The organism is Azospirillum humicireducens (assembly GCF_001639105.2).
Lineage (GTDB): Bacteria > Pseudomonadota > Alphaproteobacteria > Azospirillales > Azospirillaceae > Azospirillum > Azospirillum humicireducens.
On record NZ_CP028903.1, the window covers coordinates 445083 to 560425 of the forward strand.

The window sequence follows — 115343 nt, forward strand, 5'->3', positions numbered from 1 at the left end:
GGCGAAATCCTGCCCCCGCAACCACCGACACTTGACGCCCCGGTTCGAAAGAGCCGGGGCGTTCGTGCGTCTGGGTTTTGCTCATCTGAGCGGCCCCCTCGCAGACAGCCAGGACACCGGCCAACTCGCCGTGCAGGTCGGCGTCCAACCCCGCTCCGGCAGGGGAGGGCGTCAGCACGACGCGCTCGATCATGATCCGCACCATCTCCATCGCCTCGGCGCTGTCCTCGCCGCCAGCAAGAGCGGCCTCCAGCGCTTCCACCTTGCGGCGGTAGAGGTCCGACAGCTGGGGGTGCAGCAGGACCGACGGCAGGTCCGCATCGGGCTCCTCGGCCGCGGCGAGCAGCCGGGCCTTGTCCGCCTCCAGGATGGTCAGGCGCTCCTTCATCGACTCGTGGTACAGCCCATCCTCGATCGCCTTCAGGATGCCGGCGATCTTGCGCTCGACGGCCGTCAGCTCGCGCTCGCGCGTGCGGCGGTTGGCTTCGCGGTCGGCCGTTGCCGCTTCGACGCCGGCACGGAAGCTGTCGACGAACTCCCGGACCAGCTCGGGCGCCAGCAGGCGCTCTTTCAGCCCGGTGAGGACCCGCCGCTCGATGTCAAAGCGGCTGATGGTGCGGTCGTTGGCGCAATTGCCCTTGCGGCGGCGACCACCGCAGCCATAGAGCTCCTTGCCCATGATGGTGTAGCCGGCGCCGCAGCACCCGCAGGTCAGCAGCCCCGACAGCAGAAACTTGCGCCGGTGCGCCCGGTTCAGCGCGTTTCCCTGATCGTCGCGACTGATGTCGAAGCTGATCGATGCCTGCCGCTCCTTGACCCGCTCCCACAGTGCCGCGTCGACGATGCGCAGCTCCGGCACCTCCACCACCTCCCATGCCTCTGGCGGGTTGGGCCGCGCAACCCGCTTACCGGTTTCCGGATCCTTGACGTAGGAGCAGCGGTTCCATTCCAGCCGGCCGGCATAGATCGCGTTGTTCAGGATCCCGGTGCCGCGCTCGACCTGACCGCGGATGGTGGTGTCCTGCCAGAGCCGGCCCTCCGGACCGGGCACGCCGTCGGCGTTGAGGCGCTTGGCGATGGCGCGCGGGCTGGCACCGTCGGCGAACAGCCGAAAGATGCGCTGGACGACTTCGGCTTCGGCCGGGTTGATCCGCCGCTTGCCACGACCCTCAGCGTCGCCCTCCAGCACGTCATAGCCGAAGGCCTTGCCGTCCGGCATGCGGCCAGCCATGGCGCGGCCGAGCTGGCCGCGGCGGGTCTTGTCCGCCAAGTCCCTCAACGCGACCTGCGCCATCATGCCCATGACGGCGACGTGGATGGTGGTGATTTCGCCGAGCTGGGGGGTGAACAGCCGCACGCCGTAGAAAGCGAGGCGGTCCTGAAGGTCGGCGGTGTCGGCAAGGCGACGGCCGAGGCGGTCGATTGCCTCGCACAGCACGATGTCGAAGCGGCGCTGTCCGGCCTCGCGCAGCAGCTTCTGGAAGGCGGGACGGTGACGGCTGGCGCCGCTGAGGGCGGCATCGCTGTAATGGTCGACGACGGTCCAGCCCTGGCGCTCGGCATAACGCCGGCACACCTCGATCTGGTCGGCGATGGAGGCTTCGCGTTGCTGGTCGCTGGAGTAGCGGGCGTAAATGACGGCGCGCATGATGGGGATCCTACGGGCGCTCGCCGCGGACGGCGCGGCGCAGGTGGGTGATGTGGTCGGTGAGGGTGGCCTGATAGCGGCGGCTGGCCTCCAGCCCCTTGGCCATCGTGTAGTGGCGCTCACTGGTCCGCAGCGTGCTGTGGCCGAGCAGCGCCGCCGTCAACCGAGCACCCTGCGGGTCGTCGAGGGCGATGCTGGTCGCGGCGCAGTGGCGCAGCAGGTGCGGGTTGATCCGTTCGCCGAGGATGGCTGGGGTGGCGCGATCGAAGCGGCTGGAGACGCCGTTGAGGGTCATCGGCAGCCCCTCGCGGGTGATCCACAGGGCATCATAGGCATGGCCTTGCAGCAGCTGCGGCCGGTGGTGGTTGAGGTAGCGCGCCATGTGGGGCGCCAAGCTGGCCGGCAGCGGGAAGTTCATCGGACCGCCGCATTTGAGGTCCTCGCGTTCCAGCTGGATCAGGAAGCCGTCGGAGGTCGGCCGGAGATGCTGGCCCACCCGCAAACCTGCCAACGTGCGGCGGCGGATCGGCCGTGAAATGGTGAGGGCAAACATCAGGGCGTCGCGGAAGCCGGTGGCATGGGCGAACGGCCGGGCTTCGGGCTTGTCTTCGATTCCGGCAAGGGCGGCGAGGGCGCGCTGGTAAAGGTCGGCAGCGTGGCGGATGCGCGGCGCGATCGGACGCCGGTTGGCAGCGCCGCGCTTAAGGCGACCGGCGGTGCGGCGCAGCCACCCCCAATCGGCGTCGGGCGCCAGGGCCGGCATGATGGCGGCGAGCTGGTCGATGGTGGTCCACAAGGACAGCGGAGCGAGGGTCGGACGCAACAGGTCGATGTAGCTGCGCACCATGTCCGGCGTCACGCGATCACCAGGGGCGGCATCCGGCGTCAGCAGACCCTGCTGGTCGAGGCAGGTGAGCCAGCGGCCATAGTTGGCGCCGCGGCTGCGACGGGTGGCCGGTGCCCAGTCGGCGGCGGCACCGGCGTCATCCAGCGGCCCGCCAGCTTCGCAGGCGGTTTGCCACAAGGCGCGGTCCTGCTCAGGCCACGCGCTGACCGGCATGCTGCGGCGGTCGATGGTCGCGGAGGTCTTGCTCATCGCCTCAGCGCCCCACGACCTTGCCGCGGAGTGAGCTGGTGCGCTCGAGGATGTTGGCGTCATAGCGGGCGACCGCGGCGGCGGTGTCCTGGCCGGTGTAGTAGGTCACCGTCGTATCGGTGGAGCGATGGCCGAGGAGCTGGCGCGACAGCTCGTAATTGCCGGGATCGAACTGCTGGCTGAGCTTGCCAGCGAGGTGGCGGAACAGGTGCGGATTGACGGCGAGGCCGGTGTGGTCGCGCACCGCCCGCTCGATTTGCGCCGTCAAAGCGGTGATGTGCTTGCAGCCGCCATCGCGTCCGGGGAACAGCAGGCCGCTGGCGTCCGACGTCAGCAACGGATGATAGCGCGTCATGAAGTGGTCGATCATCCGCACCAGCGGCTCCGGCAGCACCGCCTCGATCGGCTGGCTGGTCTTGGTCTCCTCCGCCGGGATGACGAGATGGACGAGGGCGTGACGGCCGGAACGGCTGCGACAGAGATGGCGATGGACGTCCAGCCGCAGCAGGTTGAGGCGGCGCAACGGCACCAGCAGCAGAATCTGCACCGCCACCGCGGTCTGCGCCATCAGGGCTTCCCGGCGGCTGGGCGCCGCCACGCGGTCGGCCTTGTCCATCAACCGCTCCGGCAGGGTGAGCAGGGCCAGCAGGTGCTTGGGATCGTCGAAGGCGCGCAGGCGGGCGCGGTTCTTGTCGGTCATGCCCTTGTGGCGGCTGCCGAGCTTGGCGACCAGCTTGTTCAGCCGCTCCAGGTCGGCCTTCGGCGCCTGAACCCAGTGGCGGGCGACGGAGAGCAGGCACTTCGCCTGTTCGATCAGGCCGGGGCTGGCGCCGCCCCGGCGGGTCATCAGCCACAGCAGGGCGATCTTGAAGCGCTCCGGCACCACCAGCGCCGCCAGCGTGGTCAACGCCTGGGGGTCTTCGCCGGCATGGACGAGGGCAGCGGCGAAACGCAGCACATGGCCGCGAGCGGTCTTCAGCGAACTGGGGCGCAACGGCCGGGCCGGGCCGAACTCGTCCAGCGGGTCGGCGCCGGACAGCCGCCGCATCCATGCCGCCAGATCGGTGGCAAAGGACGGCGGGAGGCGGTCCAACGGCAGCTGGTAGTCGTCCCGATTGCTGGTGACCGGCACCGGCGTGATCGGCCAGCCGGGCAAGGCGGCGGCGACGGCCCGGTTCCACTGCTGGCGGGCCATCCGCTCGACCCGCTGCGGCTTGGCGACGAGGGTGCCGGTCGTCAGCGAAGTGGCGAAGGCGGTGAAGGTGGCGTCCGACACGGTGTTCGGTGCGATGTCATGGTCGGCACAGTAGCGCAGGAAACGGGCGAGGCCGCGCTGCATCGCCGGGTCGGTGACCACCGCGCGGAGGCTGTACCAGGGCTCCGGCAGGTGGCAGGCGAGGCGCCGATGGGTTGCCGTGGCGCCGTAATGGCGCTGCAGGGTGCTGAGGGCGGAACGGATATTCTGCCAGCGCTTGAGCGACAGGCCGTGGGCCGCCGGATGGACGGAGGCGATCAGCGGGCGCAGCGCATCAAAGCTGGCGGGGATGGCGGCGAGGTCGCGTCCGACGATGCAGCCGAAGCGGCGCAGGGAGGAGGCATGGTCCCGAGCGCGCTGCGGCGGCAGGGCGGGGTCGGCAAGGACGCGTGTCAGCAGGTCGGCCAGGGAGCGCATTGGCGGCATATCAAGCACCGCAGGCAAGCTGGGCTGAGACTGGGAAGTGGTGGAGGTGGTCATCCGTGGCCTCGGGAAGACAGGAGTGGACAGGAAGTCCTGATCGGGAAGACGTAGCACGCTTTTGGTTCGAGAATACGAGGGCCACCTTTTCCCGATGGTCGTCCAAGTCCTTGCCACTACTGGACAAGGATGGACAGCAGTGGTCAGCTGATCCAGCGCTGCCTGAGGAAGATGTCGAGGTCCTTCGGCTGGATGCGGATCTGACGGCCGAGCCGGACGGTGGGCAGGTCGCCCGACACGATCCAGCGGCGGACGGACTTGATGCTAACTTGCAGGCGGTCGGCGACGTCAGGGATGGTCAGCAGGGCGGCGGGACGGGAAGGGGGCTTGCTCATTCCGGCTTCGGGGGCTGCGTCGCCTCGCCCGAACGCGCCAGGTACTCCCGCGCCGCCATACGGCCCAGCAGGCGCGCCAGCGCACGCAGGCGCTCGACCGCAGCCTCGGAATTGGGCGGGGGGCAGGGGGCGGTGGTGTTGGGGGAGAGGACATGGTGGGTCATGCCCTCTTCGTGCCAAAGCTGAACTCTTGTGCCGAAAGGGCCAGATCAGCTTTGCGGCGCAGCTGATTTGTTCGGGTCGGTTCGCCGGGCTTTGATGGCGCGCTTCACTGCGGTGCGCAGGGCGTTCTTGGTCGGCGTGTAGCCCAGCGCCTGCAGGCAGAGCTGGAGGAAGTCGACCAGCGGCCCGCCGGCTGCTCCGCCCATGTCGTCCCAGGAGGTACCGAGCGGCCGGTCGCTGATCGCCTCGTAGACGTCCAGCAGGAAGTCGAAGGTCATGTGGTAGCCGGCCGCGGCCTTGTGGCGCGTTCCGCCGACGCCGGAGGCAACGCGGTCCGCTTCGGCATCCCGCACCAGTTCAGCCGCGGTCCGCAGCATCAGCACGCCGCTGAAGGCGTCCTCAAGCGCGTGGTCTGCCTGTCCATCGATGATGGCCGCGTTGGGGTCCTCCGGCGCCAGCTGCGCGGCCAAGCCCCACAGGAGCTGAGGGACGGGGCGGAGGTGTCCATCCTGCGGTGTGTCGTCCTGGATGGCATCCAACAGGGCGTCGCACGCTGCCAGGATGCGCTTCATCCGGTCGCGGGTCGCGCTGGGGGCGGGCGTTTGGTCGATGGCTGCCTGGGACGCTGCCAAGGCCGGAAGTTGCTCGACGTAGTGGCGCCATGCCGCAATCCTACTGGGATCGGACAACTGCAGCCGATCGACGACAGCATCGAACAATGGCCGCCATGGCTCATCCTGCATTTCCGTCGGCGGAGGTGCCTGTTCCGTCATGATGGCTCGGTGTGATGTCGAAGGGGGATAGTGCCGCGGTACCGCGTCAGATCATACCGGGACCATTCGGCGGCATGAAGGGCGGCTGATGCCGCCCTTCCCCCGCCATGCCCAGCCTTGCCATGCCCAGCCTTGCCATGCCACGCCGATCCATGCCACGCCAAGGCTGCATTGAGGCGCCAGTCGGCCCCTCAATGCACCGTGAAGCGCCCGAATTTCGGGCGCCAATCTCCAAGACCGACCACCTCGCCGGTGGTGCGGATGATGTCCCGGACGTCATCCTCGCTCAGCAGCGACGGCATGAACTGGATGGTGACCGCAGCGCTCCAGTCGTCGAAGCGCGGCCGGACCCGCATCACCCGCAGGCGCTCGACGCGGACACCAGTGCGAAAGCGGAAGCGGCCATCATCCCACAACGCCTCCGGCTCGCGGGGGCCGTCATACTGAAGCGGGATGTTGCCGTCACACAGGATGCCCGCTTTGGCCAGCGGCCCGCGGCGTTTGCGCTTGGCTCCGTCGATCAGCGCCGCCTCGATCAACTCGCCGGGGAGGCAGGGTTCGCCGCCATGCAGATACAGAGAGCCGAGGAACTCAAGCTTGGCCATCTGCTCCAAATCGGTTTCCGTCTTCGGCCGCTTGCTGCTCAGCTTCTTGATGTCCTTGACCAGCGGGTCGAGCGGATCGGCCAGCCGGCCGTTTTGCATGAGAAGGGGTGAGACGCCGGTGATCTGGAAGCTCAGGGGCTGATACATCGGGGGCCTCCAGCCGCGGACGGGGGCGGCTTGGCTGGGTGTCAGGGAGATTGACCGTGGCCGTGGCGTAGCGGCGGCCGCGCAGTATGCCGGTCACCATCGCGTGGCAGGGCGCGCACAGCGTCGTCACGGCTTCCAGGCGGTCCTTGGCCCAGTCGCCGCCGGGCGGGTAAACGCGGTGGTGCCCTTCCAGCTGGTCTGTCGCGTTGCACAGGACGCACCGCCCGCCATCGCGGGCGAACGCATCACGCCGCAGAGCGCGCCATTGAGGACTGGCGAGGTAAGCGGCGTAACCGGCGGGGCCGCGGGCAAATCGCGTCGCCGCTGATGGGGGCTCTGCTGACGGGGATATGTCCGCCGCTGATGTGTTTGTCGGCTCGCATGGGCTCATGCCGGTCCACTGGTTCGTTCTGACCGACGAATACCGATCTGGTGGATCGTGGTCAAGGCGCTATAACGGCGTAATGATCCGGCTCATGTCATTGAGCTTGAAGCAGCGTGTCGGGTTGAGGGTCAAGGAGGCGCGGGTGGCCCGCAGCCTTACCCAAGAGGCATTGGCGGACCTGGTCGGCCGGACGGTCGAGGCAGTGTCCAACATCGAACGAGGCCGCACCTTTCCGACGATCGAGACGCTGGAGCAACTTGGTCGGCATCTTGACGTGCCGATTCAGTATTTCTTTGAAGATGTTGAGCGGAAGGTAAGCGACAGGCGGTTTGTCCTGGAAGGCAACCTCAAGATCCTCGGTCGACAGTTGTCGAATGAGGATCTAGAAATTGCCGTAAGGCATCTTGAGATTGTTTTAGAAATCAGAAAGAATTGTTCCTAGGCCGCGAGGCCGTTGGAAGCTCTCATTTTTTTGTGCTATCTTGCCCAGCTCGGCCTGATAACCTTTCCAAGGTAACCCTGGAAGACCATTCGGGTTATATTCGTTTTCAGCTCCTTGATTTCCACATACCCGTCTTCGGTCCAACCATCGAGAACCTCGACGGGGCCGAAGTGATAATATTCCATGATATTTCCAGGTGCATGCATGCGTTTGTGAGCTTTCGGCTTCAAGGGCGCGGAGTCCTTCACGATTTGATTGGAGTTTTGGCTATTTGCGGGTGGCCGACTCCTTGTTGCTTCGGGATTTTTGGGCTTCTTCTTCTTAATGAGGTGCTTTTTATCTTCTGAAATAACCACCTTACGGACGCACTCGGTCAGCTTCTCAGTTGACGGTCGGGGTGATTTCGCTGGCTTTGCCTTCGGCGGCTGAGGATCCTCAAGCCAGCATTCCCCGCGCAGCCAGTTGTGCGGGAACTTGAGATATTTCGGGTCGGTCAGGTGGGCCTTGGCGAATGCATACCGCTGCATGGCTGCGATCAACGCAGACGGCGTCACGGAACCGGAGGTCAAGACATCGCGGTAAGCTTCCACGGCTTGCTTCCGATGTTCGCGCTTGGGACAAGCTGACCAGAACTTGTCAAAGCCTTCCAGATGGACGTGGGCTCCAGCCGTTACCCCGCCGTCGACGGCGCCGCCAACGGCGGTGACGGCGTCAGGCGGCGGTGGGGTAACCCCCTCTTCCTCTCCCCCGGGGTTAAACCCGGGGAGAGAAGAGGGAAGGGGGAGCGTGGACGCTACCAGTCTGGTGCGCCCACGCTCCTGGTCGACGGCGTCTGCGCTACTGGTAGCGTCCGCGCTGCTGGTGCTGCCAGAAACCTCATTCGCATCGCCTGCGGTCTGAAGATGGGCAGGACGATAGGAGAAATTCGGGCGATAGACATTCGCCATGCGATCGCCCTCCTTGTTCGATCCACCGCGCCTGTGGACCGGCAAGACTCCAGTGCGTTCCAAATTTTTAAGTCCTCGTTGAACGCCGCTCCTGCTGGCGCCCGTCCGTTCGGAAAGGCGCTCAAATCCAACGCGAGCGAGGCCGCTGTTGTTGTCGAGGCAATGGAGGACGCAGGCGACGATGCCGATTTCGATGCGGCTACGATCAGGGTCGCAGGCAACTGCATCCAGAAGGCGAAATTTGTCGAGCAGGCTGATAGCGGGCAAGATTGGCTCCCAAGGGTGTTGAGGTGCCTACTCTTGGCGCTGGGTTCCGGTTATGCCCGATCGGTTACCAGCGATAGGGAAGGGACTGAACAGTGGCTGACTCTTGCTGCGGCCATTAAGGAGACTGGGCATGTACACAAATAACTTCTTTTGCGAGATAAAACGTAAAATCTTGATCAAATCCGGATCGTGACGCATGCTGACAACTCTCAAAAGAGTTGATGGATCGCGGGTCATCTCATGAGTGCAGTGGTATACGCGCATTCTGTTCCCGGGCGGGATGAAGTGCTATGGGAGCCGCTGGCTGCTCACCTGACCAAGGTCGCCGATCGGGCGGAGAGGCTTGCCGCCACGTTCGGCGGCCAAGAGCTTGCACGGGCCATGGGCGCGCTCCATGACATCGGCAAGGCTCGGGACGCATTCCAATCCTATATCCGGGGCCAAGGGACGAGCGTTGACCATTCGACCGCGGGCGCCGTCATCGCTGAGCGTAACTACCCTGCGCCGTATGGCCGGATGATGGCTTATGGGATCGCCGGCCATCATGCTGGACTGGCGAATGGGGGCATTGCTGGGGGTGGGTTATCGTCGCTGAAAGACCGGCTGGCAGCCGGGGCCGCCACGCCCCTGCCGGTACGCTGTCTGACGCCCGACCTCGACATCGCGCCGACGTCGGTCGCTCTGGCTGCGCCGGTGCTGTCGGAGGGGTTCACGCACGAGTTCTCAGCCGCTTTCCTCATTCGCATGCTCTTTTCCTGTCTCGTCGATGCCGATCGGCTGGAGACGGAGCGGTTTTATTCCGATCTGCTTGATGAGCCGGTCGAGCGGGGATGCACGCTCACGGTCGCCGATCTTCGTGACCGGCTAAACGCGCATCTGGCCCGATTTGAGGGACGGACCAGCGCGGTCGATAGTTTACGGGCGGAGGTGCTGACTGCAGTTCGGGCGAGAGCAGACGACGAGCCGGGGTTGTTCTCGCTGACGGTGCCGACCGGCGGCGGCAAGACCCTGTCGTCGCTGGCCTTCGCCCTGGACCATGCGGTTCGGCATGGGTTGCGGCGGGTCATCTATGTGATCCCCTTCACCTCCGTTGTCGAGCAGACGGCAGCGGTCTTCCGCGACGCGCTGGGCAGCGACGACGCCGTGCTCGAACATCACAGCGGTTTCGATTTCGGACCGGCGGACGACAGCGACCCCGACGATGAAGGCAAGGACGGTGCCCGCAAGCTGAGACACGCCGCTGAAAACTGGGACCGGCCGGTGGTCGTCACCACCGCGGTGCAGTTCTTCGAAAGCCTGTTCTCCAACCGCCCGTCGGCTTGCCGAAAGCTGCATGCCATCGCCGGATCGGTGGTGATCCTGGACGAGGCGCAGACCTTGCCGTTGAAGGTGCTGCGGCCATGCCTGGAGGCACTGCGCGAGCTGGCGCGCGGCTATCGCAGTTCCGTGGTTCTGTGTACGGCGACCCAGCCGGCGGTGACGACGGATGCCGGCTTCCGGGGAGGCCTGGACAAGGTGCGGGAACTGGCGCCCGACCCGCCGGACTTGTACCGCCGGCTGAAACGGGTGACGGTCAGCACCATCGCCGAACCGCTGCCCGACGAGGCGCTTGCCGAACGGCTGCTGAGCGAACCCCAAGCACTCTGCATCGTCAACAGTCGCCGGCATGCGCGCGACCTGCACCGGCGGATTGCCGGGGTCGAGGGCGCGCGACACCTGTCCACCTGCCTGTGCGCCAAGCACCGCCGGGCGGAATTGGCGGCCATCCGCCAGGACATCAAGGATGGTAAGACCGTCCGGCTGGTTTCGACCTCCCTGGTCGAGGCTGGGGTGGATTTCAGCTTTCCCGTCGTCTACCGGGCGATGGCCGGGCTCGATTCCATCGCGCAGGCAGCGGGCCGCTGCAACCGGAACGGCGAGTTGCCCGAGTTGGGGCGCGTCTTCGTCTTCGACAGCCCAGAGGATGAAGGCCACCGGCCGCCAGCGGAACTGGCGCTGTTCGCTCAGACAGCCGCCAGTGTTCTGCGCGCCCATGACGACCCACTGGCTCTCGACACATTGCGCGCCTACTTCCAGCAGGTCTACTGGTTGCGCGGTGACGAGGACCTGGATGCTGCCCTGGTGGGGGAGGGGGCGGGGGCGATCCGCGGTATCCTGAACGCCCTGCGTCTTTATCGGCGCAAGCACGACTTCCCCTTCGCCGACATTGCGAAGGCGTTCCGGATCATCGAGTCGCCGCTGGTGCCGGTGATCGTACCCTATCGTCCTGCCGGTGAGCCGGACGCCGTCCCGCGTCTGCTCGATGCCTTGCGCCACGCACCGGCGGACAAGACCGGGGGGATCGCCCGCGCCCTGCAGCCCTATCTGGTCCAGGTTCCCCGTTCGGCCCGTGCCGGCTTGCTGAAGGCCGGGGCGGCGGAGTGCATCCGGAGCGGCGAGTTCGGCGACCAGTTCGTCGCGCTGGTCAACGGCGACCTCTACCACCCCGACGTCGGGCTGAATTGGGAGGATCCTACCTTCCGGCGGTTCGAAACCAGCATTTTTTGAGGGAGAGCCATGGCCTACGGCGTGAAACTTCACGTGTGGGGCGACCGCGCTTGCTTCACCCGGCCGGAAATGAAGGTCGAACGGGTGTCCTACGATGTCATGACGCCTTCGGCGGCGCGCGGCATCCTGGAGGCGATCCATTGGAAGCCGGCGATCCGCTGGGCGATCGACGCCATCGAGGTTCTGAAGCCGATCCGCTTCCAGTCGATCCGCCGCAACGAGGTGGGATCGCGCGTGCCGACCGCGGCGGTGCGCAAGGCGATGAAGGCCGATGCGGTAGAGGACCTGCGCATGGTGGTGGAGGAGAACCGGCAGCAGCGCGCCGCGACCCTGCTGGTCGACGTTGCCTATGTCATCCACGCCCATTTCGAACTGACGGAGCGCGCCGGACCGGGCGACAGCGAGGCCAAGCATCTGTCGATGTTCAACCGCCGTGCGGCCAGCGGACAGTGCTTTCAACAGCCCTGCCTGGGCGTGCGGGAGTTCCCGGCGAATTTCGCCCTGCTGGAGGATGGTGTCGCACCGGTGTCGGAACTGCCGCCGGACCAGCGTGACCGCGACCTCGGCTGGATGCTGCTCGACATCGACCATGCCAACGACATGACCTCGCTGTTCTTCCGCGCGGCGCTGCGCGACGGAGTGATGGCAGTGCCGCCGCTGAACTCGGTGGAGGTGCGGTCATGACCGTCCTTGCCGCGCTCAACGGCTATTATGGCCGGCTGGCCGACCGTGGCGAGGTGCCGCCCTTCGGCTATTCGACGGAGCGCATCGCCCACATCATCGTCCTGTCGCCCGATGGCGAGCCGGTGGAGATCCTGCCCTGGCAGAGCCTATCGGGGAAGAAGTCGGAGCCGCGGCCGACGGCGGTGCCGCAATCCTTCAAGCGTCCGGGGACAACGCCGCGCTCCTTCTTCCTGTGGGACAACGGAAAGTTCGTGCTCGGCCTTGGGGTGGACAAGGTGACGCGGCAGCGGGTGGCCCATCCGGCCAACCATGCAGCCTTCCAGGAGTTGCACCGTCGGCTGTTGGCCGGAACCGAGGATGCCGGGCTGGCCGCCCTGTTGCGCTTCCTAGATGGCTGGTCGGCCGACCGTTTCGACGCCTGCGGTTTCACCGACGCCATGCTCGACCAGAACTTCATGTTCATGCTCGACGGCGACCGGAATGATCGGGGGGAGCCGCGCTTCCTGCACGACCGTACCGCCGCCCGGCGCATCTGGGAGCGGGCGGTGGCCGAGGGCGCTGGGGAGGAGGGTATCTGCCTGGTGACGGGAGCGCGCCAGCCGATCGCTCGTCTGCATCCCGCGATCAAGGGGGTGATGGACGCGCAGAGTTCCGGTGCCTCCATCGTCTCCTTCAACAATGACGCCTTCACCTCCTATGGCAAGGAGCAAGGGCTGAACGCGCCGGTGTCGGAGGCGGCGGCTTTCGGCTACGGCGCCGCCCTGAACGCGCTGCTGGCGCGGGGCAGCGGCAACCGGCTGGTGATCGGCGACGCGACCACGGTGTTCTGGGCCGACACCTCCGGTGGCGAGGAGTCCGCCCAGAGGGCGGAGGTGCTGTTCCACGATCTGCTCAGTCCGCCCGCCGCCGAGGATGCCGACGAGGCGCAGGCGATCCGCAACGCCCTGCTTCCGGTCAGCCAGGGGCGGCCGGTGCGGGAGATTGCGCCGGAGCTGGATGAGCGGACACGCTTCTACGTTCTCGGCCTGTCGCCGAACATCGCCCGGCTGTCGGTGCGTTTCTGGCTGGAGGACAGCTTCGCGGCCATCGCCGAACGTGTCGGCCGCCATTGGGAAGATCTGCGGATCGATCCCGCGCCCTGGCGCACCGCGCCGGCGGTCTGGATGCTGCTGCGCGAAACCGCTCCGCTCGGCAAGACCGAGAACATCGCGCCGCAACTGGCCGGGGAGGTGATGCGCGCCATCCTGACCGGCGGCCGCTATCCCCGCAGCCTGCTGGCGGCGGTCATCATCCGCATGCGGGCCGGCGACCCGGTGAATGGTGTCAAGGCCGCGATCTGCCGGGCCTGCCTGAACCGCGACTCCCGCCTGGGAACGAAGAAGACGGAGGAGATACCCGTGAGCCTGAACCGAGATGAGGCGAACCCGGCCTACCGGCTGGGCCGCCTGTTTGCCGTGCTGGAGGGTGCCCAGCGGGCGGCCCTGGGGGATGTGAACGCCAGCATCCGCGACCGCTATTTCGGCGCCGCGTCGGCCACCCCGGCCAGCGTCTTCCCCATGCTGCTGCGCAACAGCAACCACCATCTGGCGGTGTTGCGCAAGGGCGACAAGCCCCGGCTCGGCGGCTGGTTCGAAGGGGAAATCGGCCAGATCCTCGGCGGGCTGGACAGCGGCTTTCCGCGCTCGCTGCGCATCGAGGATCAGGGGCGATTCGCCATCGGCTACTACCACCAGCGCTATTCCGGCAAGGCCGCGGCATCCACCGAACAGGCCGTCGCCACCGAACAGACCGTCTCCGAGGATTGAACCATGTCCGCGATCCAGAACCGCTACGAGTTCGTCTATCTGTTCGACGTCACCAACGGCAATCCGAACGGCGATCCCGACGCCGGCAACCTGCCGCGGCTCGATCCGGAAACCAACAAGGGGCTGGTAACCGACGTCTGCCTGAAGCGGAAGATCCGCAACTTCGCCGCACTCAGCCGTGACGGCGAGCCGCGCTACGGCATCTATGTCCAGGAAGGGGCGATCCTGAACGAAAAGCACCGCGCCGCCTACCGCGCCGTCCGCCCGGACGACAAGGATGTCGAGAGCGCGAAGAAGCTGTCGCCCAAGGAAGCGGAGGAAAAGGCCGTCCGGCAGTTCATGTGCGACAACTTCTTCGACGTCCGCAGCTTCGGCGCAGTGATGAGCACCAGCATCAATTGCGGGCAGGTGCGCGGGCCGGTCCAGCTGTCCTTCGCCCATTCGGTGGAGCCGATCCTGCCGCTGGAGATTTCGATCACCCGCATGGCCGCCACCTCGGAGAAGGAGGCCAAGGAGCGCAAGGACGGCGACCCGGCGGATGATGGGCGCCGCGACAACCGCACCATGGGGCGCAAGCATGTCGTCCCCTATGGCCTGTATCGCTGCCATGGCTACATCTCCGCCAAGCTGGCGGAGGGCACCGGTTTCGACGAGGACGACCTGGACCTGCTGTGGACCGCGCTGGAGGGGATGTTCGACCATGACCGCTCGGCTGCCCGCGGCGAGATGGCCGGCCGCAAGCTGGTCCTGTTCCGTCACGACAGCGCGCTCGGTAACGCTCCCGCCCATCGCCTGTTCGACCTCGTCACCGTAAAACGGCACTTCCAGGGCGAGGATTACGAGCTGGACGGCCCCGGCACCGGCAACCTGCCGCCGGCCCGGCGCTTCGCCGATTACCGGATCACCCTGGATGCGGCGCACGTGCCGACCGGGGTGACGATGATCGAGAAGTTCTGAACCAAGCGGGCAGCCAGCCGGGGAAGGGGGCGGTATGGACGACGATGATCTTCTTCCCCTGTCGGCGTTGCAGCACCAGCTGTTCTGTCCCCGCCAATGCGCCCTGATCCATGTGGAGCGGCAGTGGCAGGAGAACACCTTCACCGTCGAAGGCCGGCTGCTGCATGACGCGGTGGATGCGGGCGGCCGGGACAGGCGGGGGGCCGTCCGCACGGTGCGGTCGATGCCGTTGCGTTCGCGGAGGCTTGGCCTTGCCGGCGTCGCCGATCTGGTCGAACTGCATGGCCCCGAGCAGCGGCCTTATCCGGTCGAATACAAGCGCGGCCGGCCCAAGGCCCATCGGGCGGACGAGGTCCAGCTCTGCGCCCAGGCCATCTGTCTGGAGGAGATGTTCCACACGGACATCGCCGAGGGGGCACTCTTCTATGGGGAGAACCGGCGGCGTGTCGTTGTCCGGCTCGACGACGAGTTGCGGGGGCTGACCGAACGGACGGCGGCCGCCGTTCGCGCCATGATCGAGTCCGGCCGCACCCCGCCGCCGGTGTACGAGGCGGCCAAATGCCGGAACTGCTCGATGATCGAGCTTTGCCGGCCGCGCCGGCTGGGCCGTCCGCCGCCGGTGGCCGACTGGCTTGCCCGGCACTTGGAAGACGGCGAGGACGCGATCCCGCCTGATGACCGCGGAGAAACCGACCGGGGAGACTCCTGATCCCATGCGCCAGCATTTGAATACGATGTTCGTCACCACCGAAGGCGCATGGCTGTCCAAGGACGGCGCCAACATCGTGGTGGAGGTGGAGCGGAGGGAAATCGGCCGCGTGCCCATGCACATGATGGGCGGCATCATCTGCTTCGGCCGGGTCGGCATGTCGCCACCGCTGATGGGGGCCTGTGCCGAAGCCGGAGTAACGGTCTCCTTCCTGACCGAACACGGCAAGTTCCTGGCGCGGGTGGAGGGGCCATGCAGTGGAAATGTGCTGCTGCGCCGGCGCCAGTATCGGGTGGCCGACGATCCGGACGCCGGGCTCGTCATCGTCCGCGCCATTGTGGTGGCGAAGGCGGCAAACCAGCGTGCGGTGCTGCGCCGCGCGCTGCGGGACCATGGGTCTTCGATGGGGGAGATCGGCCGGTCTGGATTGGACGATGCCCAGCGCCGCCTGGGAGACGTGGCACGCCGGGTGATGGAGGCGGGGAGCATCGACGTCGCGCGCGGCCATGAGGGGGATGCCGCCAATGCCTATTTCGGTGCGTTCGACCATCTGATCCGCCGCGACGATGATGCCTTCCGCTTCCGCGGTCGCAGCCGCCGTCCGCCGCTGGATGCCTGCAACGCCCTGCTGTCCTTTCTGTACGCCATGGTCGGGCACGATTGCCGCTCGGCGCTGGAATCCGTCGGCCTGGATCCGCAGGTCGGTTTCCTGCACCGCGACCGTCCCGGCCGGGCCGGCCTCGCGCTCGACCTGATGGAGGAGTTCCGTCCTGTGCTGGCCGACCGGGTCGTTCTGACGCTGATCAATCGCCAGCAGATCGGGCCGAAGGATTTCACCTACAGGGAGGGCGGTGCCGTCCTGCTGCGCGACGACTCCCGAAAGGCAGTCCTTGCCGCCTATCAGGAGCGCAAGAAGGATGAAATCACCCACCCGTTCCTGAACGAGAAGGTCAGCCTGGGATTGGTCCCGCACATTCAGGCGCAGCTGCTTGCCCGCCATCTGCGCGGCGACCTCGACGGCTACCCGCCCTTTCTTTGGAAATGACCGGCCATGCTGATGCTGATCACCTATGACGTGAACACCCAGGACGCGGCCGGTCGCCGCCGATTGCGCCGGGTTGCGAAGGCATGCCGGGATTTCGGACAGCGGGTTCAGTTTTCCGTGTTCGAATGTGAGGTCGATCCGGCACAATGGACTGCGCTGCGTGCCCGTCTGCTCGGTGAAATCGACCAGAGCATAGACAGCCTGCGCTTCTACCATCTTGGCGCCAGTGCGAGCCGCCGCATTGAACATGTCGGGGCCAAGCCCACGCTGGACCTCGACGGGACGCTGGTGTTCTGAGCGAGCGCGAACCCGAAGCGGACAGGAAACTCCTGGGAGGTTCGCCGTGGAATGCTTTCAATGGGTTAGCTTCAATGGCATAGTGATCGACGCCCGACAGAACGGCGCGCGCGAACTGATTCGCGCTCGACCAGAGATTTTGGGTGCTTGGACAAGTAGATACTGATTGGTCGTCGCCCCCCGCGCGGGGGCGTGGATCGAAACGTCACCACGCCAGCGGCACCGGCAACGGCCAGCCGTCGCCCCCCGCGCGGGGGCGTGGATCGAAACCTGGCCGATGCGAAGAAGCCGGAGCGTGGCGAGAGTCGCCCCCCGCGCGGGGGCGTGGATCGAAACATGTGCGTGTCCTTCAGGAGAGAGGGGCGGTCAGTCGCCCCCCGCGCGGGGGCGTGGATCGAAACTGGTACAAAGGAGGTGCCCCGGCGGACGCCACATCGTCGCCCCCCGCGCGGGGGCGTGGATCGAAACGACCTATGGTATTCGCACGTCAAAGGAGATGGCGGTCGCCCCCCGCGCGGGGGCGTGGATCGAAACTCCACTCCTTGCGGGGGTGGGTTGCCGCGGGGCTGTCGCCCCCCGCGCGGGGGCGTGGATCGAAACCGCTATTCAGCCAGCCAATAACATGGGCGATGGAGTCGCCCCCCGCGCGGGGGCGTGGATCGAAACATCGCTGGCGCGGTAGCGGTAGGTATTGCCCGCCGTCGCCCCCCGCGCGGGGGCGTGGATCGAAACGTCTGCGGTCCGGCGGTGCGGCGGGTGAACTCACCGTCGCCCCCCGCGCGGGGGCGTGGATCGAAACTACCACCTACGGGTTCAGGCGTCCAAGCCCATAGGTCGCCCCCCGCGCGGGGGCGTGGATCGAAACATCGCCTGCACAAGAGCGCGGGCAGCGGCGCGCACGTCGCCCCCCGCGCGGGGGCGTGGATCGAAACTACCACCTACGGGTTCAGGCGTCCAAGCCCATAGGTCGCCCCCCGCGCGGGGGCGTGGATCGAAACGCCGTGCGGGGGCCAACCACGCCGTCGGCCTTAAGTCGCCCCCCGCGCGGGGGCGTGGATCGAAACCCTGCCCGATGGACAATCGACGGCAGGAAGAAGGGTCGCCCCCCGCGCGGGGGCGTGGATCGAAACGTTTACGAACTGCACGAACAACCAGAAGCACGGGTCGCCCCCCGCGCGGGGGCGTGGATCGAAACACCGTTGCAGTCATGTCAAATACATCGCCTGTCGGTCGCCCCCCGCGCGGGGGCGTGGATCGAAACCAAAAACTGCACGCTGACATTAAGCCCGGCGGCGTCGCCCCCCGCGCGGGGGCGTGGATCGAAACTTCATCGCCGTCGAGAGATCCTTGATCACCCCGGGTCGCCCCCCGCGCGGGGGCGTGGATCGAAACTGCGCCCGGCTGGTCGCGCAGCGCCTGGAAGATGGTCGCCCCCCGCGCGGGGGCGTGGATCGAAACGTACAGCCACAGCGGCGGGGCGGTATGCGTCTCGAGTCGCCCCCCGCGCGGGGGCGTGGATCGAAACTTGTCCAGCTTGTCGCTAAGCTGGACGATCTGCGGTCGCCCCCCGCGCGGGGGCGTGGATCGAAACTCGCAGCCGCGCACTATCCGGCGCCCACGCCGAAGTCGCCCCCCGCGCGGGGGCGTGGATCGAAACTTCTTACTCACGCCAAGCCCCTATTTCTACTGTGTCATAAAGTTCGCAATTGCAGGNGCGGCAGGGAATCGGGCTGGAGGGCTTGTCGGAAGAAGTTATGCAGGGATCGATCAGTCCTATGCCTCCGGCAGTGTGACAGGAGCCACCAACGTCGGCGGCTTCATCGGCGAGCATACTCAAGGCACCATCACCAACTCCTATTGGGACACGCAGACCAGCGGACAGCAGAACGGCGTCGGCAACAAGGTGGTGACCGGCCTGACCGGGTTGACCACCGCCGAGGCGCGTCAGGCATCCTCCTATGTCGGCTGGGATTTCACCAAGGACTGGTACCAGTCCGGGGACATGCGGCCCATCGGCCGGTGGGAGGCGGCGAAGGCCGGAAGCGACGGCATCGCAGCCATCACCAACCTCCACCAGCTCCAGCTGATCGATGCGAACCCGACAGGCTCCTACCGGCTCGACGCCGACATCGACGCCCAGGCTACGTCGGGCGCCGATGCCGCCGGCATCTGGGGGACGGGCGGCTTCGCCCCGCTGGCGGGCGCCGGCTTCACCGGCAGCTTCGACGGGCGCGGCCATCTGATCCGCGGGCTGACGATCAACCGGCCGGCGAGCGACGATGTCGGCCTGTTCGGCAAGATCGGCACCGGCGGCATGGTGAGCAATGTCGGCCTCGATGCGACCGGCGCCGTCACCGGCGGGAACCGGGTCGGCGCCATCGCCGGGACCAACGGCGGCACCATCCTCCAGTCCTTCTCTATGACACAGTAGAACTATTCGGTTTGGTTGTCGCCCCCCGCGCGGGGGCGTGGATCGAAACAGCGGCACCTTGACGTACCTGTCAACATCCTCTGGTCGCCCCCCGCGCGGGGGCGTGGATCGAAACACTGGCAGGTATTTCGTTGCCGCCGATGCCGGCCGTCGCCCCCCGCGCGGGGGCGTGGATCGAAACACCTTGCCGATCACCAGGGTTGTCCACTCGATGAGTCGCCCCCCGCGCGGGGGCGTGGATCGAAACACGCTGTCGGCCACCGGCAAGAGCTTCGCCGCCGTCGCCCCCCGCGCGGGGGCGTGGATCGAAACTCCCCGCGGTGCCGGGCCTGACCTTCGACGTTGGTCGCCCCCCGCGCGGGGGCGTGGATCGAAACAGATGGTCATCGACACCACGGCCGGCGCCAAGCGTCGCCCCCCGCGCGGGGGCGTGGATCGAAACACGCCTGCCATCTTCCAAACACCCTCGATCTTCGTCGCCCCCCGCGCGGGGGCGTGGATCGAAACATGGCAGACGCGGGCTAACTCAGCGGCGGCTTCGTCGCCCCCCGCGCGGGGGCGTGGATCGAAACAGCGTCAGCGCGCCGCCAGAAGCGGACGGAGCGAGTCGCCCCCCGCGCGGGGGCGTGGATCGAAACAGTCAACCCGTCGAGATGCCGCGGGACGGCTATGTCGCCCCCCGCGCGGGGGCGTGGATCGAAACCCGCCCCACCGGTCATTCGCCGCGCCCCACGTCCGTCGCCCCCCGCGCGGGGGCGTGGATCGAAACAAATCCGAACTCGTCGATATACTGGCGGCCGACAAGTCGCCCCCCGCGCGGGGGCGTGGATCGAAACTCGCTGGCGCGGTAGCGGTAGGTATTGCCCGCCCGTCGCCCCCCGCGCGGGGGCGTGGATCGAAACTTCCACTCGGGGCGCTCCATGCGGGCGATCCGGCGTCGCCCCCCGCGCGGGGGCGTGGATCGAAACATTGCAGTGTTGAAGGGCCAGTACCCACCCCCACGTCGCCCCCCGCGCGGGGGCGTGGATCGAAACTGCATGATGTTCGTCAGGTTGGTCATCGTCGCCTGTCGCCCCCCGCGCGGGGGCGTGGATCGAAACATTGAAGACGTTCGCCTCGTCGCCAAGCATTTGCGTCGCCCCCCGCGCGGGGGCGTGGATCGAAACAGCATGGCCTTGTCAACCTCGGACTTGACCTTGGGTCGCCCCCCACGCGGGGGCGTGGATCGAAACCTGTTCGAGCGCCATGCCGGCGCGTCGGGCGAGGGGTCGCCCCCTACGCGGGGGCGTGGATCGAAACACAGGAGCCAAGCGCGGCACCGCAGGCGCAGACGGTCGCCCCCTACGCGGGGGCGTGGATCGAAACGCGAACGGCATTCGCGCCCGGGCCCGCAACCCCGGTCAACCAAGCTGACAGGACGGTCAACTCCGCCGGATCGCTCCGCATTGTGACGCCTGCGGCGTCAGCGAACGCATCCAGCGATGAAGGACGCGCTCGATCGCCGCGGCGTCCTTCCGGGAGGTCCATCGCACATACCCGGCCGTTTCCCGTGCTTCGCCGGGCGACATGCCGTAATTGGTCCGGAAGGCCCGGATGAACGAGGCTTCGGAGCCGAAACCCCAGTGGTAGGCGATGTCGACGATCCGCGGGCGGTCCCGCCGGGGGGTCACCAGATCATCCAGTGCCCGCGCCAGCCGCCGGTCCCGCACATGTTTCGCCACCCCGCCCAGCGGTTCGAACAGCCGATAGAGAGCCGAGCGCGACAGGCCGAAGCTGTCGCAGATGAGGGCGGTCCCGAGTTCGGGAGCTTCGAGCTTCATCTCGATGAACTCCTTGATTCGGTCGAGCAGCGCCCCCCGCGGTTCATCGACCGGATTGCGGGTGTCGATCGCCGATCCGACGCATGCGGCGATCAGCCCGGCGATTCCGTCGGCGACCGCCATCGCCGCGGGGGCGTCCAGAGCGGGAAGCTGCGCGTCCAGCGTGCGCAAATGGTCGTTCAGGAGCATCCCGACCGCCGAATCCGCAGGCAGCACCAGCCCATGCAGGGCTTCCGGCACCTTGACCAGGGGGGCCAGCCCGTCCCGGGGGATCACCAGGGCCAGCAGTTGGAACGCGGAGGTCTCGACGGTGACGGGGCACCCCAAATTCAGGAATCCGATGTCGCCGGTGCGCATTGCGACCGTACTCCCCCCCTTCGAGACGGTGCAGCCGCCCTCAAGATAGAGCGTAACCATGCAATGGTCCAAGGCGCCTCGTGCGACGGTGGCGTTGGTGCGGCGCAGGGTCATTGCCGGCCCGCCGATCCGCAGCATGAGAAGGCTCCCGAGATGGAAGGCCGTCGCCGATCCGGCGAGGCCGGTCTCGTCCGCCGCGCCAGCCGGTTCCGCTTCGAAGAGGATCGACAGCAGGTCGCGCCACCGGGTGAAGCCGGCCCGGCCCGTGCTCTCCTGCGGATCGAAAGACAGAGTCGGAATCGGCCGGCGTTCCGCCGCCTCACGGGGTCCCATCGTGATGACTTGCCTCATGGTTCCGAAGCCTCGCCGCGCGACCGACACCGGTGTCGATAGCAGGCGTCCGTCATCGCCTGCAAGGTCGCGGTTTAGCCCGCTCCCCCGCCGCCGGCCCGAACTCCCGTATTGAGACGCAATGTCAAATCTTTGGGACGGATCGACGAGTGTAACCCTGGACGATCCGGTAAATTGCGCCCTCGATTAAAAAAATTACCGTGGGCCGATGGGTCGCCGGGACGTGGCTGCCTCTACGCCGCGTGCACCGGACGCGCCCCCTTCGCCGCCCACCCGACAGAGGTTGGCGTCAGAGGCATGGGACATTCGACCGGCAGGCGGCTGCGTTCCACCGGACAGTTCATCGGCCGGAGCGGCCTGCTGTTCGCCTTGATGAGCTGTACGGCGCTCACTCCGCTGCACTCCGCGGCGGCAGAGGAGGCGCTGCCGACCGGCGGGCGGTTCACCGCTGGGGCCGGGCGCATCGTCGAACAGCCCGGCGGCCTGCGGGTCGAACAGGGATCGCGCACCGGCACCGTCGAATGGCAGGGCTTCTCCATCGGCAGCGGCAAATCCGTGCATGTCGAGAACGGCGCCGGCGCCACCCTCAACCGCGTTACCGGCAATCTGCCCTCCCGCATCGACGGTTCGCTGACCGCCACCGGCTCGGTCTATCTGGTCAACCGCGCCGGCATCGTCGTCGGCAAGGAGGGGCGGGTCGATACCGGCGGCGGCTTCTACGCCTCCACCCACGATGTTTCCGATGCGGCCTTCGCCGCCCAGCGCGACCTGACCTTCGCCGGGGACTCCAAGGCCGCCGTGGTCAATCTGGGGACCATCGCCTCGCGCGGCGGCGACGTGGCGCTGATCGCCCGCTCCGTGCGCAACGAGGGCAAGCTCTCGGCGCCGAAGGGAACGGCGGCGCTGCTGGCCGGCTACGAGGTGCTGGCGAAGGAGACGGCCGACGCCGATGGGCGCTTCGCGGTCAAGGTCGGCGGGTCCGACACGGAAGCGGTCAATGCCGGCACGCTGGCGGGGGCAAATGCCGAGATGCGAGCCAATGGCGGCAGCGTCTATGCGCTGGCTGGCAACACCGGCGGTGTGGTCAAGGCGACGGGCGTCGCCAAGCGGGACGGGCGCGTCTTCCTGACGGCCGGCGACGGCGGCAGCGTCATCGTCGAGAGCCCGGTGGTGGCGCAGCGCCGGACCGGTGAGGAGAGCCGGCGCCCCGACGCGGCGAAGCCGGACAGCACGAAGGCGGAGAGCGCAGGGAAGGGCGCCAAGCGGGAAGCGCGCCCCTCACGCCGGCCGGAGCGGGCGGGCGGCGACATCCGCGTCTCCGGCGGATCGGTGACGGTTTCCGGCAAGCTGGACGCCTCGGGAACGACCGGGGCCGGCGGGACGCTGGTGGCGACCGGCAAGGCGGTGGTGCTGACCGGCAAGGCGGCGCTGGACGTGTCGGGCGCCTCGGGTGGCACGCTGCTGGTCGGCGGCGACTACCAGGGCGGGCGGACCGCGGCGACGCGCTATCTGGCCGAGCCGGTGGCGACGGCGCGGACGGTCACGGTGGAGGCGGGGGCGCAACTCCGCGCCGATGGCACGCGGGGGGATGGCGGCCAGGTGGTCGTGTGGTCCGACCGCGACACCGCCTTCGCCGGAGCGGTTTCGGCGCGGGGCGCCGGCAAGGGCGGCGACGCGGAGGTGTCGGGCAAGGCGCGTCTGGCCTTCACCGGCACGGCGGACCTGCGCGGGACGGCGGGCTTCGGCACGCTGCTGCTCGACCCCTACAACCTGACCATCTCCGATGCCGCCGACAGCGGGATGTCCGGCTTCAGCGCCAGCGGCAACGACAGCGTTCTGAACGTGAATACGCTGAAGTCGGCGCTGGATTGGGCCAATGTCCTGGTAACGACGGGGGAGGGCGGCACCCAGGCCGGCGACATCACGGTGGCGGCACCGCTCACCTGGAACCAGCCGACGATGCTCACCCTGTCGGCGGACCGGGACATCACGGTGAATGCCGCCCTCACCGCCCAGGGCGACGAGGGCATGATCGTGCTGAAGGCCGGCCGCGACATCGCGGTGAATGCGGCCGTCACCGGCGAAACCAGATCCAACCTTTCGCTGCTGGCCAAGCGCGACGTCACGGTGAGCGCCGCCATGCGCGGTGCGCAGGTGGTGCTGTGGTCGGATTACGGCGGCATCGGGACGGGAACGGTGCGGTTTGACGCGGGGGCCACCGTCACAGCCTCCGGCGGAGCGTCCATCCTCTACAATCCCACCGCCTACACCGCGCCGACCGACTATTCCGGCATCGCCGGGGCGGGCACGGCGGTGACCGGCTTCATGCTGGTGAACTCGGCGGAGAATTTGCAGGCCATCGCCAGCAATCTGGCGGGCACCTACGCGCTGGGCCGCGACATCGACGCGCAGGCCACCGCCGGCTGGAACAGCGGCGCCGGCTTCGCCCCGCTGGGCAGCGCCGCCACCCCCTTCACAGGGCGGTTCGACGGCCGGGATCATGCCATCGACGGGCTGACGATCAACCGGCCGGGCAGCAATGATGTCGGCCTGTTCGGCGTCGTCGGCGCCGGCGGCGTGGTGCGGGACGTCCGCATGGTCGGCGGCAGCGTGCTGGGGGCGAACCGGGTGGGAGCCCTGGCCGGCAGCAACGCCGGGACGGTGAACTGGGCGTCGGCCACCGGCACGGTGACCGGGCGGGGCGGCGAGGTCGGCGGGCTGGTCGGCAGCAACGCCGGGACGGTCGGCCAGTCCTTCGCCACCGGCGCGGTGACGGCACAGGGTGGTGCTGTCGGCGGACTGGTGGGCAGCAACAGCGGGACGATCCTCCAGGCCTATGCCAGCGGCGCCGTGACGGCGGGGGGCGATCAGGCGGGCGGCCTGGTCGGACGGATGACCGCCGGGTCGGTGACCGAAGCCTACGCCCTGGGCAGCGTGACGGGAACGAGGACGGTCGGCGGCCTGATCGGCGACAATGGCGGCACGGTGACCGAGAGCTACGCCACCGGCGCCGTGACGGGGCAGGATGCCGGCGGCCTGATTGGTGCCAACAGCGGCACGGTCGAATGGTCCTTTTGGGACACGCAGACCACCGGTCTCGGGAGTGGAGTCGGCGTCGGCACCGGTACGACCACCGGACTGAGAGGCCTGACATCAGACGAGATCCGGGATTCAAGCACCGTAGCGGACGGCAATTATTTCAGCTACGGAGCTTACAAATGGTACTCGAATCTCTTCGATATAGGCCCGGACTTCAGGCCCATCGGGGTATGGGAGGCGGCCAGGACAGGAGCGGACGGCTACAGGGTCGTCAGCAATCTGCATCAGCTTGTCCTGATAAACGCGAGCGATGGCTGGACCGAATATCCCAAGGGCAGCTATCGGTTGGCCATGGACATCGACGCGTCCGAAACCGCGGGCACCAACCCCGCGGGCATTTGGGGTGAGCGCGGATTTTATCCGATTGGGAACTTAATCGTCAGATTTCAAGGAAACTTCGATGGAGACGGCCATGTAATCAAAGGACTATTCATCAATCGTCCAAATGAGCGGTACGTCGGATTATTTGGCCAAGCAGTTGGGTTTATTAATAATAATACCATTATCAAAAATATAGGAGTTACCAATGGTCATTTTTCCGGACAGCTTTTTGTTGGAGGTCTTGTAGGATCTATTGAAGGTGGAGTGTCTATCGAAAACTCCTACTTCAATGGAAGTGTTTCTGGTCAAAGTATTGTTGGCGGTCTTGTTGGAAATTCACAGTCCCCCTTGGACCGGATCAAACGATCTTACGCGGTCGCATCGGTCACTGCGGCAGGGAATCGGGCTGGAGGGCTTGTCGGAAGAAGTTATGCAGGGATCGATCAGTCCTATGCCTCCGGCAGTGTGACAGGAGCCACCAACGTCGGCGGCTTCATCGGCGAGCATACTCAAGGCACCATCACCAACTCCTATTGGGACACGCAGACCAGCGGACAGCAGAACGGCGTCGGCAACAAGGTGGTGACCGGCCTGACCGGGTTGACCACCGCCGAGGCGCGTCAGGCATCCTCCTATGTCGGCTGGGATTTCACCAAGGACTGGTACCAGTCCGGGGACATGCGGCCCATCGGCCGGTGGGAGGCGGCGAAGGCCGGAAGCGACGGCATCGCAGCCATCACCAACCTCCACCAGCTCCAGCTGATCGATGCGAACCCGACAGGCTCCTACCGGCTCGACGCCGACATCGACGCCCAGGCTACGTCGGGCGCCGATGCCGCCGGCATCTGGGGGACGGGCGGCTTCGCCCCGCTGGCGGGCGCCGGCTTCACCGGCAGCTTCGACGGGCGCGGCCATCTGATCCGCGGGCTGACGATCAACCGGCCGGCGAGCGACGATGTCGGCCTGTTCGGCAAGATCGGCACCGGCGGCATGGTGAGCAATGTCGGCCTCGATGCGACCGGCGCCGTCACCGGCGGGAACCGGGTCGGCGCCATCGCCGGGACCAACGGCGGCACCATCCTCCAGTCCTTCTCCCGCGCCGGCGTGACCGGACAAGGGGCCGGCACCGGCGGGTTGGCGGGCAGCAACAGCGGCACCATCCGCCAATCCTATGCCGCCGGCACGGTGGCCGGACAGGGCGACGGCGTCGGCGGGCTGGCCGGCGTCAATGACGGCAGCATCCTGCAGACCTACGCCACCGGCGCGGTCACCGGGCAGGGCGACCGGGTCGGCGGGCTGGCCGGGACCAACGGGACGGGCGGCAGCATCGCCCAGTCCTACGCCACCGGCGCCGTGGCCGGGCAAGGCACCGCGCTCGGCGGGCTGGCCGGACGCAACGACGGCACCGTCACGCTGTCCTATTGGAACACCGAGTCCAGCGGCCGGGCGGCCGGCGCGGGGGCCGGGGCCGTCACCGGCATGACCGGGCTGACCGGCGCGCAGATGCGCGACGCGAGCAGCTTCAGCGGCCTCGACGCCCTGGCTTGGGCGCCGGCTGACGGCACCGGAGCGCCGCTGCTGTTCGGCGTGTCCGGCGCGGTCGGCATCGTCCACAACACCGTCTATGGCGACGATCCGGCGACTGTACCCATCGCCGTGCTCGGCGGGTCGGTGTGGAACCGGATCAGCGGCGGGGCGACCAGCACCCTGGCGGCCGGCGCCAATGTCGGGACCTACCTGAACCTCGTGGACGCGTCGGGGGTGACCGGCAGCTTCGGCCTCGGCGGGGCGGCCCGCGTGGTGAATGTCGGCGCCGTGGTGACGCCGGCCACCCTGACGCTGACGGCCGACGGCGGCACGATGGTCTATGGCGACGCCGTACCGACGCTGACGGGGTTTACGGTCACGGGCTGGAAGAATGGCCAGACCGGCGCGCTGCTGTCGGGCGTGACCGTCTCGACCGACGCCACCTCAACCTCGAATGTCGGCACCTCCTACCGCACCATGACGGCGGGCGGGACGCTGTCGGGTGCCGCCACCGGCAACTACACGATTGCCCGTACGGATGGGGCCTTCTCGGTGACGCCGGCCACCCTGACGGTGACGGCATCCGACGGCACGATGGTCTATGGCGACACCGTGCCGGCGCTGACCGGCTATACGGTGGCGGGCTGGAAGAACGGCCAGACCGACGCGCTGCTGTCGGGCATCACGGTTTCGACCGACGCCACCTCCGCCTCGAATGTCGGGACCACCTATCGCACGATGACGGCGGGCGGGACGCTGTCGGGGGCGGCCACCGGCAACTACACGATTGCCCGTACGGACGGGGCCTTCTCGGTGACGCCCGCCACCCTGACGGTGACGGCATCGGACAGCACGATGGTCTACGGCGACGCCGTGCCGACATTGGGCTACAGCCTGTCCGGCTGGAAGAACGGCCAGACCGACGCCCTGTTGTCGGGCGTGACCGTCTCGACCGATGCGACCTCCGCTTCGAATGTCGGCAGCTCCTACCGCACCACGGCGACGGGTGGCACGCTGTCGGGGGCCGCCGCCGGCAACTACACGCTCAGCCATGTGGGCGGCGCCTTTTCGGTGACGCCGGCCACCCTGACGCTGACGGCGTCAGACGGCACGATGATCTATGGCGACACCGTGCCGGCGTTGACCGGCTATTCGGTGTCGGGCTGGAAGAACGGACAGGGCGACGGGCTGCTGTCTGGCGTCACGGTTTCCACGGACGCGACATCTCAGTCGAATGTCGGGACGGCCTACCGCACGATGACGGCGGGCGGGACGCTCTCCGGTGCCGCCACCGGCAACTATACGATAGCCCGTGCGGACGGGGCCTTCTCGGTGACGCCGGCCACCCTGACGGTGACGGCGGCCGGCGGCACGATGGTCTATGGCGACGCCGTGCCGACGCTGACCGGCTATTCGGTGGCGGGCTGGAAGAACGGCCAGACCGACGCCCTGCTTTCGGGCGTCACGGTTTCCACGGACGCGACATCTCAATCGAACGTCGGCACCACCTATCGGACGATGACGGCGGGCGGGACGCTCTCCGGTGCTGCCACCGGCAATTACACGGTTGCCCGTGTGGACGGCGGCTTCTCGGTTACGCCCGCCACGCTGACGGTGACGGCGGCCGGCGGCACGATGGTCTACGGCGACGCCGTGCCGACGCTGACCGGCTATTCGGTGGCGGGCTGGAAGAACGGCCAGACCGACGCCCTGCTTTCGGGCGTCACGGTTTCCACGGACGCTACCTCCGCCTCGAATGTCGGCACCGCCTATCGGACCATGACGGCGGGTGGCGCGCTCTCCGGTGCTGCCACCGGCAACTACACGATTGCCCGTGCGGACGGCGCCTTCTCGGTGACGCCGGCCACCCTGACGGTGACGGCGTCGGACGGCACGATGGTCTACGGCGACGCCGTGCCGACGCTGGGCTACAGCCTGTCCGGCTGGAAGAACGGGCAGACCGATGAGCTGCTGACGGGCGTGACCGTCTCGACCGACGCCACCTCCACCTCGAATGTCGGCACCTCCTACCGCACCACGGCGACGGGTGGGACGCTCTCCGGTGCCGCTTCCGGCAACTATACGATTGCCTGTGCGGACGGGGCCTTTGCGGTGACGCCGGCCACCCTGACGGTGACGGCGGCCGGTGGCACGATGGTCTATGGCGACGCCGTGCCGACGCTGACCGGCTACAGCGTGACGGGCTGGAAGAACGGCCAAACCGACGCGCTTCTGTCGGGTGTGACCGCCTCGACCGACGCCACCTCCACCTCGAATGTCGGCACTTCCTACCGGACCGTGACGGCGGGTGGCACGCTGTCGGGTGCCGCATCCGGCAACTACAGCTTCAACCGTGTGGACGGTGCCTTTTCGGTGACGCCTGCCACCCTGACGCTGACTGCGGCTGGTGGCACCATGGTCTATGGCGACGCCGTGCCGACACTGACCGGCTATTCGGTGGCGGGCTGGAAGAACGGCCAGACCGACGCGCTGCTGTCGGGCGTGACCGTCTCGACCGATGCCACATCGCAGTCGAACGTCGGGACCTCCTACCGCACGATGACGACGGGCGGAATGCTGTCGGGTGCCGCCGCCGGCAACTACAGCTTCAGCCGTGTGGACGGTGGCTTCTCTGTGACGCCTGCCACGCTGACGGTGACGGCGGCCAACAGCACGATGGTGTATGGCGACGCCGTTCCGGTGCTGGGCTATACGGCATCGGGCTGGAGGAACGGCCAGGGCGACGGGCTGCTGTCCGACGTGACCGCCTCCACCGACGCCACCTCCCTGTCGAATGTCGGCACCTCCTACCGCACGACCACGACGGGCGGGACGCTGTCGGGGGCCGCCGCCGGCAATTACACGCTGGACCATGTCGGCGGCAGCTTCTCGGTGACGCCGGCCATCCTGACGGTGACGGCCGGCAGCCGCGCGATGGTCTATGGCGACGCCGTGCCGGGTCTGGACTACAGCGTGGCGGGCTGGAAGAACGGTCAGACCGACAGCCTGCTGGCGGGGGTTGGCGTCTCGACCGACGCCACCGCGCAATCGAATGTCGGAGACTACCGCATCGCCGCGACGGGCGGGACGCTGTCGGGCGGCGCCGTCGGCAACTACACGCTTCGCCATGTGGACGGCAGCCTTTCGGTGACGCCGGCCACGCTGACGCTGACGGCGGCCGACGGAACCATGATCTATGGCGACGCCGTGCCGGTGCTGTCCGGCTATTCGGTGGCGGGCTGGAAGAACGGGCAGACCGATGGACTTCTGTCCGGCGTCACGGTTTCCACGGACGCAACGTCTCAGTCGAACGTCGGGACGGCCTACCGCACGACGACGGCGGGCGGGGCGCTCTCCGGTGCTGCCGCCGGCAACTATACGTTTGCCCGTGTGGACGGCGCCTTCTCGGTGACACCGGCCACCCTGATGGTGACCGCGGCGGACGGCAGCATGGTCTATGGCGATGCCGTACCGGCGCTCGGCTACAGCGTGTCCGGCTGGAAGAACGGCCAGAGCGACGGGCTGCTCTCTGGCGTCGCGGTCTCCACCGACGCGACCTCCCTCTCGAACGTCGGTACCGGCTACCGCACCATGGCGGCGGGCGGGACGCTGTCGGGTGCAGCGACCGGCAACTACCGGCTCAGCCATGCCGGCGGAGCCTTTTCGGTCACGCCGGCCCTACTGACGGTCACGGCCACCGACGGCTCGATGGTCTATGGCGACGCCGTGCCTGCGTTGGGATATTCGGTGACGGGTTGGAAGAACGGCCAGGGCGACGGGCTGCTGTCGGGCGTCACCCTGTCCACCGACGCCCGCTCGCGGTCGGCGGTCGGGGCCGGCTACCGCATCACGGCGGCGGGCGGGACGCTGTCGGGGGTGGCCAGCGGTAACTATTTGATCCGCCATGCCGATGGCAGGCTGACGATCGGCCGGAGGCCGCTGACGGTCGCGGCGGACGATGCCGCCCGGCTGGCCGGCACCGCCAACCCGGCCCTGACTTACCGGATTGTCGGCCCCGGGCCGCTGGACGGCGACCGGATCGACGGCCTGCCGGAAACCCTTGCGACGCTGGCGTCGCCGGCCGGAGCCTATGCCATCACGCAGGGCGGCCTGACCGCCGGGGACAATTACGACCTGCGCTTCACGCCGGGGTTGCTGACGGTATCGCCCCAGCCATCCGGGCTGGCCGCCATCCTGCCGGCGCGCCTGATGGAACCGGGCACTCTCTCGGGACCTGCCATCGCACCCCCCGGCCGCCCGACCGAAGCAGGAGAATCGTCGGATTCCGCGTCGCCGGCCTCCATGTCGGCAGCGCCCGCGTCGGAGGTCACCGGCCAAGAGGTCGCCGACACCCGAAAGGACGGCGCGCAAGACGTCTGCGGGGCCGCGGGCGGCGAGGGCTGCGCCTCGCTTCCGCATCCTGCCAACCGCTTCCTCGGAACCTTCCTGAGTGTGAAGTCCCCCTGATGCCCGCAACCGTCATCCGTTTGTCCTTCGGTGCCCTGGCGCTGGGCGCCCTTGCCCTGACAGGTGGGGGAGTGCTGGCGCAATCCCTGCCGGTCGAACGCAACCCGCCGCCCCGGCCGGCCGAACCGTCCAATACGCTCTCGATCGACCCCGGCAATGGGGCCGCGGCGGACCGGACACCATTGGGCGTCGAGTTGAGCGCCATCAGGCTGATCGGCCGCGATGCCGCCGTCCCATCGGCGGGCGGGGCAGACGTCGGGTCGGAAGTCGGCACCGGTGGGATCCTTACCGGCCGGATCGGCATCGGCGGTGCCGAATCCGACCAGGCGCTGCGGGACGATCTGCGCAGCGCCCTGTCCGGCTTCATCGGGCAGCCGCTGTCCATGGCGCTGATCGCCGATGTGCAGGCCGCCATCGCCGGGGTCTACCGCGAGGCCGGCCATCCCTTCGTGTCGGTCAGCATTCCGCCGCAGGAGGTCACCGCCGGCACCCTGACCCTGCGGGTGATCGAATTCGCCCTGGGGAAAATCTCGATCCAGGGGGAGGCGGACGGCCAGGGTGACGGGCGCGGCGCCGCCATTGCCGCCGGCATCCGCGGCGTGGAGGGAGACCGGATCGAGGTGGCTCGGATCGACGAGGATCTGCGCTGGTTGAACCGCTACCCCTACCGCCGCGTCCAAGGCATCTTCTCTCCCGGCGACGGCCTTGGCCGCTCCGACCTGACGCTGGAGCTGGTACCGCAGAAGCCGTGGCAGGTCTTCGCCGGCTATGCGAACACCGGCACGCAGGAAACCGACCGCAACCGCTTCTTCCTCGGTGCCGGCTTCGGCCTTCCCCAGCTTGGCGACGCCTACGGGTCGTGGCAGACCACCGGATCGCGCGATCTGTTCGCGGGTGCCGGGCGCCTCTTCCCCGGCGACGGCGAGCGTGCCCATTACCTCAGCCATTCGGCGCGCTTCGTCCTGCCCACCGCCGCCCGCCAGGCGATCGAGATCAGCCCGAACTTCGTGGCGACGCGGCAGGGGAACGGCTCCTTCACCTCCGATAACAATTTCTTCGAGCTGCCGGTCTATTACCGCGCCGCGCTGTCCAGCCTGCTGCCCGGTGTCCATCTCGGCGACGTCCAGGCCGGGGTCGAGGCCAAGACGCTCGATCGCCGGACCTTCTTCGACGGCGCCGGTCTCGGCCGGGCGCGTGCGGACGTCGTCCAGGTCGGCCTCGGTTGGGACCGGAGCTGGAGCGACCGGCTGGGAGCGACGGCGCTGAGCCTGATCGGCAAGATCAATCCGGGCGGCGTGATGGCCAACAATGACGATGCGGGCTGGACCGCCTTTTCGAACGGCCGTGTCCGGAAGGCGCGCTATGCCTATGTAACCGGTGTCGCGAACCGCAGCACCGACCTTGGCGGAGGGATCAGCCTGACCAACGAATTGATGGTGCAGTTCGCCGGGCAGGCGCTGCCCGACACCGAACAGATCGTGCTCGGCGGGCTCTATGCCGTGCGCGGCTACGACCTGGGGAACGGGGCGGCCGACCGCGGCATCATCCTGCGCAACGAGCTGCGCCTGCCCGGCGTTCCGCTGGTCCGGGACGACATCCTCCAGCCCTTCGCCTTTGTCGACGGCGCGGCCGGAAAGGACATCGGCGCGCGCCGGAACCTGTTCCTGGCGGGCACCGGACTCGGCGTCGACTATCGCGTCGCGGACCATGTGACGACGAACCTGACCGCCGCGGTCGCGCTGGCCGACGAAGGCAAGCGGCAGGCCGGCCATTTCGACCTGAAATTCCGTGTCTTCGCCACCTACTGATCCTCCACCACTCATCCCGTCTTGAAAGGACGATCGAGCATCGTGACCATGACCCGCCGAAACACCGTGTTCCGTGGCACCATTTCCCGGGGCACCGCTTTCCTGGGCGCCGTCTTGCCGCTGGTGATCCTGCTGTCCGCAGGCGGCGCGGCGGCGCAGCAGCCGGCTCCCGTTCCGGCGCCGAACCGGACGACCGCCAATTACGACGACTGGCTGGTGCGTTGCGAAGCCGAACGCGACGGCACCAAGGAAACGAAGCTGTGCGAAACCGTGCAGACGATCGCCGGGCCGGACGGCCGGATCATTGCGCAGGTCGTGATCGGCCGACCGACCGGGGCCGCCGGGGACAAGATCCTGGCCGAACTGCCGGCCGGCGTGCTGCTGCCGCCCGGCGTCGCCATCCGTGTCGGCGACAAGCAGGTGGCATCGCTCACCTTCCGGCGCTGCCTGCAATCCTGCCTTGCCGAAGCGGAGCTGTCCAAGCAGAGCCTCGACGCGCTGGCGAACGCCACGCAGCCGATCAGCCTCGGCTTCTCGGACGGGGCGGGAAAGTCGGTGGCTCTGCCGATGTCAGCGAAGGGGTTGCGCAACGCCTACGCGGCCGGCAGTGCTCCCGGCAAGTAACGGTGGTGAGGAGGGGCATGTGTCGCCTGTGGATGCTCATCCCGTTGATGCTTGACAGAGGACATATGCGAATGCTTCCCCTTTCGGAGGGGAATTGTTTGAGTGCGACCGATGTCCGATACGGCCCATGTGACGGAACCCGGTGTGACGGCTCCGGTTCTTCGCTTCGACAGCCTGGCCATGCCGGCGGAGGAGGGATTCGGCCAGTGGCGGGACCAGATGTCGCCGATCTTCGATATAAGCCTGCCGAAGGACGATTTCGACGGCTTTCGCGGCAGCCTACAGACTTACCATCTGGGCGGCGTGCTGCTCGGCCGCTGCACAACGGTGACGCAGACCTTCCACCGCACCCCCCAGGTGATCACCCGCAGCGGCATCGACCATTATCTGATCCAACTGCAGGTGAAGGGTGGGTCCTGTGGGACGATGGGGCGGCGCGAGGTCGACGTGCGGTCTGGCGACGTCTGCATCCTGGATCTGGCGCAGACGGTCCACACGGTGGATTACAACGTTGACACCCTGACTCTCTGCTTGCCGCGGGAGATGCTGGCTCCGCTGGTGGCCGCGCCGGATGAGCTTCATGGGCTGGTGCTGCGCAGTGGCAGTTCGATCGGCTCCCTGCTGTCCGCTCACATCCAATCCCTCTACCGGGTGGCAGGCCAGCTGTCTTCGCGCGAGGCCATGACCGTGACCAAAGGTGCAGCCAGCTTCATCGCTGGTTGCCTGGGGCCGACCGTCAATGCGCTCGACCTCGTCCGGCCTGAGATGCAGGCGTCCCGCATGGCGGAGATCAAACGCTACATTGACGGGCATCTCGGCGATCCGGGGTTTGGAGCGACCCAGATCGCCGAAGCGTTCGGCCTCTCCCGCCCAACCCTGTACCGCTTGTTCGAACCGCTGGGCGGGGTGGCCGCCCATATCCTGCGGAGGCGGCTGGATCGCAGCCTGGCCGACCTGACGGCGGCGCATCGGTCCCAGCGCATTGCTGAGATTGCCCATCGCTGGGGCTTTCGCTCCGAAGCCGCCTTCAGCCGTGCATTCAGGTCGGCGTTTGGAATGACGCCCAGCGATGCCAGAGACACCGGGCAACGCCTGCGCCAGCCGGTTTCCGGCTCCACCGATGTGTTCAAGCGCTGGTTCCACGAACTCACCGTTCTCTGATCAATTTGGTTACCAACTCTGTTGAAGACCCGCAATGACTGGCCTGTTGTGCGGGATCGGCGCGTTTGCACCAGTTCCGGGAGCCTATGCCGAGGCGTTTCTCCAGAGAAGATCCTGCACCATGCGTCGCAACACGATCCGAAGCGGTCCTTGTGGCATGTCGGAAGCGTCGCTGGCGACGGGCAAAGGACAGGATAGGAGACGATCAGATCGGCGCCGGCGGCAGAGTCAATTCTCGGTGGCTTCGCGCCCCCGCAACCAACGATGCTTGCGATCCTCGATCGCAGATAAGCCCGGTCTCCCCACGGAGGCCGGGCTTCTTCGTGTTCGCGGCAAAGCTCAGCATCGCCGTCAGATCGCCGCGCAGCACGATCTGCCAGCCCCTTGCCCTCGCGGGCTGCAGGGTGATGCGGTCGACCAGACCGCGGAGGATGCTGGCGGCTTCAGCCTTGGTTTCCTCGGACTGCAGGCGTTCGTGCAGAGCCGCGATCCGCTGCCTGTACATTTCGGCCATGTTCGGGTGCAGAAGGGGAGGGGGCTCGGTCGCGCTCGCCAGCAGGCCGGTGAGTGAGGTGGTCCACCAAAGCGTCTACTGCCGCCTCTGCCGCTGTTACCGAAGCTGCCAGTCGTTCGTCGGCAAACTCGTCATATTCGATGGCGACGGTATGGGCATCATGCACGCCAAGATAGGCCAGTGGCACTTTCAGCCCGGCCTCGACCAGATTGGTTGAGGCGAGCGGTCCGCCTTCGTCGTAACCGTTATCGCCACGCGCGGTCAGGATGACCAGGCGCTTGCCTGTTGGCAGCATGGGCCAATAAGGCGTGCCCGGTCGTGCCCGGTCAAAACTGTCAGGCGACACGTCAAACTGCCCCCCTGGCGCCATGAGGAATTGCCCCCCTTGAGAGAAGGGGACTTGAGGGATGGAGTGCTTGAACGAGGCTATTCCGCGGGGCATTGAACCGCGGAGGGACGTGATGAAGGCGGGTCACGTCCGTCAAGGTGGTGGAAATTGGAAGGTGGTCAGGAGCGTCGTCGGTCAGGCGGCCTTTGTTGAGGGGAGCGGTGTGATAGCGGGCTCATCGGCGGCGGCGATACCGGCCATGGTTTCGAGCGTCAGGTACCGGTGTTGAAGCTGCCAGTCGTCGTTCTGTTCCAGCAAGATCGCACCGACGAGCCTTCGAACACTTTCTTCATTTGGGAATATGCCAACAACATCCGTGCGGCGTTTCACTTCCTTGTTGAGACGTTCAAGAGGATTCGTCGAGTGTAGTTTGGTGCGGTGTGCCTCTGGATAGTCCATGTAGGCGAGCACATCGTGCTCGGCGGCATCGAGCAGCGCCGCCACCTTGGGGAAGCGTGCCCGCAGCTGATCGGCGACATGGCGCCAGACCTCGCCGGCGATCTTGCGGTCGGGCTGCACGAACACTTGGCGCACGGCGGCCGACACCACGGTCTGCTGCCCCTTGGGCACATGGCACAGCAGCGAACGAAGGAAATGAACACGGCAACGTTGCCAGGTGGCGCTCAGCACTTGGCTGATCGCCGCCTTCAGCCCCTCATGGGCATCGGATATCACCAGCTTCACGCCTTTCAGCCCGCGCCGTACGAGGCCGCGCAGGAACTCGATCCAGAAGATCGCCGCCTCCGATTGCCCCAGCCCAAGGCCGAGGATCTCGCGCCGCCCATCCTGATTGACGCCGGTGGCGATTATCGCGGCGATCGAGACGATGCGGCCGTCTTGGCGGACCTTCAGGTAGGTGGCATCCAGCCAGAGGTACGGCCAGTCCCCCTCCAGCGGACGCTCCAAGAAGGACTGTACCCGGGTGTCGATCTCCTGGCACAGCGCCGAAACCTGGGACTTGGAGATGCCGGTCATACCGAGTGCCTGGACGAGGTCATCGACNGGGTCATCTGCCGGCTGCCATACCAAGGCGTTTCCAGGAACTGCCCGTCGATCAGCCGCATCAACTCAAGGTTCTCGGCCGGCTCGCCTTTGGCCGGTCCGTAGTAGCTGGACCGGCTGATCGAAACCAACTCGCACTGCCGGGTGATCGACAGGCGCGGATGATCCGCCTCGACCAGCTCCCGCCTCCGACCGATGCTCATCGACCGGAGGCCTTGCGCAAAAAATCCCGCTCCACCACCAACTGGCCGATCATTGCGTGCAGCTTCTCCACCTCGCCCTGATGGCTGGTTTCAGCGGCTTCCGCCTTGCCGGAGAACACCCCGGCCATCCCCTCCATCGCCTGCTTCTTCCAGGCGTTGATCAGCGTCTGGTGTACGCCGTGCTTGGCAACCAACTGCGACACCGTCAGCTCGCCCCGGATCGCCTCCAGCGCAACCTTCGCCTTGAACTCTGCCGAATACCGCTTCCGTTTCCCCGTCATCGGGTCCGTCCTTCTTCCTGGGCGAACCAAGCTTAGCCGAATGTCCGGGAAACGGGGACCATCTCAGTTGACGCAATTGCCGTACCGCCAGCGCTGCGGGAACGCTGTCGTGTGTTGCGGGGTTACCTCCGGGCGACACCAACATATGGACATTCGATGACCCTGCAGCAGTTCATGGCCTTTGCGTTGGTGGGCATCGTGGTGGCGATGCTGGTCTGGAACAAGCTGCGCTTCGACGTGGTGGCGGTGTTGGCGCTTCTGGCCGGTGTATTCCTGGGATTGATCCCGGCGAAGGACGCGTTTTCCGGCTTTGCCGACGACATCGTCATCATCATCGCGTCCGCCCTGATCGTCAGCGCCGGCATCGCCCGGTCGGGGGTGATCGACGCGCTGGTCCGCCCGGTGGCAGGAAAGCTGAACACGCCGACGCGCCAGATCGCCTTCCTGTCAGGATCGGTGGCCTTCATGTCGGCCCTGATGAAGAACATCGGTGCGCTCGCCATCTTCCTGCCGATCACCATGCAACTGGCCCGGCGGCACCGCACCGGAGCGCATCGCGTGCTGATGCCGATGGCCTTCGCCTCCCTCATGGGCGGACTGATGACGCTGGTCGGCACCTCGCCGAACATCATCGTGTCCCGCGTGCGGGAGGAAATCCTCGGCAAACCCTTCGCCATGTTCGATTACCTGCCGGTCGGGCTTGGAATCACGGTGGCCGGGCTGGCCTTCCTTATGGTCGGCTGGCGCCTGCTGCCCCAGGACCGCAGCGGCGCCCGGTCGGCGGAGGAGACCTTCGCGGTCGAGAATTACGCCAGCGAGATGAGGCTGCCGGCGGTATCGGCCTTCGTCGACCGCACCGTCCGCGACATCGAGGCCCTGGCGGAGGGCGAGGCTCAAGTGATCGGTCTGATCCGCGAACGGTTCCGCCGCTATGTTCCGGACAAGCATTGGGTCCTGCTGGCCGACGATATCCTGGTTCTTGAGGGTGATGCGCCGGCCCTGCAGCGCCTCGTCCAGGCCGCCTCGCTGGAGCCGTTGGGCGTGCTGGAGGACGTGGATGGTGAACTGTTGGCGGTCGAGGCGGTGGTGACGCCGCACTCGCCGCTTGCCGGCCATTCGGACCGCCGTCTCGACCTGCGGCGGCGTTTCGGCCTCAGTCTGCTGGCGGTGAGCCGCGCGGGCGAGCGGATTACCCAGCGCCTGCACCATGTGGTTTTCCGGGAGAGTGACCTGCTGCTGCTCCAGATTCCGGCGGAGCGCTATCCCGATGCGCTCGCCGACGCCAACCTGATCCCGCTGGCGGAGCGCCGCCTGCAACTTGGCCGACGCCGGCCGATGTGGGTGCCGGTCGGGATCGTCATCATCACCATGTTGGTCGTCGGTCTACATCTGGCACCCTTGGCGGTTAGCTTCCTGGCGGCGGCGACGGCGATGATCGTCACCGGCGTGCTCAGCATCGAGGATGCCTATCACGCTGTGGAGTGGCCGATCGTCATCCTGCTGGCGGCGCTGATCCCGGTCAGCGGCACGCTGGAGAGCACCGGAGCGACCGGGGTGATTTCCACGCTGCTGGCCGATGCCGCGCGCGGACTGCCGGCGGTGGCCTGCGTTACGCTGGTCATGGCGGCGGCGATGGCGGTCACGCCCTTCCTCAACAATGCGGCGACTGTGCTGGTCATGGCGCCCATCGGTGCCGGGGTGGCTCAGCAGCTGGGCCTCAGCCCCGATCCGTTCCTGATGGCGGTTGCCGTTGGTGCCGGCAGCGATTTCCTGACCCCCATCGGTCATCAATGCAACACGCTGGTGATGGGACCCGGCGGTTACCGGTTCAGCGACTATCCCCGGCTGGGTTTGCCGTTATCTCTGCTCATCCTCACGCTGGGCACCTGGTTGATCGTGATGGTCTGGCCGCTTGGGGGGTGAGGGAGGAACATCGGCTCCTGTCCGGATGTTGCCCTTCGCCGCCCGCCCATCGCCTGCCGACAGGCCCCCAACGAGGAAAAAGATCGTGCTGGTTTCCGAGATCATGGCGAAAGCGCTGGAGTTCATCGCCCCCGACGCCACCGTACAGGAGGCTGCGACGCTGATGGGCGAGTTGGATGTCGGCGCGTTGCCGGTCGGGTCGGCCGAGGACCTGCTGGGCATCCTGACCGACCGCGACATCCTGTTCCGGGTGGTGGCGGAGGGCGGCGACAGCACGCGGGTGCGGGTGCGCGAGGTGATGTCCAGTTCCGTTTTCAGCTGCCGCGACACCGACACGCTGGCCACGGCGATGGACATCATGGGCGCCTACCATGTGCGGCGCCTGCCGGTGCTGGACGAGGCGAAGCAGGTCGTCGGCTGGCTGACGCTGAGCGACGTATCGCGCCGGCTGCTGCTGGACACCGACACGATCCGCAATGCGCTGGGCGAGCTCAGCGCCAGTGGACAGGATGTCTGAGGGGCGATGCTACAGCCTCAGCCCCATCTGACGGTTGAGACGCACCACCAGATCGGCGGGCAGCTCCAGCCGCAGGGCGAGGTAGCGCAGGTAGGAGCGGTTGATCGGCGCGTTCTTGTCGACTGCCGCCAGGGAAACGGCATAGAAGCGGGCGGCGAGGCGCGGGCTGTCGACCTGCCGGACCAGTTCCTCCAGGCATTGCGGTTCTTCCAACGAACTCTCAAGCGCACGCTGGTCTTCCTCGTCGAGGGAACTGCTGCGCAGCTTGCCCCTGATCCGGCCGAGTTCCATGCCGTCCAACCGTCCATTCGCATGGGCGGCGGCGGCCATGGCGCGGACCAGCAGGCGGGCTTCCTCCGGGCTGACGGTCTGCAGATCCGAAGGGGCGCGGTCGAGCAACTGGTGGCGGTTGCGCAGGTGGGCGTCCAGAATCTGGCGGGCCAGCATCTCGTGCAGAACCGGCCGGTGCCCGAGGCGCGACCCCAGCGGGCTGCTCTCCACTTCGGGCTCGCCGGTGGGAATGGCGGTCGGAATAGGGGGCGGTGAATCCGGCGAGTGGCCGAACAGGCGCTTCAGCAGGCCGGGCTTCTGAAGATCCGACATCAGGGGGCTCCCCCACCGGTCCCGGCCGGGCGCTGCATCGCACTGTCGATCTGCGTCAGCAGGCGGGAGAAGTCGACGGGCTTGGGGTGGTAATCGTCGCAGCCCGCCTGCAACGTCTTCTCGCGGTCGCCGGACATCGCGTGCGCGGTCAGGGCGATGATCGGAATGGCGGCCGTCTCTCCACCCGCCTTCAACTCGCGGGCGGCGGTCCAGCCGTCGATGACCGGCAGGTTCATGTCGAGCAGGATCACGTCCGGCCGTTCGCTGCGCGCCATCTCAACCCCCTGGCGCCCGTCGAAGGCGAGCACCACCTCGAACCCCCGCCGCTTCAGCCGGCGTGACAGGAAGTCCCAGATTTCCTCATGGTCTTCGACCAGCAGAAGCTTAGCCATCGGTTCCTCCCGTTCCCGTCGTCGCGCCTGTGGCATCGTCGGCCTTGCCGGTGGCCGGCCGCAGGCGCGCGATCGCGTCCTTCAGCTCATCGATCATCTCTTCCGATCCGTCTTCCGTCATCGGGATGATGTCGCGGACGCGGCCGCGCAGTTCCTCGGCCTCGGCGCGGTCGATGGCCTGGGGGGCCATGACGATGACGGGGATGCCGCTCCAGTCCGGATTGCGGCTCAGCGTCTTGAGGAAGGCGAGCCCGTCCAGTCCGTCGATGAAGGGGGCCAGCAGGATCACGGTCGGCCGGACGGCGGCAAGCTGGCGGAACGCCTCCTCCTCCGTCTCGGCGTCCCGCACGTCCCAGCCGTCGCGGCCCAGTTCCGCCCCCAGGAGGGTGCGGGTCTCGTCGGCCTCCATCAACACAAGCGCCGTGCCCGGAGCCTGTCCGCTGAGACCGCTCAGCACGCGGTGCAGCCGCTGCCAGTCCACCGGCTTGGTGAAATAGTCTGCGGCACCCAGCGACAGGGCCAGCCCCTTCTCCCGGCGGGAGGAGATGATGATGACGGGGATGTCGGCCAGATCGGGTTCCGCCTTCAGCAGCGACAGCACCGACCAGCCGTCGGTCCGTGGCATCATCACGTCCAGCAGGATGGCGTGCGGGTGGATTTGCCGGGCGATCGACAGGCCGGTCTGGCCGTCGGCCGCCAGCGCCACGCCGAAGCCCTCGCGGTGCAGGAAGCGGGCGAGCAACTCGCGCATCGCCTGTTCGTCGTCGATGATCAGGATCGTCTCGCGGGCGGATGGCGCGGGTGCGGTCTGGCCGGCCGTCACCGGTGAAGGGTCGGAATGGCGGTGCGCCTGGTCGTGCCGCAGGTCGGCGGGCAGCCGCAGGATGAAGCTGGTGCCCTTGCCGGCTGTCGACTTCCAGCACGCCGAAGGGGTCGCCTTCGCCGTGGATGATCACGGTGATGGCGCTCTTGACCCCATGCTCGGCCAGCAGAGCCGGGCAGCGGAAGCGGGACTCGGTGCCGAGATCGTTGGAGATGACGGGCTCGCCGGTTTTCAGCGCGAAGCCGGCGGGAGAGCCGAGGTCGGCGCCCACCGTCCGGCTTCCGACGACGCCGGGGTGCCAGCCAACGCCGGCGCGGACCAGCAGGCGGTCTCCGTTGGACGTGTCGCCATCCGCGCTCCTCACCCATTCCAGGGCCTTGCACAGCTCCGCCCCCAGACCGTCGGCACACAGGCGGGTGGCCTCCTGCAGCAGCGCGCCGACGTCCGTGCTCCTCAGGGCTGCCCTGCCGAAGCGGGCCAGCAGGTCGTGCTGCTTTTCCCTGCGGGCCAGTTCTTCGGCGAGCCGGACGGCGTCGGAGGCGTGGCGTGGGGAGATGCCGGTGAGGGAGATCGGAGTGGAGGACATGAACCGTGGCGGCCGGGGAAAGGGACGCAGACAAGAACAGGGCCCGGCGGCATTCGTCCGCAACGGCGGGAGCGGTACTCCCTCTTTGCGATAGGATCAGTGAACGGAGATGCGATTGGCTCAAGGTGCTGTCGAGCGGACTGTCGAGCGGACTGCCGAGGAAGCGGGCCGTCCTACCGGGCGGCACGCCCTGCCGACAGCAGGCGCGGGATGTGGCGGGTGAGCCCGATGGCGATGCCGGCGCCATGGAGCATCGCGGTCGACAGCAGGAACCCCAGACTGTAGAGAACCGGATCGGCCGCCTGCGGCATCTCTGCGCCGTGGGCATGGCCGTGCAGGACGGCGAAGGCACCGACCAGCAGCATTCCGGCAACCACCGGCACCCGCCTGTTCAGCAGCACGAGCAGGCCCAGCACCGCGACGGAGGCGGCGATTCCGGCCTCGACCGCCGGCAATTCGACACCGGACATGCCGAGAATGGCGCCACCCGCCAGCATGGCGATGAAGGACGCCGGCAGCAGCCAGACCGCCCGGCCGCCATTCTGCACCGCCCAGATGCCGACGGCGACCATGGCCAGCAGATGGTCGATGCCGTTCAGCGGGTGGAGAAGCCCCTGCTGGAACATCGCATGTCCGGCATGGCCGGTGTGGGCAAGCGCCGGGAGGGCGAGCGCCATGGTGAGGAGTCCGGCGAGGCCGGCGGAAAGCAACCTGTTCATTGAAGACGATCTCCTGTGAATGCCGGCTGTGCTTTCCGCCGGCTATGCCCTTTGCCGGGATCAACCGATCAGGGCGGCTTTCATATGGCCCCGCCCGTCTTCCGCCTCGTCCAGCTGTCGAAGCATGTCTATGAATGCCAGAGCATCGGCCTCATCGATCCGCGACAGGGCGAAGCCGAGATGGACCAGGACCCAGCCGCCGATCCAGGCGGAGAGCGGTTCATCGGGGCCGGCGAGGCAGGAAAGATTCACCTCCCGCTCTTCGCCCAGCATCTTGGCGATGACGGTGGTCCGTGCTGCATCGGCGACGGCAAGGATCTTGGCCGGGACACCAAGGCACATGGCGAGGCTCCTTTGTCGCGGCGCTCAGGCCACTTCCAATTCGACAAGGGTCAGGTCGGCGCCACCGCGTGGGCTGAGGCGCTGGCCGCCGCAGGTCGGGCAGGAGGCGAGCCGTGACGGCACCTCCCGCTCGCAAGCGCAGTCGTCGCACCAGACCAGACCCGGCGGTTGGATGATGTCCACCGCCGCGCCATCGGCCAGAGTGTCGCGACGGATCACGTCGAAGGCGAAGCGAAGGGCATCCGGATCGACACAGGCGAATTGCCCGACCGCCAGCCGGATGCGGATCACGCGCCGGAAGGCGTGCCGACGGGATTCCTCCTGCAGCAAATCCAGCAGCCGCTCGCACAATGAAAGCTCATGCATGGCTTGCCTCCGTGTCGATAAAGTAGCACTGATGATGAGTGCGTGGCAAATCACAAATATCACTCTATGCATGGATTTTGTAGAATAAGCGCTTTCCATAAGAGCAATCTATCGAGTGATAATCTTTATTTATTTTGAATTTGCTCGATAAATATTTTCGGTGAGCCGCAATGTCGCATGTCATTCCGCCGCGTGCCGGCGCAAGATCATGCGGCGAGCGCCGGCCTGACCATGGCGCCGGGGCCAATGCTCCAGCTTCGGCGTTGTAACGGTACGCTGTGGCGGACCGTTCGACCGGCGTTCGCCCTCACCCCGCCATTCATCGCAGCCAGGGGCTCCGCCACATCATGGACCATGCAACCGCTTGCGAGGCTCCGACCTCCGCGCCGTTTTCGCTGGCGCAGCCGCTCGCGCGCTACGGCGTCCGGCTGGTGCCGGCCATCGTCTGCACCGGATCGCGCACCGACGACCGCGAGGAGGCGGTCATCGGTGAGGTGCCGGTCGGGTTGGTCTATGCCGGCGACCTGTTCGCGGTCATGCTGGCGACCCCGACCGACCTTGAGGATTTCGCCACCGGATTCTCTCTCAGCGAGGGGATCGTCGGCAGTGCCGACGAACTGGCGATCACCGCCATCGACGCACTGGCGGACGGCGTGCGCATCCGCATGGAACTGCCGGTGGAGCGGCTCGCCGCCCTTCTGCGGCGCAAGCGCAACCTGATGGGCGGATCGGGCTGCGGCCGTTGCGGAACCGACAGCTTCGCGGAGACGCTGCGGCCTCTCGATCCCGTCCGCTCCACCGCCCGCATCGCGTCCGATGCCATCGGCCGTGCCGTGGCTGCGCTGCCGTCGGGGCAGACGCTGAACCGGCAGACCGGCGCCGCCCATGCCGCCGGCTTCGCCCTTCCCGACGGGCAACTGTTGGCCGTTCGTGAGGATGTCGGCCGTCACAATGCGCTCGACAAGCTGATCGGGGCGCTCGCCCGCGGAGGCATCGACCCGACCGGCGGTTTCGTCGTGGTGTCGAGCCGCTGCTCCTTCGAGATGGTCCACAAGACCGCTGCTGCGGGCATTCCACTGATTGCCGCCATTTCCGCCCCGACCTCGCTGTGCGTCGGCTTTGCCGAGACGGTGGGTGTGGGTGTGGTCGCCTATGTGCGCGAAGACCGCTTCACGGTCTATGCAGTGCCGTCGCGCGTCGACACGCCGGCTTGAAATCCCTGCGGGACCGGCTCGACGGCAGGTCCCGCAGGAATTCTCTCTTCGTCAATGCGTCGCTGCGGGCCGTCCCATCGCGGGCGTCGGCTGCTGTGACGGCAGCGGGGTCAGGCCGCCCAGGCCCTTGCGGTAGATCAGCCAATAGATGCCGCCGACGAACACCGACCCGCCGACGATGTTGCCCAGCGTGGCGAACAGCAGGTTGTGCAGGATGCCGCCCGCCGTGATCATCGACACGTCCATCCCGGCCGGCACATGGCCCGTGATCTTCAGCACATAGGCCAGCGGCAGGAAATAGAGGTTGGCGATGCAGTGCTCGAACCCGGCGGCGACGAAGGCGGCGACCGGCAGGGTCAGCGCCACGATCTTGTCGGTCACCGTGCGGCCGGCATAGGCGAGCCACACCGCCAGGCAGACCAGCAGGTTGCACAGGATGCCCTTGAAGAAGATCGTCACCGCATCCGGCGCGATCTTGCCGATGGCGAGCTTCAGGACCGCGCCGCCGACCGCGCCGTTGCTCATCTCGGTGTGGTGCGACATGAAAATGAGGAAGACGAGGCCGAGCGCGCCCACCGCGTTGCCGATCCAGATCGTCGCCCAATTGCGCAGCACCTGCGCCGTGCTGATCTGGCCGTTGGCCCGCGCCATCACGATCAGGCAATTGCCGGTGAACAGCTCCGCCCCGCCGACCATGACGATGGCGAGGCCGAGCGAGAAGACCAGCCCGCCCAGCACCCGCTGGACTGCGAAGCTGAGGGCGGGGTCGGCCAGCACGATGACGAAGAACATGCCGCCCAGCCCGATGCCGCCGCCGGCGACCACCGCCAGCATGAAGCTGGGCAGGAAGGGCATGGTCGCTTTCTTGACGCCGAGCTTTTCCACCTTGTCTTGAATCTCGGCCGGCGAATAGGCGTCCATGCCGAGCACTGGTGTGTTTTTCGATGCAGGATCCGTTGCCATGACGGGGTCCTCCGCGTGTGTGGTGTTGGTCCGGATACGGTCTGTCCCGGCACCCGCCGACGGATGTGCAAGGGCTCGTCGGCCAGGGGGAGGGGCGACCGGCAATTCAGCGCCGATCGGTGACGCCGTCGGCGTCCTGGAAACTGCCCGGAGCGCTGCGACAGGAGAGGCGCGAACGCTCCGGGGTACTGCTGTCAGCCCACTGTCTCGTAGGCCTCGAATCCCTCGCCTCGGACCAGCCGCTCGTGAACGGCCTCCACGGAGCTGCGGACGGTTCCGGTGACCGGTGCGAAGAAGCTGGTGTCCTGCGGCTGGATGCCGAGGAACAGGATTTCCGGGATGGTCTCGCGCAGGCTGTCGATCAGGAAGTTCAGCGGGATGGCGTGGGTGGTGACCATGAACTGCTCGGCGACGCTGTCCTGGTCGATCAGGCGGACCTCGCCCGGCGGCAGTTCCATGTCGGCCGCATCGACGATCAGCACCCGCTGCGGGGCCAGTGCGCGGATGTGGTGGGTGTGGTTTTCCGGGACATCCTCGCCATCCACCACGGTCCAGCCGGGGGCGGGCTGCTCGTCGAGCAGCTGGGCCAGCAGCGGGCCGGCGCCGTCGTCGCCGCGCAGGACGTTCCCAACCGTGAATACGACATCGGTCATGACAGCCGTCTCCCCATCAGATAGATCGCGGGCTCGCGCCGAATGGCGTCCAGCGCCGTGCGCAGCCGGTCCAGCCATGCCGCCACGTCGGGCGGGGCGGTCGGCAGAACCGCCTCGATGGCCGCCATCAGCGGCCGGGTGTGGGTGCTGTCCACCGTGATCTCGCCGAAGCGCAGCAGGCCCGACAGCTTGCGGTGCGCCTCCTCATTGTCCTTCAGCGCGTCGAGAACGCGGTCGAACACCGCGGTGGTGCAGCGGAAGGCCGGCTTGAAGCAGTCGAACACGCCGATGTGATGCCCGATGGCCAACGAATAATAGACCACCTGCCGGGCATCCTCCGGAATATCCTCCTTGCGCTCCAGCACCTTGGCGTTCAGCTGGTAGAAGACCACCTCCGGCGCGACGCCGCGGCCGGCGCGCAGGCCGGGGATGGAGCCGGGATCGGCTTGCGCGGACATGCTCATGGCGCCTCTCCCCGGATGGCCTGCTGCACCACCTCGGCCAGCCGGCCGATGATCTCGGCGCGGCGCGGGTCGCGCTCCTCGCCGATGGCCTCCAGCATCCGCTCGGACAGGCTGAAGGATCCCGGCGTGTGCGCGTGCCCCTCCAGCAGGGCCATGAACTCCTCGGCGATGTCGCGGCCCTGGCGGTAGCCGGCCATCCGCCGCGCCTCGCGCTCCAGCCGGACCCGCAAGGCATAGGGGATGTCGGGATGGGGCAGGGCGGCGGCCTCGCCGGCGGCCTCGACATGGGTCTCGGCCTTCAGCTTCTGCTCCAGCAGGCCGAGCGCCACGGCGAAACCGTGGATGGTCGCGGCCGGCGTCGGCGGGCAGCCGGGGATGTATACGTCCACCGGCACGATGTTGTCGGTGCCGCCCCAGACGCAATAGAGGTCGTGGAAGATGCCGCCGGTGCAGCCGCAGGCGCCGTAGGAGACGACGATCTTCGGATCGGGCGCCGCCTCGTAGGCGCGCAGCGCCGGCATCCGCATGGAACGGGTCACCGCCCCGGTGAACAGCAGGATGTCGGCATGGCGGGGCGAGGCCACCACCTTGATGCCGAAGCGCTCCGCGTCGAACACCGGGGTGATCGACGAGAAGATCTCGATCTCGCAGCCGTTGCAGCCGCCGCAATCGACGCGATAGACGTAGGCGGAGCGCTGGATGTTCTTCAGCAGCGCCTTCTTCATCGTCGCGATCTGTTCGCTGGTGGAGACCGGCGACATCTCCGCCACCAGGGTCTTGGGGTCTACGGGGACGTTCATGGCGTGGTCTCCAGTTCCTTGGCCGGCTTTCCGGTTTTCGAGAGGCCGGCTTCCATCTGCCGGGCGATTCCCATGCCGGCGATGTGGTGGACATCCTGGGCGCGCTTGCAGGCCGGGCAGGTCGCGGCGGTCAGGCGCAGCCGGTCGGCCTCCTCCGCGCTGCGGGCCGACTGGCTCAGCAGGCGGGCGACGTAATCGACCTCCTTGGCCGGGGCGAAGGGCTTGCCGCAGCAGGCGCAGTCGGCCAGCGTGAAGACGGCCTTGCGTGTCAGGTCGGCCTTGCTGCCGACCGCCAGTTCGAAATCGTCGGACAGGCGGATGGCGCCGGTCGGGCAGGATTCCTCGCAGCGGCCGCAGAAGACGCAGCGCCCGTAATTGATCGACCAGGTGCGGCTGCCTGCGGCGGTGTCGGTCTCCATCTGGATGGCGTTGGCCGGACAGGCGACGGTGCAGGCAGCACACGCGATGCAGTCCTCAGCCTTGTGTTCCGGCTTGCCGCGGAAGTCCTTGCAGACCGGCATCGGGGCGAAGGGGTATTTGACCGTCGCCTCGCCCGTGCGGAAGATTTCCTTGAGTAGCTTGAGCATGTCCGCCCCCCGTCACTTCAGCGGTGAATCCGTGCGTTCGCGGCAGTAGCGCTCCATCTCCTTGTAGGCGATGGTCTTGGAGCGCTTCTTGCGGACGTCCACCACGGTCACGCGGTCGGTGCAGGAATAGCAGGGGTCGATGCTGCCCACGATCAGCGGGGCGTCCGACACCGTATTGCCGCGCAGCATGTAGCGCAGCACCGGCCAGTTGTTGTAGGTCGAGGCACGGCAGCGCCAGCGGTAGAGCTTCTGGTTGTCGCCGGTCATCGACCAGTGGATGTCCTCGCCGCGCGGCGCCTCGGTGAAGCCCAGCGCGAACTTGTGCGGGACATAGGTGAAATCCTCGTTCAGCACTGGGCCGGCCGGGGCCTTGTCCAGCAGCTTCTCGATGATCCACAGGCTGTCGAAGAACTCCGCCACCCGCACCAGCGTGCGGGACAGCACGTCGCAGCCCTGTTCGACATGGACCGGCATGTCGAGCAGCTTGTAGCCGGCGAAGGCATGGTCGGCGCGGGTGTCGCGGCGGTGGCCGCTGCCGCGCACCACCGGCCCGACCGGGCTGTAGTCGCGGGCGATCTGCGGGTCGAGCCGGCCGACGCCCTTGACGCGGCCGCTGACATTGGCGGTGGACAGCAGCACATCGACCAGCCGGGTCACGTCGTCGCGCAGCTCGGCGACCAGTTCGCGGGTCTTCGCCTGCTGGTCGCCCAGGATGTCGCGGCGCACGCCGCCGATCAGGTTCAGCGCATAGGTCTTGCGCGCGCCGGTCAGCAGCTCGGCCAGCGTCATCGCCTTCTCGCGCACGCGGAAGAACTGCATGAAGCCGGTGTCGAAGCCGATGAAATGGCAGACGAGCCCCAGATTCAGCAGATGGCTGTGCATCCGCTCCGTCTCCAGCAGGATGGAGCGGATGGCCTGGGCCCGCGGCGGCACCTTGATCCCCAGCGCATTCTCCACCGAACTGGCATAGGCGACGCTGTGGGCGTAGCCGCAGATGCCGCAGACGCGGTCGGCCAGGAAGGTGACATCATTGTAGCCCATCCGCGTCTCGGCCACCTTCTCCATGCCGCGGTGGACGTAGAACATGCGGTAATCGGCGTCGATGATGTCCTCGCCATCGACGAACAGGCGGAAGTGGCCGGGCTCGTCGGAGGTGATGTGCAGCGGCCCCAGCGGGACGACGCGGGTCTCCTGCTTGGCCTCGTTGATGAACTGGTAGGTCTCGTCGTCGCTGGTCGGCGCCGGGCGCAGCCGGTGGTCCATCGAGTCCTTGCGCAGCGGATAGAGCTCGTCCGGCCAATCGTCGGGCAGGACGAGGCGGCGTTCGTCCGGCAGCCCGACCGGGCGCAGGCCGAACATGTCGCGCACCTCGCGCTCGCCCCAGACGCAGGCGGGCACCCTGGGGGTGACGGACGGGTATTCCAGCGTGTCGGCCGGCACCTCGCAGCGCACCACCACATGGCACTTGTCGCCGCCCTCCATCGACAGGACATAGTAGACGGCGTAGCCGCCGTTCAGCGGCCGTTCGTCGTTGCCGACGACCACCGACAGCCAGCCATTGTGGTCGTAATAGAGGCTGGCGACGATTTCGGGCAGCGAGACCGGCTTGACCGTGATGGTGACCTGGGATTCGGTCTGCCAGGATTCATCGAGGATCGCATGGGGCAGGCTCTCGCGCAGGGAGGCGATGTAGCCGCTCCCGACCCGTTCCGGAGTGAGGATGTTCATTTTGAGATCTCCGTCTGCGAGAGGCTGCCGGTCACCAGTTGCCCGCCGGCGCGGGCCGTGTCGTATGTTTGCCCGTCGTTTGATTGCCAGGGGGCGGCCACCACCGGGCGGCTGTCGCCGTTCATCACCACCGTCGTCGCCTGCTGCACCAGAGTGGACAGCGGCTGCGGCACGGCGAAGCCCAGCATCAGCACCAGCGCCGCCAGCACGCCCAGCGGGGCGAGCGCCCTCCAGCCGACGTCACCCTTCGGCATCGTCTCCGGGCTCTTGCCCAGCACGCTGTCGGCGACGATCTTCACCAGACCGGCGATGGTGATGCACAGGAACAGCGCGCACAGCGCCATGATCCAGCCATAGCCTTCGTTCAGCCCGGCCATGAAGACCATGAATTCGCTGACGAAGATGTTGAAGGGCGGGAAGCCGGCCAGCGCCAGGGCGCAGCCCATCATCAAGAGGCCGGTGGCCGGGGCCACCCGCAGCACGCCCTTCACCGCCCGCAGGTCGCGGGTGCCGTACTTCATCAGGACATTGCCGGCGCTGCAGAAGAACAGGGCCTTGGTGACGCTGTGGTTGATGGCGTGCAGCAGGGCGGCGGCGATGCCGAGCGGCCCGCCGACGCCGAGCGCCACCACGATCAGCCCGACATTCTCGATGCTGGAATAGGCCAGCTTGCGCTTCAGATCCTGCTGCACGAAGAACAGCAGCGACGAGACGCCGACCGACAGCAGGCCCAGCGTCAGCAGCAGCATCTGCGGGAAGCCGGTGCCGACCGTGCCGACGGTGATGACGTAGAAGCGGATGACGATCAGCAGCGCGCATTTCAGCAGCACGCCCGACAGCAGGCCCGACACCGGGCTCGGCGCTTCCGAATGGGCGTCGGGCAGCCAGGCATGCATCGGGAAGATGCCGGCCTTGGTGCCGAAGCCGATCAGGGCGAAGACGAAGGCCAGCTTGACCAGCATCGGGTCCAGCTCGGCGGCATGGCCGACCAGGGCCGTCCACAGCACCGCCTGGTGCGGGTCGGCCAGCACGTCGGCGGCGTTGGAGAAGACCAGCACCGTGCCGTAGAGGCCGAAGGCGACGCCGACCGTGCAGATGATGACGTATTTCCAGGCCGCTTCCAGCGAGGATTTCTGCCCGTACAGCCCGACCAGGAAGGCGGATCCCAGCGTCGTCGCTTCGATGGCCGCCCACATCATGATGATGTTGTTGGCAGTGACCGCCAGCAGCATGGTGAACAGGAACAGGCTGAAGAAACCGTAATAGATCCGGACCTTGCCGGCGTCGATGGCGCCGGACTCCAGATCGTGGCGGATGTAGGCGATGGAATAGAGGCCGGTCATCAGGCCGACCACGCCGATCAGCATCATGAAGACGGCGCCGAGCGCGTCGACGAACAGCCAGTCGCCGAAGGCGGCGATGGCGCCGTTCGACAGCACCTGGATCAGCGCCGCGACGCTCAGCAGGAAGACATAGCCGACGGAGCCCAGATGGATGCGCTCCAGCAGCGTCACGCTGCCCGTGTCGGTCGCGAAGGCTTCGGGCAGCGACTCCCGGAACCAGGGCAGGGTCAGCAGGAACAGCGCCACCGCCAGCGGACCGATCAGCAGAAGTGGGGGAAGGATCGAGGGTACCATGGCGGTCATCCCTTCAGGCTCGTGAGCTGGCGCGCGTCGAGCGTGTGCAGCGTGTCGAAGATCCGCGATCCCAGCGCCGCCATCACCACCACCGCGAAGATGGCGTCGGTGGCGATGCCGATCTCCACCAGTTCCGGCGCGTTGGGGGCCAGCAGGGCCAGGGTCAGGTGCGACCCGTTCTCCATCAGGCAATAGCCGAACACCTGCTTCAGGATGTTCCGCTGCGCCACGATGCAGGCGAGGCCGATGAAGAACAGGGCGAGCGACACCGCCAGCGCCGGCTTGATGGCGTCGGCCGCCGGCAGCGTCACCTTGGACGCCACGACGAAGCAGAGGATGAGGGCGACCGCCGCGCCGACGATGGACAGCGCCGTCGGCATCACCGCACCGGTGCCGATGGCGGGATCGCTCAGCCGGCGGAAGGCGCGGTACATGATGGCCGGGACCAGGATCACCTTGGTCAGCAGCGCGGTGAAGGACCAGAGATACAGCTCGCCCGACCCGGTGGCTCCCGCCAGCGCCACGAACAGCATCACCAGGATGAAGCTCTGCAGCGCGTAGAAGCGGGCGGAGTTGGCCGGATTGCCGGCGAGCGTGACCAGAAGGGAGCTGACGATCAGCAGGCCCGACAGGCCGTTGACGATGAGAAATCCGTTCATGACCGTTCCCTCCCTCAACCGAGCCACGAGGCGGCGATGGAGCTTGAGACCACCGTCATCGCCACCAGGGCCACCAGCACGAACTTCATGCCGGCCGGCAGGGGTGCTGCCGCGGCCATGGTGGTGGACGGCTTGCCGGGCACCGAATGGCCGAGCCATTTCAGGAACCAGGCGAAGGAGCCGACCGATTCCACCAGCGCGATGACGACCAGCAGCATCAGCGCCCAGTGATGGGCCCCGACCTCGAACCCGCCGGCGAAGATGGCGAACTTGCTGAAGAAGCCGTTGAAGGGCGGCACGCCGGTGATCGCCAGGGCGGCGCAGACGAAGGCGACGCCCAGCAGCGGCGATTTGGTGACGATGCCGCGCAGCGACGGCAGCAGCCGGGTGCCGGCAGTGTAGCTCAGCGCACCGGCGACCAGGAAGAACAGCGTCTTGGCGAAGGCGTGGTTGAAGATGTGGGCGATGGCGCCCTTGAAGGCGAGGTCGGAGCCGAAGACCGAAAGCGACAGCGCCAGCAGGATGTAGGCCAGCTGCGTGATCGTCGAATAGGCAAGCAGGCGCTTCAGGTCGACCTGCGGCAGATACATGAAGAAGCCGTAGACCAGCGTCAGCACCGCCATGATCGAGCCGATCCAGCCGACGATCTCCGGCGCGCCGCCGGCCGACATCAGCCCGCGGGCGAAGATGTAGACGCCGACCTTCACCATCGAGGCCGCATGCAGGTAGGCGCTGACCGGGGTCGGCGCTTCCATGGCGTCGGGCAGCCACATGTGGAAGGGCAACTGGGCCGACTTGCCCCAGGCGGCGACCAGGATCGCCAGCAGCACGGCCGCCTTCATCCCCGGCGCCAGGTCGGCGATGGCGGTCAGCGCGAAGGTGCCGGTCGACAGGAACAGCAGCGCTGCCGCGACATAGAGACCGAGCGAGGCGACATGGGTGACCAGCAGCGCCTTGGCCGCCGAGCGCAGCGCCTTGGGCGATTCATAGTAGCCGATCAAGGCCCAGGAGCAGGCGCCCGTCAGCTCGAAGAAGGCGAGCTGGCCGACCACGGTGGAGCTGAAGACCAGCCCGGTCATGGCGCCGATGAACACCAGCAGGAAGGCGTAGTAGCGCCGCCGGCCGATGTCGGGATGCTCGCGGTTGCCGGCGTTCAGGTAGGCGGCGGAATAGATCGCCACCAAGAGGCCGATGGCGATCACCGCCAGTGCGATCAGCACGCTGACGCTGTCCACCACCAGCCCCAGGATCGAGACCGATCCGAAGGAGATCAGCTCAAAGGTGCCGCCGACCTTGCCGTCGCCGAGCAGCGACATGGCGAGGATGGCGATCACCGCGACGGTGGCGGCGGCGAAGCCCTGGCACAGCCATTTGGCCGATGCCCGTTCCGATGCCGCGATGGCCGCCGCACCGCCGAAGGGGACGAGGATGGCGGCCAGCGCCAACAGCCCGAGCGGTTCCGTGGGGAGTGTTATCATGATGCTGCCCCTCGCCGGCTCACAGGCCGACCAGATAGAAGACGAAGGCGAGCGAGGCGGCGCCGACACCGATCCAGCTGTGCTGGGGGGTCAGGCGGAAGCGGACGCGCGCGACGCTGTTCTCGACCACGCCGACGGCGGCGAAGATCAGGACCAGCTTGATGGCGAAGGCGACCAGCCCGAACAGCAGCCCGAAGAACGTCATCTCGGGCGCGCTGCCGAAGGGCAGGAAGACGCCGACGAACCAGGCGACGACGACCGTCTGCTTCAGCGCCATCGCCCATTTGATCAGCGCCAGCGACGGGCCGGAATATTCGGTCAGCGGGCCTTCCTGCAGTTCCTGTTCGGCTTCCGCCATGTCGTAGGGCAGCTTGCCCAGCTCGATGTAGATGGCGTAGGCGAAGGACAGGGCGGCGATCACCGTCGCGGTCGCCGAGCGCACATGGCCGTCGGCGATGGCGCTGCCGATGGCGCCGAGGTTGGTCGAGCCGGCCAGCAGGGCCGCTACGAACAGCGACAGCAGCATCACCGGCTCCACCAGCACGCCCATGGTCAGCTCGCGGCTGCCGCCGATGCCGGAGAAGGAGCTGCCGCTGTCGATGCCGGACAGCGAGAAGAAGAAGCGGGCGAGCGCGAACAGATAGATGACCGTGATCAGGTCGCCGATGGGCGCCACCGGCGTGAAGCGGGTCAGCATCGGGATGCCCATGGCGATGACCAGCACCGTCGTCAGCATCACCGCCGGCATCGCTCGGAAGGCGAAGCCGCTGTTGGGCGGGGTCAAATCCTGGCGGGTCAGCAGCTTGGCGATGTCGCGATAGTCCTGCAGCAGGCCCGGCCCGTGGCGGGTGTGCAGCTTTGCCCGGACCATGCGCGACAGGCCGGAGACCAGCGGGGCCGCGGCGAGCAGGAGGAGCGCCTGGAACAGTCCCAGGATCAGGTGTGAGAAGGTCAGCATGGCGTCCTCCCGTCAGACGGCCAGCGCCAGCAGCGCGATCAGCGCCGCGACGATGTAGAGGCAGTAGATGCGGAAATCGCCGGCCTGGATGATCTGCAGCCACTTGCCGCTGGCATCGACCGCACCGGCGATCGGGGCGATGACGCTGCGGTCGGCCAGCGGTTCGGTGCGCCGCGCCAGCGTGACCACCCGCTCGAAGCCATGGGCGACGCCGGTCCAGCGTCCGGCAATCGCCTGGCGCATGCTGTAGAGCGGGGCGAAGAACATGCGGATCGGTTGGGCGAAGCCGCCGGCGCTGGCGGGCATGTGCTGGTCCGGCAGATAGCCAGCCGCCCAGGCAGCCGCCACCTTGCGGTCGCCGCCGCGCTTGGCCGCGAAGGCCGCCTTCAGCGCGATGGGCAGGAAGGCCATGGCGATCAGCAGGATGGCGATCAGCGGGGTGGAAAGCGTCGCCTGCTGGGCATCGCCCGGCAGCAATGTGGCGCCGACCGCCAGCGTCACCGGATCGGTGCCGATGGTCGCCGCCGCGATGCGGCCCATCACCGGCGCCACCAGCGGAGCCAGCAGGCCGAGTGCCACGCAGGCGACGGCCAGCACCGCCATGCCGGCGACCATCGCGGCCGGCGCCTCGCGCGCCTCCTCGGCATGATGGCTGCGCGGTGCGCCTGCGAACATGATGCCGTAGGCCTTGACGAAGCACATCACCGCCAGCGCGCCGGTCAGCGCCAGCATGACGGCGGCGATGGGGGCGGCGAACTTCACCAGCGGGGTGCCGTCCAGCGCCGCGGCGAACAGCGCCTGGTAGGTGTACCATTCCGACACGAAGCCGTTCAGCGGCGGGATCGCCGAGATGGCCAGCGCGCCGACCAGGAAGGACAGGGCGGTCCAGGGCATGGTACGGGCCAGCCCGCCCATCTTCTCCATGTCCTTGGTGTGCATGCGGAAGATGGTGGAGCCGGCGCCGAGGAACAGCAGGCCCTTGAACACCGCATGGTTCAGCAGGTGATAGAGGCCGGCCATCAGGCCCAGCACCGCCAGCACCGGCTGGTGCAGCGCCATGCCGATCATGCCGGTGCCGACGCCCAGCAGGATGATGCCGATATTCTCGACCGAGTGGTAGGCGAGCAGCTTCTTGATGTCGTGCTCGGCCAGGGCATAGACGACGCCTAGCACCGACGACACCGCGCCGAAGGCCAGCACCAGCAGGCCCCAGCCCAGCATCGCCGGCCCGGCGCTGGCGCCCAGCAGGTCGATGCCGACCTTGACGATGCCGAAGACGCCGATCTTGATCATCACGCCCGACATCAGCGCCGAGGCGTGCGATGGGGCGGCCGGATGGGCGCGCGGCAGCCAGATGTGCAGCGGGATCATGCCGGCCTTGGCGCCGAAGCCGATGAAGGCCAGCAGGAAGGCGACGCTGTCCAGCGGGGCCGGCAGCGGATGGGCGCGGAAGGCGGCGAAATCGAAGCTGCCGGCCTGGTTCGCCATCAGGAAGAAGGCGGCCATGATCAGCACCGAGCCGCCATGGGCGACCAGGAAATAGAGGAAGCCGGCGCCCACCGCCTCGTCATCCTGGTCGAAGATGACCAGGAAATAGGAGGCCAGCGACATCATCTCGAAGAAGATGAGGAACCAGAAGCCGTTGTCGGCCGCCACCACCAGCATCATCGACGCGATGAAGGCATTCATGAAGAAGCCCATCGCCCCGACGCCGCGCCCGGCATATTCGCGCACATAGGCGAAGCCGTAGATCCAGGCGACCAGCGACAAGAGCGAGATGACCGCGATCATCAGGCCGGCCAGCGGGTCGAGCCGCAGGACGAAATGGGCGAAGGGGTAGGGGCCGGCGGCGTCGAGCACGGCCGGTTGGCCGGCGCCGATGGCGGTCAGCCCGGCGCCGAGCCCGGCAAGCGCCGCGGCGATGCCGACGCCGCTGCCGCCAAGACGGATGTCCCCCTCCCGATGCTTCAGGAGGAGGCAGAGGATGGCGCCGCCGCAGGACAGCAGCAGCGACATGATGAGCAGGGAGAGTGGAATCATGGGTCCAGCCCCTCCAGCGAGGCGAGCGGCGTTTCAGGACTGACCGGTGCCGCCGCGGCCAGCGTGCGCTTGACGGCGGCAGCCTGGCGGGTGGCATCGGCGTCTGCCGCGTAAAGGGCGGCGGTCGGGCACACGCGCACGCAGGCCGGGCCGTCGCCGGAGAAGGCGCAAAGGTCGCATTTCACCGCCACGCTGCGCACGCCGATGTCCCAGGCCAGCAGCGGATCGAGCGCCGCCGAATGGCTGGGCGTCGCGGTGGCGATGCCGGCGACGCCGGCGATCCCGGTGCCGCTGGGCGTGATGGCACCGAACGGGCAGGCCAGCGCGCACATCTTGCAGCCGATGCAGGCCTGCTCATCGAGCAGGATGGCGTCGGCGGCATGGGTGATGGCGTTGACCGGACAGACGCGGGCACAGGGCGCGTCCTCGCACTGATGGCAGAGGACGGGGCCGGTGTCGTCGCCGATCCGCATGACGGTCAGCCGGGGATGCGCCTGCAGCCCCTGTTTCTTGTGTGCCTCGGTGCAGGCCGCCATGCAGGTGTTGCACCCGATGCATTTTCTCGGTTCCGCGATAACGAAGCGATTCATGTCCAGACCTCCGGCTTCCCGGGCGGGTGCGTCGAGTGGAGCGACCAGGAGCTCGGCGGGCTTTCAAAATCCCGATAAGAAAACCTGATCGGCCAATAAGAGGACAGTATTGGCTCGCACACGCCCCCAGACCGCCTGTTCTCACCGGCGGTCTGGCAGAAGGAGAGCCAGCTGTTGCGAATCTTTGTCATCTCGGCGGACTTGAGTGATGTCGCCGTTGACTTGTCTACGCTATTCCCCTGGGTGACGCGATGTCAACTAGACACATAAAAAAAGTGGGTATAAGGTGCGCGACACAAAGGCCGGGTGTCATGGACCGTGTTTACTGTCGGATGGCGTCCCGGAAATTCTGATAAGAAAGAGAAGATACTCGATAGGGTCGGCTTATCGGCGTCGATTACTTTTAAAGATCGAGCGATAAGCGATTTCAATCGGACGTGAAGCCACCGGTGCCCGCAGCGGCCAACCGGCGCGCAACGCCAGGGAACAGTGAAGCGATGCCGGGACGGGGCCGTCCGACGGCCCCCCTCCGGCTGCCAACAAGGACGACGGGAATGAACAGATTCGTCACTGCCAACCCGAGCAAGTGCATCGGTTGCCGCACATGCGAGGTCGCCTGTGCGCTTGCCCATTCCGAAGGGGCCGGCGTCGAAGGACTGGCGCCGGACACCTTCAAGCCGCGCATTCGCATGGTGAGGACGGCCGACGTCAGCACCGCGGTGATGTGCCACCATTGCGAGGACGCACCCTGCGTCAACGCCTGCCCGAACAACGCCATCGTCTACCGCCAGCACAGCGTGCAGGTGGAGCAGGAGCGCTGCCTGGGCTGCAAGAACTGCGTGCTGGCCTGCCCGTTCGGCGTCATGGACGTGGTGACGGTGCCGGCGGTCCGGCAGTTCGCCGGCATGACGCTCAGCCTGGGCGTCAAGGCGCAGGCGCACAAATGCGACCTGTGCATCGAGCGTGGCGATGCCGGCCCGGCTTGCGTTTCGGTCTGCCCGACCAGCGCCCTGACCCTGATGGACCGGGAGGCGATGGACGAGACCCTGCGCCGCCGCCGCGAGCGCGCCGCCCTGGAAGCCGCCGAAGTCGCGGCCTGAGCCACGGCCATCCCCCCATCACTGCGGCCGGCACACGGCCGGCACAATCGAGCGAACACCGAGGTCGAGATGGAAAAGCATATGGCGGTCTGCCCCTACTGCGGTACGGGCTGCAAACTGAATCTGCTGGTCGAGGGCGGGAAGGTCGTCGGTGCCGAACCCCTCAACGGCGTCACCAATGAAGGAGAACTCTGCCTCAAGGGCTATTTCGGCTATGACTTCATCAACGACACCAAGATTCTGACGCCGCGCCTGCGCAACCCGATGCTGCGTCGCTCGCGCGACGCCGCGTTCGAGGCGGTGTCATGGGACGAGGCGATCCAGTACGCGGCGAAGAAGCTGGGCGAGATCAAGGCCAAATACGGTCCCGATTCGATCATGACCACCGGCTCGTCGCGCGGCACCGGCAACGAGACCAACTATGTGATGCAGAAATTCACCCGCGCGGTTCTCGGCACCAACAATGTCGACAATTGCGCGCGCGTCTGCCACGGCCCGTCGGTCGCCGGATTGCAGGTGACGCTGGGCAACGGCGCCATGAGCAATTCGATTCCCGAGATCGAGCACACCAAATGCGTCCTGGTCTTCGGCTACAACGTCGCCGACAGCCATCCGGTGATCGCCAAGCGCATCATCAAGGCCAAGGAGCGCGGCGCCAAGATCATCGTCTGCGATCCGCGCAAGATCGAGACGGCGCGTCTGGCCGACCTGTGGCTGCCGCTGAACAACGGTTCCAACATGGCGCTGGTCAATGCCTTCGCCAATGTCCTGATCAATGAAGGGCTCTACAACAAGGAGTATGTCGCCAATTACACGGAGGGTTTCGACGAGTACAAGAAGATCGTCGACAAATACACCCCCGAATACGCCGAGGCGATCACCGGCCTGCCGGCCGACGACATCCGCGAGGCGATGCGCATCTATGCCGCTGCGCCGTCCGCCACCATCCTGTGGGGCATGGGCGTCACCCAGTGGGGCCAGGGCGTCGATGTGGTGAAGGGGCTGTCGGGGCTGGCGCTGCTGACCGGCAATCTCGGCCGTCCGAATGTCGGCGTCGGTCCGGTGCGCGGCCAGAACAATGTCCAGGGCAGCTGCGACATGGGCGTGCTGCCGACCGAGTTCCCCGGCTACCAGAAGGTCACCGACCCGGAGATCCGCGCCAAGTTCGCCAAGGCCTGGGGTGTCGACTCGCTGCCCGACCAGATCGGCTGCCGCCTGACCGACGTGCCGCATCTGGCGGAAACGGGCAAATTGAAGGCGATGTATGTGATGGGCGAGGATCCGGCCCAGACCGAACCCGACCTGACCCAGGTGCGCAAGGGCTTCGAGGCGATGGAGTTCGTCATCGTCCAGGACATCTTCATGACCAAGACGGCGATGTTCGCCGACCTGATCCTGCCGGCGACCTCCTGGGGCGAGCATGAGGGCGTGTTCAGCGCCGCCGACCGCAGCTTCCAGCGCTTCACCAAGGCGGTGGACGCCAAGGGCGACGTCAAGCATGACTGGGAGATCATCAGCCTGCTCGCCACCGCGATGGGCTATCCCATGCATTACGACAACACCAGGCAGATCTGGGACGAGCTGCGCGAGCTCTGCCCGATCTTCTACGGCGCCACCTACGAGAAGATGGAGGGGCTGGGCGCGGTGCCTTGGCCCTGCCGCGACCTCGATTCGCCGGGCTCCAAGTATCTCTATGAGGGCAACGTCTTTCAGCGGCCGGGCGGCAAGGGGCTGCTGTTCGCCACCGAATGGCGTCCGCCGCAGGACCAGCTGACCGAGGAGTTCCCGCTGATCCTCTGCACGGTGCGCGAGGTCGGCCATTACTCCTGCCGCTCGATGACCGGCAATTGCGCCGCCCTGCAGACGCTGGCCGACGAGCCCGGCTATGTCACCATCAATCCCAAGGACGCCAAGGCCTTGGGCATCCGCGACCAGGAGCTGGTCTGGGTGTCGTCGCGCCGCGGCAAGGTGATCACCCGCGCCAGCGTCACCGACCGCACCAACAAGGGGGCCGTCTATATGACCTACCAGTGGTGGATCGGCGCCTGCAACGAGCTGACCATCCACGCGGTCGATCCCATCGCCAAGACGCCGGAATACAAGTATGCCGCCGTCCGGGTCGAGCCGATCGCCGATCAGGTCTGGGCCGAGAATTACGTCCAGCAGGAATATGCGAAGCTGAAGGGCGGCCTCAGCAACGCGGTGACCCGCGCGACGAAGAAGGCCCCAGCCTACGCGTGATGTTTTGGGAAATCCCCCTCTCTCCCCGCTCTCGCTCAAACGAAGTTTGCGTGAGAGCGGGGAGAGAGGGGATCCATCGCGTTTTCGAAGGACACCGCCCATGCATGAGATCGCCCTTTGCCAATCCCTGCTGGAACAGGCAATGAAGGCGCGGGAGGCCAATCCGTTCGACCGGGTGGTGCGCGTCAGCCTGTCGGTCGGCCGAACCAGCCGGGTGCAGCCCGACGCCCTGCGTCATGCCTTCGACCTGCTCAGCCGCGACACCTTCCTGGAGGGGGCCGACCTGCGGATCGACCGGCCCCCAGGGGAGGGATTCCGATTGGTCGAGATGGAGGTGTCGTGAGCGTGACTCTTCGTGCGCCTACGATGCGTCGCATTGCCGCTGCGGCAGCCCGCGCGGAGACGTGAGCGTTTGATTCGTATCAATGATGTTGCTCGGGTCGTGATTGAAAAGTTCCCGATCCACGCGGTGCCCAACGTGGTGGGAGGAGCCCCGGCATGCAGGAAAAGCTGGAATTTCTGATCGCGCTGGCCACCGAGAAGCATTTCGGCCGCGCGGCGCAGGTCTGCGGGGTGTCGCAGCCCAACCTGTCCGCGGCGATCAAACAACTGGAATCGACCATGGGCGTGCCGCTGGTCGACCGTGGCGCCCGCTTCATCGGCTTCACTCCGGAAGGGGAACGGGTTCTGGACTGGGCGCGGCGCATCGTCGGCGACTACAAGGCGATGCGCGCCGACATCGAGACGATGAAGCAGGGGCTGACCGGCACGCTTCGGCTGGTGGTGGTGCCGACGGCGCTGCCCATGGTCCAGCGTCTGACCGCCACCGTCTGGTCGATGCATCCCGGCATCAAGATCACCATCGCGTCCCACAGCTCCACCGAGATCCTGTCGCGGCTGGAGAATCTGGAGGCGGAGGCCGGCATCACCTATCTCGACAACGAACCGCTGGGCAATGTGGACGAGGTGCCGCTCTATCACGAGCGCTATCACCTGATCACCTCGGTGGACGGCCCTTTCGGTGCGCGGGACAGCGTGACCTGGGAGGAGGCGGCGACCGTTCCGCTCTGCCTGCTGAACGCCAACATGCAGAACCGCCGCATCATCGACCGCGCCTTCGCCGAGGCGGGCGTGCATGCCGAACCGATGCTGGAATCCAACTCCATCGTCGTGCTGACCAACCACCTCTGCACCGGCATGTGGTCGACGATCATGCCGCGGATCATGGCGGATTCGCTGTTGCTGCCCCCGACCATCCGCGCCGTCCCCATCGTGGCCCCGGAACTGTCCACCCTGATCGGCCTCGTGGTCGCCCGCCGCGACCCGCAGCCGCCGCTGACGGCGGCGCTGATCGCCGATGCACGCCGGCTCGCCCCGGAACTGGCGATGGCGGCGTGATCACAGGGCAGCTTTGCCGACTGGTCATACCACTTGACGATTTGTCGCGCCCCCGTGCTGCGATGCAGCATGATAAGGAATCGGAACGGGAGACGCGCCGGGATCGGCCCGTCCACGCCTCCCCCCGAGGAGTGCTTTTCCAATGAATACCGAGACTTCGTCCCACCGCTGGTCGGTCGCCCCGGCCCAGCGCGCGCTCGACCATGAGCCGCTGGACGCCGACATCCATGCCAGCTTCGCCCGCGTGGTCGCACGCCTGCACAGCGAAGCGGACGCGCTTGCACGGCGCATGGCCGATGTGGGCACCGTCGAGCTGGCGGATCGTGACGGCGGGGCGCAACTGCTCTATCGCGTCCATCATGGCGAAGACCATGGCGAGGGGCTGCACCGGCTGGTCGGCAGCTTCGACCTGCATCTGACCCATGACGGCAAGGCGGCCATCCACATGCGGATCCGCGGCGATCTGCCGCCGGCCGAAGTTCTGGACTTCGACTGCGTGACGGCCGACCATCTCCGGACCCGGCTGCACATGTTCGAGACGGGCTGCCGCCGCCTGCCGATGGCGCGCGCCGCCTGATCGGACCGTCGGAGACCCTGCAGCCGCTTCTCCCCGCAGCGAAGCCCCCGCAGCGGACCATAGGCGCACTGTCGCCGCCTGGGCGGACAACGGCGAAGTCGCCGCCCGCCCCGCGGCACGGAGGAGACCAGATGTCTGACAACAATGAACTGATCACGGCGGCGCTGCGCCATGCGGCTGCCCTGCACGACGGCACCTTCCGCCCCGACCGGGCGCGCACGCCCTTCGTCTCGCATCTGTCGGAGACCGCCGAGCTGGTGGCCCAGGCCGGCGGCACGCCGGCGGAGATCGCCGCCGCCTGGCTCCACGACGCGGTCGAGGATGGGCTGACCACCATCGCCGAACTGGCCGACCGCTTCGGGCCTGAGGTCGCCGACCTCGTGGCCGCCGTCAGCGACGCGCCGGAGGATGTCGGCCGGGCGATTGCCGAACGCAAGGCGCTTCAAGCCGCCCGCCTCTCCGCGGCGCCCGATGGGGCCAAGCGCATCAAGCTGGCCGAGCAGATCTCGATTCTGAAGGCGCTGGCGGTGGAACGCCCGCTGTCCTGGAGCGTGGAGCGGGCGGAGGCCTATGTCGAAGGCTCCCGCCTCGTCGCGGAGGCCTGTGCCGCCGCCAGCCCGCTGCTGGCCGAACGCTACGCCGCAGCGCTGGCCGGCGCCTCGCACTGATCGGGCACGGGTCCGTCACGACAGGCCGTATTTCCTGATCTTGTCGTGCAGCGTGGTTTTTGCGATCTGCAACTCCTCCGCTGCACGGGCGAGGCTGTGGCCGGTGCGGCGCAGCGTGTCGGCGATCAGCGCGCGTTCGAAGGCCTCGACCGCCTCGGCCAGCGGCCGGGCGGTCGCGGGATGGGCTGAGGCGAAAGGGGGGAAACCCTGTTCGATGCCCAGCACACAGCGGTCGGCGACATTGTGCAGTTCGCGCACATTGCCGGGCCAGTCATAGGCCATCAGCCGCCGCATCCGCTCCGCATCCGGCGGCGGCACCGGGCGGCCATGGCGGGCGGCGGCCTGCAGGGCGAACTGTTCGAACAGCAACGGGATGTCCTCGCGCCTCTCGCGCAGGGGCGGCAGCGGCAGGTTGGCGACATTCAGCCGGTAATAGAGGTCGGCACGGAACTGCCCGCGGTCGGCCAGTTCGCGCAGATCCACCTTGGTCGCGGCGACCACCCGGCAATCGACATGGATCGGCGTGTTGGAGCCCAGCCGTTCCAGCGTGCGTTCCTGAAGGACCCGCAGGAACTTGATCTGCACCGGCATCGGCATGCTCTCGATCTCGTCGAGGAACAGCGTGCCGCCGTTGGCATGCTCCACCTTGCCGATCCGGCGCTTGCCGGCCCCGGTGAAGGCTCCGGCCTCATGCCCGAAAATCTCGCTGTCGATCAGGCTGTCCGGCAGGCCGCCGCAATTGATGGCGACGAAGTTGCCGGCACGGCGCGGACTGGCGTCATGCAGGCAGCGCGCCGCCAGTTCCTTGCCGGAACCGGTCTCGCCATGGATCAGCACGTCGGCGGCGGAGCTGGCAAGGTCGCCGATCAACCGGCGCACCCGCGCCATCTGGGGCGATCCGCCGACCAGCCGCGCTTCGATGCTGTCGCGGTTCTGCAGCCGGGCGCGCAGCTCGCGCACCTCCAGCGTCAGCCGCCGCTTGTCCAGCGCCCGCCGCACCACCTCGACCAGATAGTCGGGGGAGAAGGGCTTCTCGATGAAGTCGTGGGCGCCCAGCTTCATCGCCTGAACTGCCATCGACACGTCGCCATGGCCGGTCATCAACACCACCGGCAGATCCGCATCGACGGCAAGCAGGGCGGACAGCAGGTCCATCCCGTCCATGCCCGGCAGGCGGATGTCGGTGACGACCACGCCGGGAAAGCCGTCCGCCACCAGCCGCCGCGCCTTCTCCGCGCTGTCCACCGCCTGGGTCGGAATGTCCTCCAGCTCCAGCGCCTGCTGGCAACCGAGGCTGACGTTCGGGTCGTCCTCAACGATCAGAACCTTCAGGGCGGCGGAGGAAGTGTCGGACATGCGAGGTCTTCAGCCAGGATGGTGGTCGGGTCGGCGGGCAGGGCGGCGGCGGGGAGGTCGATGGTGAAGACCGCCCCGCCATCGGCACCGTTCGCCCCGCTCAGGGTGCCGCCGAAGTCACGCACGATCCCGGCCGAGATGGCAAGCCCCAAGCCAAGACCGCCGCTGCCCTCCCTGTTCCCGTCCTTCGCCGTCTCCTTGGTGGTGAAGAAGGGTTCGAACAGGCGGGGAAGCACCTCCTCGGACAGGCCGGGGCCATTGTCCGCCACCTGGATGCGGGTCCGGCCATCCTCCGTCCGCGCCGTCAGGGTCAGCCTGCCGTCCTTCCGTCCGGCCAGCGCGTCCAGGGCATTGGCGACCAGATTGATCGCCACCTGCTCCAACCGGTTGGGATCGCACAGTGCCGCGACATCCTCCGGCACCTCCAGCTGCACGGCGACGCCGGAGCGCCGCAGCCGCTGCTCCAGCAGGAACAGCGCGTTGTCGATGGGCCGCCGCACCGCCACAGGGCGGGGGGCGCCCGAGGATTTGCGGGCGAAGGATTTCAGCTGGCTGGTCAGGGCGCCCATGGCATCCACCAGTTGGGCGATGCGTTCCAGATTGCCTTGGGCCGCATCGAGGTTGCCCCGTTGGAGGAACTTGACCGTGTTGCCCGACAGGGTGCGCAGTGCCGCCAGCGGCTGGTTCAGCTCATGCGCCAGCCCGGCGGAGAGTTGGCCGATCACCGCCAGCTTGCCGGCATGCACCAGCTCGTCCTGGGCGGCGCGCAGATTGCGGGTGCGCTCCTCCACCTTGCGTTCGAGGTCGCGCAGATGGCCGCGGCGCTGCACCCACATCAACAGCAGGATGCCGAGGAAGGCGCTGCCGACCGCCGCCAGTGCCGCACGGGTCCAGGCCATGCCGGTGATGTCCGAGGCCGGCGACAGCACGGTCATCGTCCAGCCGGTGCCGTGCAGCGGCGCCGTCTGGGCCAGGAAGCTGCCGCTGACCGGGAACACGCCCGTCGTCTCCGCCTCTCCGTCCGCCGGGCCGGCGAGCCGCACCAGTTCCGCGTCGGGCGCGATGCGGTCCAGTGGCGTCAGCCCCAGCGGCGGCAACGGGTGGGCATTGTACTGCAGGGTCCGCTCGAAATGCCGGCGCGTCGGCTCGTCCATCGCCCGCAGGGAGGTGAATTTCCACGAGGTCACGGAGGCCAGGATCACGACGCCGTTCTCGTCGGTGACAAGGACCGGCGCCTCCACCGTGGACCAGGATTGTTCCAGCTGCTCCAGGCTGACCTTCACCACCGCGACGCCGACGATGGCGCCGTCTTCCGCCAGCGGCGAGGACAGGTAATAGCCGGCCTCGCCCCGCGTGGTGCCGACGCCGAACAGACGGCCCTGGCGGCCGGCGGCGGCCTCGATGAAATAGGGGCGGTAGGACAGATCCTCGCCGATGAAGCTGTCGGGGCGGTTCCAGTTGCTGGCGGCCACCACCCGGCCCTGGCGGTTCAGCACATAGATCGACAGGGTGCCCGCCCGCTCGTTCAGCCGCTCAAGATAGCGGTTCAGCCCCCAGGCCAGCGGTGCTCGCCCGGTCACGAGGTCGAGAACGTCGCGCTCCAACCCCAGCGTGGCCGGGAAATAGGCGTATTTGTCGATCTCCCGTTCCAGGCTCTCGGCATAGAGGTCGAGCCGGTGGCGCCCGGTCTCCCGCAGGGCGGCCAGCCCCATCCCCTCGCTGACGCGGAAGCCCGCCAGCCCGGCGAACAGGGCCAACCCGGCGATGACCGGCAGGAGAAGACCGATGGTGCGGAGGCGGCGTGCGATCGGCATGAAAAAGGCGGGCAGGGGCGGGGACAGCCGCATCATAGCAGAAGCCCCCCTCCCATTGCCCGCCTGCCTTGAGGACTGCGGCGTCCCGCTTACTCCGCCGCTGCCGGGGCGGGCAGGGGCGCCTCGTCCTCCTCGTCCTCCTCGCCGATTGCGCCTTCCCACTTGGCGACCACCGTGGTGGCGATGCCATTGCCGAGAACGTTGGTGGCGGTACGGCCCATGTCGAGGAAGTGGTCGATGCCCATGATCAGCAGCACGCCGGCCTCCGGCAGGTTGAACATCGGCAGAACGGCGGCCACGACGACCAGCGACGACCGCGGAACGCCGGCGATGCCCTTGCTCGACACCATCAGCACCAGCAGCATGACGATCTGCTGTTCCAGCGTCAGCGGGATGCCATAGGCCTGGGCGATGAACAGCGACGCGAAGGCCGTGTAGATCATCGAACCGTCGAGGTTGAAGGAATAGCCGAGCGGCAGGACGAAGCCGATCACCCGCTCACGCACACCCAGGGTCTTCAGCTCCTCCATCACCCGCGGATAGGCCGATTCACTGGACGCGGTGGAGAAGCCCAGCAGCATCGGCTGGCGCATGGCCTTGACCACACGGAACACATCGCCCTTCAGCACGATGAAGCCGGCGAAGATCAGCACCGCCCACAGCACGGCCAGGGCCACATAGAAGCTGCCCATGAACTTGCCGTAGACCGCCAGAACGCTCAGCCCCTGGGTCGTCACCACGTTGGCGACGGCGGCGAAGACGCCGATGGGGGCGAAGAGCATGACATAGCCGGTGACCTTCAGCATCACCGGCACGACCTCTTCGATCGAGCGGGCGAGCAGGCCGGCCTTGGTGTCGCGCAGCTGGCCGATGGCGAGGCCGACGAAGATCGAGAAGATCAGGATCTGCAGGATCTCGTTGTTCGCCATCGCCTCGAAGAAATTGCGCGGGAAGACGTGGGTCAGGAAATCCTTCAGGTTCAGGGCCGAGGTCTTCAGCCCGGCGCTGGCCGCGGTATCCGGCAGCGGCACGCCGACATTGGCGCCCGGATGCAGCAGGTTGGCGAAGACCAGCCCGATGAACAGCGAGACGAAGGAAGCCATCAGGAACCAGCCGACCGCCTTGCCGCCGATGCGGCCGACGGTGCGGGCGTCGCCCATGCCGGCCATGCCGGCGACCAGGGTGGAGAAGATGAGGGGCGCGATGATCATCTTGATCAGGCGCAGGAAGATGTCCGTCACCATCGCGAAATAGCTGGCGATGGTCTTGGCGGCGGCCGGGTCGAACATGCTGTTGCAGACATAGCCGGTGACGATGCCCAGCAGCATGGCGACGATGATCAGCGTCGTCTGTTTGTTCATGGTCCTACTACCTCACCTGTCCCGCCCGCCTCACGCGCCGGCCGGGGTACGGTCGATTGGGTCCCGGCCCGCCGGCCCTTTGCGGGGCCGTGGACCGGGGGGCGGAACGGTCAGCCGGCGGTGGCCGGCAGACGCGGCTGGGTCAGAACCTCCGGCCGCAGAACCTCGGCCAGGGCGGCGGCGGTCATCAGGCCGCGCGCCTCCACCAGCTCGGCGACGCCCTTGCCGGTGCGATGGGCCTCCGCCGCCACTTCGGTGGCGTTGGCGTAGCCGATGTAGGGGTTCAGCGCGGTGACGATGCCGATGGAGTTGCGCACGCCGGCTTCCAGATGCTCCCGGTTGGCGGTGATGCCGTCGACGCAGCGGTCGGCCAGCACGATGCAGCCCTGGCGCAGGTGGGTGATGCTCTTGAACAGGCTGTGCGCGATGATCGGTTCGAAGGCGTTCAATTGCAGCTGTCCGGCTTCGGCGGCGAAGGTGACGGTCATGTCGTTGCCGATCACCTCGAAGGCGATCTGGTTGACCACCTCCGGGATCACCGGATTGACCTTGCCCGGCATGATCGACGAGCCGGCCTGACGCGGCGGCAGGTTGATCTCGCCGAAGCCGGCGCGCGGGCCGCTCGACAGCAGGCGCAGGTCGTTGCAGGTCTTGGACAGCTTCACCGCCACCCGCTTCAGCACGCCCGACAGCTGGACGAAGCTGCCGCAATCCTGCGTCGCCTCCACCAGATTGGGGGCGGTGACCACCGGAACGCCGCTGATCTCGGCCAGATGGCGGCAGGCCAGCGCGGCATAGCGGGGATGGGCGTTGATGCCGGTGCCGATGGCGGTGGCGCCCAGGTTGATCTCGCGGATCAGCAGCGCGGCCTCCTTCAGCCGCTCCTCGTCCTCGGCCAGCATGACGGCGTAGGTGGAGAATTCCTGGCCCAGCGTCATCGGCACGGCATCCTGCAACTGGGTGCGGCCCATCTTCAGGATGTCGCGGAACTCGTCGGCCTTGCGCTGGAAGGCGGCGCGCAGATGACCCATCGCCTCCACCAGCCGGAAGATGCCGCTGTAGGTCGCCAGCTTCAGCGCCGTCGGATAGACGTCGTTGGTGGACTGGCCCATGTTGACGTGTTCGTTAGGGTGCAGATGGGCATAATCGCCACGGCCATGGCCCAGGATCTCCAGGGCGCGGTTGGCGATCACCTCGTTGGCGTTCATGTTGGTCGATGTGCCGGCCCCGCCCTGGATCACGTCGACCACGAACTGGTCGTGCAGCTTTCCGGCGCGGATCTCGCGGCAGGCGGCGACGATGGCCTCGGCCCGTTCGGCGCCCAGCAGTCCCAATTCATGGTTGGCGCGGGCGGCGGCCATCTTGATCTCGGCCAGCGCCCGTACCAGATCGGGGTAATGGGAAATCGGAGTGCCGGTGATGGGGAAATTCTCGACAGCGCGCAGGGTGTGGACCCCGAAATAGGCATCGGCCGGAATCTCGCGGTCGCCCAGCAGGTCGTGTTCGGTGCGCGTTGTGGCAGGCATCGGACGTTTCGCTCCCGTGATTTGAGTCCGCCCCGTCTGCGCGGGACGCGACCCGTAAGGAGCAACCGGCGTGCCAGTGCCCGCCCTTGCCGGCCAGCCTGCTAAGCTGTTGGAACTATGCGGTTCCATTGTTGGTCAGAGCCGCCGCTGTTCGGATTTCCGAACGCGCCTCGCGAGGGGCGTTCGGAAATCCGGATATGGGTTGCGTGCTGTTGCGGCGGCTTGAAGATCAGGCTTTCGGACTGTTGCGCAATTCCGCCTCACCTCGACGGCGAAGGGATAGGGAGAGACCCGCTCACTCCCTCACCACATAGGTGAAGTAACGGATCACGCCGTTGGCGTCGGTCTCGCGATACAGGCCCTGGATCTCGTTGTCGAAGCCGGGGAAGCGGTTGGCGCTTTCCTGGAAGACCTTCAGATAGTCGATCATCGGCTTGGCCCGCGCGTCCAGCCGTTCGCCGGGGACGATGGTGGCGATGCCCGGCGGATAGACCACCCACAGGGTGGTGGCGATGCGGCCGTCGATCTCGTCGATGGGCAGGTAATCCACGTTGTTGCGCACCAGATGGCGCGTCGCCTCGCGTGGCGGCATCGCCATGGTCGGCAGATGCTCCGGCCGGAAGATGGCGCGCTGCAGGGCGCTGGTGTTCTTCTCGCGGTAGAATGCGTGCATTTCCGCGCAGAGGTCGCGCAGGCGCCGGCCGATGTAATGGGCGCGCCGCTTGGCGACGAATTCGGGGATGACCTCCTCCAGCGGGGCGTTGTCGTCGTGCAGCCGCTTGAAGGCGACCAGACCGCTCAGCAGAGTGCCGGCCTTGCTCGATTCCACCCCCGGCGTCAGCAGGAACAGCAGGGAATTGAGGTCGTTCTTCTCCGGGACGATGCGGTTCTCGCGCAGGTATTGCGCCACCACCGGGGCCGGGATGCCGTGGTCGCCATAGGCGCCGCTGTGGCGGTCGAAACCGGGGGTCAGCAGGGTCAGCTTGTTGGGGTCGGTCATGGCATAGCCCGGCTCCACATGCTGGAAGCCGTGCCAGTGGGCGCCGGGGGCAAATTCCCAGTGCCGCACGTCGGTCGCCAGTTCGTCGGTCGGCACATCCTCCCACGCGGTCTCGACACCGTTGCGGGTGACGCGGTCGGGAACGAAGGGATCGAAGAACCAGCGCTTGGCCGGATCGCTCTCGCGCTCCTCGAACTCGCGGCGGATGGCGCGGATCTTCTTGCGCAGCTCGACGCCCAGCCGGATCGTGTCGTCCCAAAGGATCTCGCCCGACCGCCCCTTCATCATCTGCGCGCCGACATCCAGCGAGGCGAACAGCGGGTAGAAGGGCGAGGTCGAGGCGTGCAGCAGGAAGGTCTCGTTGAAGCGGCGATGCTCGACCCGGCGGCGCTGGCCCTTGATGTGGTTGTCCTTCACATGGATCTGCGAGGCCTGGGAGAAGCTGGCCAGTTGCTTGTGGGTGGACTGGGTGGCGATGATGCCGGGATGGCCGTCATGCAGCCCTTCCAGCCCCATGGCGAAATGGCCCTTGAACAGCGGGTGGAACTTCAGGAAGCCGGCCCAGGCCTCGTCGAACAGGATATAGTCGCAGAGCTTGCCGATCCGCTCCAGCATCATCTGGGCGTTGTAGATGGTGCCGTCGTAGCTGCATTGCTGGATCACCGCGGCGCGGAAGGGGCGTTCGCGCTTCCAGGCGTCGGGGTCCTTGACCAGCGGGTTGCGGCGGATGCGCTCGCGGATCGCCTCCTCGTCGAGTGCCTGCGGGTCGATGGGGCCGATCAGACCGTGGGCGTTGCGCTCCGTCTCCAGGAAGATCGGAATGCCGCCGCCCAGGAACAGGCTGCCGTGATGGGCCGCCTTGTGGTTGTTCCGGTCGAACAGCACGAGGTCGTCCTCCGCCACCAGCGCCGACAGCACGATCTTGTTCGAGGCCGAGGTGCCGTTCAGCACGAAATAGGTTCGCTCCGCACCGAAGATGCGGGCGGCCTCCTTCTGGGCCTGCAGAGCCGGTCCCTCATGGACCAGCAGGTCGCCCATCTCCAGCACCGAATTGTCGATGTCGTCGCGGAAGACCGCCTCGCCCAGATGCTCGACGAAGATGCGGCCGATCGGGCTGCGGCTGTAGAAAATGCCGCCATTGTGGCCGGGGCAGGTCCAGAGCTGGTTGCCCTCTTCCGCGTAATCGACGAGCGCTCCGAAAAAGGGAGTCTTCAGCGTGTCGGCATACTGCTTCAGCCTGCTGACCAGATTCTTGGCGATGAATTCCGGCGTTTCTTCGGCCAGGAAGATATAACCGTCGACCTGATTCAGCACGTCGACCGGAATATTCTCCAGCCGCTGGCGGCGGACCAGCAGGATGATCGGCATTTCCAGCCCGCGCTGGCGGGCGAAGGCGATCAGCGAGGCCTGCTTGCCGTCGGCCCCGCGCTTGCCCCAATCGACGATCATGCAGCCGATGGCGGCATCGGTGCGGATGGCGAGTTCGGCATCCTCGACCCGGCGGGCGCGGACCACCTCGAAGCCCATCCGCTCCACCTCCGACAGGATCTGCTGAAGCCGCATGCCCTCCAACTCGTCCACCTCGAAGGCGGGGGCGCAGACCAGGAAGTTGAAGCGGCGGAAGAAATCCATGCGACGGGTCTCCGGAAGGGCAGGGAGGAGAATGAAAAGAAATGCGGGTGGGGCCGGTGGCGGCGGTTACTCGGCCGCCGTCCGGATTCCGCGATGGTCGTGCGGCGGCTCGCGGTCAGCGGCTCCGAGTGCACGTTGCAGGAAAACACTGTCGGTCCAGCGTCCGAACTTGAAGCCGACATTGCGCAGGATGCCGGCCTGGACGAAGCCGCAGGATTCATGCAGCCGCAGCGACGGGGCATTGGCACTGTCCACCACCGCGATCATCTGGCGGCAGCCGGCGGCCGTGCAGGCCTCGATCAGCGCGGGCAGCAGCAGCCGGCCGATGCCGCGGCCCTGATGGTCCTTGTGGATGTAGATCGAGTGTTCCGCCGTGTAGCGGTAGGCCGGCCGCTTGCGGAAGGGGGCGGCATAGGCATAGCCGACGACCATCCCATCCAGATCGGCGACCAGATGCGGCAGACGCCGTTTCAGCATCGCCTTGCGGCGGCGCTTCAGTTCTTCCGGATGCGGCGGCTCGATGTCGTAGGGTCCGAGCCCGCGCTGGATGTGATAGCTGTAGATATCAAGCATCGCCGGCACATCCGATTCCGCCGAATTGCGGATGCGAACGATCGACGAACCCAGTGCCGCGGCCGGAAAGGAGCCGGTGGCATCGGTCGCCGGATTGGCGTTCGGTGTGGACATGTCGTACACGGGAGCTTCCTCTGGCAAGCAGCGTCGGCACGACCTCGCGCCCGCGCGCAACGCTACAGCAGCTCCATGACAGGCGTATGACGTCCGACGGTTTGGCCGCCTATTCGCCCAGACGCGACGACCAGTCCTCGACCTTGCCGCTCTCCACCCGCCGCCGGGCAAGATCGCGCCAGCCGGGAGCGAGCGGCTCCAACGCCGCGATGCCTGCCAGCGTCCGAACGTCGCCGGTGTCGTGATAGAAGGCACGCAGGATACGGGCCAGCGACCAGTCGGGCAGGGGGCGCTCGACCAGCAGGACGCTGTCGCCGGCCGCGGCGCTGCCCGGTTCCAGCACCCGGTAATACCAGCCGGTCCGGCCGGTGGCCTGCACCCGGCGCGCCATATCCTTCACGCCGAACCGGTGGTTCAGCTTCCAACAGGGCTGGCGGCCCTGGCTGACCTGGAGTGTCGCCGTTCCAATGCGGAACACATCGCCGACGCAGACCTCGTCCTCGGTCAGACCCAGCGTCGACAGGTTCTCGCCGAAGGCCCCGACCGATTCCAGCAAGGGGGCGGGGGAGGGCAGGTCGGCCAGCCATGCCGCGTAATGGTCGAACGGGTAATGATGGACGGCCTTGTCCGGTCCGCCGTGATGGCGGAGATCGGCCTGCTCGTCTCCGGCAAGACCAGCCGTCCCGATGGCGAGTGCGGTATCGACCGGTCGCTTGCCGATGGCGCTGAGCGCTCCCGGCTTGCCGAACGGAACCGCCTTGCCGATCAGCACGGCCTTCAGCGTCGTGGATGCGGTCATTCGCCTGCACCCCGTGGAGCGTGATTCAGCGCGGCTGGGGTAGCGATCGTCACGGGCGTCTCCGGTCTCATCGTCTCGCCTTTCCGGCACTATGCAGTCTTCTTCTTATCAGGTTCGGGATCTGGGGGTGAATGCGGCCGAACGGTGCCGACGGTCATGGCTCGTCTGCGTTGGCGTCAGGCAGCCGCTGACGAACGGCGCCCAACACAATGCCCGACCATCAGCGATCACCACATGTAAGCCATTGTGGTTGCAAGAAAGTTGCACTGCAAAATAGAGCCTGCCCCGCCCACAGCAAATAAAACACATAAGGAAACTTATGGAAATAATTTGTCGCCGGGATACGGCATCAGGGCGATGCCTGATCACCGATGACAGCTTTGGGCCAAGGGCCGGGGCAGCTTGCCTGTCCAGGCCCGTTTCTGACCAGCGGGGCTGACCGCGCTATCCAGTCGCAAAAATAAAGGGCGGTCCCGCGTTGTTGCCGCCGGGCCGCCCATAAGTTTGGTTCGGGAGGAAACGCAACCAAGTTGCAAGCAAAGGTATAGGACCAATATGGTTAACAACGGGTGAAGGGATGGAGAAAATCGCCTTCTACGACTATTTTGCGACCAGCCATACCGAATGGTTCCGCTTCGGCTTTGCTCTATCCGGTTCTCTGCCGAAAGGGCGGGGTGGCGCTGCCCTGCCCTGACGCGCTATGACAGACGCCCTTTCATGTCGTCACCAGTCCGCAGGATCCCTGCCTCATGCTGTCCATCAGCCAGCGCATCGCCGACGAACTGTCGGTCCGCGAGTCCCAGGTCGCTTCCGCCATCGCCATGCTCGATGAGGGATCGACCGTTCCCTTCATCGCACGTTACCGCAAGGAGGCGACCGGCGGCCTGGACGACACCCAGCTCCGCACCCTGGAGGAGCGGCTGGGCTATCTGCGGGAGCTGGAGGACCGCCGCGCCAGCATCCTGTCGACCATCCAGGAACAGGGCAAGCTCACGCCCGACCTGGAACGCCAGATCAAGCAGGCCGACACCAAGACCCGGCTCGAAGACCTCTACCTGCCCTATAAGCAGAAGCGCCGCACCAAGGCCCAGATTGCCCGCGAAGCCGGGCTGGAGCCGCTGGCCGACGCACTGCTGGCCGACCCGAGGAAACAGCCGGACGCCGAAGCCGCCGCCTTCGTCAATGCCGACAAGGGGGTCGCCGACGTCAAGGCCGCGCTGGACGGTGCCCGCCATATCCTGGTGGAGCGGTTCGGCGAAGATGCCGAACTGGTCGGCCGCCTGCGCACCGCCATGGCGGACAAGGGCGTTGTCAGCTCCAAGGTGATCGAGGAGAAGAAGGCTGAGGGCGCCAAGTTCTCCGACTATTTCGATTTTTCGGAGAACTGGTCGAAGCTGCCGTCGCACCGGGCGCTGGCGCTGTTCCGCGGCCGGGCGCAGGGTGTGCTCGACATCCGCCTGGATTTGCCGGTCGAAGAGGGCCAGCCGCACCCGGCGGAGAACACCATCGCCGCCCACACGGGCATCCGCGACCAGGGCCGTCCCGCCGATAAATGGCTGTCCGACGTGGTGCGCTGGACCTGGAAGCTGAAGATCGGCCCGCACATCGAAACCGACCTGATGGGGAGCCTGCGCGAACGGGCGGAGGATGAGGCGATCCGCGTCTTCGCCCGCAACCTGCACGACCTGCTGCTGGCTGCCCCGGCCGGCCAGCGCGCCACCATCGGGCTCGATCCGGGAATCCGCACCGGCGTGAAGGTCGCCGTCGTCGATTCCACCGGCAAGCTGGTGGAGACGACGACGGTCTACCCGCACCCGCCGCGCAACGACTGGGACGGAGCCATCGCCGTCCTGGCGGCGCTGGCGGCACGGCACAAGGTGGAACTGATCTCCATCGGCAACGGCACCGCCTCGCGCGAGACCGACAAGCTGGCCGCCGACCTGATGAAGCGCCATCCCGAACTGTCCCTGACCAAGCTGGTGGTCAGCGAGGCCGGCGCTTCGGTCTATTCGGCGTCGGAAACCGCGGCGCACGAGTTCCCCAACCTGGACGTCAGCCTGCGCGGCGCGGTGTCCATCGCACGGCGCCTGCAGGATCCGCTTGCCGAGTTGGTGAAGATCGAGCCGAAATCCATCGGCGTCGGCCAGTATCAGCATGACGTCGCTGGCGGCAAGCTTGCCCGCTCGCTGGACGCCGTGGTCGAGGATTGCGTGAACGCGGTCGGCGTCGATCTCAACACCGCGTCGATTCCGCTGCTGACCCGCGTGTCGGGCCTGAACGAAACCATCGCCCGCAACATCGTCGAGCACCGCGACCGCAATGGCGCCTTCCGTTCGCGCAAGCAGCTGCTCGACGTGGCGCGGCTGGGGCCGAAGACCTTCGAACAGGCTGCCGGCTTCCTGCGCATCCGCGACGGCGAGAATCCGCTCGACGGCTCGGCGGTCCACCCGGAAGCCTATCCGGTGGTTCAGCGCATCGTGAAAACCACCGGCCGCGATCTCGGCAGCGTCATCGGCGATGCCCGTTTCCTGCGCGGCCTGAGCGCCGAGGACTTCACCGACGAGCGCTTCGGCGTCCCGACGGTGGAGGACATCATCAAGGAGCTGGAGAAGCCCGGCCGCGACCCGCGCCCGGAGTTCAAGACCGCCACCTTCAAGGAAGGCGTGGAGGAGCTGAAGCACCTGCAGCCCGGCATGATGCTGGAGGGGGTCGTCACCAACGTCACCGCTTTCGGCGCCTTCGTCGACATCGGCGTCCACCAGGACGGTCTGGTGCACATCTCGCAGCTTGCCAACAGCTTCGTAAAGGACCCTCACACGGTGGTGAAGGCCGGCGACGTGGTCAAGGTGAAGGTGCTGGAGGTCGACATCCCGCGCAAGCGCATCGCCCTGACCATGCGCATGGGCGAGGAAGCCCCGCGCCCGGCGCGGCGGGAGGAGCAACGGGGGCCGGCGCGTCCGCCGCAGCAGCAGCAGGATCGCCGTCCGGCGGCGCCCGCGCCGAAGGTGGCGGCGAAACCTGTCAAGGCACCGGAGCCGGTCAACAGCGCCTTCGCCGAGGCGTTTGCCAGGGCGCAGTCGGGCAAGAAGAAGTAAGGGTCAGGGACGGGACACGGTGTCCGACATCAGGCGGACACCCAGCCCGCCGATGGCGGCCGCCGCCGCCCGGTCGACCCAACGCTTGGACCGCAGGTAGGCGGCGCGCGGCCGGCCGGCGGAAAATGCCGTGGCGACGATGGCGTACCAGCTGGTTTCGATCAGGAAAATTGCCGGCGGCAGGATGACGAACAGCCAGACCGGCGGTTCGGCCGGCATCAGAGCGGCGAAGATGCTGCCATAGACAAGCGCCGTCTTCGGATTGGTCAACTGAGTGAGCAGCCCGAACAGCAGCGGCCGCATCAGTCCGGCCGGCGCCGTCCGCCCCTCGTCCGCCACCTCCAGCGGAGCGGTCGCCCCGCTCCAGATGCGATACGCGAGATAGAGCAGATAGGTGCCGCCTGCCAGCTTCAGGAGCGCATAGAGCCAGCCGACCTGCGACAGCAGAGCATGCAGCCCCAGCAGGGCCAGGGACGCGAAGAACACGCCGCCGATCCCCATGCCGAGCGCGGTGGCCAGGCCGGCCCGGCGGGATACGGCGATGGAGGTGCGGGCGACCAGCACGAAGCTCGGACCCGGGCTGGCGGCGCCGACCGCTATTGCAGCTGCGATGCTGACGAAGGCAAGGACCGGATCCATGTATGCTCTCCCGCGGCTCGAAGGTAGAGACCATAACACAACCTCGGCAACGCGCATGCCAAACAAAAATTCCTGGAGAAACCTGCGGACTCTATGGTGTACNGTGAGGCTGCGAAGTCGCAGCGTCGCCTTGGACTCTGCCGTGGAGGCACCATCTGTGCGGCATGGAAACCGCCAAGGGGAGCACAACCATGATCGTCACCAGCACCGATTCCGTGGAAGGCCGCCCGGTCGCCCAGTATCTGGGCATCGTCGCCGGCGAGGCGATCATGGGCGTGAACGTGTTCCGCGACCTGTTCTCCTCCGTGCGCGACATCGTCGGCGGCCGGGCCGGCGGCTATCAGGCGGCTCTGCGCGAGGCGCGCGAGGCGGCCTTCGCCGACATGCAGGATGCGGCTCGCTCGCTCGGCGCCGACGCCATCGTCGGGGTGGATGTCGATTACGAGGTGCTGGGCAAGGAGAACGGCATGCTGATGGTGTCGGTCAACGGCACCGCCGTCCGCCTGCGCTGAGGCCGCACCTGACCGTAAGCGTCAGCAAAGCCGTCTGGACAGACACAACCGTATGGGTAGACTGCCCGTCCAGCAAACAATTGGGAGGGGGTTGCCCATGCCTCGGGTTGTCCGCGGGTCCACCTGGTCCGCTCGTCTCGGCGGGCTCGCCATGGCCGCATGCCTGTTCGGCGCGCTGCCGGCGTTGGCGCTGGACGGCATCGTCGAAAAGAAGGTTTTCGAGATGCCGTCCTACACCACCGTCGGCGGCGGGACGATCAAGAACGTCCGCATCGGCTGGGAAAGCTACGGCAAGCTGAACGAGGCGAAGGACAACGTCATCCTCATCACCCATTTCTTCAGCGGCAACAGCCACGCCGCCGGGAAATACAAGGCGGAGGATGCGGCTCCCGGCTATTGGGACAGCATCATCGGGCCGGGCAAGCCGCTCGACACCGACAAATACTTCATCATCAGCTCCGACACGCTGGTGAACCTGTCGCCCAAGGACCCCACCGTCGTCACCACCGGCCCGGCCAGCATCAATCCGGACACCGGCAAGCCCTATGGCATGAGCTTCCCCATCGTCACCATCAAGGACTTCGTCAATGTCCAGAAGGCGCTGGTCGACAGCCTGGGCATCAAGTCCCTGCAGGCGGTGATGGGCGGCTCGATGGGTTCGCTGCAGGCCTTCGAATGGGCGGCCGACCATCCGGACATGGTCAAGCGCGTCATCGCCGCCATCGGCGGGCCGGAGGCCGATCCCTTCCTGATCGGCTGGCTGAACCTGTGGGCGGCGCCGATCAAGCTCGACCCCAACTGGAACAACGGCGACTATTACGGCAAGGCGGAGCCGAAGGCCGGCCTGACCGAGGCGCTGAAGCTGGTCACCCTGCACGCCCGCCACTGGAAATGGGCCGACGCCGCCTTCGGCCGCAAATGGGCGGAAGAGGGCAAGGATCCGAAGGCTGCGATGGGCAACCAGTATGCCATCGAAGCCTGGCTGGACAAGGCGGCGTCCGGCCGCGCCGCGGTCAGCGACGCCAACCACTTCCTTTATCTGGTGAAGGCCAACCAGACCTTCGTCACCGGCAACGGCGCCTCGCTGGAAGACGGTTTGGCGAAGATCAAGGCGCCGGTCCTGCTGATCCCGTCGGCCGACGATCTCGTCTTCCCGCCCGACCGCAACATGCGCCCGCTGAAGGACCGGCTGGAAAAGCAGGGCAATGCGGTTGAGTACACCGAGTCGATCACCTCGACGCTCGGCCATCTGGACGGCGTGGCGAACATTGCCAAGGCGGGGGAGACAATCGCGCAGTTCTTGGCGAAGTGAGGGCCGGGGGCAGGCTTCGATGCCCCCTCCCCATCCCTCCCCCGCCTTTGGATCNCCGCGGAAGTTCAGCAGGCTCGGCGCCTTGTCGATGATCTCTTCCAGAATCAGCGACGCCGTCTCCAGCTCCCGCTCCAGCTCCGGGCCGAGCTTGCCCGCATAGTTCGGGCGCCGCAGCTTCTCCGCGGCGTCGTGCAGGCTGCGCAGCTCCGCGACGAAGATCTCGCGGGCGCCCATCGGTAGGATCGGGTTGGCCGACAGCACGAAGAAGAAGCGCATGCTGGCGCGCACCAGCAGCGCCAGCATCACGGTGTCGAGCTTCTCGAACTGGTCGCGCAGGTCGTCGGACCGGGCGTCGACCAGATTGCGCATGCGTTGCTCGATCAGGATCACCAGCGCCTGGAACTCTCCCACCTTGTCGCGGAAGTCACGGTAGGCGCCGAAGCTGTGCTTGCTCGCTTCATGCTCGGCCAGTTGGGCCAGCTTGGACGCTTCGCGGCACTGGCGCTCCAGGGCGCCCAGCAGTTCCTTGACCTCGGCTCGGGTATATTGGCGCTTGCTCATGGGAATCGATGGGGGCTCGGCTGGGTTCGGACGGACCGGCCCAAGCTATAGCACAACCCGCGGGCGACCACCTATGCCGCTCGCGGGTTTGCGCCGATCAATGGTCGGCCTTCACCGGCCCGCCCGGCCGCCGCACCAGCGGCATGAACAGCAGTGCGCCGAAGAACACCGCAGACATCAGCAGCATGGCGTCGTTGAAGGTCAGGATCAGCGCCTCGCGCTGGACCAGCCCGACCAGCCGGGACATCGCCGCGGCGGTCGGATCGGCCACCAGCCCGTCGAAGCGCTGGCTGAGATTATCCACCATCTGCTGCACCTCCGGCCGGGCGAGATTGACGTTGTCGCCAAGACGGTTCAGGTGCAGGGCGTTGCGGTCGGTCAGCACGGTGTTGATCGCCGCCAACCCGATGGCGCCGCCCAGGTTGCGCATCAGGTTGTACAGGCCCGACGCGTTCTTCAGCTTGTCCGGTGGCAGGGTGCCCAGCGCGACGCTGTTGATCGGGATGAAGCACAGCATCAGCGACATGCCGCGCACCGCCTGCGGCACGAACAGCTCCCAGAATCCGGTCTCGGCGGTGAAGTGGCTGTTCATCCAGACGCCGCTGCCGAACAGGATCAGCCCCAGCGCCAGCATGGCGCGCAGGTCCATCCGCTTCGACAGGGCGCCGGCGATGGGGGCCGACAGGAACTGGAAGGCGCCGGTCACGAACATGATCTCGCCGATCTGCAGGCTGTTGAAGCCGCGCACGCGCGCCAGGAACAGCGGCTGCAGATAGACAGATCCGTAGAGCCCGATGCCGAGGATGAAGCTGTAGAGCGACCCGATGGCGAAGTTGCGGTCGGCGAAGGCCCGAAGTTCCACGATGGGATTGCGGTAGGACAATACCCGCCAGAAGAAGCCGATGGCGGCCAGGGTGGCCACGACGGCAAGCGCCAGAATGACCTCGTCATCGAACCAGTCGTTGCGCGGCCCTTCCTCCACCACATACTCCAGGCTGCCCAGGAAGGCTGCCATCAGCAGCAGGCCGAGGAAGTCGAAGCCCTTGCGCAGCTCCGGATTCGGCCGGTCGACGTCGACCAGGAACCAGACCAGCAAGGTCACGACGATGCCGGGGATCACGTTGGCCAGGAACAGCCAGTGCCAGGACATGTGCTGGGTCAGATAGCCTCCCAGCGTCGGGCCGATGGTGGGGGCCATGGTGGCGACCAGCCCCATCATCACCGACACCCCGGCCCGCTTCTCCGGCGGGAAAATCATGAAGCTGGTGGCGAAGACCGTCGGGATCATCGCGCCGCCGATGAAGCCCTGGAGTGCGCGCCAGACGATCATCGATTCGATGCTGCCGGCGAAGGCGCAGGCGACGCTGGTCAGGGTGAAGCCGGCGGCCGCCACGGTGAACAGGATGCGGGTCGACATGATGCGCGACAGGATGCCGGACAGCGGGATCATCACGACCTCCGCGATCAGGTAGGAGGTCTGCACCCACGAGATCTCGTCGGCGCTGGCCGCCAGCCCCGCCTGGATCTCCGACAGCGAGCTGGAGACGATCTGGATGTCCAGGATCGCCATGAACATGCCGACGACCATCGCGAAGAAGCCGACGATGTCGCGTGTGGTGAGCGGGCGCATGCCCTGGGCCGGAGTCGCCATGGAACCGCTGCCTTGAATCGCGGCCGACGGAATCCCGTCCGGGGATGGCTCCGGCCAAAATGTCGCTTGGATGGTTGACGGGGGCGCCGCCCCAGAAGGGGGGAGGTGGGCGGCGCCCCCGCCGGACCGTGGCCGCCGTTACCTGGCGGCCACCGCCTGCTTGTCGGCGAGCGCGCCGAACACGCCACCGGCGGGCATATGCGGCAGGGCGTCGGCACCGCGGGTGTCGACCTCCGCCACCACCGACAGGCCGGGACGCAGCAGGCCGGCCAGCGCGTTGTCGCGCGGCAGGGCGATGCGCACGGGCACGCGCTGGACGATCTTGGTGAAATTGCCGGTCGCGTTCTCCGGCGGCAGCAGCGAGAATTTCGAGCCCGAGGCCGGGGCGAAGCTCTCCACCGTGCCCTCCAGGTGGCGGTCGGGGAAGGCGTCGACCGAGATGCTGACATGCTGACCGGGACGCATGCGCGACAGCTGGGTCTCCTTGAAGTTGGCGACCACATAGACGTCGGGCAGCGGAACCAGCGACAGCAGCTGAACGCCCGGCCGGGCATACTGGCCGACCTGGACGCCGCGGTTGCCGACCACGCCATCGACCGGCGCCCGTACCACGGTGTTCTCCAGGTCGATGCGCGCCGTCCGCAGCGTCGCCTCGGCCTGGGCCAGATGGGCCTCCGTCTCGGTCCGGGTGGCGTGCAGGACGTTGACCTGCTCGTTCTCCGCGGCGAGCGCCGCCCGCGACTTGGCGACCTGGGCCACTGCCTTGCGCAGGTCGGCGTCGGCGGTCTCCAGCTTCTGCCTGCTGGTCCAGCTGTCGTTGGCCAGCGAGCGGCTGCGCTCATATTCCTGCTGGGCGCGGCGCTGTTCGGCCTCGGCGCTCGCCAGCGTTGCCGCGGCCTGGTCGATCACGGTGCGCTGCAGCTCCAGCTTGCTGTCCAGCGTGCCGAGCGCCGCCTTCTGCGCGCTCACCGCAGCCTGTGCCTCCGCCACCTTGGCGCGGAAATCCTGGTCGTCCAGCACCGCCAGCACCTCGCCGGCCCGCACCAGCTGGTTCTCCGCGGCCTTCACGTCGCGGACATAGGCGGAGACCTTCGGGCTGACGACGGTGATGTCGCTCTGCACATAGGCGTTGTCGGTCGATTCCATGAACCGGCCTTCGCGCCACCAATTCTCGCCGGCAACGGCACCGCCGGCCAGCACGGCCAACGCGACGCCCGACAGAACGATCTTCCGCACGCCATTCGCCATTGTCTCTATCCCCAGTCCATCGCGGTCCGATCCCCCTTTTCCGGATGCGCTCTTGCCGGCGCCACGGAAAAGAAACTGAACCGTTCAGTTTAGTCTTGCCGGAAGATGGCGGACGGCCTATCTGTTGTCAAGATCGAACTGAACGGTTCAGTTTTTAAAAACAGCGTGTATGGGGGCTTGTCGGGCGATGCGGAACGCGGTAGGGGCCAGGAACATGGACTCAGGCGAGGCGCGTATGACCACCTTGGTTGCCCCCACTCCCGAAGCGGGTTCGAAGCCGGCCCAGATCATGGAGGCGGCGGGCGCCCTGTTCCTGGAGCATGGCTACAGCGCCGTCAGCATGGATGCGGTCGCCAAGAAGGCGAATGTGTCCAAGGCGACGCTGTACGCGCATTTCGGCAGCAAGGAAGAGCTGTTCCGGGCGATGGTGGCCTGTGAATGTGCCAATTCCGTGATGTCCGGCATCTGGGACGAGGCGATGCGCCTGCCGGCCACCGAAGGACTGCGGCTGATCGGGCGGACCTTCGTCCGCTTCATCGCCTCGGCCAAGGCGCTGGGGCTCTACCGCATGGTTCTGGGCGAGGTTCTGCGCCAGCCCCAACTCGCCCAGGCCTTCTATGAAAGCGGTCCGGCCGAGACCTTCCAGCGCGCCCAGGAGTTCATGGCCCATGCCGCCGGCACGGGGGAACTGGCGATCACCGACTGCGATCTCGCCACCCACCAGTTCTTCGGCTTGTTGAAGGCCAACATGCACATGAAGCTGCTTCTGTGCCTCAGCGAACGCCCGAGCGACGAAGAGTTGGAACGCTTCGTCGATGCCGCGGTCGACCTGTTCGCCAAGGGGTATGCGCCCGACAAGCGGTAAGACCCCGCTATCATTCTTGATAACAATAAACCAGCAATAGCAAGAACTTCCGGTCCTGAGTTCTCCCCGCGAGTCTTGTCAGCGGCATAGACTTCATATAGCGTGCCGAAGGCATACTGACGTAATCGGGCGTGGCGGACCGGTGGATGAACTTCGACACGACCTTCATCGCCCAGGTGATCACTGTCATCGGCTTTGCGGTGGGGTTTTCCATCGTGGTGGCGTCCGGCCGCTATCCACGCCATATCCGCAACTCACTGCGTGCCTACGCCTACGGCAAGTTTCTGCTGGGCGCGGCCTTTCTCATCGCCGGTCTGCGCGGCGACGAGATGCCGGAACTGTTCATTCCGCTGGCGAACGGCGTCGGGTTGGGCGGGCTGGCGATGAACTACACCTGCGTCCGCCATCTGCAGAACAGGCCGGTCCGGCGGTTCGTTCCGGTGGCGGTGGGGGGCGCGGTCGCTCTTGGTTGTCTGATGCTGCTGTTGGCCGGCGGCGACCTGTCCACGGTCCGCACCTTCGTCAGTTTCGCGGCTTCCGCCGTGCTGCTGCTCATCGCCTACGAGGTGCTGGTCCGCTACGAGCACCGCAGTGTTCCACACTATGTCACCGGCCTGCTGTCGGCGGCGCTTGCCGTCGTCTACCTTGTCCGCATGGGGGCCGGTCTCAGTCACGCGGCGCCGCTCGGCCATCTCGTCGATGACAATGTGGAGCGCGCGACCTTCCTGCTGTCCCTGCTGGGCACGGTGGTCGGCGCCATCAATTACATCCTGATGGCGAGCGACGAGTTCAACCGCGAACTGACCAAGCTGGCCCACACCGATGGGTTGACCGGAGCCCTCAACCGCCGCCGTCTGTTCGAGCTGGGCGAGATCGAGTTCCGCCGAGCCCGCCGGCATGGCGGGGAGCTGACGGTTTTGATCCTGGACATCGACCGCTTCAAGGCGATCAACGACCGGGCCGGCCATCCTTTCGGCGACCGGGTGATCCAGGCGGTGACGGAGTGCTGCGTCGGCCAGATCCGGGAGGAGGATTCCATCGGCCGCATGGGTGGGGAGGAGTTCGCCATCCTGCTGCCCGACACCGGGGCGGAGGCTGGCCGCATGCTGGCCGAACGGCTGCGCAGCGCCATCGAGCGGCAGTTGGCTCCGCTCGCTGCCCAGGGCGGGGTGACGGTGACCTGCAGCATCGGCGGCGTCAGCCTGACGCGCGAACACAGCCAGTTCTCAGACCTGATCGCCCAGTCCGACAGCGCGCTCTACGATGCCAAGAACGATGGCCGCAACCAGGTGCGCTTCTTCCAGGCCACAGCGCGGCGTACGGTGGCAACCGCCTGAGACGGCCCCTGCTCCTCCCTTCCGTCCATGCCCGACCGTGGCCGGTTAGAAAAATCGGCCGGTGCAAGGGCTGGCTTTACCCGCGAAGCGGCTTGCCGCATTATCCGGCCCGGTCACCTCCGGCCGCGCAGCCGGAGTTCATCCGCTACTGTCCCCTTTCCCGGCAACATCGGCGTACGGTCGTGGTTCTTTCCCATCTCGGCTCCGGCAGTCTGGAGCCGCAGCGGTCGCAGCTGACGCTCGGCACAAAGATCAGGCTCATCAACTGGGGGCTGGTCCTGCTGGTTTGCACGATCACCGGCGTCGGCGTCGGCCTGCTCTATTCCGCCGCCGGCGGCCATTGGAAGCCCTGGGCCCAGCCGCAACTGGTCCGTGCCATCCCCGGCATCGTCCTGATGCTGGGAATCGCGCTGGTGGATATCCGGCACCTGATGAAGTCGGCCTACATCATCTTCTTCATCGTCTTGTGCCTGCTGATCGCGGTGGAGCTGATGGGCCGCATCGGCATGGGCGCACAGCGCTGGATCGACCTCGGCTTTTTCCAGCTTCAACCGTCGGAACTGATGAAGCCGGCGCTGACCCTGGCGCTCGCCCGCTATTTCCATGGCGTGACCCTGGACCAGATCGGCCGTCCGCTGCTGCTGATCCCGCCCTTGCTGCTGGTCTTCACGCCGGTCGCCCTCGTGCTGATGCAGCCGAACCTGGGCACCTCGCTGCTGCTGATCCTGGGCAGCGGTGCGGTGTTCTTCGCCGCGGGGGTGCGGGTATGGAAGTTCCTGCTGGTGATCGGCGGCGGTCTCAGCGCCATTCCCATCGCCTGGGAATTCCTGCACGACTACCAGAAGCAGCGCGTCTACACCTTCCTCGATCCGGAAACCGATCCGCTCGGCGCCGGCTACAACATCCTGCAGTCGAAGATCGCGCTGGGATCCGGCGGATTGTTCGGCAAGGGCTTCATGTCGGGCTCGCAGAGCCAGCTGATGTTCCTGCCGGAAAAGCACACGGATTTCATCTTCGTCGTGCTGGCCGAGGAATTCGGGATGGTGGGGGCGCTGACGCTGCTGGCGCTCTATCTGTTGCTGTTCATCTATGGCTGGATCATCGCTCTGAACAGCCGCAGCCAGTTCGGCCGGCTGGTGGCGGTCGGCATGACCGCGCAGTTCTTCCTTTATGTCTTCGTCAATGTGGCGATGGTGATGGGGCTGATCCCGGTGGTCGGCATCCCGCTGCCGCTGGTGTCCTATGGCGGGTCGGCGATGATGACGCTGATGGTGGGCGTCGGCCTGCTTCTGAGCATGTCGGTTCACCGCGACGTGCGTATCCCGAAGAGCGGCGTCACCGACGACTGAAGGCCGACCATTGCCGGCAGGGGTAAGTCCGCCGAGAGTGGCCACACCCCGCCCGCGTCGTTGCCGCCCTGCCCTCCCCTCGCGATATGGGGGTGTGGGCCGACTGAAATTGCGCACCGGCCCGTTTCAGCGGGAGGACCAGCCATGCGCGACGACGCCACCGGACGATGCAGGCGGAAAGCAGGCATCATCGGCACCTTCATTGCCGGCGGGTTTTCGGCCCTGCTGGCCGGTGCCGGCGGACCGGCGCTGGCCGATGGGCTGTTCAGCCACCTCGGCGGCAGTTTCAGCGAGACGTCGGGGAAGTTCGAGGTCTCGCGCTGGCAGCGCTCCGATGGCTGGAAGGCCGGCGGGCATATGAACTGCAGTTGGAACCGTGCCAACGTCACCTTCGAGCCCGGCCACCTCGCCCTGTCGGTCAGCGACCAGATCGGCGGCCGGGACCGCTATTCCTGCGGCGAATATTCCACCCACCGCTTCTATGGCTACGGCAGCTACGCGGTGTCGCTGCAGGCGGTGAAGGCGGACGGGGTGATGACCTCGGTCTCCCACTATACCGGCCCGCCCTTCGGCGACCCGTGGGACGAGATCACCTTCGGCATCGCCGGCAAGGACACCAGCAAGCTGGAAATCAGCTGGGTCGCCAACGGCGTCGGGCACCGCAACACGGTGGTCGATCTCGGCTTCGACGCCGCCAAGGGCTTTCATAGCTACGGCTTCGACTGGAAGCCGGACGGCATCGTCTGGACGGTGGACGGCAAGCCGGTGCACAAAGCCGCCGCGAAGGATGGAGAGCCGCTGCCGCGCATGCCGGGCAGGCTGATGCTGCGCTTCTGGAGCGCGTCGGGCGATACCGAGTGGCTGCGCCGCTTCACCTATCCCGGCCATCCGCTGGCCGCCGAGGTCGCCGCGGTCAGCTATCGTGAAGACCCGGCCAATCTCAGCAACTGATCGGAAGCCGTCAGTCCAGCGCCTCGGCTCCCAGATAGGATTCGACCACGCGGGGGTCGGCCACGACCTCCGCCGGGGCGCCGTCGGCGATCTTCTCGCCATGGTCCAGCACCACGACCCGGTCGGACAGGGCCATTACCGCGCGCATGACATGCTCGATCATCAGGATGGTCAGGCCTTCGCGGCGGTTCAGGTCGCGCAGGACCCCGACCATGCGGTCGACCTCCGTCGGGCGGAGCCCCGCCAGCACCTCGTCCAGCAGGAGCAGGGTCGGCCGGGTGGCCAGCGCGCGGGCGACCTCCAGCCGCTTGCGGTCGGGCAGCGTCAGGCTGCGCGCCGGGCGGTTGGCCTGATCGGCCAGCTCCAGCCGTTCCAGCACGGCGCGGGCCTGGAGACGCGCGGTCTCCACCGACTTTTCGCGGGCCAGGGCACCGACGACGACATTCTCCTCGACCGTCAACTGGCCGAAGGGCTTGACGATCTGGAAGGTGCGGCCGATCCCGGCGGCGCAGACCTGGTTGGGCTTCAGCCCGGTCAGCTTGCGGCCCTTCAGCGTGACGCGCCCCTCGTCGGGCGGAAAGACGCCGGCGATCAGGTTGAAGGTGGTGGTCTTGCCGGCGCCGTTCGGGCCGATCAGGGCGAGGATGCGCCCCTCCGGCACGGTGAAGCTGACGTCGGCGACCGCCTTCAGCCCGCGGAAGCGCTTGGACAGGCCCTCGACCTCAAGCAATGCGGTCATCTCAGGCGCCCTCCCCCGGCTGGTGGACAAGACGCAGGCGGCGGGCCAGCCAGGGCCACACACCCTCCGGCCGGAACACCACGATCACCACCAGCGCCACGCCGTAGAACAGCTGCTTCAGCCCCGGCAGGTCCAGCCCGCCGGCCTCGATCAGGAAGGTCAGCAGCTCGCCCAGCGGGGTCAGGATGAAGGCGCCCAGGATCGGGCCGACCAGCGTGCCGATGCCGCCGACGATGGCCGGCAGGATGATCTCGATGGAGCGGCCCATGGAGAAGACCTGCTCCGGGAACAGATTGTTGAAGTAGAAGGCCTGGAACACGCCGCCCAGCGCGGTCAGGGCGGCCGACACCGCCACCGCGGTCATGCGGGCGCGGAACAGGTCGACGCCCGACGCCTCCGCCGCGTCAGGTTCCTCCCGCACCGCCAGCCACTGGTAGCCGAGCCGGCTGTGCAGCAGCAGGCGCGACAGGACCAGCGCGCCCAGCACCAGAGCCAGCGCCACATAATAGAACAGCAGGGGCGAGCCGCGCAGGTTCAGCGGATCGCTGACCCCCGCCTCAACCGGCAGGAAGAAGCCGCCGGAGCCGCCGACCCAGCCGATGTGGTCGAAGCCGACGCGCGCCACCTCGGCGAAGGCGATGGTCAGCAGGGCGAAATGCACCCCCTTCACCCCGAAGCGGAAGCCCAGGAAACCGATGGTGCAGCCGGCCGCCACCGCGACCAGCATCGCCAGCACCATGCCGGCCCACGGGCCGATGCCGAAATGGACGAACAGCGCGGCGCTGACATAGGCGCCCAAGCCGACATACAGCGCATGGCCCAGCGACAGCAGGCCGGAAAAGCCCATCATCACGTTCCAGGCCTGCCCGACATAGGCGAACCACAGCACCGTGGTCAGCACCGACACCAGATAACGGTCGGCGACGAGGGGGGCCACCGCCAGCCCCAGCGCCGCCAGGGCCAGCAGGACCATCCCGCGTCCCGTCACCCCCTTAAGGCCGCTCATGACCGTTTCCCCAACAGCCCTTGCGGGCGCAGCAGCAGAACCACGATCAGCACCCCGTAGCTGAACAGGGATTTCAGGGACGGCGTCAGCAGGAAACCGGCCAGCGCCTCCGACATGCCGATCAGCACGCCGCCCAGCAGCGCGCCGGGCAGGCTGCCCAGCCCGCCGACGATGACGATGATGAAACTGAGCAGTGTGTATTCCGGGGCCAGCTGCGGCCGGGCATCGACCAGCAGCGTCATCAGCGCACCGGCCACCCCGACAACGGCGGCGCCGATGCCGAAGGTCAGGGCATAGAGCCCATCGATGTTCAGCCCGACCACGCGGGCGCCCAGCGGGTTGTCGGCGCAGGCGCGGATCGCCTTGCCGGTGCGGCTGAAGCGGAAGAAGGCGAACAGCGCAGCCGCCACCACGATGGCCGCCGCTCCGGCACGCAGCCGCACGGCGTCCAACAGCATCGGCCCGATCTCCACCGTGTCGAAGCTGTAGGGCACCTGCACGTTGCGGGCGTCCGGGCCGAACAGCATCAGCATGGCGTTGACCAGGATGGTGGCGATGCCCAACAGCAGGATGAACTGCATGTGCTCCGGCCGCTCGACGAACTTGTTCACCAATCCGCGCTGCAGAAGCCAGCCGCAGGCGAACAGCAGCGCCGCCATGATGGGCGCCGACAGCAGCGGGTCGAGCCCCCACCAGCCGCCCAGCAGAACGGCGCCGTACATGCCCGCCACCATCATCTCGCCATGGGCGAAGTTGACGACGCGCACCACGCCGAAGATGACCGATAGCCCCAGTGCCGCCAGCCCGTAGACCAGGCCGGTCAGCAGCCCGGAAGCCGCGATGTTCAGGTAATAGTCGATCGGCATGGGCGGCGGATTGTCCGAACGGTGAGATTCTGCGGGTTAGCAGTCCCCGTTGGTCCAGGCAAGACAGAATGACGGAGGCGGCGTGCGATTCGACGCTTTCCATGTGCTCCTTTATGGGCGGCCCGCCAGCATTGCGCCGCCGCGCAGCGTCGCGATCCGTTCCGCCACGTCGTCGAGCCGATGGTCGAGTGCGGTGGCCAGGCAGGACCGGGCCGATGCTGCGACAGCCGGGTCGCCTTCCGTGCCGCTGCGGATCCAGCAAAGCGCGGCGATCCGCTCGTGGAAGCGCCGGTCCTCCTGGATCAGATCGTAGGCGGCGGCGGCGCGGGCGGCCGGATCGGCGATGCCGGCCAGGAATCGCTCCTGCGCCCCGCGGGCGCGGCCGTCCAGCAAGGCAAGGGCCGGCACGTCGCAGATCATCCGTCTGAGCGGCGCGGTGACCGTGGCGCAGCGCGGGTCGGCCTCCGGCTGCGGAGGCGGTTCCGGTGTGGGCGGCCGAGGGACGGCGGCGGGAGCGGTGGCAGTGGCATTGGCTGGGGATGGCGACGGCTTCGGCGGTTTCCCTGCGGCTGCGGGTGCTGCCTTGACCGCAACGGGAAGCGGTCCCGCCGGCTGCATGGCCACGGGCATCGGCGGCTTTCCCCCCAGCGAGCCCCGCACCACCCGCACCGGTGTCCCCACCTCCGCCGTGGCGAAGACGGTTTCGATGTCGGCGGGCAGCATGCGGAAACAGCCGCCGCTGGCTTGCCTGCCGACCGAGTCCGGATCGTTGGTGCCGTGGATGGCGATGGCCGGCCAGCCGAGGTCGAGCGCGAATTTTCCCAACGGGTTGTTCGGCCCCGGCGGCACGGCCCGCGGCAGGGACGGCTTCTCGCGCCGCTGGTTGGCGGTCGGCCTCCAGGTCGGGTCGCGGCGCTTGCGCTGGATGCTGCTGTCGCCGACCGGAATCGGAACGCCGGGACGGCCGATGGCGACCGGAAAACCGCGGGTCGTGCCGTCCGCCCCGGTCAGGTACAGTCGGCGATCGGCAAGGCTGATGGCGATCGACGGTCCGGCGGCCGCGAGTCCTTGCCTCTCGTCCGGCGTCTGCGCCGCCGCGGGGAGAGTGCGTGCCCCCACCAGCAGCATGAAAAGGATGGCAAGACCGCACAAATGGCTGCGTGCCAGGATGGCCGGGACGGCTGTTGTCGGATGGGGGATGGCGCCTTCGCCGCCGCCTCCCGGAATGGTCGTGGATCCGCGCATGCGGAAAGTTGAACGCGTGTCTCCTAAAACAGGGTAAACAGCAGGGGACGACGGCTTCCAGGGGATGGGGGCCGCCCCGACAGCAAGGACGTGCATCATGGACCAGATCGAGCAGACGTTGGCCGTGGCGACGGAACATCACCGTGCCGGCCGCACCGCGGAGGCGGAGCGCCTGTACCGCGACGTGCTGGACGTGTCGCCCGGCCATCCGGACGCCCTCCATCTGCTGGGGGTCATCGCCCTGCAATCCGGCCGGACGGAGGAGGCGGTGGACCGCATCGCCCAGGCCGTGGCCGGCGACGACGATTCTCCCCTGTTCCATGCCAATCTGGGCCACGCCCTGCACGCTTGCGGACGCCAGCGCGAGGCGGCGCTGAGTTTCGCCCGCGCGCTCGCCCTGCTGACCAACGAGGGAGAGGGCTGGGGCAATGTCGGGGCGTTGGCCAACCTGATCCGCCGCTATGACGACGACATCCGGGCCGCGGCGGCGGCGGAGGTCGATGCCCGCTATGCCATGGGCGACGTGATGCGGCGTCAGTCGCTGCTGTTCCTGCTGACCGGCGACATCGTCTATTACCGTGCTCTTGTCAGTGCGGTGCTGGACGATTCCCTGCGCTTCTCCGTGCCGTCGCTGCATTACGCCTATTGGGGCATCGCCATGCGGCTGTTCCAGGGCGATGTCCGCAAAGGCGACGTCGCTGCCTTCACCAACGGCGAGTTCCGCCGCTTCTACCGCCTTCTGGTGGAGGAGACGGCGCGCCGTTACGACCTGGAGCCGATGCTGCGCAGGGCGGCCCCGCGTACCGAGGTGAAACGCGTGGTGCTGATCACCAACCAGATGCTGGGCGAAGGGCACCAACCCACCGCCGACGCCTTCGATTATGCCCGCCGCCTTCAGGACGACCAGGGCTGCGAGGTGCTGATCCTGAATCCCAATGCGATGGCGGTGTCGGGCGAGAACGGTTTCGTGCCCGAATACAGCTACAATCTCACCGAGGAGTATGAGGGCGAGCAGACCATCGCCGCCCATGGCGCCGCGGTGCGTATGCTATCCTTCTCCCAGCCCCGATTCGACGAGGAGAAGCTGACCGCCATCGTCGAGGCCGTCGAACGCTTCGATCCCGACGTGATCGTCGCCTTCGGCGGTTCCAACACCGTCTCGGACCTGTTCGCGCGCAGCCGCCCGGTGGTGTTCCTGCCCACCTCCAGCGGCCTGCCGCCGTCACTCGCCACCATTCTGCTGGGCTACGCGCCGGAGGACAGCGCCGCCGGCTGGCCGGCCGAGGCCCAAGCCCGCTTCCGCCCCTTCTCCTTCGGCTGGACCCTTCCGGAGGGCGGGCCTGCCCGCAGCCGTGCCGATTTCGGCCTGCCCGACGGCGGGCCGCTCTATGTCGTCGTCGGCAACCGGCTGGACCAGGAGGCCGGCGCCGATTTCCTGGAGACGCTCGACCGCCTGCTCGACCGGGTGCCCGACGCGCAGGTCGCCTTTGCCGGTGCGGTGCAGGACCTGCCCGGCCGCATTGCCGGCAACCGCAATGCCGCAAGGATGAAGACGCTTGGCCATGTGGACGGCATTCGCGGGCTGTACGCCGTGGCGACGGCCTATCTGAATCCGCCGCGCCAGGGCGGTGGCGGCAGCGCGGCCTTCGCGTTGGCCGAAGGGCTGCCGGTGGTGACTTACGCCCGCGGCGACGTGGCGGGCGTCGCCGGTCCGACCATGACGGCCGCGGACGAGACCGCCTACCTCGAACGCGCGGCTGCGCTGGGCACGGATCCCGCCGAAAGGGCAAAGGCCGCCGAGGCGGCGCGCGCCCGCTTCGCGGAAACGGGCGACCGTGCCCGTTCGGTGGAAAAGCTGCTGGACTACGCGCGCGAGGCGCAGGGGCTGTTCTGACGGACCGGCTGCGGGCGGCGGGTGGGGGCGATCACGCCCCCCTCCTCCGTTGCGGGGTGACGCCATGGAACGGGCGAACTCATACGCTGAGCGGACGAATCATGCATGACCGCGGGTCAGGTGGTGCACAAGCTGCTGGGCATGCACCGGCAGCGCCGGGACGCTGCGGGCACAGAGGGTTAGGTGCCGGAGCGCCCACGCATCGCTGAGCGGAACCGATCGGATCGCCCCTGCCCCGCCAGATCGTTGCGCGGCGGCTTCGGGGACCACTGCCAACCCCACTCCGCTCTCGACCATCCGGCACACCGCTTCGAACCCGCCAACACGCACCCGGAACTTGAGCGTGCGGCCGGCCCTGGCTGCGTGGCTGACAAGGTGCGCCTGGAGTGCGCTGCCGTGCCCCAAGCCGATGAAAGGCTCGTCCAGCACCTCCCGGAACGCGATCCCGGTTCGGTCGGCCAGAGCGTGACCGGCCGGCACCACAAGGACAAGCTGGTCGGTTCGGAACGGTATGGTCTCTAGGGTGCCGAGGTCCACCGTGTCGGCAACGATGCCGAAGTCTGCGAGCCCGCTTGCGATGGCAGCAACGATCTCGCGGCTCGGCCGTTCTTCCAGATCGACGTCGATCCCAGGGTGATCCGCAAGGAAGGAGGCCAAGGAGTCGGGCAGAAACTCGGCCAAGGCCGCAGTGTTCGCCAGCACCCGCACATGGCCGCGAAGGCCTTTGGCGTACTGCCCCAATTCGCCCCGCATCTGCTCAAGCTGGCCCAGCACAACGCGGGCGTGGTGGACGACTGCTTGGCCGGCCGGCGTCGGTCGGACACCACGGGGCCGACGCTCCAACAAGAGCACGCCTCCAGTCATCTCCATGCTGCGGATACGCTCGCTCGCGGACCCGAGCGCCATCCCGGCTCGCCCAGCCCCGCGGGTGATGCTCTCAGCCTCGACAACATGTAGGAACAAACGCAGGTCGGTGAGATCAAAGCGCATCCCTGATTATCCCAAATTCAGCGGCATGGCGGCAAGAGCCTTCGGCAGCACCGAAGGCTGGCAGCATTCACTTCCGCATTGTCGCGTGCCAACCATCCATGCAACTTGGGTTCATGGCGCAGGCCACATGAGCAACGATCATTTGTGGACGGAGCCGACATGAGGCCGCCGTTGTCGGCTTTGGCGGGTGTGACCGCTCTCGCGGTGATGGTCCAGCCTGTGGCCGACCAGACCTCATGCCCCGCTCAGGCCCTTGCGGATTTCCGGCGACGACCGCCTCCCCTCTGACGCCGGCTCGACGTGGACGCAATGCTCCAGAACAGGCGCCTGCACGACCAACCTCTCACCCCCCCTTGCCAGCGTATCCAGCCATGCCATTCACCTTCGAGCCGCTTCCCATCGCCGTTGCGGCGCTTACGTTCCTGCTCGCCGGCTTCGTCAAGGGCGTGATCGGGCTCGGTCTGCCTACTGTCGCCATGGGGCTGCTCGGCGCGGTGATGGAGCCCGCTCAAGCTGCCTCGCTCCTGATCGTACCCTCGCTTGTCACGAACGTCTGGCAGCTCGCGACCGGGCCGCGCTTCGGTGTCCTCGCGCGTCGGCTATGGCTCATGATGGTGGGCGTTGTTGTGGGCACGCTTGCCGGTACCGGGTTCATGCAGGGGGGGCATGCAGAACAGGCCGCCACCGCGCTCGGCGTGGCACTGGTGGCCTACGCCGTGCTCGGCCTCACCGCCATCCGCTTTGCGGTGCCGCCACGGGCCGAGTGGTGGCTGGGTCCGGTGATCGGCGTCGTGACCGGGCTGGTGACCGCCGCCACGGGCGTGTTCGTGATCCCGGCGGTGCCCTATCTCGGCGCGCTCGGACTGACGAAGGACGAACTGATCCAGGCGCTCGGGCTATCGTTCACGGTGTCCACCGTGGCGCTTGCCGCTGCTTTGGCGGGCGGTGGCACTTTCGAAGCCGGCACGGCTGGCGCTTCGGCGCTCGCGCTCGCTCCGGCGCTGATCGGCATGACCATGGGCGGGTGGGTGCGAGGCCGGGTTAGCGAACAAATGTTCCGGAGATGCTTTTTCCTTGGTTTGCTCGCACTCGGCGCCCATCTCGCCTCGCGGACGCTGATATGAAGGAGATTCGACGCTCCAGGACGTTATGCGCGGTCAGGAAGAGTTTCAACCGCTGCATTCATACGCCATTCGGACTTCGCGCCTGCCGGCGTACACAGTCGCGGGCGCTCGTTCGGATAGTCAGAACTTTCCGAACCCGGTGCTACAGCCCCAGATAGGCCTGCTTCACCGCCGGATCTGCCAGCAAAGCCACGCCGCTTCCCGACAGCACCACCCGGCCATTCTCCAGCACATAGGCCTGCCCGGCGATCCGCAGCGATGCCGCGACATTCTGTTCGACCAGGATGATCGTCATCCCGTCGGCCGCAAGAGCTCGGATGATGCGGAACAGTTCCTGCACCAATGCGGGAGACAGCCCGAGCGACGGCTCGTCGAACATGATCAGGTCGGGCTTGCCCATCAGGCAGCGGCCAATCGCCAGCATCTGCTGCTCGCCGCCGGACAGGGTGCCGGCGGCCTGGTCCAGCCGCTCGCGCAGGCGGGGGAACAGGTCGAGCACGCGGTCGTAGGTCTGGCGGGCGGCGGCGCGCGCGCGCGGGATGACGGCGCCCATCTCCAGATTCTCCCGCACGCTGAGGCTCGGGAAGATCTGCCGGCCTTCCGCCACCTGCCCGATGCCCAGGTTGCAGACGACATGGCTAGGCAGGCCGGCGATCTCGCGGTCCTTGTAGCGGATGCTGCCGCGCGCCGGCTTCAGGATGCCGGCGATGGCGCGGATCAGAGAGGTCTTGCCCGCCCCGTTGGCGCCGACGATGGCGGTGGTCGCCCCCGCCGCCACCTGCAGGGTGACGCCGTCGAGCGCCTGGGCGTCACCATAGTACAGGTCGAGGTCGGAAACGGTCAGCATGGCAACGGATCCGGTCGCAGCAGGGCCAAAGGCGGATGGTGCCCTCTATAGCGCGATCATTTCACGAAGAACACCGCGCTCATCACCAGCCCGACGGCGATGATGCCCGCCCGCAGCACCGGCTTGGGGATCTTCCGCCCCACCCTGGCACCGACATAGCCGCCTGCCACCGCGGCGACCGTCATCAGCAGCGCCTTCGGCCATTCCACCGCCCCGCCGGCGGCATAAGCGACCACGGCGATGGCGGTCAGGACGGCGGAGAACAGGTTCTTCAGCCCGTTCATGGCGTTCAGGTCGGTCATCCCGAACAGGCTCAGTTGCGCCAGCAGCAGGATGCCGAGGCCGCCGTTGAAATAGCCGCCATAGACCGACACCGCGAACAGCGTGCCCAACATAGCACCGTTGCCGTGCAGGCCGAGGCTGCGCAGCCGCTGCGCCAACAGGTTGCCGAAGGCGAACAGGCCGGTCGCCAGCAGCAGCAGCCAGGGGACGATGCCGCGGAACACCGAATCCGGGGTCACCAGCAGCAGGCCCGCTCCGGCCAGTCCGCCGACGAGGCTGACCACCGACAGCAGCGGCAGACTGAGGCTGCCGACCGGCGTCAGATCCTGCCGGTAGCCGTAGACCCCGCTGGCATAGCCGGGCAACAGGGCGACCGTGCCGGTCGCGTTGGCGGCGACCGGTGGTACCCCGGCATAGATCAGCGCCGGCAGGGTCAGGAAACTGCCCCCGCCGGCAACCGCGTTCATTGCTCCGGCGAGAAAGGCCGCGGCCAATAAAATCAATTCCATCATGATATTAAGGACGATTCCTCAACTCCCGGCGAATGATCTTGCCGGTGGTGGTCATGGGCAGGCTTTCGAGAAATTCGATTGCGCGCGGATATTCGTGGGCGGCCAGCCGCGTTTTCACATGGTCCTGGATCGAGGCGACGAGCGTGTCGTCCGCCGTCACCCCCTCCTGCAGCACAACGAAGGCCTTGACGATCTCGGTGCGCAGCGGGTCGGGGATGCCGACCACAGCCGCCATGCGGACGGCGGGATGGCCGATCAGGCAGTCCTCGATCTCGCCGGGACCGATCCGGTAGCCGGCCGAGGTGATGACGTCGTCGTCGCGTCCGACGAACCGGATGTAACCATCCTCGTCCAGTTCCCCCTGGTCGCCGGTGACCAGCCAGTCGCCGACAAATTTCGCCGCGGTGGCGTCCGGGTTGTTCCAGTAGCCGAGGAACATCACCGGATCCGGCCGGCGGACCGCGATCAGCCCGATCCGCCCCGGCGGCAGGCGGTTGCCCTCGCCGTCGATCACCGCCACGTCATGGCCGGGTACCGGGCGGCCCATGATGCCGGGCTTCGGCGCCATCAGCGTGGCGGCCGAGGAGACGATCATGTTGCATTCGGTCTGGCCGTAGAACTCGTTGATGGTGACGCCGAAGGTCTCGCGCCCCCAGTCGAGGAGCCCGGCGCCCAAGGTCTCGCCGCCGCTGGCGACGGAGCGCATGGCGATGGCGTGGCGTGTCCGCGGAGCCGTCACCGAGCGCATCATTTTCAGCGCCGTCGGCGGCAGGAAGGCGTTGCGCACCTGGAACTCGGCCAGCAGGGCGAAGGCGGCCTCCGCCTCGAACTTCTCGAACCGGTGGGAGACGACCGTCACCCCATGGTGCCAGGCCGGCAGCAGCACGTCGAGCAGCCCGCCGATCCACGCCCAGTCCGCCGGCGTCCAGATGCGGTCGCCCGGTTGCGGGAACAGCTCGTGCGACATCTCCACGCCGGGCAGATGGCCCAGAAGCACCCGGTGCGCATGCAGCGCCCCCTTCGGCTGGCCGGTGGTGCCGGAGGTGTAGATGATCAGGGCCGGATCGTCGGGACCGGTGTCGGCCGGCGTGAAGTCGTCCGACGCCGCGTCGCACAGCCCATGCCAGTCGAGGCAACCGGGCCCCGACCCGTCGATGCGGAAGACGGCACGCAGGTCCGGCAAGCGGTCGCGGATCTGGGCGATCTTGGCGGCGCCGGCGGCGTCGGTCACCACCGCCCGGGCGCCGCAATTGGCCAACCGGTACTCCAGCGCCTCCACCCCGAACAGCGAGAACAGCGGCACCGCGATGCCGCCCAGCTTGTAGACGGCGACATGACTGACCGCGGTTTCCGGCGCCTGGGGCAGCAGGATGCCGACCCGGTCGCCGCGGCCGATGCCTTGGGCGCTGAGCGCGTTGGCGAAGCGGTTGGACAGGGCGCGGATGTCGGCGAAGCGGTATTCCTCGACCCCGCCGTCGCGCCGCTTGTGGATCAGGGCGATGCGGTCGGGCTCGGCTTCGGCCCAGCGGTCGCAGACGTCGACGCCGATGTTGTAGCGGTCGGGGATGCGCCAGGCGAAGGCGCGGGACACCCGGTCATAGCTGTCCGCATTGGGCAGCATGTTCGTTCCCTCCCAAGGGCTTGTCGTCGATTCCTTTCCGGAATCCTTGGCCCGATCATAGGAGCAATCGAGGCACCGCGTCACGCACCGGGAATAAGATGCGGGTCAGCCATGTTGATGGCGTCAGGAACGAACTGTTTCGTGCCGATCCAAACAGGACGAGAGCGACCATGAAAGCCAGCCCCTTCCTCGCCGCCGCACTGTCCGCCAGCCTGCTTGCGGCCCCGCTTGCGGGCTGCGCCCAGCCCGGCTACGGCGACTCCTATGGCGGCATCAGCGCCAACAAGCAGACGGCCGGTACGGTGCTGGGCGGCGTGGTCGGCGGTCTGGCCGGCTCGCGCTTCGGCGGCGGCAGCGGCAAGCTGGTTGCGGTCGGCGTCGGCACGCTGCTGGGTGCGGCACTGGGCAGTGCTGCGGGAGCCTCGCTCGACCGCGCCGACCAGACCTATGCCCAGCAGGCGGCGGCCAACGCCTACAGCGCGCCCACCGGCAGCACCGTGCGCTGGAACAATCCGGATACCGGCAATTACGGCAGCTACACCCCGGTTCGCGAGGGAACCGGACCGCAAGGCCAGCTTTGCCGCGAGTATCAGACCACCATCGTGGTCCAGGGCCGCACCCAGCAGGGCTTCGGCACGGCCTGCCAGCAGGGCGACGGCTCCTGGCGCGTGGTGAGCTGACGGGGGGCGGAGAAGGATCAGGCGAGAGCCGCCCGTCGCCGGGCGGCGCTGCCGGCAGGGGAAGAGAGCGAAGGCACATGTCCGGTCAGGGCGTCGGCGATGCGCACCGCCCCTTCCCCGTCCAGCGGCAGCGCGGCGGCGGCATCCTGCATCCGCTGCCGCCGCGGGCCATCGGCCCACAGAGCGAGCGCCCGCTCGGTAATGATCCGTCCCGCCTTGGCCGGATCGCTGCCGCGGGCGTCCACCGCCTCGCTCCAGCCGAGTTCGGCTGCATCGCCGCTCGCCACCGCCTGATTGTCGGCAGTGACCACCAGCAAGGTCGGCACCGCCAATGCGGCCAGTTCCCCCATGGTGCCGCCGCCTGCCGAAACCGCCAATCCACAGTCGGCCATCAACGCGCCCATGCGCGGGCAATCGATCTCCACCCTGACATCGGGGCCGAGCCGGTCGGCGAGTGACGCCAACTCCGCCGCGCGCGGGTTGCTTCCGCCGACGACGGCGACGATCCGGCAGCCGTCCGGCCGGACCGCGGCGAGCGCCTCCACCACCGGACCGGTCAGCCCCAGCGGATCGGAGCCGCCGAAGGTCACCAGCAGGACCGGCCGTTCGTTCGTGCTCCGCAACGGCTCGCGGGCGGCAAGCCGCACCTCCCGCCGCAGCGGGGCATAGCCGGGGCCGAGCAGCAGAACAGCACCCGGCGCCATCGTTCCATAGGGCAGAGCCGCAGCCTGCGGTGCGGCGTTGACCACGAGGTCGGCATGCAGCGGGGTTCCGTCGCCGAGATCGTCCCAGGCCAGCACCCGTGCGCCCGCTGCCTGCAACCCGGCGCGGTAGGCCTCGCCGAAGCGGTAACCGTCCAGCATCACGGCACTGCCATGTTCCCGCCGCAGCAGCGAGCGGGTGGCGGCCAGATCCGCCGCCTCCCCAACCGGGCCGGCAATGGTGAGATGGCGGAAGCCGTCAGCCGACAGCCGGCGGTCGATGGCGGGGGTCGATTCCACGGCGGCGAAGATCGTCTCGTGCCCCCGGTCGCGCAGAGCCTCGGCAACGGCGAGGCAGCGCATGACATGGCCGGTGCCGATGGTGGGCGAAGCGTCGGCTCGGATGAGGATGACGGCCATGGCGCTGGTCCGGTAGAGACGGCGCCGCGGGTCATCCACGGCGCATGGTGTCGAGTCGCCAGCATCTTGGCCCGGCACTTTGCGCCTGTCCAGCGACAGACCACTCTACGCGCAGGGGGGAAGCAGAGGCCGTCAGGTTTCCCGGCCGGCGATGACGCTGGCGGCGGTGGCGAGGCTTTCCGGTGTGCCGATGTCGAGGAAGCGGGCCTTGGCGACATGGGCATTCAGCGTACCGGGCGGCAGTTTCTCCAGCACGTCGCGTTCCAGCGAGACGGCCCCCGCCGCGATGAAGCGGTCGAGGAAGGCGGCGGAGAACAGGTAGACCCCCGCATTGATGGTGCCGGCCCCGGCGGCCTTCGCCGGGAAGCTGCGGATGCGGCTGTCCGGTCCGATCTCCACCCGCACGAAGCGGGAGGCATCCTCCACCGTCACGCACAGGACCGACGCCTCCGCTCCCGAGAGGCGGTGCGAGGCGATGAAGGCGCGCAGGTCGGCATCCAGGAAGGTATCGCCGTTCACCACCAGAATGGTGCTGCTGCGCAGTTCCTTGCGCACGTAACCGAGCGCCCCGGCGGTGCCCAGCGGGCGCGGCTCGATCTGGCAGACCACGTCGATGGTGCCGGCCGAATCGCCGCGGGCGAGCCAGGCGGTCACGCGGTCGGCAAGATGGCCCAGGCACAGCACCACCCGCCGCGATCCGTATGTAGACAAATAGTCAAGCAGATGGCCGAGGAAGGCGCGGCCCGCGATCGGGGCCAGAACCTTCGGCGTGTCGCCCAGTACGCCCCGGATTCGCGTGCCCAGCCCGCCGGCAAGCACTGCGACGTCTATGTTGGCAAGAGCGTCCTCAGACCGCACCGACCGTCCTTTCCCTCAAGCCCCGCTGCCGCCAGCCGGCCGACGATGCAGCTTACGACGGCGCGGGCGCCGGGTCATCCACCCTGCGCGGGACCCGGCGGGCATAGTCGATAATGGGCGCGAACGGGAATCGCAATGCGGAATCGCGCTGACGCTTCCGCTCGGATGGTCAGGCCGCCGTGCCATTGGCGTCAGCCAGACGGCGAAGGCGCTGTGCCACCATGGATAGCGTGGCATCATGCCCGGCCGGATCCCCGACCAGCGCCATCGACGGAAACCAAGGTCGGACCGCTGTTCCCAGCGACGACCAGTCGTTGGTTCCCATGCCGATCCGCCAGACCGGAATGCCCAGCGCGGCGGCGAGCTCCCCCACGGCGGTCGGTGCGGTAACGACGAGGTCCAGGCCGGCCATCAGCGCCGCCACGCCTTCCAGGTCGTTGCGCTGGTCGAGGTCGGGCCAGTGGTGCAGGGGCATGCCGAAGCGCTGCTGCGCCTCCGCCCGCTCCGCCGCATGCTCGTCATACTGAAGGCTGAGGAAGGTGATGCCGGGCAGGGTGAGGAGCGGTCCCCACTGGGCGATGCGGCTGTAGGCGCCGGCACGGTCCGCCGTCATGCGGCTGCTGCGCCAGCAGATGCCAACCCTCAGGCCGGGGCCCAGGGCCGCCAGCCGTGCGCGCCATGCCGCGGCCGCGGTCCGGTCGGGCATCAGGAACGGTAAAACCGCCGGGAAATGCCGCAGGGCGGGGCGCAACCGCGCGGCGACCGTGCCCATCGGGGCGTGGACATCGACGTCCTGCGGACCGGTCCGATGATCCGGCGTCGGCGCCCGCACCTCGGCCCCCGGCAGCGCGCGGGCAAACAAGGCGGTCAGGCGGGGGTCGCACTCGACGATCACCCGCCCGGCCCGGCGGACCAGATCGGGCAGCACGGTTCCGAACAGGATTTCGTCGCCCAGCCCCTGCTCACCCCACACCAGGATGCTGCGGTCCGCCAGATCCTCTCCCTGCCATTCCGGAATGCCGAAGCGGCGAGGCACGGCGTCGCCGGCGGCAAAGCGGTGGGCGTAATCCTCCCAACCGCCGACGATGTCGCCTTCTGCAAGCCGCAGCAGGGCCCGGTTCATCCGCGCGTCCCCCCGGCCGGGTGCGAGCCTCAGGGTTCGTTCGGCGCAGGCACGCGCGAGCCTGCGCTCGCCCCGCAGCAGCGCCGTATGGCCTTGGTTGAGCAGGATGTCCGGCAATGCCGGGGCGAGAGCCGCCGCGCGGCGGTGGGCGTTCAAGGCCTCGCCCCACCGTCCGAGCCCGGCCAGAGCCATGCCCAGGTTCGACCAACCCTTGGCCGAAGTCGGAACGATGCGCAATGCTCTTCGGCTGTGCTTGGCGGCGGCGTCGAATTGTCCCTGTCCCTTCAATGCCGCTGCGGCCGTGGTGAGTACCCCGGCGAGGGACGGCGAGAGCGCCGCGGCACGGATGCAGGCCGCCTCCGCCTCCCCATAACGCCGGTCGGCGAGCAGAGCGGCGGCAAGGTTGCCCCAGCTTTCGGCAATCTGTGGACGCAGCCGGAGGGCGCGGCGGTGAAGGGCCGCGGCATCCGCCGCCGCGCCGCCGGCCTGGAGGGCGACGCCGAGATTTCCAATCGCCTCCGTGAAGGCCGGGTTCAGCGCCACTGCCCGCCGATGCCAGTGGATGGCGGCTTGCGTTTGACCCGACCCGAGCAGGGAAAGGCCGCCGTTGGTCCAGCCCGGCGGATGCAGCGGGTCGGCGGCGACCGCCTTGCGGTGGAGGGTGGCGGCCTCGGCAAAGCGGCCCTGGCGATGCAAGGAAACTGCCTGTTCCAGCAATATCCTGCTGGATTGCTCCGAACCACCTCCCGAAGGCCGGTCGGCGTCTGCAGCCAGCCTCGCCAGGCAGCGGGCCATGTCCTCCAGCGTTGCCGACAGCGGTTCGCCGGGGCGGGGTTGGAACAGGCGCATCGATGGATACCAGGGACGCACCCCCGCCCCCAGCTGCGTCCAATCGCGGCTGCCGAAGCGCCAGACCGGCGCGCCGAGCGCACCGGCAAGTTCGCCCACCGACATCGCCGGCGAGATGACGAGGTCCAGCCCGGCGATCAGTGCGGCCACGCCGTCGAAATCATCCTTGCGGTCCAGATCGTCCCAGCGGTGCAGCCGGATACCGAAGCGCTGCTCGGCCTGCCGGACCTCGTCCTCCACCTCGCCATATTGCAGCACGACCCAGTGAATTCCGGGCAGCGCGAACAGCGGCGCCCAGGCGTCGAGCGGCAGATAGGCGATGCTTCGCTCGGCCGTCATCAATTGGCTGCGCCAGCCGATGCCCACCCGCAGGCCGGGTCCGAGCTTTGCCAGCCGTCCGCGCCATCGCTCGGCCAAGGCAGCGTCGGCGATCAGCCAGGATGGGCGCGGCGGGAAATCGGCCAGCCTGCGGCGCAGGACCCGCGGCAGGGAGCCCATCGGCACATGGCGGTCGTAGTCCGGGATCGCCATCGCCTCCCGTCCCTGTCCGTCCAGGGCCTCTGCCCTCACCCTGAGGGTCGGAAAGGATCGGGCGAACAGCGGAACCAGCCGGCGATCGACCTCCAGGATGGTGGAGACGGCGCGGCCGGCCAACTCGGAACAAAGGGCGGAGAACAGGATGCTGTCGCCCACCCCCTGCTCTCCCCAGATCATCAGGCGGCGGCCGGTCAGGTCCTCGCCGCGCCAGGGCTGGGCACGGGGCTGGCGTCCCTGTCCGACCTGCCCCGATCCGAAACGCCAGGCATAGCCGGGCCAACCGCGATCGAGGTCACCGGCTTCCAGCCGCAGCAGGCCCTTGTTGAAATGGGACAGCGAAAGGTCCGGGCGCAGGCACAAGGCGCGGTCATAGCACCGCTCCGCCCCGCTGGCGTCGCCAAGCCGCTGGCGCGCCAGCCCCAGATTGCTCCACGCCTCGCCATAGGCGGGATCCAGGGCCAGGGCGCTGCGATGGCAGACCGCCGCCCCGGCATGGTCGTGCCGGCCCTGGAGCAGGTGGCCCAGATTGTTGCGCGCCGGTGCCTCCCATGGGGCAAGGAGGATGGCGCGGCGTTGGGACCGTTCGGCCTCGGCGAAACGCTCGGCGTTGCGCAGGGCGTTGCCAAGGTTGGTGTGGGTTTCGGCCAGGGCGGGATGGAGAGCCAGAGCGGTATGCCAAGCCCGCCAGGCCTCTCCGGTGCGGCCGGCGGCGTGGAGGGCATTGCCCAGATTGTTCCACGCTCCGGCGAAGTCCGGACGATGGCCTATCGCCTGCCTGTGCAGTGCCTCGGCCTCCGCGTAGCGGCCCTGGGCGTTGCGGATGCTGCCGAGATTGTCGAGGGCTTCCGCATGGTCGGGCTCGATGGCGGTCGCCGCGTCGAAGCAGGTGGCGGCATCGTCCAGCTGACCAAGCGCTTTAAGACATAGCCCCAATCCGTTGAGACAAAAAGCATTCCTTGGATCAAGCCGCAGGGTGTCAGCATAGCGCTCGGCGGCCTCTTCCGTTCGTCCTGCGGCATGGAGTGCCGCGGCCAGTGCCGACAAGGTCGTGGGATCGTTGGTGCCGCCGCCCAATGTCGCAGCCATGCGCAATGCGTCCGCGGCGTCCGCCATCCGTCCAAGATGACGCAGGCTGACCGCAAGGTTGGTCCAGGGCCGGGGATCGCCGGGCAGCAACTCCGCCGCCATCGCGTGGGCTTCAAGCGCCTCTTCTGCCCGACCGAGCCCTTGCAATGCAGCGCCAAGGTTCAGGTGGGCATCGGCCAGCCTGGGGGACAGGCGGGCGGCCTCGGCATAATGGGACGCCGCTTCCCTCAACCGCTCCTGGGCCGCCAACACCAGTCCCAGGTTGAAATGAGCGCCGACATGGCCGGGGCTACAATCCAACGCCTGCCTCTGTGCCGCCTCCGCCGCATCCAGCCTGCCCAGCCTTTGCAGCACGATGCCCCGGTTGGCATGGTAGTCTGCGACCTCCGGCGCAAGCTGGACAGCTTTATCAATCAGGACAATAGCTTGTTCGTTTTTATTGAGTTGATGGTAGAGGACGCCCAGCAGATGCAGGGCATCTGCATGAAGCGGTTCCGCATCGAGAACCTGCCGATACAGCGGTTCGGCCTCTGCCAGGGCGCCAGCCTGATGGTGCCGAAGCGCTTCGGCAAACCGGTGGGTAACGCTCACAGATCACCTGTAGAAAATCTTGCAATCATTTGTGCTGCTTGAGGAATAATATCGGCAATGGCAGTCCCCCCCTGGGGATGGATGCAGCGCATGGTCGGGAACCAGGGACGCACCGCGGTGCCCAGTTGGGTCCAGTCGCGCCGGCCGAGCCGCCAGACCGGCACGCCGAGAGCAGCCGCCATCTCCCCGGCGGAAGACGCCACGGTGACCGCCAGATCGAGGTTCGCCATCAGGGCCGCCGTGCTCTCCAGATCGCCGATCTGGTCCAGATCCGGCCAACGGTGGATGCGCAGACCGAACCGTTCCTCGACCGCCGCGATCTCCTCCTCGCGTCCGTCATATTGCAGGCTGACCGGATGCAGGCCGGGAAGGCGCAGCAAAGGACGCCAATCGTCAAGCCGGGTGTAGGACGGACGACGTTCGGCGGTGAGGCGCTGGCTGGTCCAGGCGATGCCGACCGCCAGACCCGGGCCGAGCGCGTCCAGCCGCTGCCGCCAAGCCGCCACCCGCTCGGGGTCCGGCTTCAGCCACCCGGCGGGAGGCGTCGGGACGGGGGCGGTCCTCCACATCAGCCGCGGCAGCGAACCGAAGGGCAGATGGCAGTCTGCGTCGCCCGGCCGACGCGTCGGAGCCCGAATGACGGTGCCGGGGAAGGAACGCTGGAACAGCGAAACCAGCCGCGGTTCGCATTCGACGATCAGGTCGGGAAAGCGGGCGATCGCCAGCGGCAGCAGGGAGCCGAACATGAATTCGTCGCCCAGGCCTTGTTCCGCCCACAGCAGAAGGCGGCGTCCGGCGAGATCGTCGCCCTTCCATTCCGGAATATCGAATGGACGCTTGGTTCTCAGCAGGCCGGAGTCGAAGCGGGCGGCATAATCCTCCCACCCCTCGGCCAAGCGTCCCTGGCGCAGGCGCAGGATGGCGCGGTTGAAACGGGCAAGCGCCTGAGCCGGATCGGCGTCGAGGGCGCGGGTGAATTCCTGCTCCGCTCCGGTCTCGTCGCCCAGGTCCTGAAGCGCGAGCCCCAGATTGGCATGGGCGGCGGCATAGCCGGAGCGCAGGTCCAGCGCACCGCGCTGCAGATCGGCGGCCTCGCGCGTCCGGCCCTGCAGGCGGCGGGCGGTGCCGAGGTTGGTCATCGCCTCCGCCATGGCCGGCGCCAGCCGCAGCGCACGGGCGAAGGCCTCCGCCGCGGCATCGATGCGGTCGGCGCCTTGCAGGTCGAGACCGAAAGCATTCCACGCCTCGGCATCTGCCGGTTCCAATGCCAGATAGCGGCGGTAGACCGGCTCGGCGACCTCATGGCGACGCTGGAGGGAACCGGCCAATGCCAGCGCCGCGGGGGCATGGTCGGCCCGGCGGGCCAGGACGGCGCGCAATGCCGCCTCACCCTCTTCGGCGCGGTCGAGGTCGAGCAGGGCGAGCCCCAGCGCGGCGCGGGCCTCGGTCAAAGCCGGGTTGGCGGCCAGGGCATGACGCAGCAGCGGCTCCGCTTCCGCAGAACGGCCGAGGCTGCGCAGCACGGCGCCGAGGTTGCCCTCCGCCTCCGCATAGTCGGGACGGGCGCGCAGGGCCGCACGGTAGGCGGTGGCCGCTTCTTCCCTCTTTCCCTGGGCGTTCAGGGCGTTGCCCAGGGAGTTGGCGGCCTCGGGGAACGGGTTGCGCAGACGCAGGGCGTTGCGGGCCGCCCGCTCCGCCTCTGCCGAACGGCCAAGGGCCTGGAGCGAATAGGCGAGATTGGCATGGTAATCGGGCACGTCGCGCTTGGCCGCCACCGCTTGTCCGATCAGGTCGGCGGCTTCTTTGAGGCGGCCGGTCTGGCAGGCGATCATGCCCAGCAGGTGGAGCGCGTCGGGCTGGCGCGGCTGGATGCCGAGCGCCTGACGGTAAAGGGCTTCCGCCTCCGCCAGACGGCCGGATTGGTGCAGCGGCACGGCTTGTCCCACCAGCGCCGCGGCGGTGGCGGCGGCGTTGCCCGATTTGCGCTGGTTGCGGTTCATGCCCCTGCCGTTCCCGTTGGCTACGGGTAAGGGATAGCACGAATTCAGCGCAGGGGAATGGGGCGTGGCGGTTGCGCCCGCCCCTCCCTACCCCTCCCCAGCCCTCGGCCGACCAAAGGTCGCTCCGATTGCTGGAGAGGAAACTTCGCCGTACCGGCTGTTACGCCTCCACGCCCGCCGGCGGGGTCGGAGCGGCGTTGACCGGGTCGGCGAGCTGGGCATCGACCACGGCGACGGCGGTCATGTTGACCAGACCGCGGGTGGTGACCGACGGGGTGACGATGTGGACCGGCCGCTGCACACCCAGCAGGATCGGGCCGACATTCTGCGCCTCGCCCAGGATCTTCATCATGTTGAAGGCGATGTTGGCGGCGTCCAGCGTCGGCATCACCAGCAGGTTCGCCTCGCCCTTCAGGCGGCTGTCGGGCAGCAATTCCTTGCGGATGGCGGGGGCCAGTGCGGCATCGGCGTGCATCTCGCCGTCGATCTCCACGTCCGGCATCTGCTCATACGCCAGTTCCACCGCGGCGCGCATCTTGCGGGCCGACGGCGTGTCGGCGCTGCCGAAGTTGGAGTGCGACAGCAGCGCCACCTTCGGTTCGATGCCGAAGCGCTTCACCTCGTCCGCCGCCAGCCGGGCGATCTCGGCCACCTGTTCGGCGGTCGGGTCGGGGTTGACGTAGGTGTCGGTGATGAAATGGACGCCCTTCTGCGAGATCAGCGCGTTCATCGTCGCGGCGACCTTCACGCCGTCGCGCAAGCCGATCAGGCCGCAGATGTGGGCCCAATGCTCGTTGAAGCGGCCGGTGGTGCCGCAGACCAGCGCATCGGCCTCGCCACGGCGGACCATCAGCGCGCCGAAGACGGTCGGCTGGGTGCGGACCACGTTGGCGGCATGGCTGGGCGACACGCCGCGGCGGCCCATCAGCTTGCGGTAATGTTCGGTGAAGTTGTGATAGCGCGGGTCGCGGATGATCTCGATGACCTCGACGTCCTGGCCGATCTTCAGGCGCAGGCCCATCTCGGAAATGACGCGCTCGATCACCTCGCGCCGGCCGATCAGGATCGGCTGGGCGATGCCGTCGTCCACCACCACCTGGGCGCAGCGGATGACGCGCGGATCCTCGCCCTCGGCATAGACGACGCGCTTGGGCGCGGTCTTGGCCTTGGTGATGACCGGCTTCATGAACAGGCCGGAGCGGATGACATACTGGTTCAATTGGTCGCGGTAGGCGCGGAAATCGGCGATCGGCCGGGTGGCGACGCCGGATTCCATCGCGGCCTTGGCGACGGCGGACGACACCTCGACGATCAGACGCGGGTCGAAGGGCTTGGGCAGGATGTAGTCCGGGCCGAAGCGCAGCGATTCACCGACATAGGCCGCCGCCACCACGTCCGACGGCTCGGCACGGGCGAGGTTGGCCATGGCGTGGGTGGCCGCGATCTTCATCTCCTCGTTCACCGTGGTGGCGCCGACGTCCAGCGCACCGCGGAAGATGAAGGGGAAGCAGAGGACGTTGTTGACCTGATTGGGGAAGTCGGACCGGCCGGTGGCGATGATGGCGTCGGGGCGGGCTTCGCGGGCCAGGTCCGGCATGATCTCCGGCTCGGGGTTGGCGAGCGCCAGGATCAGCGGCTTGTCGGCCATGCGGGCCAGCAGCTCCGGCTTCAGCACCTTGGCGCCCGACAGGCCGAGGAAGATGTCGGCGCCGTCGATGACGTCGGACAGCGTGCGCGCTTCGGTATCGTGCGCGTAGGCTTCCTTGTATTCGTTCATCTCCTCGTTGCGGCCCTTGTGGACCACGCCGATGCGGTCGACCAACCAGACATTCTCGCGGCGGACGCCGAGCGACAGCATCAGGTCGAGGCAGGCGATGCCGGCGGCACCGCCACCGGTGGAAACGACCTTGACCTTCGAGATGTCCTTGCCGACCAGCGCCAGACCGTTCAGAACGGCGGCGCCCACCACGATGGCGGTGCCGTGCTGGTCGTCGTGGAACACCGGGATCTTCATGCGCTCGCGGCAGCGGCGCTCGATCTCGAAACAGGCGGGGGCGGCGATGTCTTCCAGGTTGATGGCGCCGAAGGTCGGCTCCAGCCGGACGATGGTGTCGACCAGGGCATCGACGTCCAGTTCGTTCAACTCGATGTCGAAGCAGTCGATGCCGGCGAACTTCTTGAAGAGGACGGCCTTGCCCTCCATCACCGGCTTGGCGGCGTAGGGCCCGATGTGGCCCAGGCCCAGCACGGCTGTGCCGTTGGTGACCACCGCGACCAGATTGGCGCGCGAAGTCAGTTCCGCCGCCTTCGACTGGTCTTCGGCGATGGCGGTGCAGGCGTGGGCAACGCCCGGCGAATAGGCAAGCGCCAGATCGCGCTGGTTGGCCATGGGCTTGGTCGCGACGATCGCCAGCTTACCGGGCCGCGGGTTGCGGTGATATTCAAGCGCCATCGCTTCAAAATCGCCGGACATCGGGTTTCTTCCTCCGGTTAACGAGATTTCAGTTAATTCTTTGCGTTCACGTCACCTGATTGGCGGTTATAGCCCATTCGGACTGTTGCGCCAACCATCCCTGGCAAACGGACAGGGGACGATCCGAACCAAATCGGACCGTCCCCTTACCTTACAGGATCCGCGGGTGTGCCGGATGGACCATCTTTGGATTTTCCAAATCCGGCGGGTGCCCCTGCTTTCCTGTCATTTGCCTGTCGTCACAGCTGGGCCAGAGCCGGCTCCTTGAAGTGCTGCTGATACTCGGCGACCGCCTTGGTCTCGTCGAACTCGCCTTCCATCTTGGCGACGACGACGGTGGCGACGCCGTTGCCGATCAGGTTGGTCAGGGCGCGGGCTTCCGACATGAAGCGGTCGACACCCAGCAGCAGGGCCAGGCCTTCGATCGGCAGGACGCCGGTGGCCGACAGGGTGGCGGCCAGCGTCACGAAGCCGCCACCGGTCACCGCTGCCGCACCCTTGGAGGTCAGCATCAGGATGACCAGGATATAGAGCTGCTGCCAGATCGTCAGGTCGACGTTGAAGGCCTGGGCGATGAAGATCGCGGCCATCGACAGGTAGATGGAGGTGCCGTCGAGGTTGAAGGAATAGCCGGTCGGGATGACGAGGCCGACGACATGCTTGGAGCAGCCGAACTTCTGCATCTTCTCCATCATGCGCGGCAGCACGGACTCCGAGGAGGAGGTGCCGAGCACGATCAGCAGTTCCTGGCGGATGTAGCGGATGAAGTTCCAGATGCTGAAGCCGTAGGCCTTGGCGATGCCGCCCAGCACGACGAACACGAAGATCGCCATGGTGATGTAGACCGACGCCATCAGCTGGCCGAGAGCGGTCAGCGAGGAGATGCCGTACTTGCCGATGGTGAAGGACATGGCGCCGAAGGCACCGACCGGGGCGACGCGCATCAGGATGCCGATCACGCCGAACAGGGCATGGCCGATCTTGTCGAAGATGTCCTCGACCACCTTGCCCTTCTGGCCCATGGCCGACAGCGCGACGCCGAACACCACGGCGAAGAACAGGATCTGCAGCATGTCGCCCTGGACGAAGGCGCCGACGACGTTGTCCGGCACGATGCCGACGACGAAGTCGATGAAGCCGTGTTCCTTGGCGGTTGTGGCGTATTTCTGCACCGAATCGGCCTGCAACTGGCCGGGCACGATGTTCATGCCGGCGCCCGGACGCACGAGGTTGACGACCAGCAGGCCGATGCCGAGCGCGAAGGTGGTCACCACCTCGAAATACAGCAGCGCCTTGCCGCCGACCTTGCCGACCTTCTTCAGGTTGCCGATCGAGGAGATGCCGGTCACCACCGTCAGGAAGACGATCGGGCCGATCACCATCTTGACCATCTTGATGAACAGGTCGCCCAGCGGCTTCATCTGTACCGCGACGGACGGATAGAAATGGCCCAGCAGGATGCCGATGGTGATGGCGCTCAGAACCTGGAAGGTCAGGTTGGTGTAGAAGGGCTTCTTCGCCCCATCCCGGCGCGCGTCGATGGCGTGTGCGCTCATGCTGCTCTCCTCGTGGCGTTCCTCGGAACGGCGTTCCTGACGGGGTGCCCGTTCTTTCGTCCGGCATTGGCGCCGGCTGGGCGGGCGGCCCCCAACTGATTGCCAGTGAAAGCAAGCGGTGGGCCAATTGCTGAATCCAGCAACATCAAGCATTTGGCGAATATGAGAGGGCGAAAATCCGCACGACAGCAGGCTTTCCGATGTGCGAAAATCCACACACTTCACAGCGCTGCAGCATCTTTGTTGCGGCGCAGCATGACAAAGGACGCCCTTGCTTAACACCCCGGCCGACCCGGCGACAGATTCGACCGTACAGCCGTTCGCGCCGTCGTCGCCTTCCCGTGCGGCGCAGATGGTGGCCCGTGCGCTGGAGCGGCCGCGCCGGCTTTTGATGGCGGCCTTGCTGCTCGGCGTGCCGATGACGGCGGCGGTGGCGGCCGGCTGGGCGTCGTCGCAGGCTCAAGCAGATCTGCGTGAGAGCGCGCAGGCGCAGCTGACGCTTTACAACGCCAACCTGCGGGCGGAACTGGAGCGGCATGCCGCCGTCCCGCTGGCCCTGGCCCAGGATGCGGAAGTCCGGGCGCTGCTGGCCTATCCGTCGCCGGCGGCGATGGAGAGGCTGAACCGCAAGCTGGAGGACATCGCGCGGGCGCTGGACGCGCTGGCGCTGTATGTCATGGATGCCAGGGGCACGACGGTGGCGGCCAGCAACTGGAAGGACGCCTCCAGCTTCGTGGGCGAGAATTTCTCCTACCGGCCCTATTTCCGCATGGCCATCGACCAGGGCGAGGGGCACCATTTCGCGCTCGGCACCACCTCGCTGGTGCCGGGTTACTACACCGCCAACCGGGTGGTGGCGGAAAACCGCACAGTGGGCGCGGTGGTGCTGAAGCTGGGCTTCGACCGGCTGGAACGGGCTTGGGCTCCGGGGCAGGAAAAGCTGCTGGTGACCGACCGCGACGGCGTGGTCTTCATCACCAACATGCCGTCCTGGCGCTATCATGCCCTGCCCCGCCGGCTGCCGATCAGCCTGCCGATCGTCCCGCAGGGCACCAGCGAGGGGCTGGACGTGCTGCCCTGGATCTTCGGCGGTGCGTCCGACCGCATCGCGCTGGAGGAGAAGGTCGGGCTTCGCCACTATCTGCTGACGTCGGTCGCGATGCCCGGCGGCGATTGGACACTGCACAGTCTGACCAGCCGCGATCCGGTCAACGCCCGCGCCTGGGTGGCCGGGTTGCTGGCGGCGGCGGCGGCGGCGCTGGCCGCGCTGACCGCCTATGCCGTGGCGCTGCGCCGGGTCGCGCTGGTGGAGCGGATCGCCCTGCAGGAGGAATCCCGTGCGGAGTTGGAACGGCGGGTCGCCGCCGCCACCGCCGATCTGCGCGCGGCGGAGAACGAGTTGACCCAGGCGGCGAAGCTGGCGGCACTTGGCCAGATGTCGGCGGGCATCGCGCATGAGATCAACCAGCCACTGGCCGCCATGCGCAGCTTCGCCGACAATGCGGTGGTTCTGTTGGATCGCGGGCGCATGGACGCGGTGCGCGACAATCTGGCGGAGATCGCGGCGCTGACCGACCGCATGGCGGCCATCACCCGGCAGTTGAAGGGGTTCGCCCGCCGCGCCTCCGGCACGCTGGGGCCGGTGTCGGTCCAGGCTGCGGTCGGACAGGCACTGGCGCTTCTGGAGTCAAAGCTGCGGCGGGACGACATTGCGGTGGAGGTCGACATGCCCGACCGGCCGGTGTGGGTGGTGGGCGAGGATGTGCGGCTGCAGCAGGTGCTGGTCAACCTGATCGGCAACGCTGTGGACGCCATGCGCGGCTGTCCCGTGCGCCGCCTGCGCATCGGTCTGATGTCGGCCGAGGGCGAAGCGCTGCTGAGCGTCGCCGACACCGGCCATGGCATCGCCGAGGCGGATTTGCCGCGGCTGTTCGTCCCCTTCTTCACCACAAAGGAGGCCGGCGAGGGGCTGGGGCTCGGCCTGTCGATCAGCCACGGCATCGTCGAGGATTTCGGCGGCAGCCTGACCGCCGCCAACCGCAACGGGGAGCCCGGCCAGGGGGCGGCCTTCACCCTGCGGCTCAAGACAACGGAACACCCGGCATGACTCAGACCACTTCGGAAAACTCCGTCCCGGTGAACGCCGGCAGCGTCCTGTTCGTCGATGACGAGCGCGCGGTGCGGCTGGCCGGTCAGCAGGCGCTGGAACTGGCGGGATTCGCGGTGACGGCCTGCGACGGGGCGGAACGGGCATTGCGCCATCTCGGCCGCGACTGGCCGGGCTGCCTCGTCACCGATGTGCGGATGCCGCAGATGGACGGGCTGGCGTTGCTGGCGCGGGTACGGGAGATCGATCCCGACCTGCCGGTCATCCTGATCACCGGTCATGGCGACGTGCCGATGGCGGTGGAGGCGATGCGCAATGGCGCCTATGACTTCCTGGAGAAGCCCTTCCCGTCCGACCGGCTGACCGAGATCGCCCGCCGCGCGGTCGAGAAGCGCCGGCTGGTGATGGAGAACCGACGGCTGCGGGCGCAGATCGCCGGCGGCGCCGATCCTGCCGGGACCATCGTCGGCCGTACCGCCGGCATCGAGCGGCTGCGCACCACCATCGCCGCGGTCGCCGACACCGATGCCGACGTGCTGGTGTTCGGCGAAACCGGCACCGGCAAGGAAATGGTGGCCCGCGCGCTTCACGAGGCGAGCGGGCGGCGCAAGAGCCCCTTCGTCGCGCTGAACTGCGGCGCGATGCCGGAAGCCATCTTCGAGAGCGAGCTGTTCGGCCATGAGGCCGGCGCCTTCACCGGCGCGGCCAAGCGCCGCGTCGGCCGGATCGAGCATGCCAGCGGCGGCACCTTGTTCCTGGACGAGATCGAAAGCATGCCGCTGTCGCTGCAGGTCAAGCTGCTGCGGGTGATCCAGGAACGGGTGGTCGAGCCGCTGGGATCGAACGAGCAGGTTGCGGTCGACCTGCGGGTGGTCGCCGCCACCAAGACGGATCTGCGGCAGGCGGCGGATGCCGGGACCTTCCGCGCCGACCTCTATTATCGCCTGAATGTGGTGGTGCTGACCATTCCGCCGCTGCGCGAACGGCGCGACGACATCCCATTGCTGTTCCAGCATTTCGTCGCCCAGGCTGCCACACGCTACAACCGCGAGCCGCGCGTGCCGACCCGCGAGCAGATGCAGCGTCTGATGGACCAGAACTGGCCGGGCAACGTCCGTGAACTGCGCAATGCCGCCGACCGCTTCGTGCTGGGGCTGGAGGAGGTGGCGCCGGCCGCGCCCGCACCGTCCACGCTGTCGCTCGCCGAACAGGTGGACCTGTTCGAGAAAGGCCTGATCCAGTCCGAACTGGCCCGGCAGCGCGGCAGCGTCAAGGCAGCCATCGAGGCGCTGAACATCCCGCGCAAGACCTTCTACGACAAGCTGAAGCGCTACGGCCTGAGCCGGGAGGATTTCATCGAGTAACCGTCTTCGCGTGGTGGACGGCGGTTGGCTTCTCCGCCGGAATCGGGAAAGGGCAGATCACAACGACTCCGGCGGATCGGCCCTCCCCCATCCGGCCAATTGACATTCCATTCCGCTTGCCGGACGTGCAAGCGCTTCCCATGTGGCCTTTCCTGTCCTGCAGCGCTTCCCACAGTCCGGAAAGCAGGCTTCCAGGCGGCGCGGACTGACGGACCTTTCCTTCGTTCCGGCTGTTGTATCGAGAGACCGTGCAGCATCGACGTCGAAGGGGACGGCCTGAGAATGTCACCGAGGATTAGCACCATGACCCCCCGTCTCCTTGCGGAGCTTCTGGAACCGATCCTGACCGCCGCGGATGACGACGAAGAGGCCTTGTCCGAGGCCGTGAACCTGACCGCGGAAGCCATGGCGGCGCTTGGCGCCACCGTGCTCGATCCCGATGGGCAGCCGGCCCGCGGGGTGTCCGACGAACGAGCCGTCGTCGCCGCGCTCAACACCCATGCGCACAACCTGATGCGCGACGGGCGGCTCGACGATGTCGTCGAGGCTCTGCAAGTGGCCGAACGGATCGGCCGCCTCGCCCATCTGCCGCACCACCCGCGGACTGTCTGACCACTCTTTCGGGAGACGGGCACGGTCGTTCGTGGAAGCGGCTTTGCGGGTGCGGAAACTCCGTCGCTCCGTGCTGCCCTCCATTCTGTTTGAGCGACGTGCCACCCAGCGCTCAACAGGGGAGGAGCCCTCGTGCCCACCGCGCCGCAGCCACACGCCCATTCGAACGTCCTGGCGAGCCCTCTGGACGGCGAGATCCTCTCGCGTCTTCAGGACTCCCTGTTGCCGGACCATCTCTTGACCCGCCGCTGGTACGCGGCCAAGGATGCCGGCCGGCCGGTTGTGCGCATCGTCGATGCCCTGCCGCTGCCCCTGCCCGGAGGTTCGCAGGCGCAGCTCTGCCTGCTGCGGGTCGAGCCGCCCGGGCGGGAGCCCCAGCTCTACCAGCTTCCCCTGATCCTCGACCGCGGCACGGGCGAGGATCCGTCGGTAATCATGGGAACGGAGGATCTGCCGGTCGCCGGCCGCCTGCGCGACGGCTATGCCGACGACGGGGTGGTCCGTGCGCTGCTGGGCGCCATGCTGCATCGCAACCTGAATGCAGGCGAAACGGCCTTGTCCCCCGGCCTCACCGCCGGCCACACCCGCGCCTGCGACGC

At 67.5% G+C, this 115343-nt stretch carries 88 protein-coding genes, 2 pseudogenes and 2 CRISPR repeat arrays (1 of these 92 only partly in view); of the genes and pseudogenes, 35 read left to right on the forward strand and 55 right to left on the reverse strand.

Features of this window, described 5'->3' with window-relative positions:
- The 7 genes from A6A40_RS19720 to A6A40_RS19745 form a co-directional block, all read right to left on the reverse strand.
- Positions 1-1648, reverse strand: a 1648-nt coding sequence (locus tag A6A40_RS19720; RefSeq protein WP_108547593.1) for a recombinase family protein, incomplete at its 3' end; no start/stop codon positions are given.
- Between the two features lie 10 nt (positions 1649-1658).
- Positions 1659-2744: a tyrosine-type recombinase/integrase gene (locus A6A40_RS19725; RefSeq protein ID WP_158279322.1), complete on the reverse strand. Its 1086-nt coding sequence runs from the start codon at positions 2742-2744 to the stop codon at positions 1659-1661.
- Positions 2745-2748: 4 nt separating this feature from the next.
- The gene (locus A6A40_RS19730; protein WP_158279323.1) at positions 2749-4416 is read right to left on the reverse strand and encodes a tyrosine-type recombinase/integrase; all 1668 of its coding nucleotides are present in this window, start codon (positions 4414-4416) and stop codon (positions 2749-2751) included.
- Positions 4417-4622: 206 nt separating this feature from the next.
- Entirely contained in the window at positions 4623-4814 is a 192-nt protein-coding gene (locus A6A40_RS19735; RefSeq protein ID WP_108547596.1) for a helix-turn-helix domain-containing protein, read from the reverse strand.
- A complete protein-coding gene (locus A6A40_RS30760; RefSeq protein WP_158279324.1) occupies positions 4811-4978 on the reverse strand; it encodes a hypothetical protein in 168 nt (55 codons plus the stop codon). Before A6A40_RS30760 ends, A6A40_RS19735 begins: the two co-directional genes overlap by 4 nt.
- A 45-nt stretch (positions 4979-5023) precedes the next feature.
- Positions 5024-5749, reverse strand: coding sequence for a hypothetical protein (locus tag A6A40_RS19740; protein ID WP_146191594.1), 726 nt, complete (start codon positions 5747-5749; stop codon positions 5024-5026).
- 191 nt (positions 5750-5940) lie between these two features.
- Complete coding sequence (locus A6A40_RS19745) at positions 5941-6501, reverse strand: hypothetical protein (protein WP_108547598.1); 561 nt, start codon at positions 6499-6501, stop codon at positions 5941-5943.
- A 350-nt stretch (positions 6502-6851) separates the two neighbouring features.
- On the opposite strand from A6A40_RS19745, the gene A6A40_RS19750 reads away from it, so the two are divergent.
- Positions 6852-7328 carry a helix-turn-helix domain-containing protein gene (locus tag A6A40_RS19750; RefSeq protein WP_236783906.1) on the forward strand — a complete coding sequence of 159 codons (477 nt, stop codon included), beginning with the start codon at positions 6852-6854 and terminating at the stop codon, positions 7326-7328.
- 35 nt (positions 7329-7363) lie between these two features.
- Here A6A40_RS19750 and A6A40_RS30465 read toward each other — a convergent pair whose 3' ends face one another.
- Positions 7364-8542: a hypothetical protein gene (locus A6A40_RS30465; protein WP_146191595.1), complete on the reverse strand. Its 1179-nt coding sequence runs from the start codon at positions 8540-8542 to the stop codon at positions 7364-7366.
- Positions 8543-8782: 240 nt separating this feature from the next.
- Between A6A40_RS30465 and A6A40_RS19760 the strand changes: the two genes are divergently transcribed.
- The 7 genes from A6A40_RS19760 to cas2 are packed head-to-tail and all read left to right on the forward strand — an operon-like array spanning position 8783 to position 16586.
- Positions 8783-11089, forward strand: a complete 2307-nt coding sequence (locus tag A6A40_RS19760; protein WP_108547600.1) for a CRISPR-associated endonuclease Cas3'' — start codon at positions 8783-8785, stop codon at positions 11087-11089.
- A gap of 9 nt (positions 11090-11098) precedes the next feature.
- Complete coding sequence (gene cas5c, locus A6A40_RS19765) at positions 11099-11773, forward strand: type I-C CRISPR-associated protein Cas5c (RefSeq protein ID WP_108547601.1); 675 nt, start codon at positions 11099-11101, stop codon at positions 11771-11773.
- Positions 11770-13578 (forward strand): type I-C CRISPR-associated protein Cas8c/Csd1, encoded by a 1809-nt coding sequence (cas8c, locus tag A6A40_RS19770; RefSeq protein ID WP_108547602.1) that lies wholly within the window; start codon positions 11770-11772, stop codon positions 13576-13578. The genes cas5c and cas8c overlap by 4 nt, the downstream gene beginning before the upstream one ends.
- 3 nt (positions 13579-13581) lie before the next feature.
- Positions 13582-14535: a type I-C CRISPR-associated protein Cas7/Csd2 gene (cas7c, locus tag A6A40_RS19775; protein WP_108547603.1), complete on the forward strand. Its 954-nt coding sequence runs from the start codon at positions 13582-13584 to the stop codon at positions 14533-14535.
- Positions 14536-14569: 34 nt separating this feature from the next.
- Positions 14570-15244, forward strand: a complete 675-nt coding sequence (gene cas4, locus A6A40_RS19780; protein WP_108547604.1) for a CRISPR-associated protein Cas4 — start codon at positions 14570-14572, stop codon at positions 15242-15244.
- A gap of 4 nt (positions 15245-15248) precedes the next feature.
- Entirely contained in the window at positions 15249-16289 is a 1041-nt protein-coding gene (gene cas1c / locus A6A40_RS19785; protein ID WP_108547605.1) for a type I-C CRISPR-associated endonuclease Cas1c, read from the forward strand.
- 6 nt (positions 16290-16295) lie between these two features.
- Entirely contained in the window at positions 16296-16586 is a 291-nt protein-coding gene (cas2, locus tag A6A40_RS19790) for a CRISPR-associated endonuclease Cas2 (RefSeq protein WP_108547606.1), read from the forward strand.
- A gap of 172 nt (positions 16587-16758) precedes the next feature.
- A CRISPR array of direct repeats spans positions 16759-18243; the repeat unit is 32 nt; unit sequence GTCGCCCCCCGCGCGGGGGCGTGGATCGAAAC.
- 791 nt (positions 18244-19034) lie between these two features.
- Positions 19035-20382: direct repeats of the CRISPR family, unit length 32 nt; unit sequence GTCGCCCCCCGCGCGGGGGCGTGGATCGAAAC.
- Between the two features lie 56 nt (positions 20383-20438).
- Here cas2 and A6A40_RS19800 read toward each other — a convergent pair.
- Positions 20439-21575: a helix-turn-helix domain-containing protein gene (locus tag A6A40_RS19800; RefSeq protein ID WP_146191596.1), complete on the reverse strand. Its 1137-nt coding sequence runs from the start codon at positions 21573-21575 to the stop codon at positions 20439-20441.
- 267 nt (positions 21576-21842) lie between these two features.
- On the opposite strand from A6A40_RS19800, the gene A6A40_RS32215 reads away from it, so the two are divergent.
- The 4 genes from A6A40_RS32215 (at position 21843) to A6A40_RS19820 (ending at position 34552) form a co-directional block, all read left to right on the forward strand.
- Positions 21843-30959, forward strand: coding sequence for an MBG domain-containing protein (locus tag A6A40_RS32215; protein WP_108547609.1), 9117 nt, complete (start codon positions 21843-21845; stop codon positions 30957-30959).
- The gene (locus tag A6A40_RS19810; protein ID WP_108547610.1) at positions 30959-32767 is read left to right on the forward strand and encodes a ShlB/FhaC/HecB family hemolysin secretion/activation protein; all 1809 of its coding nucleotides are present in this window, start codon (positions 30959-30961) and stop codon (positions 32765-32767) included. Before A6A40_RS32215 ends, A6A40_RS19810 begins: the two co-directional genes overlap by 1 nt.
- Before the next feature lie 48 nt (positions 32768-32815).
- Positions 32816-33391 carry an invasion associated locus B family protein gene (locus A6A40_RS19815; RefSeq protein ID WP_108547611.1) on the forward strand — a complete coding sequence of 192 codons (576 nt, stop codon included), beginning with the start codon at positions 32816-32818 and terminating at the stop codon, positions 33389-33391.
- A gap of 111 nt (positions 33392-33502) precedes the next feature.
- Entirely contained in the window at positions 33503-34552 is a 1050-nt protein-coding gene (locus A6A40_RS19820; protein WP_108547612.1) for a helix-turn-helix domain-containing protein, read from the forward strand.
- A gap of 205 nt (positions 34553-34757) precedes the next feature.
- Here A6A40_RS19820 and A6A40_RS19825 read toward each other — a convergent pair whose 3' ends face one another.
- The 3 genes and pseudogenes from A6A40_RS19825 to A6A40_RS19840 form a co-directional block, all read right to left on the reverse strand.
- Positions 34758-35066, reverse strand: coding sequence for a hypothetical protein (locus A6A40_RS19825; protein ID WP_146191598.1), 309 nt, complete (start codon positions 35064-35066; stop codon positions 34758-34760).
- Between the two features lie 523 nt (positions 35067-35589).
- Positions 35590-36456 (reverse strand): IS256 family transposase (locus A6A40_RS19835; RefSeq protein ID WP_108548039.1); only part of this gene is annotated, 867 nt, incomplete at its 5' end.
- A gap of 1 nt (position 36457) precedes the next feature.
- Positions 36458-36940: pseudogene (locus A6A40_RS19840) on the reverse strand (transposase); the annotation flags it as partial.
- Between the two features lie 156 nt (positions 36941-37096).
- Here A6A40_RS19840 and A6A40_RS19845 point away from each other — a divergent pair.
- The gene (locus tag A6A40_RS19845; RefSeq protein WP_108547615.1) at positions 37097-38863 is read left to right on the forward strand and encodes an SLC13 family permease; all 1767 of its coding nucleotides are present in this window, start codon (positions 37097-37099) and stop codon (positions 38861-38863) included.
- Between the two features lie 85 nt (positions 38864-38948).
- Positions 38949-39380, forward strand: coding sequence for a CBS domain-containing protein (locus tag A6A40_RS19850; protein WP_236783907.1), 432 nt, complete (start codon positions 38949-38951; stop codon positions 39378-39380).
- Between the two features lie 9 nt (positions 39381-39389).
- Here A6A40_RS19850 and A6A40_RS19855 read toward each other — a convergent pair whose 3' ends face one another.
- The 7 genes and pseudogenes from A6A40_RS19855 to hypA all read right to left on the reverse strand — a co-directional run bounded on the left by A6A40_RS19855 (position 39390) and on the right by hypA (position 43211).
- A complete protein-coding gene (locus tag A6A40_RS19855; protein ID WP_108547616.1) occupies positions 39390-39983 on the reverse strand; it encodes a DUF533 domain-containing protein in 594 nt (197 codons plus the stop codon).
- Positions 39983-40375 carry a response regulator gene (locus A6A40_RS19860; RefSeq protein ID WP_108547617.1) on the reverse strand — a complete coding sequence of 131 codons (393 nt, stop codon included), beginning with the start codon at positions 40373-40375 and terminating at the stop codon, positions 39983-39985. Before A6A40_RS19860 ends, A6A40_RS19855 begins: the two co-directional genes overlap by 1 nt.
- Positions 40368-41198: a response regulator gene (locus tag A6A40_RS31545; protein ID WP_236783908.1), complete on the reverse strand. Its 831-nt coding sequence runs from the start codon at positions 41196-41198 to the stop codon at positions 40368-40370. The genes A6A40_RS19860 and A6A40_RS31545 overlap by 8 nt, the downstream gene beginning before the upstream one ends.
- A 121-nt stretch (positions 41199-41319) precedes the next feature.
- Positions 41320-41784 (reverse strand): annotated as a pseudogene (locus A6A40_RS31550) (GAF domain-containing protein); the annotation flags it as partial.
- Between the two features lie 173 nt (positions 41785-41957).
- Positions 41958-42503, reverse strand: a complete 546-nt coding sequence (locus tag A6A40_RS19870) for a HupE/UreJ family protein (RefSeq protein ID WP_108547618.1) — start codon at positions 42501-42503, stop codon at positions 41958-41960.
- A gap of 60 nt (positions 42504-42563) precedes the next feature.
- The gene (locus A6A40_RS19875) at positions 42564-42845 is read right to left on the reverse strand and encodes a HypC/HybG/HupF family hydrogenase formation chaperone (protein ID WP_108547619.1); all 282 of its coding nucleotides are present in this window, start codon (positions 42843-42845) and stop codon (positions 42564-42566) included.
- A 24-nt stretch (positions 42846-42869) separates the two neighbouring features.
- Positions 42870-43211 (reverse strand): hydrogenase maturation nickel metallochaperone HypA, encoded by a 342-nt coding sequence (hypA, locus tag A6A40_RS19880; protein ID WP_108547620.1) that lies wholly within the window; start codon positions 43209-43211, stop codon positions 42870-42872.
- Positions 43212-43558: 347 nt separating this feature from the next.
- Between hypA and fdhD the strand changes: the two genes are divergently transcribed.
- Positions 43559-44425, forward strand: a complete 867-nt coding sequence (gene fdhD / locus A6A40_RS19885) for a formate dehydrogenase accessory sulfurtransferase FdhD (protein WP_108547621.1) — start codon at positions 43559-43561, stop codon at positions 44423-44425.
- Between the two features lie 51 nt (positions 44426-44476).
- On the opposite strand, the gene A6A40_RS19890 is transcribed toward fdhD, so the two are convergent.
- The 12 genes from A6A40_RS19890 to A6A40_RS19945 form a co-directional block, all read right to left on the reverse strand.
- A complete protein-coding gene (locus A6A40_RS19890) occupies positions 44477-45346 on the reverse strand; it encodes a formate/nitrite transporter family protein (RefSeq protein WP_108547622.1) in 870 nt (289 codons plus the stop codon).
- A gap of 236 nt (positions 45347-45582) precedes the next feature.
- Positions 45583-46041 carry a hydrogenase maturation peptidase HycI gene (hycI, locus tag A6A40_RS19895; RefSeq protein WP_108547623.1) on the reverse strand — a complete coding sequence of 153 codons (459 nt, stop codon included), beginning with the start codon at positions 46039-46041 and terminating at the stop codon, positions 45583-45585.
- Positions 46038-46505 (reverse strand): formate hydrogenlyase maturation HycH family protein, encoded by a 468-nt coding sequence (locus A6A40_RS19900; RefSeq protein ID WP_108547624.1) that lies wholly within the window; start codon positions 46503-46505, stop codon positions 46038-46040. The genes hycI and A6A40_RS19900 overlap by 4 nt, the downstream gene beginning before the upstream one ends.
- The gene (locus A6A40_RS19905) at positions 46502-47266 is read right to left on the reverse strand and encodes an NADH-quinone oxidoreductase subunit B family protein (RefSeq protein WP_108548042.1); all 765 of its coding nucleotides are present in this window, start codon (positions 47264-47266) and stop codon (positions 46502-46504) included. The genes A6A40_RS19900 and A6A40_RS19905 overlap by 4 nt, the downstream gene beginning before the upstream one ends.
- A 35-nt stretch (positions 47267-47301) precedes the next feature.
- A complete protein-coding gene (locus tag A6A40_RS19910; RefSeq protein ID WP_042694835.1) occupies positions 47302-47892 on the reverse strand; it encodes a formate hydrogenlyase complex iron-sulfur subunit in 591 nt (196 codons plus the stop codon).
- A gap of 12 nt (positions 47893-47904) precedes the next feature.
- Entirely contained in the window at positions 47905-49620 is a 1716-nt protein-coding gene (locus A6A40_RS19915) for a hydrogenase large subunit (RefSeq protein WP_108547625.1), read from the reverse strand.
- Positions 49617-51266: a hydrogenase 4 subunit F gene (locus tag A6A40_RS19920; protein WP_108547626.1), complete on the reverse strand. Its 1650-nt coding sequence runs from the start codon at positions 51264-51266 to the stop codon at positions 49617-49619. Before A6A40_RS19920 ends, A6A40_RS19915 begins: the two co-directional genes overlap by 4 nt.
- The gene (hyfE, locus tag A6A40_RS19925; protein ID WP_042694840.1) at positions 51263-51916 is read right to left on the reverse strand and encodes a hydrogenase 4 membrane subunit; all 654 of its coding nucleotides are present in this window, start codon (positions 51914-51916) and stop codon (positions 51263-51265) included. Before hyfE ends, A6A40_RS19920 begins: the two co-directional genes overlap by 4 nt.
- Before the next feature lie 14 nt (positions 51917-51930).
- Positions 51931-53394, reverse strand: a complete 1464-nt coding sequence (locus tag A6A40_RS19930) for a hydrogenase 4 subunit D (protein WP_108547627.1) — start codon at positions 53392-53394, stop codon at positions 51931-51933.
- A gap of 19 nt (positions 53395-53413) precedes the next feature.
- Positions 53414-54352, reverse strand: coding sequence for a respiratory chain complex I subunit 1 family protein (locus A6A40_RS19935; RefSeq protein ID WP_108547628.1), 939 nt, complete (start codon positions 54350-54352; stop codon positions 53414-53416).
- A gap of 12 nt (positions 54353-54364) precedes the next feature.
- On the reverse strand, positions 54365-56392 hold the full coding sequence (gene hyfB / locus A6A40_RS19940; protein WP_108547629.1) for a hydrogenase 4 subunit B: 2028 nt from the start codon (positions 56390-56392) through the stop codon (positions 54365-54367).
- Positions 56389-56982 carry a 4Fe-4S dicluster domain-containing protein gene (locus tag A6A40_RS19945; RefSeq protein WP_108547630.1) on the reverse strand — a complete coding sequence of 198 codons (594 nt, stop codon included), beginning with the start codon at positions 56980-56982 and terminating at the stop codon, positions 56389-56391. Before A6A40_RS19945 ends, hyfB begins: the two co-directional genes overlap by 4 nt.
- A gap of 554 nt (positions 56983-57536) precedes the next feature.
- On the opposite strand from A6A40_RS19945, the gene A6A40_RS19950 reads away from it, so the two are divergent.
- The 6 genes from A6A40_RS19950 to A6A40_RS19975 all read left to right on the forward strand — a co-directional run bounded on the left by A6A40_RS19950 (position 57537) and on the right by A6A40_RS19975 (position 62966).
- Positions 57537-58082, forward strand: coding sequence for a 4Fe-4S dicluster domain-containing protein (locus A6A40_RS19950; protein WP_108547631.1), 546 nt, complete (start codon positions 57537-57539; stop codon positions 58080-58082).
- A 69-nt stretch (positions 58083-58151) separates the two neighbouring features.
- Positions 58152-60323 (forward strand): formate dehydrogenase subunit alpha, encoded by a 2172-nt coding sequence (fdhF, locus tag A6A40_RS19955; protein WP_108547632.1) that lies wholly within the window; start codon positions 58152-58154, stop codon positions 60321-60323.
- Positions 60324-60423: 100 nt separating this feature from the next.
- Complete coding sequence (locus A6A40_RS19960; protein WP_108547633.1) at positions 60424-60666, forward strand: hydrogenase maturation nickel metallochaperone HypA/HybF; 243 nt, start codon at positions 60424-60426, stop codon at positions 60664-60666.
- Between the two features lie 155 nt (positions 60667-60821).
- On the forward strand, positions 60822-61721 hold the full coding sequence (locus tag A6A40_RS19965; protein WP_108547634.1) for a LysR family transcriptional regulator: 900 nt from the start codon (positions 60822-60824) through the stop codon (positions 61719-61721).
- A gap of 142 nt (positions 61722-61863) precedes the next feature.
- A complete protein-coding gene (locus A6A40_RS19970; RefSeq protein ID WP_108547635.1) occupies positions 61864-62298 on the forward strand; it encodes a hypothetical protein in 435 nt (144 codons plus the stop codon).
- Between the two features lie 131 nt (positions 62299-62429).
- The gene (locus A6A40_RS19975) at positions 62430-62966 is read left to right on the forward strand and encodes an HD domain-containing protein (protein WP_108547636.1); all 537 of its coding nucleotides are present in this window, start codon (positions 62430-62432) and stop codon (positions 62964-62966) included.
- A 15-nt stretch (positions 62967-62981) separates the two neighbouring features.
- Here the strand turns inward: A6A40_RS19975 and A6A40_RS19980 are convergent, their stop codons facing one another.
- The 7 genes from A6A40_RS19980 to A6A40_RS20010 all read right to left on the reverse strand — a co-directional run bounded on the left by A6A40_RS19980 (position 62982) and on the right by A6A40_RS20010 (position 73141).
- Complete coding sequence (locus tag A6A40_RS19980; protein WP_108547637.1) at positions 62982-64322, reverse strand: sigma-54-dependent transcriptional regulator; 1341 nt, start codon at positions 64320-64322, stop codon at positions 62982-62984.
- Positions 64295-66136 (reverse strand): sensor histidine kinase, encoded by a 1842-nt coding sequence (locus tag A6A40_RS19985; RefSeq protein WP_108548043.1) that lies wholly within the window; start codon positions 66134-66136, stop codon positions 64295-64297. Before A6A40_RS19985 ends, A6A40_RS19980 begins: the two co-directional genes overlap by 28 nt.
- Positions 66137-66225: 89 nt before the next feature.
- Positions 66226-67497: a dicarboxylate/amino acid:cation symporter gene (locus A6A40_RS19990; RefSeq protein ID WP_108547638.1), complete on the reverse strand. Its 1272-nt coding sequence runs from the start codon at positions 67495-67497 to the stop codon at positions 66226-66228.
- A 110-nt stretch (positions 67498-67607) separates the two neighbouring features.
- Positions 67608-69023, reverse strand: coding sequence for an aspartate ammonia-lyase (aspA, locus tag A6A40_RS19995; protein ID WP_108547639.1), 1416 nt, complete (start codon positions 69021-69023; stop codon positions 67608-67610).
- A gap of 295 nt (positions 69024-69318) precedes the next feature.
- Positions 69319-71655, reverse strand: coding sequence for an Orn/Lys/Arg family decarboxylase (locus A6A40_RS20000; RefSeq protein WP_108547640.1), 2337 nt, complete (start codon positions 71653-71655; stop codon positions 69319-69321).
- 66 nt (positions 71656-71721) lie between these two features.
- Entirely contained in the window at positions 71722-72342 is a 621-nt protein-coding gene (locus A6A40_RS20005) for a GNAT family N-acetyltransferase (RefSeq protein WP_174718535.1), read from the reverse strand.
- Between the two features lie 109 nt (positions 72343-72451).
- The gene (locus A6A40_RS20010; protein ID WP_108547641.1) at positions 72452-73141 is read right to left on the reverse strand and encodes an MOSC domain-containing protein; all 690 of its coding nucleotides are present in this window, start codon (positions 73139-73141) and stop codon (positions 72452-72454) included.
- 749 nt (positions 73142-73890) lie between these two features.
- Here A6A40_RS20010 and A6A40_RS20015 point away from each other — a divergent pair.
- The gene (locus A6A40_RS20015) at positions 73891-76236 is read left to right on the forward strand and encodes a Tex family protein (RefSeq protein WP_108547642.1); all 2346 of its coding nucleotides are present in this window, start codon (positions 73891-73893) and stop codon (positions 76234-76236) included.
- A 3-nt stretch (positions 76237-76239) separates the two neighbouring features.
- Here the strand turns inward: A6A40_RS20015 and A6A40_RS20020 are convergent, their stop codons facing one another.
- Positions 76240-76875: a LysE family translocator gene (locus A6A40_RS20020; protein WP_108547643.1), complete on the reverse strand. Its 636-nt coding sequence runs from the start codon at positions 76873-76875 to the stop codon at positions 76240-76242.
- A 191-nt stretch (positions 76876-77066) separates the two neighbouring features.
- On the opposite strand from A6A40_RS20020, the gene A6A40_RS20025 reads away from it, so the two are divergent.
- Both A6A40_RS20025 and A6A40_RS20030 read left to right on the forward strand, forming a co-directional pair.
- Positions 77067-77387 carry a heavy metal-binding domain-containing protein gene (locus A6A40_RS20025; protein WP_014188340.1) on the forward strand — a complete coding sequence of 107 codons (321 nt, stop codon included), beginning with the start codon at positions 77067-77069 and terminating at the stop codon, positions 77385-77387.
- Positions 77388-77484: 97 nt separating this feature from the next.
- Entirely contained in the window at positions 77485-78699 is a 1215-nt protein-coding gene (locus A6A40_RS20030) for an E22 family MetX-like putative esterase (RefSeq protein WP_108547644.1), read from the forward strand.
- Positions 78700-79357: 658 nt separating this feature from the next.
- Here A6A40_RS20030 and A6A40_RS20040 read toward each other — a convergent pair.
- Together A6A40_RS20040 and A6A40_RS20045 are read right to left on the reverse strand one after the other, a co-directional pair.
- The gene (locus tag A6A40_RS20040) at positions 79358-80911 is read right to left on the reverse strand and encodes a DHA2 family efflux MFS transporter permease subunit (RefSeq protein WP_108547645.1); all 1554 of its coding nucleotides are present in this window, start codon (positions 80909-80911) and stop codon (positions 79358-79360) included.
- A 138-nt stretch (positions 80912-81049) separates the two neighbouring features.
- Entirely contained in the window at positions 81050-82159 is a 1110-nt protein-coding gene (locus tag A6A40_RS20045; protein ID WP_108547646.1) for an HlyD family secretion protein, read from the reverse strand.
- Positions 82160-82394: 235 nt separating this feature from the next.
- On the opposite strand from A6A40_RS20045, the gene A6A40_RS20050 reads away from it, so the two are divergent.
- The 4 genes from A6A40_RS20050 to A6A40_RS20065 all read left to right on the forward strand — a co-directional run bounded on the left by A6A40_RS20050 (position 82395) and on the right by A6A40_RS20065 (position 86661).
- Entirely contained in the window at positions 82395-83024 is a 630-nt protein-coding gene (locus A6A40_RS20050) for a TetR/AcrR family transcriptional regulator (protein ID WP_236783910.1), read from the forward strand.
- A gap of 146 nt (positions 83025-83170) precedes the next feature.
- Positions 83171-84361: a GGDEF domain-containing protein gene (locus A6A40_RS20055; protein ID WP_108547648.1), complete on the forward strand. Its 1191-nt coding sequence runs from the start codon at positions 83171-83173 to the stop codon at positions 84359-84361.
- A gap of 182 nt (positions 84362-84543) precedes the next feature.
- A complete protein-coding gene (gene rodA, locus A6A40_RS20060; protein ID WP_108547649.1) occupies positions 84544-85710 on the forward strand; it encodes a rod shape-determining protein RodA in 1167 nt (388 codons plus the stop codon).
- Positions 85711-85854: 144 nt separating this feature from the next.
- On the forward strand, positions 85855-86661 hold the full coding sequence (locus A6A40_RS20065; RefSeq protein WP_108547650.1) for a family 16 glycosylhydrolase: 807 nt from the start codon (positions 85855-85857) through the stop codon (positions 86659-86661).
- Between the two features lie 10 nt (positions 86662-86671).
- Here A6A40_RS20065 and A6A40_RS20070 read toward each other — a convergent pair whose 3' ends face one another.
- The 4 genes from A6A40_RS20070 to A6A40_RS20085 all read right to left on the reverse strand — a co-directional run bounded on the left by A6A40_RS20070 (position 86672) and on the right by A6A40_RS20085 (position 90517).
- Positions 86672-87400 (reverse strand): ABC transporter ATP-binding protein, encoded by a 729-nt coding sequence (locus tag A6A40_RS20070; protein WP_108547651.1) that lies wholly within the window; start codon positions 87398-87400, stop codon positions 86672-86674.
- Between the two features lies 1 nt (position 87401).
- The gene (locus A6A40_RS20075) at positions 87402-88406 is read right to left on the reverse strand and encodes a branched-chain amino acid ABC transporter permease (protein ID WP_108547652.1); all 1005 of its coding nucleotides are present in this window, start codon (positions 88404-88406) and stop codon (positions 87402-87404) included.
- On the reverse strand, positions 88403-89272 hold the full coding sequence (locus A6A40_RS20080) for a branched-chain amino acid ABC transporter permease (protein ID WP_108547653.1): 870 nt from the start codon (positions 89270-89272) through the stop codon (positions 88403-88405). Before A6A40_RS20080 ends, A6A40_RS20075 begins: the two co-directional genes overlap by 4 nt.
- 111 nt (positions 89273-89383) lie before the next feature.
- Positions 89384-90517 carry a L,D-transpeptidase gene (locus A6A40_RS20085; RefSeq protein ID WP_167562501.1) on the reverse strand — a complete coding sequence of 378 codons (1134 nt, stop codon included), beginning with the start codon at positions 90515-90517 and terminating at the stop codon, positions 89384-89386.
- Positions 90518-90614: 97 nt separating this feature from the next.
- Between A6A40_RS20085 and A6A40_RS20090 the strand changes: the two genes are divergently transcribed.
- The gene (locus tag A6A40_RS20090; RefSeq protein WP_108547654.1) at positions 90615-92411 is read left to right on the forward strand and encodes a tetratricopeptide repeat protein; all 1797 of its coding nucleotides are present in this window, start codon (positions 90615-90617) and stop codon (positions 92409-92411) included.
- Between the two features lie 99 nt (positions 92412-92510).
- Here A6A40_RS20090 and A6A40_RS20095 read toward each other — a convergent pair whose 3' ends face one another.
- Positions 92511-93401 carry a LysR substrate-binding domain-containing protein gene (locus tag A6A40_RS20095; protein ID WP_108547655.1) on the reverse strand — a complete coding sequence of 297 codons (891 nt, stop codon included), beginning with the start codon at positions 93399-93401 and terminating at the stop codon, positions 92511-92513.
- A 371-nt stretch (positions 93402-93772) separates the two neighbouring features.
- Between A6A40_RS20095 and A6A40_RS20100 the strand changes: the two genes are divergently transcribed.
- A complete protein-coding gene (locus A6A40_RS20100; RefSeq protein ID WP_108547656.1) occupies positions 93773-94525 on the forward strand; it encodes a sulfite exporter TauE/SafE family protein in 753 nt (250 codons plus the stop codon).
- Positions 94526-94667: 142 nt separating this feature from the next.
- Here A6A40_RS20100 and A6A40_RS20105 read toward each other — a convergent pair whose 3' ends face one another.
- The 3 genes from A6A40_RS20105 to A6A40_RS20115 are packed head-to-tail and all read right to left on the reverse strand — an operon-like array spanning position 94668 to position 97787.
- Entirely contained in the window at positions 94668-95372 is a 705-nt protein-coding gene (locus tag A6A40_RS20105) for an ABC transporter ATP-binding protein (RefSeq protein WP_108547657.1), read from the reverse strand.
- A 56-nt stretch (positions 95373-95428) separates the two neighbouring features.
- Positions 95429-96166: a sulfite exporter TauE/SafE family protein gene (locus tag A6A40_RS20110; RefSeq protein WP_108547658.1), complete on the reverse strand. Its 738-nt coding sequence runs from the start codon at positions 96164-96166 to the stop codon at positions 95429-95431.
- 4 nt (positions 96167-96170) lie between these two features.
- Positions 96171-97787, reverse strand: a complete 1617-nt coding sequence (locus tag A6A40_RS20115; RefSeq protein ID WP_108547659.1) for an acyl-CoA synthetase — start codon at positions 97785-97787, stop codon at positions 96171-96173.
- Positions 97788-97957: 170 nt separating this feature from the next.
- Here A6A40_RS20115 and A6A40_RS20120 point away from each other — a divergent pair, with 170 nt between their 5' ends.
- Positions 97958-98467, forward strand: coding sequence for an RT0821/Lpp0805 family surface protein (locus tag A6A40_RS20120; protein WP_108547660.1), 510 nt, complete (start codon positions 97958-97960; stop codon positions 98465-98467).
- Positions 98468-98484: 17 nt separating this feature from the next.
- Here A6A40_RS20120 and pseG read toward each other — a convergent pair whose 3' ends face one another.
- From pseG to A6A40_RS20150, 6 genes are all read right to left on the reverse strand, one after another.
- Positions 98485-99588 (reverse strand): UDP-2,4-diacetamido-2,4,6-trideoxy-beta-L-altropyranose hydrolase, encoded by a 1104-nt coding sequence (gene pseG / locus A6A40_RS20125; protein WP_108547661.1) that lies wholly within the window; start codon positions 99586-99588, stop codon positions 98485-98487.
- 132 nt (positions 99589-99720) lie between these two features.
- Entirely contained in the window at positions 99721-100446 is a 726-nt protein-coding gene (locus A6A40_RS20130; protein WP_108547662.1) for a nucleotidyltransferase family protein, read from the reverse strand.
- 169 nt (positions 100447-100615) lie between these two features.
- Positions 100616-104632: a tetratricopeptide repeat protein gene (locus A6A40_RS20135; RefSeq protein WP_108547663.1), complete on the reverse strand. Its 4017-nt coding sequence runs from the start codon at positions 104630-104632 to the stop codon at positions 100616-100618.
- Complete coding sequence (locus A6A40_RS20140) at positions 104629-106632, reverse strand: tetratricopeptide repeat protein (RefSeq protein WP_108547664.1); 2004 nt, start codon at positions 106630-106632, stop codon at positions 104629-104631. Before A6A40_RS20140 ends, A6A40_RS20135 begins: the two co-directional genes overlap by 4 nt.
- A 160-nt stretch (positions 106633-106792) precedes the next feature.
- Entirely contained in the window at positions 106793-109105 is a 2313-nt protein-coding gene (locus A6A40_RS20145; protein WP_108547665.1) for an NADP-dependent malic enzyme, read from the reverse strand.
- A 239-nt stretch (positions 109106-109344) separates the two neighbouring features.
- The gene (locus tag A6A40_RS20150; protein ID WP_108547666.1) at positions 109345-110661 is read right to left on the reverse strand and encodes a dicarboxylate/amino acid:cation symporter; all 1317 of its coding nucleotides are present in this window, start codon (positions 110659-110661) and stop codon (positions 109345-109347) included.
- A gap of 271 nt (positions 110662-110932) precedes the next feature.
- Here A6A40_RS20150 and A6A40_RS20155 point away from each other — a divergent pair, with 271 nt between their 5' ends.
- The 4 genes from A6A40_RS20155 to treZ form a co-directional block, all read left to right on the forward strand.
- On the forward strand, positions 110933-112768 hold the full coding sequence (locus A6A40_RS20155) for an ATP-binding protein (protein WP_236783911.1): 1836 nt from the start codon (positions 110933-110935) through the stop codon (positions 112766-112768).
- The gene (locus tag A6A40_RS20160; RefSeq protein WP_174718536.1) at positions 112765-114132 is read left to right on the forward strand and encodes a sigma-54-dependent transcriptional regulator; all 1368 of its coding nucleotides are present in this window, start codon (positions 112765-112767) and stop codon (positions 114130-114132) included. The genes A6A40_RS20155 and A6A40_RS20160 overlap by 4 nt, the downstream gene beginning before the upstream one ends.
- A 303-nt stretch (positions 114133-114435) precedes the next feature.
- Entirely contained in the window at positions 114436-114744 is a 309-nt protein-coding gene (locus A6A40_RS20165; RefSeq protein WP_014188313.1) for a hypothetical protein, read from the forward strand.
- 132 nt (positions 114745-114876) lie between these two features.
- Positions 114877-115343 carry the beginning of a malto-oligosyltrehalose trehalohydrolase gene (gene treZ / locus A6A40_RS20170; protein WP_108547668.1) on the forward strand. Its footprint extends 5140 nt past the window's final position, so only the first 467 of its 5607 coding nucleotides appear in the window; it begins with the start codon at positions 114877-114879; the stop codon falls past the right edge of the window.

Coding starts and splice junctions, on each gene's coding strand:
- A6A40_RS19945 (WP_108547630.1), bottom strand. CDS start 56,982: ATGAATCGCTTCGTTATCGCGGAACCGAGAAAATGCATCGGGTGCAAC.
- cas7c (WP_108547603.1), top strand. CDS start 13,582: ATGTCCGCGATCCAGAACCGCTACGAGTTCGTCTATCTGTTCGACGTC.
- A6A40_RS20045 (WP_108547646.1), bottom strand. CDS start 82,159: ATGGCGAATGGCGTGCGGAAGATCGTTCTGTCGGGCGTCGCGTTGGCC.
- A6A40_RS19980 (WP_108547637.1), bottom strand. CDS start 64,322: ATGTCCGACACTTCCTCCGCCGCCCTGAAGGTTCTGATCGTTGAGGAC.
- A6A40_RS19990 (WP_108547638.1), bottom strand. CDS start 67,497: ATGAACAAACAGACGACGCTGATCATCGTCGCCATGCTGCTGGGCATC.
- A6A40_RS20010 (WP_108547641.1), bottom strand. CDS start 73,141: ATGACCGCATCCACGACGCTGAAGGCCGTGCTGATCGGCAAGGCGGTT.
- A6A40_RS20075 (WP_108547652.1), bottom strand. CDS start 88,406: ATGAGCGGCCTTAAGGGGGTGACGGGACGCGGGATGGTCCTGCTGGCC.
- hyfB (WP_108547629.1), bottom strand. CDS start 56,392: ATGATTCCACTCTCCCTGCTCATCATGTCGCTGCTGCTGTCCTGCGGC.
- A6A40_RS20115 (WP_108547659.1), bottom strand. CDS start 97,787: ATGCTGCCCAATGCGGACAGCTATGACCGGGTGTCCCGCGCCTTCGCC.
- A6A40_RS20090 (WP_108547654.1), top strand. CDS start 90,615: ATGGACCAGATCGAGCAGACGTTGGCCGTGGCGACGGAACATCACCGT.
- A6A40_RS19875 (WP_108547619.1), bottom strand. CDS start 42,845: ATGTGCCTTGGTGTCCCGGCCAAGATCCTTGCCGTCGCCGATGCAGCA.
- A6A40_RS19900 (WP_108547624.1), bottom strand. CDS start 46,505: ATGAGCATGTCCGCGCAAGCCGATCCCGGCTCCATCCCCGGCCTGCGC.
- cas2 (WP_108547606.1), top strand. CDS start 16,296: ATGCTGATGCTGATCACCTATGACGTGAACACCCAGGACGCGGCCGGT.
- A6A40_RS19965 (WP_108547634.1), top strand. CDS start 60,822: ATGCAGGAAAAGCTGGAATTTCTGATCGCGCTGGCCACCGAGAAGCAT.
- A6A40_RS20095 (WP_108547655.1), bottom strand. CDS start 93,401: ATGCGCTTTGATCTCACCGACCTGCGTTTGTTCCTACATGTTGTCGAG.
- A6A40_RS19810 (WP_108547610.1), top strand. CDS start 30,959: ATGCCCGCAACCGTCATCCGTTTGTCCTTCGGTGCCCTGGCGCTGGGC.
- A6A40_RS20025 (WP_014188340.1), top strand. CDS start 77,067: ATGATCGTCACCAGCACCGATTCCGTGGAAGGCCGCCCGGTCGCCCAG.
- A6A40_RS20150 (WP_108547666.1), bottom strand. CDS start 110,661: ATGAGCGCACACGCCATCGACGCGCGCCGGGATGGGGCGAAGAAGCCC.
- A6A40_RS20020 (WP_108547643.1), bottom strand. CDS start 76,875: ATGGATCCGGTCCTTGCCTTCGTCAGCATCGCAGCTGCAATAGCGGTC.
- A6A40_RS20065 (WP_108547650.1), top strand. CDS start 85,855: ATGCGCGACGACGCCACCGGACGATGCAGGCGGAAAGCAGGCATCATC.
- pseG (WP_108547661.1), bottom strand. CDS start 99,588: ATGGCCGTCATCCTCATCCGAGCCGACGCTTCGCCCACCATCGGCACC.
- A6A40_RS19725 (WP_158279322.1), bottom strand. CDS start 2,744: ATGAGCAAGACCTCCGCGACCATCGACCGCCGCAGCATGCCGGTCAGC.
- hyfE (WP_042694840.1), bottom strand. CDS start 51,916: ATGAACGGATTTCTCATCGTCAACGGCCTGTCGGGCCTGCTGATCGTC.
- A6A40_RS19735 (WP_108547596.1), bottom strand. CDS start 4,814: ATGAGCAAGCCCCCTTCCCGTCCCGCCGCCCTGCTGACCATCCCTGAC.
- A6A40_RS19960 (WP_108547633.1), top strand. CDS start 60,424: ATGCATGAGATCGCCCTTTGCCAATCCCTGCTGGAACAGGCAATGAAG.
- A6A40_RS20140 (WP_108547664.1), bottom strand. CDS start 106,632: ATGAACCGCAACCAGCGCAAATCGGGCAACGCCGCCGCCACCGCCGCG.
- A6A40_RS20110 (WP_108547658.1), bottom strand. CDS start 96,166: ATGATGGAATTGATTTTATTGGCCGCGGCCTTTCTCGCCGGAGCAATG.
- A6A40_RS19915 (WP_108547625.1), bottom strand. CDS start 49,620: ATGAACATCCTCACTCCGGAACGGGTCGGGAGCGGCTACATCGCCTCC.
- A6A40_RS20100 (WP_108547656.1), top strand. CDS start 93,773: ATGCCATTCACCTTCGAGCCGCTTCCCATCGCCGTTGCGGCGCTTACG.
- A6A40_RS20015 (WP_108547642.1), top strand. CDS start 73,891: ATGCTGTCCATCAGCCAGCGCATCGCCGACGAACTGTCGGTCCGCGAG.
- A6A40_RS19760 (WP_108547600.1), top strand. CDS start 8,783: ATGAGTGCAGTGGTATACGCGCATTCTGTTCCCGGGCGGGATGAAGTG.
- A6A40_RS19930 (WP_108547627.1), bottom strand. CDS start 53,394: ATGATAACACTCCCCACGGAACCGCTCGGGCTGTTGGCGCTGGCCGCC.
- A6A40_RS20105 (WP_108547657.1), bottom strand. CDS start 95,372: ATGCTGACCGTTTCCGACCTCGACCTGTACTATGGTGACGCCCAGGCG.
- A6A40_RS20160 (WP_174718536.1), top strand. CDS start 112,765: ATGACTCAGACCACTTCGGAAAACTCCGTCCCGGTGAACGCCGGCAGC.
- hypA (WP_108547620.1), bottom strand. CDS start 43,211: ATGCATGAGCTTTCATTGTGCGAGCGGCTGCTGGATTTGCTGCAGGAG.
- A6A40_RS20005 (WP_174718535.1), bottom strand. CDS start 72,342: ATGTCCACACCGAACGCCAATCCGGCGACCGATGCCACCGGCTCCTTT.
- A6A40_RS19860 (WP_108547617.1), bottom strand. CDS start 40,375: ATGGCTAAGCTTCTGCTGGTCGAAGACCATGAGGAAATCTGGGACTTC.
- A6A40_RS19870 (WP_108547618.1), bottom strand. CDS start 42,503: ATGAACAGGTTGCTTTCCGCCGGCCTCGCCGGACTCCTCACCATGGCG.
- A6A40_RS19910 (WP_042694835.1), bottom strand. CDS start 47,892: ATGCTCAAGCTACTCAAGGAAATCTTCCGCACGGGCGAGGCGACGGTC.
- A6A40_RS20085 (WP_167562501.1), bottom strand. CDS start 90,517: ATGCGCGGATCCACGACCATTCCGGGAGGCGGCGGCGAAGGCGCCATC.
- A6A40_RS19750 (WP_236783906.1), top strand. CDS start 6,852: ATGTCCGCCGCTGATGTGTTTGTCGGCTCGCATGGGCTCATGCCGGTC.
- A6A40_RS19890 (WP_108547622.1), bottom strand. CDS start 45,346: ATGGACGCCTATTCGCCGGCCGAGATTCAAGACAAGGTGGAAAAGCTC.
- A6A40_RS20165 (WP_014188313.1), top strand. CDS start 114,436: ATGACCCCCCGTCTCCTTGCGGAGCTTCTGGAACCGATCCTGACCGCC.
- A6A40_RS19935 (WP_108547628.1), bottom strand. CDS start 54,352: ATGCTGACCTTCTCACACCTGATCCTGGGACTGTTCCAGGCGCTCCTC.
- A6A40_RS30760 (WP_158279324.1), bottom strand. CDS start 4,978: ATGACCCACCATGTCCTCTCCCCCAACACCACCGCCCCCTGCCCCCCG.
- A6A40_RS19745 (WP_108547598.1), bottom strand. CDS start 6,501: ATGTATCAGCCCCTGAGCTTCCAGATCACCGGCGTCTCACCCCTTCTC.
- A6A40_RS19815 (WP_108547611.1), top strand. CDS start 32,816: ATGACCCGCCGAAACACCGTGTTCCGTGGCACCATTTCCCGGGGCACC.
- A6A40_RS20000 (WP_108547640.1), bottom strand. CDS start 71,655: ATGGATTTCTTCCGCCGCTTCAACTTCCTGGTCTGCGCCCCCGCCTTC.
- A6A40_RS20145 (WP_108547665.1), bottom strand. CDS start 109,105: ATGTCCGGCGATTTTGAAGCGATGGCGCTTGAATATCACCGCAACCCG.
- A6A40_RS20040 (WP_108547645.1), bottom strand. CDS start 80,911: ATGGCGACTCCGGCCCAGGGCATGCGCCCGCTCACCACACGCGACATC.
- A6A40_RS19855 (WP_108547616.1), bottom strand. CDS start 39,983: ATGTCGGATCTTCAGAAGCCCGGCCTGCTGAAGCGCCTGTTCGGCCAC.
- A6A40_RS19825 (WP_146191598.1), bottom strand. CDS start 35,066: ATGGCCGAAATGTACAGGCAGCGGATCGCGGCTCTGCACGAACGCCTG.
- cas5c (WP_108547601.1), top strand. CDS start 11,099: ATGGCCTACGGCGTGAAACTTCACGTGTGGGGCGACCGCGCTTGCTTC.
- A6A40_RS19970 (WP_108547635.1), top strand. CDS start 61,864: ATGAATACCGAGACTTCGTCCCACCGCTGGTCGGTCGCCCCGGCCCAG.
- A6A40_RS32215 (WP_108547609.1), top strand. CDS start 21,843: ATGGGACATTCGACCGGCAGGCGGCTGCGTTCCACCGGACAGTTCATC.
- A6A40_RS20070 (WP_108547651.1), bottom strand. CDS start 87,400: ATGACCGCATTGCTTGAGGTCGAGGGCCTGTCCAAGCGCTTCCGCGGG.
- A6A40_RS19845 (WP_108547615.1), top strand. CDS start 37,097: ATGACCCTGCAGCAGTTCATGGCCTTTGCGTTGGTGGGCATCGTGGTG.
- A6A40_RS19820 (WP_108547612.1), top strand. CDS start 33,503: ATGTCCGATACGGCCCATGTGACGGAACCCGGTGTGACGGCTCCGGTT.
- A6A40_RS20055 (WP_108547648.1), top strand. CDS start 83,171: ATGAACTTCGACACGACCTTCATCGCCCAGGTGATCACTGTCATCGGC.
- hycI (WP_108547623.1), bottom strand. CDS start 46,041: ATGACCGATGTCGTATTCACGGTTGGGAACGTCCTGCGCGGCGACGAC.
- cas4 (WP_108547604.1), top strand. CDS start 14,570: ATGGACGACGATGATCTTCTTCCCCTGTCGGCGTTGCAGCACCAGCTG.
- A6A40_RS20120 (WP_108547660.1), top strand. CDS start 97,958: ATGAAAGCCAGCCCCTTCCTCGCCGCCGCACTGTCCGCCAGCCTGCTT.
- fdhF (WP_108547632.1), top strand. CDS start 58,152: ATGGAAAAGCATATGGCGGTCTGCCCCTACTGCGGTACGGGCTGCAAA.
- aspA (WP_108547639.1), bottom strand. CDS start 69,023: ATGCCTGCCACAACGCGCACCGAACACGACCTGCTGGGCGACCGCGAG.
- A6A40_RS20080 (WP_108547653.1), bottom strand. CDS start 89,272: ATGCCGATCGACTATTACCTGAACATCGCGGCTTCCGGGCTGCTGACC.
- A6A40_RS20050 (WP_236783910.1), top strand. CDS start 82,395: ATGACCACCTTGGTTGCCCCCACTCCCGAAGCGGGTTCGAAGCCGGCC.
- cas1c (WP_108547605.1), top strand. CDS start 15,249: ATGCGCCAGCATTTGAATACGATGTTCGTCACCACCGAAGGCGCATGG.
- A6A40_RS19920 (WP_108547626.1), bottom strand. CDS start 51,266: ATGACCGCCATGGTACCCTCGATCCTTCCCCCACTTCTGCTGATCGGT.
- A6A40_RS19950 (WP_108547631.1), top strand. CDS start 57,537: ATGAACAGATTCGTCACTGCCAACCCGAGCAAGTGCATCGGTTGCCGC.
- A6A40_RS20030 (WP_108547644.1), top strand. CDS start 77,485: ATGCCTCGGGTTGTCCGCGGGTCCACCTGGTCCGCTCGTCTCGGCGGG.
- A6A40_RS19740 (WP_146191594.1), bottom strand. CDS start 5,749: ATGACGGAACAGGCACCTCCGCCGACGGAAATGCAGGATGAGCCATGG.
- A6A40_RS19975 (WP_108547636.1), top strand. CDS start 62,430: ATGTCTGACAACAATGAACTGATCACGGCGGCGCTGCGCCATGCGGCT.
- fdhD (WP_108547621.1), top strand. CDS start 43,559: ATGGACCATGCAACCGCTTGCGAGGCTCCGACCTCCGCGCCGTTTTCG.
- A6A40_RS19985 (WP_108548043.1), bottom strand. CDS start 66,136: ATGCCGATCGCACGCCGCCTCCGCACCATCGGTCTTCTCCTGCCGGTC.
- cas8c (WP_108547602.1), top strand. CDS start 11,770: ATGACCGTCCTTGCCGCGCTCAACGGCTATTATGGCCGGCTGGCCGAC.
- A6A40_RS19905 (WP_108548042.1), bottom strand. CDS start 47,266: ATGTCGCCGGTCTCCACCAGCGAACAGATCGCGACGATGAAGAAGGCG.
- A6A40_RS19730 (WP_158279323.1), bottom strand. CDS start 4,416: ATGCGCTCCCTGGCCGACCTGCTGACACGCGTCCTTGCCGACCCCGCC.